At 72.5% G+C, this 115343-nt stretch carries 97 protein-coding genes and 2 pseudogenes (2 of these 99 only partly in view); 62 read left to right on the forward strand and 37 right to left on the reverse strand.

Annotated elements, in window-relative coordinates; all coding sequences use genetic code 11:
- The 3 genes from GA0070617_RS10470 to GA0070617_RS10480 form a co-directional block, all read left to right on the forward strand.
- Window positions 1–636, forward strand: the 3' end of a protein-coding gene (locus tag GA0070617_RS10470; protein WP_091446209.1) for a PP2C family protein-serine/threonine phosphatase. It extends 696 nt beyond the left edge of the window; the window shows 636 of its 1332 coding nt (coding positions 697–1332); the start codon falls outside the window, past its left edge; the stop codon is at window positions 634–636.
- 763 nt (window positions 637–1399) lie between these two features.
- Complete coding sequence (locus tag GA0070617_RS10475; RefSeq protein WP_091435914.1) at window positions 1400–2281, forward strand: helix-turn-helix domain-containing protein; 882 nt, start codon at window positions 1400–1402, stop codon at window positions 2279–2281.
- Window positions 2274–2468 (forward strand): DUF397 domain-containing protein, encoded by a 195-nt coding sequence (locus GA0070617_RS10480; RefSeq protein WP_091435916.1) that lies wholly within the window; start codon window positions 2274–2276, stop codon window positions 2466–2468. Before GA0070617_RS10475 ends, GA0070617_RS10480 begins: the two co-directional genes overlap by 8 nt.
- A gap of 155 nt (window positions 2469–2623) precedes the next feature.
- On the opposite strand, the gene GA0070617_RS10485 is transcribed toward GA0070617_RS10480, so the two are convergent.
- The gene (locus tag GA0070617_RS10485) at window positions 2624–2977 is read right to left on the reverse strand and encodes a nuclear transport factor 2 family protein (RefSeq protein WP_091435919.1); all 354 of its coding nucleotides are present in this window, start codon (window positions 2975–2977) and stop codon (window positions 2624–2626) included.
- Between the two features lie 158 nt (window positions 2978–3135).
- Complete coding sequence (locus GA0070617_RS10490) at window positions 3136–3363, reverse strand: GntR family transcriptional regulator (RefSeq protein WP_091435921.1); 228 nt, start codon at window positions 3361–3363, stop codon at window positions 3136–3138.
- A 281-nt stretch (window positions 3364–3644) separates the two neighbouring features.
- Here GA0070617_RS10490 and GA0070617_RS30495 point away from each other — a divergent pair, with 281 nt between their 5' ends.
- Both GA0070617_RS30495 and GA0070617_RS10500 read left to right on the forward strand, forming a co-directional pair.
- Window positions 3645–3902, forward strand: a complete 258-nt coding sequence (locus GA0070617_RS30495; RefSeq protein ID WP_175440488.1) for a DivIVA domain-containing protein — start codon at window positions 3645–3647, stop codon at window positions 3900–3902.
- Between the two features lie 116 nt (window positions 3903–4018).
- Window positions 4019–4315: a hypothetical protein gene (locus GA0070617_RS10500; RefSeq protein ID WP_175440489.1), complete on the forward strand. Its 297-nt coding sequence runs from the start codon at window positions 4019–4021 to the stop codon at window positions 4313–4315.
- A gap of 13 nt (window positions 4316–4328) precedes the next feature.
- Here the strand turns inward: GA0070617_RS10500 and GA0070617_RS10505 are convergent, their stop codons facing one another.
- A complete protein-coding gene (locus tag GA0070617_RS10505; RefSeq protein WP_091435926.1) occupies window positions 4329–4661 on the reverse strand; it encodes a YciI family protein in 333 nt (110 codons plus the stop codon).
- Window positions 4662–4779: 118 nt separating this feature from the next.
- Between GA0070617_RS10505 and GA0070617_RS10510 the strand changes: the two genes are divergently transcribed.
- Window positions 4780–5343 (forward strand): hypothetical protein, encoded by a 564-nt coding sequence (locus tag GA0070617_RS10510; protein WP_091435929.1) that lies wholly within the window; start codon window positions 4780–4782, stop codon window positions 5341–5343.
- A gap of 145 nt (window positions 5344–5488) precedes the next feature.
- Here the strand turns inward: GA0070617_RS10510 and GA0070617_RS10515 are convergent, their stop codons facing one another.
- Complete coding sequence (locus GA0070617_RS10515; RefSeq protein WP_139135633.1) at window positions 5489–6466, reverse strand: twin-arginine translocation signal domain-containing protein; 978 nt, start codon at window positions 6464–6466, stop codon at window positions 5489–5491.
- Window positions 6467–6872: 406 nt separating this feature from the next.
- Between GA0070617_RS10515 and GA0070617_RS10525 the strand changes: the two genes are divergently transcribed.
- Window positions 6873–7745, forward strand: coding sequence for an LLM class F420-dependent oxidoreductase (locus GA0070617_RS10525; protein ID WP_229688336.1), 873 nt, complete (start codon window positions 6873–6875; stop codon window positions 7743–7745).
- 55 nt (window positions 7746–7800) lie between these two features.
- Here GA0070617_RS10525 and GA0070617_RS10530 read toward each other — a convergent pair whose 3' ends face one another.
- Window positions 7801–10701 carry a helix-turn-helix transcriptional regulator gene (locus GA0070617_RS10530; protein WP_091435937.1) on the reverse strand — a complete coding sequence of 967 codons (2901 nt, stop codon included), beginning with the start codon at window positions 10699–10701 and terminating at the stop codon, window positions 7801–7803.
- Between the two features lie 313 nt (window positions 10702–11014).
- Entirely contained in the window at window positions 11015–12853 is a 1839-nt protein-coding gene (locus GA0070617_RS10535) for a condensation domain-containing protein (RefSeq protein WP_091435939.1), read from the reverse strand.
- Between the two features lie 352 nt (window positions 12854–13205).
- Between GA0070617_RS10535 and GA0070617_RS10540 the strand changes: the two genes are divergently transcribed.
- The 15 genes from GA0070617_RS10540 to GA0070617_RS10610 all read left to right on the forward strand — a co-directional run bounded on the left by GA0070617_RS10540 (window position 13206) and on the right by GA0070617_RS10610 (window position 26529).
- A complete protein-coding gene (locus tag GA0070617_RS10540; RefSeq protein ID WP_091435942.1) occupies window positions 13206–14156 on the forward strand; it encodes a 3-oxoacyl-ACP synthase III family protein in 951 nt (316 codons plus the stop codon).
- Between the two features lie 20 nt (window positions 14157–14176).
- Window positions 14177–15673 carry a preATP grasp domain-containing protein gene (locus GA0070617_RS10545; RefSeq protein ID WP_091435944.1) on the forward strand — a complete coding sequence of 499 codons (1497 nt, stop codon included), beginning with the start codon at window positions 14177–14179 and terminating at the stop codon, window positions 15671–15673.
- On the forward strand, window positions 15670–16989 hold the full coding sequence (locus tag GA0070617_RS10550) for a type III PLP-dependent enzyme domain-containing protein (protein ID WP_091435946.1): 1320 nt from the start codon (window positions 15670–15672) through the stop codon (window positions 16987–16989). The genes GA0070617_RS10545 and GA0070617_RS10550 overlap by 4 nt, the downstream gene beginning before the upstream one ends.
- Window positions 16986–17243, forward strand: coding sequence for an acyl carrier protein (locus GA0070617_RS10555; RefSeq protein WP_091435948.1), 258 nt, complete (start codon window positions 16986–16988; stop codon window positions 17241–17243). The genes GA0070617_RS10550 and GA0070617_RS10555 overlap by 4 nt, the downstream gene beginning before the upstream one ends.
- 31 nt (window positions 17244–17274) lie before the next feature.
- Complete coding sequence (locus tag GA0070617_RS10560) at window positions 17275–17532, forward strand: acyl carrier protein (RefSeq protein WP_091435950.1); 258 nt, start codon at window positions 17275–17277, stop codon at window positions 17530–17532.
- 11 nt (window positions 17533–17543) lie between these two features.
- Complete coding sequence (locus tag GA0070617_RS10565) at window positions 17544–18389, forward strand: hypothetical protein (RefSeq protein ID WP_091435953.1); 846 nt, start codon at window positions 17544–17546, stop codon at window positions 18387–18389.
- Window positions 18386–18829, forward strand: a complete 444-nt coding sequence (locus GA0070617_RS10570) for a hypothetical protein (protein ID WP_091435955.1) — start codon at window positions 18386–18388, stop codon at window positions 18827–18829. The genes GA0070617_RS10565 and GA0070617_RS10570 overlap by 4 nt, the downstream gene beginning before the upstream one ends.
- Entirely contained in the window at window positions 18822–20120 is a 1299-nt protein-coding gene (locus GA0070617_RS10575; RefSeq protein WP_091435958.1) for an acyl-CoA dehydrogenase family protein, read from the forward strand. The genes GA0070617_RS10570 and GA0070617_RS10575 overlap by 8 nt, the downstream gene beginning before the upstream one ends.
- Window positions 20120–20509 carry a holo-ACP synthase gene (locus tag GA0070617_RS10580; RefSeq protein ID WP_091435960.1) on the forward strand — a complete coding sequence of 130 codons (390 nt, stop codon included), beginning with the start codon at window positions 20120–20122 and terminating at the stop codon, window positions 20507–20509. The genes GA0070617_RS10575 and GA0070617_RS10580 overlap by 1 nt, the downstream gene beginning before the upstream one ends.
- Entirely contained in the window at window positions 20506–21474 is a 969-nt protein-coding gene (locus tag GA0070617_RS10585) for a beta-ketoacyl-ACP synthase III (protein ID WP_091435963.1), read from the forward strand. Before GA0070617_RS10580 ends, GA0070617_RS10585 begins: the two co-directional genes overlap by 4 nt.
- Window positions 21475–21569: 95 nt before the next feature.
- The gene (locus GA0070617_RS10590) at window positions 21570–22535 is read left to right on the forward strand and encodes an ATP-binding cassette domain-containing protein (RefSeq protein WP_091435966.1); all 966 of its coding nucleotides are present in this window, start codon (window positions 21570–21572) and stop codon (window positions 22533–22535) included.
- 35 nt (window positions 22536–22570) lie between these two features.
- The gene (locus GA0070617_RS10595) at window positions 22571–23338 is read left to right on the forward strand and encodes an ABC transporter permease (RefSeq protein ID WP_091435969.1); all 768 of its coding nucleotides are present in this window, start codon (window positions 22571–22573) and stop codon (window positions 23336–23338) included.
- 82 nt (window positions 23339–23420) lie between these two features.
- Window positions 23421–24707, forward strand: a complete 1287-nt coding sequence (locus GA0070617_RS10600; protein ID WP_091435971.1) for a VWA domain-containing protein — start codon at window positions 23421–23423, stop codon at window positions 24705–24707.
- The gene (locus tag GA0070617_RS10605) at window positions 24704–25651 is read left to right on the forward strand and encodes a peptidase (protein ID WP_229688320.1); all 948 of its coding nucleotides are present in this window, start codon (window positions 24704–24706) and stop codon (window positions 25649–25651) included. Before GA0070617_RS10600 ends, GA0070617_RS10605 begins: the two co-directional genes overlap by 4 nt.
- Before the next feature lie 218 nt (window positions 25652–25869).
- Window positions 25870–26529 carry a M23 family metallopeptidase gene (locus GA0070617_RS10610; protein ID WP_091435973.1) on the forward strand — a complete coding sequence of 220 codons (660 nt, stop codon included), beginning with the start codon at window positions 25870–25872 and terminating at the stop codon, window positions 26527–26529.
- A gap of 108 nt (window positions 26530–26637) precedes the next feature.
- Here the strand turns inward: GA0070617_RS10610 and GA0070617_RS30500 are convergent, their stop codons facing one another.
- The 3 genes from GA0070617_RS30500 to GA0070617_RS10625 all read right to left on the reverse strand — a co-directional run bounded on the left by GA0070617_RS30500 (window position 26638) and on the right by GA0070617_RS10625 (window position 31868).
- Window positions 26638–27765, reverse strand: a complete 1128-nt coding sequence (locus GA0070617_RS30500; protein ID WP_091435975.1) for a DUF8189 domain-containing protein — start codon at window positions 27763–27765, stop codon at window positions 26638–26640.
- A gap of 193 nt (window positions 27766–27958) precedes the next feature.
- Window positions 27959–29551, reverse strand: coding sequence for a xylulokinase (locus tag GA0070617_RS10620; protein WP_091435977.1), 1593 nt, complete (start codon window positions 29549–29551; stop codon window positions 27959–27961).
- A gap of 4 nt (window positions 29552–29555) precedes the next feature.
- Window positions 29556–31868 carry an aminotransferase class III-fold pyridoxal phosphate-dependent enzyme gene (locus GA0070617_RS10625; protein WP_091435980.1) on the reverse strand — a complete coding sequence of 771 codons (2313 nt, stop codon included), beginning with the start codon at window positions 31866–31868 and terminating at the stop codon, window positions 29556–29558.
- Window positions 31869–32014: 146 nt separating this feature from the next.
- Here GA0070617_RS10625 and GA0070617_RS10630 point away from each other — a divergent pair, with 146 nt between their 5' ends.
- From GA0070617_RS10630 to GA0070617_RS32005, 3 genes and pseudogenes are all read left to right on the forward strand, one after another.
- The gene (locus tag GA0070617_RS10630) at window positions 32015–33214 is read left to right on the forward strand and encodes a PucR family transcriptional regulator (protein WP_091435982.1); all 1200 of its coding nucleotides are present in this window, start codon (window positions 32015–32017) and stop codon (window positions 33212–33214) included.
- Between the two features lie 109 nt (window positions 33215–33323).
- Window positions 33324–34403, forward strand: a pseudogene (locus tag GA0070617_RS10635) (PQQ-dependent sugar dehydrogenase); the annotation flags it as partial.
- Entirely contained in the window at window positions 34398–34820 is a 423-nt protein-coding gene (locus tag GA0070617_RS32005) for a cellulose-binding domain-containing protein (RefSeq protein WP_280519282.1), read from the forward strand. The pseudogene GA0070617_RS10635 and the gene GA0070617_RS32005, both read left to right, overlap by 6 nt.
- Window positions 34821–34992: 172 nt before the next feature.
- Here GA0070617_RS32005 and sigJ read toward each other — a convergent pair whose 3' ends face one another.
- Window positions 34993–35874, reverse strand: a complete 882-nt coding sequence (gene sigJ, locus GA0070617_RS10640; protein WP_091435984.1) for an RNA polymerase sigma factor SigJ — start codon at window positions 35872–35874, stop codon at window positions 34993–34995.
- Between the two features lie 2720 nt (window positions 35875–38594).
- Here sigJ and GA0070617_RS10645 point away from each other — a divergent pair.
- Window positions 38595–39284: a response regulator transcription factor gene (locus GA0070617_RS10645; RefSeq protein WP_091435987.1), complete on the forward strand. Its 690-nt coding sequence runs from the start codon at window positions 38595–38597 to the stop codon at window positions 39282–39284.
- A 46-nt stretch (window positions 39285–39330) separates the two neighbouring features.
- Here the strand turns inward: GA0070617_RS10645 and GA0070617_RS10650 are convergent, their stop codons facing one another.
- The 4 genes from GA0070617_RS10650 to GA0070617_RS10665 all read right to left on the reverse strand — a co-directional run bounded on the left by GA0070617_RS10650 (window position 39331) and on the right by GA0070617_RS10665 (window position 44429).
- Window positions 39331–41220 (reverse strand): hypothetical protein, encoded by a 1890-nt coding sequence (locus tag GA0070617_RS10650; RefSeq protein WP_091435989.1) that lies wholly within the window; start codon window positions 41218–41220, stop codon window positions 39331–39333.
- A complete protein-coding gene (locus tag GA0070617_RS10655; protein ID WP_091435992.1) occupies window positions 41217–41549 on the reverse strand; it encodes a 4Fe-4S dicluster-binding protein in 333 nt (110 codons plus the stop codon). Before GA0070617_RS10655 ends, GA0070617_RS10650 begins: the two co-directional genes overlap by 4 nt.
- A 74-nt stretch (window positions 41550–41623) precedes the next feature.
- On the reverse strand, window positions 41624–43123 hold the full coding sequence (locus GA0070617_RS10660; RefSeq protein WP_091435995.1) for a glutamine synthetase family protein: 1500 nt from the start codon (window positions 43121–43123) through the stop codon (window positions 41624–41626).
- A gap of 7 nt (window positions 43124–43130) precedes the next feature.
- Window positions 43131–44429: an amidase gene (locus GA0070617_RS10665; protein ID WP_229688335.1), complete on the reverse strand. Its 1299-nt coding sequence runs from the start codon at window positions 44427–44429 to the stop codon at window positions 43131–43133.
- 314 nt (window positions 44430–44743) lie between these two features.
- Here GA0070617_RS10665 and purB point away from each other — a divergent pair, with 314 nt between their 5' ends.
- A complete protein-coding gene (gene purB, locus GA0070617_RS10670) occupies window positions 44744–46015 on the forward strand; it encodes an adenylosuccinate lyase (protein ID WP_091436001.1) in 1272 nt (423 codons plus the stop codon).
- Window positions 46012–46416: a GNAT family N-acetyltransferase gene (locus GA0070617_RS10675; protein ID WP_217628784.1), complete on the forward strand. Its 405-nt coding sequence runs from the start codon at window positions 46012–46014 to the stop codon at window positions 46414–46416. Before purB ends, GA0070617_RS10675 begins: the two co-directional genes overlap by 4 nt.
- A gap of 24 nt (window positions 46417–46440) precedes the next feature.
- Here GA0070617_RS10675 and GA0070617_RS10680 read toward each other — a convergent pair whose 3' ends face one another.
- A complete protein-coding gene (locus tag GA0070617_RS10680) occupies window positions 46441–47256 on the reverse strand; it encodes a carbon-nitrogen hydrolase family protein (protein ID WP_091436004.1) in 816 nt (271 codons plus the stop codon).
- A 32-nt stretch (window positions 47257–47288) separates the two neighbouring features.
- The gene (locus GA0070617_RS10685; protein ID WP_175440490.1) at window positions 47289–48497 is read right to left on the reverse strand and encodes a nitric oxide synthase oxygenase; all 1209 of its coding nucleotides are present in this window, start codon (window positions 48495–48497) and stop codon (window positions 47289–47291) included.
- 404 nt (window positions 48498–48901) lie between these two features.
- On the opposite strand from GA0070617_RS10685, the gene GA0070617_RS29865 reads away from it, so the two are divergent.
- The 3 genes from GA0070617_RS29865 to GA0070617_RS10710 are packed head-to-tail and all read left to right on the forward strand — an operon-like array spanning window position 48902 to window position 52207.
- Complete coding sequence (locus tag GA0070617_RS29865; RefSeq protein WP_139135634.1) at window positions 48902–49861, forward strand: ParB N-terminal domain-containing protein; 960 nt, start codon at window positions 48902–48904, stop codon at window positions 49859–49861.
- A gap of 49 nt (window positions 49862–49910) precedes the next feature.
- Complete coding sequence (locus GA0070617_RS10705; RefSeq protein ID WP_091436012.1) at window positions 49911–51476, forward strand: FAD-dependent monooxygenase; 1566 nt, start codon at window positions 49911–49913, stop codon at window positions 51474–51476.
- Between the two features lie 2 nt (window positions 51477–51478).
- Window positions 51479–52207 carry an SDR family oxidoreductase gene (locus GA0070617_RS10710; protein ID WP_091436014.1) on the forward strand — a complete coding sequence of 243 codons (729 nt, stop codon included), beginning with the start codon at window positions 51479–51481 and terminating at the stop codon, window positions 52205–52207.
- 68 nt (window positions 52208–52275) lie between these two features.
- Here the strand turns inward: GA0070617_RS10710 and GA0070617_RS10715 are convergent, their stop codons facing one another.
- On the reverse strand, window positions 52276–53067 hold the full coding sequence (locus tag GA0070617_RS10715) for an alpha/beta fold hydrolase (protein WP_091436016.1): 792 nt from the start codon (window positions 53065–53067) through the stop codon (window positions 52276–52278).
- Window positions 53068–53153: 86 nt separating this feature from the next.
- On the opposite strand from GA0070617_RS10715, the gene GA0070617_RS32010 reads away from it, so the two are divergent.
- The 6 genes from GA0070617_RS32010 (at window position 53154) to GA0070617_RS10750 (ending at window position 59295) form a co-directional block, all read left to right on the forward strand.
- Window positions 53154–53342, forward strand: a complete 189-nt coding sequence (locus GA0070617_RS32010; RefSeq protein ID WP_268239684.1) for a hypothetical protein — start codon at window positions 53154–53156, stop codon at window positions 53340–53342.
- A 268-nt stretch (window positions 53343–53610) separates the two neighbouring features.
- A complete protein-coding gene (locus GA0070617_RS10725; protein WP_091436022.1) occupies window positions 53611–54615 on the forward strand; it encodes a methyltransferase in 1005 nt (334 codons plus the stop codon).
- Between the two features lie 52 nt (window positions 54616–54667).
- On the forward strand, window positions 54668–55894 hold the full coding sequence (locus tag GA0070617_RS10730; RefSeq protein ID WP_091436024.1) for an FAD-dependent monooxygenase: 1227 nt from the start codon (window positions 54668–54670) through the stop codon (window positions 55892–55894).
- Between the two features lie 332 nt (window positions 55895–56226).
- Entirely contained in the window at window positions 56227–57756 is a 1530-nt protein-coding gene (locus tag GA0070617_RS10735) for an FAD-dependent monooxygenase (protein WP_091436026.1), read from the forward strand.
- Window positions 57757–57880: 124 nt separating this feature from the next.
- Window positions 57881–58657 carry an SDR family oxidoreductase gene (locus GA0070617_RS10740; RefSeq protein ID WP_091436029.1) on the forward strand — a complete coding sequence of 259 codons (777 nt, stop codon included), beginning with the start codon at window positions 57881–57883 and terminating at the stop codon, window positions 58655–58657.
- A 191-nt stretch (window positions 58658–58848) separates the two neighbouring features.
- A complete protein-coding gene (locus tag GA0070617_RS10750; RefSeq protein ID WP_229688318.1) occupies window positions 58849–59295 on the forward strand; it encodes an aminotransferase class I/II-fold pyridoxal phosphate-dependent enzyme in 447 nt (148 codons plus the stop codon).
- 128 nt (window positions 59296–59423) lie between these two features.
- On the opposite strand, the gene GA0070617_RS10755 is transcribed toward GA0070617_RS10750, so the two are convergent.
- The 5 genes from GA0070617_RS10755 to GA0070617_RS10775 all read right to left on the reverse strand — a co-directional run bounded on the left by GA0070617_RS10755 (window position 59424) and on the right by GA0070617_RS10775 (window position 64087).
- Window positions 59424–60536 (reverse strand): ScyD/ScyE family protein, encoded by a 1113-nt coding sequence (locus GA0070617_RS10755; protein ID WP_175440491.1) that lies wholly within the window; start codon window positions 60534–60536, stop codon window positions 59424–59426.
- A 183-nt stretch (window positions 60537–60719) separates the two neighbouring features.
- Entirely contained in the window at window positions 60720–61274 is a 555-nt protein-coding gene (locus GA0070617_RS10760) for a cupin domain-containing protein (RefSeq protein ID WP_091436036.1), read from the reverse strand.
- 48 nt (window positions 61275–61322) lie between these two features.
- Window positions 61323–62036, reverse strand: coding sequence for an antibiotic biosynthesis monooxygenase family protein (locus GA0070617_RS10765; RefSeq protein WP_091436039.1), 714 nt, complete (start codon window positions 62034–62036; stop codon window positions 61323–61325).
- Between the two features lie 41 nt (window positions 62037–62077).
- Window positions 62078–63562 carry an FAD-dependent monooxygenase gene (locus tag GA0070617_RS10770; RefSeq protein WP_091436041.1) on the reverse strand — a complete coding sequence of 495 codons (1485 nt, stop codon included), beginning with the start codon at window positions 63560–63562 and terminating at the stop codon, window positions 62078–62080.
- A gap of 123 nt (window positions 63563–63685) precedes the next feature.
- Window positions 63686–64087 (reverse strand): pyridoxamine 5'-phosphate oxidase family protein, encoded by a 402-nt coding sequence (locus GA0070617_RS10775; protein ID WP_091436043.1) that lies wholly within the window; start codon window positions 64085–64087, stop codon window positions 63686–63688.
- 302 nt (window positions 64088–64389) lie between these two features.
- On the opposite strand from GA0070617_RS10775, the gene GA0070617_RS10780 reads away from it, so the two are divergent.
- The 12 genes from GA0070617_RS10780 (at window position 64390) to GA0070617_RS10835 (ending at window position 77089) form a co-directional block, all read left to right on the forward strand.
- Window positions 64390–65076 (forward strand): response regulator transcription factor, encoded by a 687-nt coding sequence (locus tag GA0070617_RS10780; protein ID WP_217628921.1) that lies wholly within the window; start codon window positions 64390–64392, stop codon window positions 65074–65076.
- 189 nt (window positions 65077–65265) lie between these two features.
- Window positions 65266–67008, forward strand: coding sequence for an acetyl/propionyl/methylcrotonyl-CoA carboxylase subunit alpha (locus GA0070617_RS10785; protein WP_091436047.1), 1743 nt, complete (start codon window positions 65266–65268; stop codon window positions 67006–67008).
- 64 nt (window positions 67009–67072) lie between these two features.
- A complete protein-coding gene (locus tag GA0070617_RS10790) occupies window positions 67073–67402 on the forward strand; it encodes a TcmI family type II polyketide cyclase (protein WP_091436050.1) in 330 nt (109 codons plus the stop codon).
- A complete protein-coding gene (locus tag GA0070617_RS10795) occupies window positions 67399–68670 on the forward strand; it encodes a beta-ketoacyl-[acyl-carrier-protein] synthase family protein (protein ID WP_091436053.1) in 1272 nt (423 codons plus the stop codon). The genes GA0070617_RS10790 and GA0070617_RS10795 overlap by 4 nt, the downstream gene beginning before the upstream one ends.
- On the forward strand, window positions 68667–69899 hold the full coding sequence (locus GA0070617_RS10800) for a ketosynthase chain-length factor (RefSeq protein ID WP_091436055.1): 1233 nt from the start codon (window positions 68667–68669) through the stop codon (window positions 69897–69899). The genes GA0070617_RS10795 and GA0070617_RS10800 overlap by 4 nt, the downstream gene beginning before the upstream one ends.
- Before the next feature lie 40 nt (window positions 69900–69939).
- A complete protein-coding gene (locus GA0070617_RS10805; protein WP_091436057.1) occupies window positions 69940–70218 on the forward strand; it encodes an acyl carrier protein in 279 nt (92 codons plus the stop codon).
- A 28-nt stretch (window positions 70219–70246) separates the two neighbouring features.
- Window positions 70247–71032, forward strand: a complete 786-nt coding sequence (locus GA0070617_RS10810; RefSeq protein ID WP_091436059.1) for an SDR family NAD(P)-dependent oxidoreductase — start codon at window positions 70247–70249, stop codon at window positions 71030–71032.
- Window positions 71033–71063: 31 nt separating this feature from the next.
- Window positions 71064–72011, forward strand: a complete 948-nt coding sequence (locus tag GA0070617_RS10815) for an aromatase/cyclase (protein WP_091436061.1) — start codon at window positions 71064–71066, stop codon at window positions 72009–72011.
- Window positions 72008–73654: an FAD-dependent monooxygenase gene (locus GA0070617_RS32180; RefSeq protein ID WP_091436063.1), complete on the forward strand. Its 1647-nt coding sequence runs from the start codon at window positions 72008–72010 to the stop codon at window positions 73652–73654. Before GA0070617_RS10815 ends, GA0070617_RS32180 begins: the two co-directional genes overlap by 4 nt.
- Window positions 73655–73709: 55 nt before the next feature.
- Complete coding sequence (locus GA0070617_RS10825; RefSeq protein WP_091436065.1) at window positions 73710–75254, forward strand: FAD-dependent monooxygenase; 1545 nt, start codon at window positions 73710–73712, stop codon at window positions 75252–75254.
- A 12-nt stretch (window positions 75255–75266) separates the two neighbouring features.
- Complete coding sequence (locus GA0070617_RS10830) at window positions 75267–76811, forward strand: acyl-CoA carboxylase subunit beta (RefSeq protein WP_091446220.1); 1545 nt, start codon at window positions 75267–75269, stop codon at window positions 76809–76811.
- The gene (locus tag GA0070617_RS10835; protein WP_091436068.1) at window positions 76808–77089 is read left to right on the forward strand and encodes an acyl-CoA carboxylase subunit epsilon; all 282 of its coding nucleotides are present in this window, start codon (window positions 76808–76810) and stop codon (window positions 77087–77089) included. The genes GA0070617_RS10830 and GA0070617_RS10835 overlap by 4 nt, the downstream gene beginning before the upstream one ends.
- 49 nt (window positions 77090–77138) lie before the next feature.
- On the opposite strand, the gene GA0070617_RS10840 is transcribed toward GA0070617_RS10835, so the two are convergent.
- Complete coding sequence (locus GA0070617_RS10840; RefSeq protein WP_091436071.1) at window positions 77139–77924, reverse strand: alpha/beta fold hydrolase; 786 nt, start codon at window positions 77922–77924, stop codon at window positions 77139–77141.
- A 123-nt stretch (window positions 77925–78047) separates the two neighbouring features.
- On the opposite strand from GA0070617_RS10840, the gene GA0070617_RS10845 reads away from it, so the two are divergent.
- A complete protein-coding gene (locus GA0070617_RS10845) occupies window positions 78048–80513 on the forward strand; it encodes a glycogen debranching N-terminal domain-containing protein (protein ID WP_091436073.1) in 2466 nt (821 codons plus the stop codon).
- 94 nt (window positions 80514–80607) lie between these two features.
- Here GA0070617_RS10845 and GA0070617_RS10850 read toward each other — a convergent pair whose 3' ends face one another.
- Window positions 80608–81450, reverse strand: coding sequence for a copper resistance protein CopC (locus GA0070617_RS10850; protein ID WP_091436075.1), 843 nt, complete (start codon window positions 81448–81450; stop codon window positions 80608–80610).
- A gap of 84 nt (window positions 81451–81534) precedes the next feature.
- On the opposite strand from GA0070617_RS10850, the gene GA0070617_RS10855 reads away from it, so the two are divergent.
- Window positions 81535–82893, forward strand: coding sequence for a hypothetical protein (locus GA0070617_RS10855; protein WP_091436078.1), 1359 nt, complete (start codon window positions 81535–81537; stop codon window positions 82891–82893).
- On the opposite strand, the gene GA0070617_RS10860 is transcribed toward GA0070617_RS10855, so the two are convergent.
- The 4 genes from GA0070617_RS10860 to GA0070617_RS10875 are packed head-to-tail and all read right to left on the reverse strand — an operon-like array spanning window position 82881 to window position 86764.
- Window positions 82881–83489 (reverse strand): GTP-binding protein, encoded by a 609-nt coding sequence (locus GA0070617_RS10860; protein ID WP_091436080.1) that lies wholly within the window; start codon window positions 83487–83489, stop codon window positions 82881–82883. The genes GA0070617_RS10855 and GA0070617_RS10860 overlap by 13 nt on opposite strands.
- The gene (locus tag GA0070617_RS10865; protein WP_091436082.1) at window positions 83470–83841 is read right to left on the reverse strand and encodes a DUF742 domain-containing protein; all 372 of its coding nucleotides are present in this window, start codon (window positions 83839–83841) and stop codon (window positions 83470–83472) included. The genes GA0070617_RS10860 and GA0070617_RS10865 overlap by 20 nt, the downstream gene beginning before the upstream one ends.
- A gap of 1 nt (window position 83842) precedes the next feature.
- Window positions 83843–84253, reverse strand: a complete 411-nt coding sequence (locus GA0070617_RS10870) for a roadblock/LC7 domain-containing protein (RefSeq protein ID WP_175440492.1) — start codon at window positions 84251–84253, stop codon at window positions 83843–83845.
- Between the two features lie 15 nt (window positions 84254–84268).
- Window positions 84269–86764, reverse strand: coding sequence for a sensor histidine kinase (locus tag GA0070617_RS10875; RefSeq protein ID WP_091436087.1), 2496 nt, complete (start codon window positions 86762–86764; stop codon window positions 84269–84271).
- Window positions 86765–87218: 454 nt separating this feature from the next.
- Between GA0070617_RS10875 and GA0070617_RS10880 the strand changes: the two genes are divergently transcribed.
- Genes GA0070617_RS10880 through GA0070617_RS10890 form a run of 3 tightly spaced genes read left to right on the forward strand, consistent with a single transcriptional unit; the run spans window position 87219 to window position 91049 of the window.
- Window positions 87219–88541 carry a cytochrome P450 gene (locus GA0070617_RS10880; RefSeq protein ID WP_091446222.1) on the forward strand — a complete coding sequence of 441 codons (1323 nt, stop codon included), beginning with the start codon at window positions 87219–87221 and terminating at the stop codon, window positions 88539–88541.
- Window positions 88541–89437 carry a terpene synthase family protein gene (locus tag GA0070617_RS10885; RefSeq protein WP_091436089.1) on the forward strand — a complete coding sequence of 299 codons (897 nt, stop codon included), beginning with the start codon at window positions 88541–88543 and terminating at the stop codon, window positions 89435–89437. Before GA0070617_RS10880 ends, GA0070617_RS10885 begins: the two co-directional genes overlap by 1 nt.
- Window positions 89424–91049, forward strand: a complete 1626-nt coding sequence (locus tag GA0070617_RS10890; protein ID WP_229688317.1) for a prenyltransferase/squalene oxidase repeat-containing protein — start codon at window positions 89424–89426, stop codon at window positions 91047–91049. Before GA0070617_RS10885 ends, GA0070617_RS10890 begins: the two co-directional genes overlap by 14 nt.
- Before the next feature lie 85 nt (window positions 91050–91134).
- Here GA0070617_RS10890 and GA0070617_RS10895 read toward each other — a convergent pair whose 3' ends face one another.
- The 5 genes from GA0070617_RS10895 to GA0070617_RS10915 form a co-directional block, all read right to left on the reverse strand.
- Entirely contained in the window at window positions 91135–95469 is a 4335-nt protein-coding gene (locus GA0070617_RS10895) for an ExeM/NucH family extracellular endonuclease (protein ID WP_229688316.1), read from the reverse strand.
- A 127-nt stretch (window positions 95470–95596) separates the two neighbouring features.
- Window positions 95597–96073, reverse strand: a complete 477-nt coding sequence (locus GA0070617_RS10900) for a Rieske (2Fe-2S) protein (RefSeq protein ID WP_091436092.1) — start codon at window positions 96071–96073, stop codon at window positions 95597–95599.
- 29 nt (window positions 96074–96102) lie between these two features.
- The gene (locus tag GA0070617_RS10905; protein ID WP_308472679.1) at window positions 96103–96747 is read right to left on the reverse strand and encodes a DUF6529 family protein; all 645 of its coding nucleotides are present in this window, start codon (window positions 96745–96747) and stop codon (window positions 96103–96105) included.
- Window positions 96747–97517, reverse strand: a complete 771-nt coding sequence (locus GA0070617_RS10910) for a hypothetical protein (RefSeq protein ID WP_091436094.1) — start codon at window positions 97515–97517, stop codon at window positions 96747–96749. The genes GA0070617_RS10905 and GA0070617_RS10910 overlap by 1 nt, the downstream gene beginning before the upstream one ends.
- A 116-nt stretch (window positions 97518–97633) precedes the next feature.
- Entirely contained in the window at window positions 97634–98989 is a 1356-nt protein-coding gene (locus GA0070617_RS10915) for a DivIVA domain-containing protein (RefSeq protein WP_091436097.1), read from the reverse strand.
- Between the two features lie 173 nt (window positions 98990–99162).
- Here GA0070617_RS10915 and GA0070617_RS10920 point away from each other — a divergent pair, with 173 nt between their 5' ends.
- Together GA0070617_RS10920 and GA0070617_RS10925 are read left to right on the forward strand one after the other, a co-directional pair.
- A complete protein-coding gene (locus tag GA0070617_RS10920; protein WP_091436100.1) occupies window positions 99163–99759 on the forward strand; it encodes a hypothetical protein in 597 nt (198 codons plus the stop codon).
- 252 nt (window positions 99760–100011) lie between these two features.
- A complete protein-coding gene (locus GA0070617_RS10925) occupies window positions 100012–101802 on the forward strand; it encodes a SpoIIE family protein phosphatase (RefSeq protein ID WP_175440493.1) in 1791 nt (596 codons plus the stop codon).
- Window positions 101803–101819: 17 nt separating this feature from the next.
- On the opposite strand, the gene GA0070617_RS10930 is transcribed toward GA0070617_RS10925, so the two are convergent.
- Window positions 101820–102866, reverse strand: coding sequence for an NAD(P)-dependent alcohol dehydrogenase (locus GA0070617_RS10930; RefSeq protein WP_091436105.1), 1047 nt, complete (start codon window positions 102864–102866; stop codon window positions 101820–101822).
- 834 nt (window positions 102867–103700) lie between these two features.
- Between GA0070617_RS10930 and GA0070617_RS10935 the strand changes: the two genes are divergently transcribed.
- Both GA0070617_RS10935 and GA0070617_RS31450 read left to right on the forward strand, forming a co-directional pair.
- Window positions 103701–105839, forward strand: a complete 2139-nt coding sequence (locus GA0070617_RS10935; protein ID WP_091436107.1) for a DUF6541 family protein — start codon at window positions 103701–103703, stop codon at window positions 105837–105839.
- A gap of 5 nt (window positions 105840–105844) precedes the next feature.
- Window positions 105845–106009, forward strand: a pseudogene (locus GA0070617_RS31450) (DUF72 domain-containing protein); the annotation flags it as partial.
- A gap of 72 nt (window positions 106010–106081) precedes the next feature.
- Here the strand turns inward: GA0070617_RS31450 and GA0070617_RS10940 are convergent.
- A complete protein-coding gene (locus GA0070617_RS10940) occupies window positions 106082–106735 on the reverse strand; it encodes a hypothetical protein (protein ID WP_229688315.1) in 654 nt (217 codons plus the stop codon).
- Between the two features lie 429 nt (window positions 106736–107164).
- Here GA0070617_RS10940 and GA0070617_RS10945 point away from each other — a divergent pair, with 429 nt between their 5' ends.
- Complete coding sequence (locus GA0070617_RS10945) at window positions 107165–107692, forward strand: RrF2 family transcriptional regulator (RefSeq protein ID WP_091436110.1); 528 nt, start codon at window positions 107165–107167, stop codon at window positions 107690–107692.
- Here GA0070617_RS10945 and GA0070617_RS10950 read toward each other — a convergent pair whose 3' ends face one another.
- Window positions 107693–108967, reverse strand: a complete 1275-nt coding sequence (locus tag GA0070617_RS10950) for an SGNH/GDSL hydrolase family protein (protein WP_091446228.1) — start codon at window positions 108965–108967, stop codon at window positions 107693–107695.
- Between the two features lie 220 nt (window positions 108968–109187).
- Here GA0070617_RS10950 and GA0070617_RS10955 point away from each other — a divergent pair, with 220 nt between their 5' ends.
- Window positions 109188–111245: a DNA gyrase/topoisomerase IV subunit B gene (locus GA0070617_RS10955; RefSeq protein ID WP_091436111.1), complete on the forward strand. Its 2058-nt coding sequence runs from the start codon at window positions 109188–109190 to the stop codon at window positions 111243–111245.
- 44 nt (window positions 111246–111289) lie between these two features.
- Window positions 111290–113779 (forward strand): DNA gyrase/topoisomerase IV subunit A, encoded by a 2490-nt coding sequence (locus GA0070617_RS10960; RefSeq protein ID WP_091436113.1) that lies wholly within the window; start codon window positions 111290–111292, stop codon window positions 113777–113779.
- Between the two features lie 17 nt (window positions 113780–113796).
- Here the strand turns inward: GA0070617_RS10960 and GA0070617_RS10965 are convergent, their stop codons facing one another.
- On the reverse strand, window positions 113797–115125 hold the full coding sequence (locus GA0070617_RS10965; RefSeq protein ID WP_091436115.1) for a uracil-xanthine permease family protein: 1329 nt from the start codon (window positions 115123–115125) through the stop codon (window positions 113797–113799).
- Between the two features lie 128 nt (window positions 115126–115253).
- On the opposite strand from GA0070617_RS10965, the gene GA0070617_RS10970 reads away from it, so the two are divergent.
- Window positions 115254–115343: the 5' portion of a type II toxin-antitoxin system Phd/YefM family antitoxin gene (locus tag GA0070617_RS10970; protein WP_091436117.1), read on the forward strand. Its footprint extends 195 nt past the window's final position; 90 of the gene's 285 nt are visible here — the first part of the coding sequence; its start codon is at window positions 115254–115256; its stop codon lies beyond the right edge, outside the window.

A 115343-nucleotide genomic window follows, 5' to 3' on the forward strand; every position in this document is an offset into this window, starting at 1 on the left:
GGCGGCGGCGAGGTGCTCGGCGACTTCTACGACGTGTTCCCCTCGACCGGGCGCAGCTGGGCGGCCGTGGTCGGCGACGTCTCCGGCAAGGGCGCGGTAGCCGCGAAGACCACCGCGCTGGCCCGCTACACGCTGCGCGCCGCCGCGGCCCGCAGCGCCGTACCGAGCAGCAACCTGGCCACGCTCAACACCGCGCTGCGCGAGTGGTACGTCACCGACGAGCAGTACCTCACCGCGATCTACGCGACCCTGCGACCCCATCCGGCCGGCTTCGGCGTGCGGGTCAGCTGCGGCGGACACGATCCGGCCCTGGTACGGCGGGCCGACGGCACCGTCACCCCGCTCGGCCGGCACGGCCTGATCCTCGGCTGGCTCGACACCCCGCACCTGTACGACCAGCGCACCCTGCTGCGTCCCGGCGACACTCTGCTGCTCTACACCGACGGGGTCACCGAGGCCCGCCGCCCGGCCGACCGGGAGATGTTCGGCCCGGACCGCCTGCGTGAGGTGCTCGCCGCCACCCGGGCCAGCACCGCCGAGGCGGTGGCGACGGCGGTCGAGGAGGCCGTCCTGACCCACGCCGAGGGACGGTCCACCGACGACACCGCGATCGTCGCCCTGCACGTCCCCGCCTGAGCCCCGCAAGCCCGCCGGGCTGTCGACTTCCGGATACCGCTCGGGGCGGCAAAGCTGAGCCTCCACCCATATCCTGTCGTGTTCCGAGTCGACAATGGACGTGGAGAGTCGTGGATCGGTCGACGGCACCGCCCGGCGTCGACCCGGTGACCCGGCACCGACCAACGCCGACCAACGCCGACCGGGGGAGGGCGCGGGCGCGGGGCGGGGGCGGGGGCGCGGGGCGGGGGCGGGGGCGCGGGGCGCGGGGCATGATCGACACTCGTTCCGGGATAGAGGGCGTTCCCGGGTGGTTGAGGCCCCGATATCCCTGAACGAGGGGCGATCATGCACTCCATCCAGGATGCGAATGGTGCAAGCGGTGTTATATCCGCCACCGCATTCGGCCCGGACGCCGCTGCCGGAGTGCCGCCACGACTTTGATCACGCCGATCCAATCGGTGCAATTATCGAAGCGCTGGCCCTTGGTCAGGTAAAAGCGTGCCGGCGTGCGGATTCGGGCCACTGGCTCAGGTCTGATCATCGGCCCCATGTCCTGCGGCACCTGCGGTCCATCGTGGCTGCCAGGGCACCTCCGACCCTGGTGGAACGCCGCGTGGGAATTGCGCGTTGATGGCCCTTGTCGGGGGTGTCTTGTATGGTCGGAGCTGCAACTCGATTCGCGCGTCCGGGCAGCGGAATTCGGTTCTTCTGGACAACTTTCCTGCGTTTCACCGCGGGCTTTCAGATGTAACAAAACACAACGTGAGAGGGGTGGAGAGGGATGGCCGAGGACTTGGGGTCGACGGTGCCGCGCCGGCAGCTCGGGCGGGCGCTGCGTGAGTTGCGGGTCGAGGCGCGGATGACCCTGGACGGGGTCGCCGAGGCATTGCAGTACAGCCGGCAGAAGGTCTGGCGGATCGAATCCGGTCTCGGCCCGACCCGTCCGCTCGACGTCCGGCTCCTGTGCGAGCTGTTCTCCGCCAACCCCGAGCTGGCCGCCGCCCTGGTCGGCCTGGCTGGCGAGACCAAGGCCCGAGGCTGGTGGCAGTCGTACGGCAGCGCCGTCCCCGAGTGGTTCGAGCTGTACGTCGGCCTGGAGTCCGCCGCGTCTCGGCTACGCGGGTACGACGAGTCGTTGATTCCCGGTCTGCTTCAGACCCGTGCCTACGCGCGAGGGGTTTACCAGAACCGCACCAGTGTCAGCGACGACGAGTTGGATCAGTTCATCCGGGTGAGGCAGCAACGACAGGCGATGCTCAAGCGCCGGCTACCTAGGCCACCTGCACTCCAGTCCGTACTCTCGGAATCGGTCTTGATCCGCTGTGTCGGCAACTCGGCTGTCATGACCGAGCAGCTTGAGCACCTGTTGGAGTTGACGGCGCTGCCTCACGTGTCAATCCGAGTTCTTCCCCTGGCGGCCGGCCCGCAGTACGGTGCGCTGGCCGGAACCTTCATGATGCTGGACTTCCCACCGGGCAAGCGGACCACGCCCGAGCCCTCGGTCGTCTACAGCGAGTCCTTGACAGGTGCCCTCTACCTCGACCGTCCGGAAGAACTGGCCGCATACGAAAAGGTCTGGTCAAGCCTCGATGGACTGGCCCTTGATGAGGAACAATCAGGGCAGCTGATCGACAAGATCATATCGGAGGTCCATTATGGTTGATCTGGCCAACGCCAAGTGGCGTAAGAGCACGCGGAGCGGCGACAACGGCGGAGCCTGTGTCGAAGTCGCCGACAACCTGTCCGGTGTGGTGGCGGTGCGAGACAGCAAGGACCCGGCCGGTCCGGCGCTGACCTTCGCGCCGGATGCCTGGAGTGCCTTCATCCGAGGGGCCAAGCCGGGGGCGTGACCCCTTCGGCGGCCAACCAGGGCGAACCCGTCGAAGCCTGCGGGTGCGCTCTGGTTGCCTCGGCCCGTCGGAAGGTGAACGGGAAGTATTCGTAGACCCGGTAGGCCGGCTGGTCTGGGCGTCCCCAGGCCGGCCCGGCCCAGGCCATGAACTGGCTAGACCGGGACGAAGGTGGCGGCCAGCACCCGCCAGTTGCCGTCCTCACGTACCCAGAGTCGGGTGTAGCGCAGCCGCGCGGACACCGCGGCACCGCCCTGAATGGCATCCACCGCGGCGACCGTGCGGGTCACCCCGGTCTGACCGTCTTCCTGGACGTCGAGCGACTCCTCCACCAGGCTGGTGATGCGCAGTGCACCGGAGCGGTAGCTCGCCAGGTCGTCGTCCTTCGTGAAGACGGTGCCGTCCGGCCCGGCAGCCACGACCTGCGGGTGCAGTAGGGCGTCGAGGGACTCGACATCGGCGGCACGCTGGGCGGCTTGGAGGTGCCGTTCCGCGGTGAACAGATCCATCCGCTGATCCTGCGCACCGCGCCGGAACAAGACAAGCGGGTTCGCTCGCGGCAGAGCGGCGACGTCATTCCGGTAGGGCGTTCACGGCGCAACCAAACCTCGGCAACTTCTGCAGGTTCGCTCTGGTTGCTTCGGTCCGCCCGGAAGGTGAGCCCCGCCTACGCCGGTGGCTCGTCCGCGACGTACACGCCGCTGCCGGCGCGGCCGACGGTCAGGCCACGTTCCCGAGTCAGTTCCAAGGCGCGCTGGATGGTCGACACGCTTACCGAGTAGAGATCGGCCAGCTCCCGCAGCGACGGCAGCTTGGTGCCGGGCTCGTACTCCCGAGCGGTGATCCGGGCGGTGAGGTCGTCCGCGATCTGCCGCGACGACATCGGTATGGGCATGCTGTCTCTCCCTGGCTGGCCTGGCGATTAGATCACGACTCGCCGGACACCTCCTCTCGGTGATTGACCTAGGTCATACAGTGACCTAGATTGACCAATGTCCTTCCACCCTGGCTGGCGTCTGGTGCGGGGACATGCACAGCAACTCCACGCGAAGCTGCGGTTCCCACCCGGGCGCTGCCGCCTACGGCGCAGAACGGAGGCACATGGACGCGAGTGGACCGGGTGACGATGAGACGGGCGGTGACCAACTAGGCGATGACGCAGCCGGTGGAAGTGGCGTGGTCTACCGGTCGAAGCGGAACCTCCTGACCCCCGTGGAGGTGCGGTGGCAACGGTTTCCGTTGACCGGGCTCGGCCGGCGGGGGCTGTCGCCCGAGGCGGTGGCGCGGTTCCTGCGGCGGGTCGAGACCGACCTGGGGGTGCTCTACGGTGAGGTCGTCGATGCCCGGGACCAGGTTCGACGGTACGAGCGCGCGCTCAAGGAGTGGCAGTCGGAGCAGTGGCGGTCCAACCAGCGCCGTTACCGGGACGGGTGACCGATGCCAACCTGTCCGTCCCGGCGCGGGCCGGCGCGACCGGAGTGGGCAGGCGTGGTGCGTCGGCAGCCGCCCGGCCCGCCCGCCGACGGACCCGACCCCGACCGTACGCCGTCGTGAGCGACCTTCCCTCGCCCGGTGACGTGGTCCGGGTGACCCGCAGGGCGTCCGTGCAGTTCCACGAGCCCATCACCTTCCGGGTGATCAAGGTGCTGACCGAGTATCAGACCTACTTCGGCTGGGTGTGGCTGCGGGGCTACCAGCTCGACGACGAGGGTGCCGCCGTGGCCACCCGGGAGATCTTCGTCCGGCCGGCCGAACTGGTACCCGTGCAACGCCGGTCACCACCGCCCACGACCAGGGCCCAACGACACCGGAACATGCCGAGGCCGAGGCCGCGCCCCAAGCCCTGACCCGTTCCGTCCCTCAGCTGGGTGGAAGCGGACATTCGAGGACCGCGATCGAGTTGCCGGTGAACAGCCCCAGGTGCGGATGCCCGGAGAAGATCTGCACCGCCTCGTCGTGCGAGTCCGCCTCCACGATGGTGTAGCCGGTCAGGGCATCGGTGAAGTCCTCGACTCCCTGCGTCGTGACCAGCTTCTTCGCGTTCAGCGGAGCGCCGGGGTCGACAAGAGCCTTCTCGTTGGCCTGCGCCCACGCCGCCCAGGCGTGGATGAACTCGGTCTGCTGCTGTTCGGAGAGTTCGGCCTTGTCGGCCTCGTCGGCCGCACCGTTGAAGAGCGCAAGGAATCTACCCATCCCCGCATGGTAATGGCATCGACACGGGCCGCCACCCGGTGAACACGGTCCCCGACCTGGCCGGCCGCCGTCACCCGCCATCGGGGTACGCGTTGAGGATTGTGGAGGAGGCCTGACGATGCGTTCACGTACCCTGTTCGCGCTCCTGCTCGTGCCGATCGCCGCCGCCGGATCGGCGGTGGCCGGCCCGCGCCACGAGGCGACCGCCGCGCCGCCGGCCGAGGTGGTGTTCTCGGACGAGTTCTGGCTCCACCAGGAACAGCTGGGCCGGGCCGCCGAGACCGTCGAGCCCGTCGCCAGGCGTCAATGGCCCGAGTCGTACGCCGGATTGGAAGTCGACGTGCCCGCCAACGTGCTGGTCGTGCGGCGGGTGCCGGGGAACCCCGGTATCGACCGGGCGTTACGCGCCCTGGTGCCGGTCTCCGTACGTCTCATCGACGCGGTGTACCCCGAACGCCAGGTCGACGCCTGGACCGAGCGGCTGCGCGCGGATCGTGGGTACTGGCAGGAGCAGCGGGGCATAGAGATCATCGAGTCCCGCCCTGATCCGGGGCGCTGCGTCAGTATCGGCCTGGACGACCCGGAGCGCGACGGGCCGGCGTTGATCGCCCACTATCGGCAGACGATGGCGGTGTGCGTGGAGAAGGGCTATCGGGCCGAACTCCTCGCGCTGGACCGCTAGACCGTTGCCCGGCACCTCCGCTGGCACTCCTTGATCGACTCGGTTGGGCAGATGTGGCTGGGTCGGAGGGCGGTGGATACCGCCAGTTCAGCCCAACCGAGTCGATCAACGATGGTTCGCCGCCCGGCGGACGGCGACGGGAGGATCAGAGGTAGATCACCCGACTGCGGCGGTCTGTGGTGACCGCGTCCAAGCCGGGCGCGTCGAGGTCCACGTAGAGCTGGAGCAGTTGCACCACCGGGTCGAGGTTCACCCCCGCCGGGAGCGGGATTTTGATGGTGTCGTTGCTCGGCCCGTTCGGTGAGCCGGAGGAGTCCCACACCGCGCGGACCATGTTGCCGTCCGGTCCGGTCGCCTCGACCTCGGCCCGCAGCGTCTTCGGGGTGCCGGTGGCCTCGATGACCGCGGTGAACGACCCGGCCGCGGGGTCCTTGGTGACCGAGAGCTTGACGCCACCCACCACCTGCACCACCGCCCCGATGGTCAGGCCGCGCACCGCGAAACTCAGCGTACGGGCCAGCGTCCCGGTCGACGCGGTGGAGGTCGGGTTGGGGGCCAGGAAGACCTGGCCGTCGGTGAACAGCTTGAGGTCGGGCTCGCACTTGTACGCGCCGCCCTTCGGCAGCGGCTGGTACACGCTGGTGTTCGACGCCGGCGCCGACTGGGTCAAGGTGTAGGAGAGTCCGACGTCGTCACCGGAGATGTTGTGTGCGTAGAGGGACGGTTCACCGTCGATGTTGATCACCTCGAACTGCACACCACCCAGCTGGTACGGGTCGGAGGTCTCTCCCCGCTGCACCAGCACGAGCATCGGCAGGACGTTCGCCGCCACCGTGGCCACCTGCACCAGGGAGCCCAGCCAGTCGTCGAGCCCGGCGAATCGGGACCGGGCCGGCTGCCCCGGTGCGGGGTCGGGAGCTGCCGCCGCGCTGCCCGGAGCTGCCGCCGCGCTGCCCGGAGCTGCCGCCGCGCTGGCCGGAGCTGCCGCCGTGCTGGCCGGAGCCGCCGACGCGCTGCCCGGTGCGACCAGCCCGACCGTCGCGGCGGCACCGCCGAGCACGGCCGCGCCCCGCATCACGTCCCGGCGGCTCACCGACCGACGACTGTGCTGTTCATCAGGCATCTCCGACCTCCACGTCCGGCTGTGGTGTGCCGTGAGGTCGGGTGTCGCACCCGCCGCCACACCCTGGGTGTGGGTGATGTTACTCTTCGTAAATATCGAAATCTATCCCTGCGGGCTGGACGGTGGAACGATGAGCGCACCGGTGCCGCGTGCCCGCTGAGCCCCGCACCTCCTCCGGCACTCGTTGATCAACTCGGTTGAGCCGATATGGCTGGGTCGAAGGGCGACGGATACCGCCATATCAGCCCAACCGAGTCGATCAACGCGGGTTCGCGCTACGTGGGTTCGCGCTACGCGGGTTCGCGCAATGCGGGTTCGCGCAATGCGGGTTCGCGCAATGCGGGTTCCCCGCCGGGCGGGCGGCGACGACTGCCGATCGGCGCTAGGTTGGGATCCGGAGGTGTCGATGATGAAGCTCGGGCTGCACTACTGGAACTTCGCCACGCCTGCCGAGACGGCGGCGATCGCGCCCACCCTGCTGACCACGGCCACCACTGCCGAACAGGCAGGTGTCGCGTCGTTCACGGTGATGGACCACTACTTCCAGATGGACACCATGGCGCCGGCCGAGGATCCGATGCTGGAGGCGTACACGACTCTGGGTTTCGTCGCGGCCAGGACCGAGCGGATGAACCTGGGCGTGCTGGTCACCGGCGTGATGTACCGCTACCCGGGGCTGCTCGCCAAGATCGTGACCACTCTCGACGTGCTCTCCGGCGGGCGGGCCCGGCTGGGCCTCGGCGCGTCCTGGTACGAGCGGGAACAGCGCGGTCTCGGGGTGCCCGTGGTGCCGATGGCCGAACGGTTCGAGCGGCTGGAGGAGACGCTGCAGATCTGCCGGCAGATGTGGAGCGACGACAACGGGCCGTTCGAGGGCCGGCACTACCGGCTGACCGAGACAATCAACTCGCCGCAGCCGCTGCGCCGGCCGCACCCGCCGATCATGATCGGCGGCGGCGGGGAGAAGAAGACCCTGCTCCTGGTGGCCCGGTACGCCGACGCCTGCAACATCTTCGGCAGCAACCCCGCCGACGTGGCGCACAAGCTGGACGTGCTGCGGGCGCACTGCGCGGCCGAGGGGCGGGACTACGCCGCCATCGAGAAGACCGCGCTGGTGATGCGCCCGGCCCTGGCCGACGTCGACGCCTTCCTCGCCGACGTGGCCGAGTACGCCAAGCTGGGGGTGACCGAGGTGCAGGTCGTTCCGGACCGGCACCCGGTGGAGTTCACCGAGCGGCTCGCCGACCAGGTGCTGCCCAGGCTCGCCGACATCGGCTGAGGCTGACCGCCGGTTGAGGTCGACCGCCGGCCGCCGCCCGCACGCAGGCCGGCGGTCAGTCCTGGCTGGCGCGGTACAGCACCATCCGGACCACGCCCACCCGGTTGGTCACGCCCAGTTTGGCGAAGACCCTGGTCAGGTGCATCTCCACGGTCTTCTCCTTGACGTCCAGCCGGCGGGCGATCTCTCGGTTGGTCAGGCCGTCGCCGACCAGGCCGGCGACCTGCTCCTCGCGGGCGGTCAACGACTGCGGGCCGGAGACCTCCTGCCGGCGTCCACCGTGGCGGGTCCGTGTCGCCAGCCGGACCCGGAGCCGGCCGGTCTCCCGGGCCAGCCGGAGCGCGCCGCACTGCTCGAAGTACTGCTGGGCGCTGCTCAGCTCCCGGAGCGCCGACTCGGTCTGGCCGGTGGCGGCCAGCGCCTGGGCCGCCACCACGGTGGCCCGTCGGGCGTCGACAGCGAGGCCGGCGGCGGCCAGTTCGGTGGCGGCGGTGCTGGCGGCGGTCACCGCGGCGAGCGGGTCCTGGACGGTCAGCGCGTGCGCCCGGGCCAGCCGGGCCAGCGCCGACCGGCCGGGCAGGCCCAGCCGGTCGGCGGCGGTCTGCGCGGCCAGGCCCCAGGAGTCGGCGAGGTCGACCCGGCCGGCCTCCAACGCGGCCCGCGCCTGGTGTTCCAGCAGGGTGATCCGGGACCACGGGTCGGCCGTCGGCAGGTCGGCCGGCCCGGTGAGGTTGCCGCGGTCGTCGGGGTCGTCGCCGCTGGCCCGCACCTCGGCGTGCATCACCCGGCAGACGATGCCGAACCAGCCGATCGCGGACAGGTCGGCCGTCGACCGGGGTGCCGGCCGCTGCTCGACGACCTCGCCGGTCCAGACCGCCACCCAGGACCGCAGGGTCTCGGCGAAGACCCGCAGGGCGGTGTCGCCCGAGGCGGTCGCCAGCTCGACGGCCTCCGTGGCGGTCGCGCCCGCCTCCGCCAGTCGGCCGAGCCCGCGCAGGGCCACCACCTGTGCGCCGAGCAGCCAGGTGAGCTGGGCGTGTCGCCCGGAGCCGTGGCCGGCCCGCAGCGCCCGGGTCACGTGCCGCAGGGCGTCCCACGGCCGTTCCATCACCAGCTCGCTCCAGCCCACCCAGACGCTGGCCTCCAACCGCGCCGCCACCTCCTGGTCGAGTAGCCCGTCCAGCAGCCCGGCGGCGACCGTCAGGTGCGTGGTGGCCGCCGTGACGTCGGCACCGAGGCAGTACGCCAGGGCCTGCAACCCACTGGCGGCGGCCGCCATCGGGCGGGCGTCGGACTGCGGTGCCGCCAGCGCGCGGGCGGCACCGGCTCCGGCGCGGGCCTCGGCCAGGGCGCCGTCGAGCAGGTCGTGGCCGGCCAGCTCGATCAAGAGTGCGGCCCGGTAGCCCTGCTGCGGCGCGGCCGGGCCGTCGAGCTCCCGGCGGAGCATGGCCCGGCCCTGTGCCCGGTGACCGAGCTGGCGTTCCAGCCGGGCGCAGACCGCGACGGCGGCCAACCGTCCGGGGGTCATCCGGGAACCGGCGAGCAACGCCTCCTGCAGGGTGTCGCGGGCGGCGTCCGGGTGCCCCGCCGCGTCCAGCGCCAGACCGAGCGCGAAGCGCAGTTCGGCCCGGGGGTCGTGGGTGTCCGGCCGGTCCGGTACCAGCCGACAGGCGGCCTGCAGCCAGCCGACCGCCGCCTCCGGGCAACGGTCCCGGACGGCCGCCGCCGCGTCCGCGAGGATCTCGGCGGCGTGCAGATCACCGGGGACGGCCACCCGTACCAGGTGCGGGGCGAGCAACTCGGCCGGGGCGTGGCGGCGACGCAGCACCTGGGCGGCGCGGGCGTGCGCGCCGAGCCGCCAGCCCGGCTCGGTGCTCTGGTAGACCGCGTGGCGCAGCACCTGGTGCCGGAACACGAACTCACCGGTGCCCGCGGTCGGGCGGACGATGTCGTACCGGGACAGCTCGTCGAAGACCGGGTAGCGACTGCGGTAGGCGAGGTCGGCGACGAACGCCACCGGATTGGGTTCGAAGCAGCCGCCGAGGACCGCGGCGGCCTGGGCGGCGAGCCGGGCCGGCGGGGAGAGCGCGTCCAGCTCGGCCAGCAGCGGCGCGAGCACGGCGGCGGGCAGCGGGTCCAACTCGACCCCGTCCATCCCGGCCGGTCCCGGGCGGGCGCTGGCGGTCAACGCCCGCAGGTAGAGCGGATTGCCGGTGCCGGCGGCCAGCAGCGCACGCCGCCACCGGGGCGGGCCGGAAGTCGGTACGAACTCGGCGCTGGCGACGGGGGCGAGCGGCCCCAGCGGCAGCCGGATCAGCCCCGACGCCTCACGTAGCGCGCTGCTCAGCGCCAGCGGCGCCTGGCGGCCCCGGTAGGCGAAGGCCAGCAGCAGGGCGGCCCGGGGCGGCCGGCCGACCAGGTGCCGGAGCATGGTGACCAGCGTCGGGTCGGCCCGGTGCAGGTCGTCCAGGACCACCACCAGCCCCTGCGGGGTGGCCAGCGCGGTGAGCAGCGCCCGGACGGCGGTGACCTGTCGCCGTACGGTCAGCTCGTCCGGCCCACCGAACTCGGCCGGGCCGGTGCCCTGGTGTGCCGGCACCCGGAGCAGGGTGGCCAGGTGGGCCCGGTGCTCGCGGCGCATCCCGGTGCCCGCCGGGGCAGCGGCGGTCTCGATGTGGTCGGCGAAGGCCCGGGCCAGCGCGGCCAGCCCGCCGGTCGCCACGACCGTGACCGTGGCCATGCCCCGCCGCCGGGCCACCGCGGTCAGTTCGGTGAGCAGACGGCTCTTGCCGATGCCCGGGTCGCCGGTGACCTCCACGAGTTGCCCGGTGCCGGCGACCGCCAGGTCCATCGCCCCGACCAGCGTCGCGTACTCCGCGTCCCGCCCGACCAGGCCCCGCTCCGGTCGGCGTCCGGTGACCGTCCGGGGGGTTGTCGCCTGCAACGTGTCGAGCATTCAGTCCTCCTCGGCGGTGGCCGTCGGGCCGACCGATCGGGTGGCGCGTCGCGTCGGTGGTCCGACCGCGGTGGTCCGATCGTCGGCGAGGTCGGCCAGAAAGGGTTCGGCAACCGGCACGCATTGCCCATTGCCAATTCTTTCCAAAAAGGGGTCCATGGGGGTTCTCTTGTGGCGAGAAGATTCGCGCATTCGGCAAGATGTTAGCGTCCGCCATGAATTGCCGGCAAGGGTCGTCCCGGCCGGGATTTACCTCCCCGAAATGCTGGCCGGTTCGGTTGGCCATTGCGCAGCAAATGGTCCGAATGGCGGACTACCGGGTGCCGTCGGGCACCTGCGCCGACGGGGTTCCCCGCCCGTCGCCGGCCGCCACCACCGGGCGGCCCTGCCAGGCGGCCAGGTCGTCGGAGTCGTCCGGGGAGTCCGCGCAGAGCACGTAGTACCCCGGGGTCACCGTCATGAAGTGCCGTTCCACGGCGGCCAGGCAGGCCGCGTGCGCCTGCTCGGGAGTGTCCAGTCCGGTGCCGGCGATCGCGTACGCGACCAGACTGGCCCCGCCGTCGGCGGCGGGCAGGGCGAACACCCGTCCGTGGTGCGCGCCGAGCGCCTCGGCGACGAGCTGCTGCGCCTGCGGCCACTCCACCCAGGACGGCCCGACCCGCAGCCACTCCGGCCCGCGCCGCAACGGGGTGACCGCGGCCATCGTGTCGGTGCTGGCCAGGTCGACGTCACCGGCGGCGGCGGCCACCACCAGCGCCTCCATCGCCCGCAGGAGCGTGGCCAACTCGCCGGCGGGTACCCGGAGGGTGTCGTCGGTGGTCAGCCCGAGCACCGGCAGACCGCCGATCTCGATCACCCGCAGCATGAGCATCACCCGGAAGCTCGGCGGCACCCACCAGCGCAGCCGGCTGTGCGGCACCGCCGCCACGGCGTCCCGGGCGTCGCCGCCGACGGTGCCGCCACCGCCGAGCCCCATGATGTTGACCGCGCAGTCGCGCTGGAAGAAGCTGCCCCGGGCCCGGCCGGCCGCCCGCTGCGTCTCGACCAGCTCGTCCTGGCGGAACATGCCGTGCCGGTTGGCGATCAGGCTCGCCGCCCCGGCCCGGCGGATCAGCTCGTCGAAGCTGGTCGTGCCGGCGTCCACCGCGACCAGGCTGTCCTGGGCCAGGGTGCCCACGTAGTCGTGCAGGTGGGCGCCGATCCGGTTGTTGACCACGGAGGCGAAGACCAGCTCCCGGTTGCCGGTCCGTCGGGCCACCAGCGCGCAGTACGCGGCCAGCAGCACCATCGGCCGGCTGGTGCCGGTCCGCGCGGCGACCAGGGGCAGGGCCAGGGCGATCGCCGGGGACTCCAGGAACCCGCTCAGCGGGCCGCCGCCGTCGTCGGCGACCACCGGGGCCGCGTACAGGCACTGGGGCAGGTCGACCAGGTGCCGCCGCCAGTAGCCCAGGGTGGCGGTGAGTCGGGCCCGGCCCTGCGGCGTCCGCTCCCGTAGTGCCTGGTCCAGCGGTTGGTGGCCGCGTGGGCCGACGGTACGGCTGGCCGGGTCACGGACCAGCCGGGCGAACTGTTCGCCGAGGCGGACCAGGCTGCCGCAGTCGGCGGCCAGGTGGGTGCAGGCGATGACGGCGATGATCGGCCGGCCGTCCCGCACGGCCACGCCCACCCGTACCGGCAGCTGTTCGTCGACGCGGAACGGCGCCTCCTGCAACCGGTCGGTGAGCACCTGGGTGATGGCGGTGAGCCGGTCGCTCTCCGCCCGGCCGTCCCCGTCGGCCGGGTCTGCGGTACCGGCCGGGGCGGTGGCCGCCGGCGCGGTGCCGGTGCCGGCCGGGTCGACGGCGTAGACGTCCACGCGTAGCTCGCCGGAGTCGACCACCTGCTGGGTCGGCTCGCCACTGTCGTCCGTACCGTCGGGATGGAACAGGGTCCGCAGCGACTCGTGCCGGGCCAGCAGCACCGCCATCGACTCGGTGACGTCGTCCAGGGTGGTGCCGGCGGGCAGGTCGAGGACCCATTCCACGGAGGTGAACAGGCTTCCGTTGCCCAGCCACTGCAGGGTGTTGAGCTGGCCGACGGTCAGCGGACCCCGGCCCGCCCGTTCCCCCTTGAAGGCAACCACCAGCTGATCGACCAGGGTCAGCTCGAACATCGGACCTCCCGGACCCACGCGGTACGCCCCGAGGACGTCCGTGGCTGGCAATACGTGTCAGCGCGGAGCCTAGGGGCCGAGCCGGTACGGCGAACCGGGGGAAACCCTGCCCCGGCAGCCGCCGTGGAGCTTTGCCATGAATTTGCCCATTTGAATGGTGGAGTTGTCCGTCCGGATCGACTCCGACGGTCGGCGTGCACCGATTTCGTCGTATTGGAACCGGCCCTGTCGTCGGCAGGCAGGGGTTTCCCTACTGCCGCCGGAGCAGCCGTTTTCCGTAGCGTCGGCCGGGCCAGGAACGAGCAGCGCCAATGCCTGCCCGTCCGCCGAGGGGAAAAGGGGACAGGCTGCCATGGAGTCCGCTGCGGCGACCACGGTGCAGGCCGTGCAGACGTACGCCCCCGAGCGGTCGGTCACCGTCGAGGAGGTCGCCGGCGGGCTCGGCCTCAACCGGCACCAGACCCGGCTGTTCCGGCGGGTGCACGGCCAGCGGCTGCTGCGCGAGGATCCGGAGCTGCCGCTGCTGGACCTGATCACCCCCGCCGCGCGGGCCGTGCTGCGCGACGTCGACGACCCGGACCGCATCCGGTACCTGATCTTCGCGCACACCATCCAGAGCGTGGCGCCGTCCTACCTGGACGTGGCGATGCTGGCCGCCCGGGAGCTCGGGTTGCGTCGGGCCGCCGCCTTCGCCCTCACCCAGCAGAACTGCGCCACCGGGCTGGCCGCCGTCGACGTGGCCGGGGAACTGCTGCGCGCCGACGACGAGCCGGGGGCGCTGGCGCTGGTGCTCACCGGGGAGAAGACCTTCTCCCGCATCGCCCAACTGGTGGAGAACACCAGCATCATGGGGGAGGCCGCCGCCGCCTGCCTGGTCGGCCTGGCCGGTGCCGGCCTGCGGGTCCGCTCGTACGTGGTGCGTACCTACGGCCAGCACGCCGACATCTTCCGGCCCAGTCCCGCCTCGCGCACCGAGTTCAGCGACACCTACGTCCCGCGGCTGGTCGAGGTGATCCACGAGTGCCTGGCCGAGGCCGGCGTCGCGATGGCAGACATCGAACTGATCGTGCCGCACAACGTGAACGTCTCGTCGTGGCTGCGTGCCCTGCCCGACCTCGGCATCGACCGCAAACAGGTCTACCTGGACAACGTCGAACGGTACGGGCACTGCTTCTGCTCCGACCCGTTCGTCAACCTGGCCACCCTGCGCGCCGAACAACGCCTGATCCCCGGCGGGCGGTACCTGCTGACCTCGGTCGGCCTCGGTGCCACCTACGCGGCCATGGTCGTCGAAAACAGCTGACACCCGCAACGGAGTCCCCGATGAGTCGCTACCTGCACGCCCTCAAACTGGCCCTCACCGGCGACGGCCGGACCCCCCTGGTCTTCCTCTGCAACTTCGAGGTGGAGGAGCAGTGGGCCGCCCACCACGTCGGGCTGCCGGCGCTCACCGGTCGCGCCCCGGCCCCGGTGGTGACCCGGATGGACGAACTGGGGGTGCTGCTCGCCGGGCCGGCCGACACCGTCCTGCTGCACCGGCCGATGGACCCGGAGTACCGGGCGTACCTGGAGGAGACCGGCTTCGAGCTGCCGACGGTGCGCACCCCCGCCCAGGTCGCCGCCGACCGGTCGACCACCGAGGCGCTGTTGGACTCGCCGGCCGACCTGCGGCACCTGGCCCGGCTGGGCCAGGACGGCGCCCGGCTGCTGCCGATGGGGGTGTCGGTGGCCGAACAGAAGCTCGCCGAGGTGGCCGGGCTGCCGCTCGCGGTGGGAGACGCGGCGGTCTTCGAGGCGGTCAACAGCAAGATCTACAGTCGGCGGATCGCCGCCGAGCTGGGCCTGCGTCCGGTGCCCGGCACCTGCGTGGAGTCCGTCGGCGAGCTGGCCGGGGCGCTGTCGGCGTACCGGGGGGACCTGCCGACCGACGGTGGGACCGGTGGCGCGCTGGTGGTCAAGGACGCCTACGGTGTCTCCGGCAAGGGGCTGGTGGTGCTGGACAGCGCGGCCAAGGCCGACCGGCTGCTGACCATGGTGACCCGGCGGGCCCGCCGCACCGGCGACGACCGGCTGGCCGTCGTGGTGGAGCGGTGGCTGCCCCGCGCGGCCGACCTCAACTACCAGCTCACCATCGGCCGTACCGGCGGGGTCAGCCTCGACTTCGTCAAGCGGGCGCACACCCGCGGCGGCGTCCACCAGGGGCACACCTTCCCGGCCGACCTGGGCCCCGCCCACCTGGCCGAGGTGGAGCAGGCCGCGCAGGCGGTCGGCCGACGGCTCTTCGCCGACGGGTTCACCGGGGTGGCCGGCGTCGACGCGATCATCGACACCGACGGGGTGCTGTACCCGGTGTTGGAGATCAACGCCCGGCTCAACATGTCGACGTACCAGGGCGGGGTGGCCGAGCGGTACGCCACGGCGGGTCAGGTCGTGCTGGCCCGGCACTACCCGTTGCGGCTGGCCGCTCCGCTGCCGTTCGCGGCCGTCCGCGCCGCCCTCGGCCCACTGCTCGGCCCCGCACCCGCCGCGGCCACCGGACCGGACGCGGCCACCGCACCGGGCGGTGCCGCCGCACCGGGCGGTGCCACCGCAGCGTCGGCACCGGGCGGTGCCACCGCGTCGGGCGGTGCCGACGTGCCGTCCGGGCGGGTGGTGGTGACCTGCTTCGCCACGGTCAACGCCGAGGCCGACCACGTCCGGCCCCCGTTCGACGGGCGGCTGCACCTGATGCTCTTCGCCGCCGACGCGCCGCGGCTGGCCGACCTCGACGCCGCCGTCACGGCCGCCCTGGCCCCGCTCAACCACCAGGAGAATCGATGACCCCCGAACCCCACCTCGGCGGCGTACCGGTCGAGGAGATCGCCCACCGCTTCGGCACCCCGACGTACGTCTACGACGGCGGATCGCTGCGGGAGGCGTACACCGAACTGCGGGCCGGCCTGCACCCGGCGGTGGACCTGTTCTACTCGCTGAAGGCCAACCCGAACGTCAGCGTCACCGCGCTGCTGCGCGCGATGGGTGCCGGCATGGAGGTCTCCTCGCTGGCGGAGCTGGCCACCGCCCGGTGGGCCGGCGCCCGGCCTGAGGAGATCATCATGCTCGGGCCGGGCAAGTCCGCCGAGGAGCTGCGCCTCGCCGTCGAGCTGGGCATCCGGGCCGTGGTCTGCGAGTCGCTGGACGAGGTCGCGGCGGTCGACGCGCTCAGCCGCCCCGGCCGCACCCGGGTGCTGCTGCGGGTCAACCCGGACTTCACCACCAAGGGCTCCCGACTGGCCATGGGCGGCAAACCCCGCCAATTCGGCACCGACCAGGAGACCCTGCGCACCGCCGGTACGGTGCTGCGCGGGCTGCGGCACGTGGAGCTGGCCGGCATCCACGTCTACATGGGCACCCGGATCCTCGACGCCGCCGACATCGTCCACAACACCCGGGGCGCGCTGGCCGCCGCGACCGAGTTGGCCACCGCCATCGGCTTCCCGCTGCGGGAGGTCGACGTCGGCGGCGGCCTCGGGGTGGCCTACTTCGACCAGGAGACCGACCTCGACCTGGCCGAGCTGCTGACCGGGGTCAACGCGGCGGTGACCGACTTCCGTGCCGCGCACCCCGACTGCCGGATCATCATGGAACTGGGCCGGTACCTGACCGCCCGCAGCGGCACCTACCTGGTGCGGGCCCGGTCGGTGAAACAGTCCCGTGGGCAGCAGTTCGTGATCACCGACGGTGGGATGAACCACCACATGGCCGCCATCGGCGTCGGCAGCTTCGTCAAACGGAACTTCCCGATCCGGTCCCTGAGCCACCCCGACGCCCCGGCCACCGAGCGGTACACCCTCACCGGACCGCTCTGCACCCCGGAGGACGTGCTCGGGCGCAACGTCGCGCTGCCGCCGGTCGCCCCGGGTGACCTGATCGGCGTGGAACGCTCCGGCGCGTACGGCCCGACCGCCTCGCCGGTGCTCTTCCTCAGCCACGGCTACCCGGCCGAGGTGCTCGTCCTCGACGGCGAGGCGCACCTGGTCCGCCACCGCGACACCGTCGCCGACCTGCTCGGCAGGCAACAGCTCGTGCCCCCGCTCGACCCCGACCGTCTCGACCCCGACCAGCTCTGGGCCACCCCGGAAAGGACCGCACCGTGAACCGTGCCGAACTCGTCACCGCCATCTCCGGCTGCCTGCAGGACGTGCTGCAGCGCCCCCTGCCCGACCTCGACGAGCAGACCCGGCTCTTCGAGGACCTGCACCTGGACTCCACCACCATCCTCGAACTGCTGATGGCCGTGGAGGAGGCCGTCGACGTCGAGTTCGACATGGAGGCGCTGAAGATGGACGACTTCCGCACCCTCGGCACCCTCACCGACTCGGTGGAGCAGGTCAGTGAGGTACCGGTCTGAGCCGGACCACGGTCGTCGAAAGGACAGCCAGATGAAGCACAGTGAACTGGTCGAGGTCATCGCCCGCTGCCTGGCCGAGGTGATGCCGACCGGCCTGCCCGTCATCACCGTCGACTCGCGGCTGGTCGAGGAGATCGACCTCGACTCGATGTCCCACCTGGAGCTGCTCATGGCGATCGAGGAGCAGCTCGGGGTCCGGTTCGATCCCGACTCGCTGAGCCTCGCCGCCTACCCGACCGTCGGTGCGCTCGCCGACTTCGTCGGGCGGCAGCAGAGCACCCCGGTCTGAGGGGCGCGACGATGACCCTGGCCCTGCGGACCGGCGCGGCGGTGCTGGGCGAGACCGGGCCGTACGCGCTCGACGACGACATCATCCGGTTCTACCGGGACCTGTTGCGGCCCTACGGCGACGAGGTCGACGAGGAGCTGGCCCGGCAGGGGCGCAACGTGCCCTTCGTCGACCTCGCCGAGCGGGCCCTGGCCGCCACCCCGGACCCGGTCGCCAGCCCCGACCTGCTGATTCTCGCCTACGCGCTGCCCGACCTGCATCCCCTCAAGACGGTCGCCTCGCATCTCAACCACGGCTTCGGCGACACCTCGCGCAGCTTCGCCGTCTCCGAGCAGGGGCTGGCCGCGCCCTTCACCGCGCTGCGCGTGGCCAACGCGTACGCCCGGTCGGGCCGCTGCGACAGCCTGGCGCTGTTCGTGCTGGAACAGACCACGTTCGCCTACCGGGAACCCTTCGCGCACGCCCACGACCTGCTCGACTCCGGCGTGCTGATGGTCTTCGACCGCACCGGCCGGTGGACCGTGGACGGGCTGCACACGGCCCCCTCCGGCGCGGCGACCGGTGCGCTGCTGCGCCGGCTGCTGCCCGCCCCGGTCGCCGCGCGGGCGCTGCTGGTGACCGGCCCGTGGACCGACCCCGCCGACACCGACGTCACCGGGGTCGCCCGGCACCGGGTCGCACCCGGGTCGTACTGCACCAGCCTCTGGCGGGAACTGCTGCGCTGCCAGCGGGACTGGGCGCAGCGCCACCACACCCTCGTGCTCTGCGACACCGACCCCCGCCACGACCAGACCCAGGTCGCCATCCTCACCCAGCAGACGGCGGCACCCCCACCACCGGCAAGGGAGCACCCGTGACCGCCCACCATCCGGACCTGCTCGACCGGCTGCGCGCCGCCGGGCACCAGCTGCCCGGTACCGACGCCGAGCCGCTCGGCGAGCGCTTGCTCGACCTGCAACACGCCATCCTGCGGACCACCCTGGACCACGCCGTGCGACACCTGGACGGCCGGCACAGCGAGGGTGCCAGCCTGCTGGCGAAGCCACAGCTGCAGGCCCAACTCGCCGACATCGCCGTGGAGCTGCGCGAGAGCGGGCTGCGCTGCGAGATCCCCGCCGCCGACCCGGCCCGGCTGCGTTGGGCCCGCCACCAGCGGCTGACCGCCACCGGTCGCCGGCTGCTGCGACTGCTCGGGGCCACCAGCATGCTCGCCGACGGCCCCGGTGGCGACCTGCACCTGGTCGAGCTGCTCGGCAACGCGTACCTGCACCCCGGGTCGGTGGACGACCATGGGTGACTGGGGGCCGGTGGCCGCGCTCACCGAGCGGGACCCCACCGACGCGGAGACCGCGCTGCTCAACGCGTACTGCCGGGACATCGCCGCCGCGCTGCGGGCCCCCGGCATGGTGCTGGACCGGGACCCGGACGCCATCGCCGAGCACCTGGACCTGCCGGCGGTCGCGTTGCAGAACCACGTGCTGATGCCGGCGGAGTACCGCCGCGGTGGCGACGCCCGGTTGGCCCGCGCCGTCTCCGGGGTCTCCTGCGTCTCCTGGGCGCTGGTCGCCGAGCGGCTGGCCTACGGCGACACCGGCATGGTCCTGGCCAGCCCCGGCCCGTCGCTGTCCAGCGCCGCCGTCCGGGCGCTGGCCGACGACGCCCAGCAGGCCTGGTTCTACGGCCGGCTCGCCGAGCGCCCCACCTGGACCTTCTTCGGGCTGACCGAACCGGGCAAGGGCTCCGCCGCCGCCGAACTGGAGACCACCCTGACCCCCGCCCCGGACGGGGTGGGCTGGCTGCTCACCGGGGAGAAGACCTACATCGGCAACGGGGCACGGGCCCAGCTCGGGGTGGTGCTGTGCCGACGGGCCCCGGGACCGTGGGGCATCGAGGCGGTGCTCGTCGACACCGCCGACGCCGGCTGGCACGCCGAGCTGCTGCCCCTGGTGGGGCTGCGCGGCTCCCGGATCAGCCGGATCCGCCTCGACGGCATGTACATCCCACCCGACCGGCTGCTCGGTGCCGGCCGCCCGCGCAGCCGCCGGGGGTTGCACGGGGCGCTGCGTACCCTGCTCTGGTTCCGGCCCAGCGTCGCCGCGCTCGCCGTCGGGGTCACCCACGCCGTCTGCGACTACGTGCTGGAGCACCGGCCCCGGCTCGGCGGCGGCGACCGGGCCCGGCTGGACGACCTGATCGACCGTTCGATGCGGGTCCGCCGGCTGGTCTACGCCGCCGCCGCCGAGGTGGACGCGGGTGCCGCCAACGCCCACCGGATCGGCGCCACCAAGATGAGCGCCGCCCGGCTGGCCGAGGAGGCCACGCTGCTCGCCGCCGACCTGCTCGGCCCGGCCTCGCTGCGGGAGCACCCCTGGCTGGAGAAGACCTACCGGGACGTGCGGGCCTTCGAGTTCATGGAGGGCACCGGCAACATCCACCGGCGGGGCGTGTTCCAGGGGCTGCTGCGCGGCAACTTCTTCCCCGCCGACGGCCCCGCCGACGACCCGGCCGACGGCTCCGCCGAGGACTCTGCTGCGGGCTCCGCCAGCGGCTCCGCCGAGGGTTCCGCCACGCCGGGGCGGGCCGACTGATGCGGCTCGGGGTGGACCTGATCGCCGTCGACGCGCTCGACCGGCTGCTCGGCCGGCGACGCCTGGAACGGTTCGTCTTCGCCGCCGCCGAACTGCGGCTGGCCGACGCGCTGGGACCCGCCCGGCGCACCGAGTTCCTGGCCGGTCGGTTCGTGGCCAAGGAGGCCGTACTCAAGGTCCTCGGCCGCGGCCTGTTCCAGGGGGTACGCCCCAGCGACATCGCGGTCACCCGGGCACCGACCGGCGCACCCGAGGTCGAACTGCGCGGCTCGGCCCGCGCGGTGGCCCGCGACTGCGGCATCGACCAGGTGAGCGTCTCCATCACCCACAAGCACAACCTGGCGATCGCGGTCGCGCTCGCCGCTGCGGCCGGAGGTCCACTGCCATGAACGTGTCCCCGACGGTCCCGGCGACCCGGCTGCTCGGGCTGGGCCACCACCAGCCCGCCCGGGTGGTGACCAACCACGAGCTGGCGCAGCGGCTGGACAGCAGCGACGAGTGGATCCGTACCCGGGTCGGGATCGTCAGCCGGTCGATCGCCGAACCGGACGAGAGCGTGGTCGACCTGGCGGTGGCCGCCGCCGGCAAGGCGCTGGCGCACAGCGGCCGGCAACCCGCCGAGATCGACCTGGTGGTGGTGGCCACCACCACCGCGGAGAGCAGCATGCCCAACACCGCCGGCCGGGTCGCCCACCGGCTGGGCGTCCGCGCGCCCGGCGCGTTCGACGTCAACGCCGGCTGCGCCGGTTTCGGGTACGCCCTCGCCCTGGCCAGCGACGCGGTACGCGCCGGCTCGTCGCGGTACGCCCTGGTCGTCGGCGCGGAGAAGATGTCCGCCTGGGTGGACTGGACCGACCGCAGCACCTGCATCCTCTTCGGCGACGGGGCCGGTGCGGCCGTGGTCGGACCGGTCACCGGCACCGCCCGGCCGGCCGGGATCGGTCCGGTGGTGTGGGGCAGCGTCGGCGAACTGGCCGACCGGATCCGCATCCCGGACCGGCACTCTTACCTGACCCAGGACGGCAACCGGGTGTTCTGGTGGGCCACCAACGAACTCTTCGGCGTCATCGAGCAGGCCTGCCAACGGGCCGGGGTACGCACCGACGAGCTGCTCGGCTTCGTCCCGCACCAGGCGAACCTGCGGATCATCGAGGCGATCGCGCGTCGGCTGGACCTGCCCCGGGCCACCGTCGCCACCGACGTGGTGCACGCCGGCAACACCGGTGGCGCCTCCGTGCCGTTGGCGCTGTCCCGGATGGTGCACGCCGGGACGGTGCCCTCCGGGGCGCCGATCCTGCTGCTGGGCTTCGGCGCGGGCCTCTGCTACGCCGCCCAGGTGGTGGCCGCCCCGTGACCACCGCACCGGCCCGTGGTCCCGCGGGGACCACCGCACCGGCCCGTCGTCCCGCCGGGACCGCCCCCACGTCGACAAGGAGAGCAGCCGTGCCCATGATCGAGGCCGACGGACTGGCCCGTACCTTCCAGGCCGCGCACGCCACCGTGGACGCCGTCCGCGGGCTCAGCTTCCAGGTCGCCACCGGCGAGATCGTCGGCTTCCTCGGGCCCAACGGCGCCGGCAAGACCACCACCCTGCGGATGCTCACCACCCTGCTGCGGCCCACCTCGGGTCGGGCCGTCGTCGCCGGCCACGACCTGGTACGCGGCGCGGCGCAGGTCCGCCGCAACACCGGCTACGTAGCCCAGTCCGGCGGCACCGACGGGACCAGCCTGGTCCTGGAGGAGCTGGTGCTGCAGGCCCGGCTCTACCGCTTCTCCCGGGCCGAGGCCACCCGGCGGGCCGGCCTGCTGGTCCGGCAACTCGACCTGACCGGCCTGGAACGGCGGCAGATCCGTACCCTCTCCGGTGGTCAACGCCGCCGGCTCGACCTGGCCCTCGGGCTGGTCCACGAGCCCCGGCTGCTCTTCCTCGACGAGCCGACCGTCGGCCTGGACCCGCAGAGCCGCGCCAACCTCTGGGACCACGTCCGGCGACTGCGCGACGACCTGGCCACCACCGTCTTCCTGACCACCCACTACCTCGACGAGGCCGACGCGCTCTGCGACCGGCTCCTGGTCATCGACGACGGCCGGATCGTCGCCGACGGCAGCCCCGAGGAGCTGAAGCGACGCGTCGGCGGCGACGTGGTGACGGTGAGCGTGGACGGCGACGCCGAGCGGGCCGCCAAGCTGCTCGCCGCCGAACCGGGCATCGGCGACCTCACGGTGACCGGGCGGACCCTGCGGCTCGCCCTGGACACCGCCGGGGAGCAGGCGCTGCTGCCGCTGCTGCGGGTGCTCGACGCCGCCGGCATCGCCGCACTGTCGGTGCAGATCTCCCGGCCCACCCTCGACGACGTCTTCCTCGGCCTGACCGGTCGGTCGCTGCGGGAGCCGACCCCCGACGCACCCCGGTGACCCGCCCCGCCCCGACCCTCTGAGGAGTGCCGCCCGTGAACTTCCTGCGTGACACGATGCTCATCTTCGTCCGGCAGACCCGACTGGCCATGCGCGATCCGGCCTGGTTGATCATCGGACTGACCCAGCCCGCGCTCTACCTCGCCTTCCTCGGCCCGCTGCTGGAGCGGATCACGATCAACGGGGGCGGCGGCTCACCTACCGGCAACTCCTGGCAGCTCTTCGTACCGGGACTGCTGATCCAGCTCGGCCTCTTCGGTGCCGGCTTCGTCGGGCTCGGCATCATCGCCGACGTCCGGGCCGGGGTGATCGAACGGATGCGGGTCACCCCGGTCAGCCGGTACGCGCTGCTCGTCGGCCGGGTCCTGCGGGACGTGGTGGTGCTGCTGGCCCAGGCCGTGGTGCTGCTCACTGCCAGCTTCGCCTTCGGGCTGCGCGCCTCGGCCACCGGACTGGCGATCGTACTGGGCATGGTGGCCCTGCTCGGGGTCAGCCTCTCCGCCGGCTCGTACACCCTGGGGCTGCTGCTGCGCCGGGAGGAGGCGCTGGCCCCGATGCTGAACGCGGTGATGGTGCCGTTGATGCTGCTCTCCGGCGTGGTGCTGCCGATGCGGCTGGCCCCCGGCTGGCTGGACGCGATCTCCCTGGTCACCCCCTTCCGGTACGTCGTCGACGCGATGCGTTCGGCCCTCTACGGCCAGTACGGCACGGTGCAGCTCTGGTCCGGGGTGGCGGTGGCCGGGCTCCTGGCGGTGGTCTGCCTGAGCGTGGGCGCGCGGGTCTTCGCCCGGGAGAGCGCCTGAGCAGCGCGGCCGTTCCCGCGGTTCCTGTCTGTCGGCCCACCCGGTCGACCTTCCGAAGTGGAGGACGCCTACACTCCGCCCGGTGATCAACAAGAGACGATCGGCGGTCGTCCTCATCGGACTGCTGGCGGCGACCGTGTTGACCGGTCCGGTGCCGGTGCTCGCCGCGCAGGAACCGGTGGCCGAACCGCCCAAGGTCGAGCTGGTGCTCGACGTCAGCGGGTCGATGCGGGCCAAGGACATCGACGGGCGCAGCCGGATCTCGGTGGCGCAGCAGGCGTTCAACGAGGTGGTCGACGCGCTGCCCGAGGAGACCCAGCTCGGCATCCGGGTCCTCGGCGCGACCTACCAGGGCAACGACAAGAAGCAGGGCTGCCGCGACACCCAGCAGATCGTGCCGGTCGGCCCGGTCGACCGGGCGCGGGCCAAGGCCGCCGTGGCGGACCTGAAACCGACCGGCTTCACCCCGGTCGGGCTGGCCCTGCGCTCGGCCGCCGAGGACCTCGGCACCGGCACCACCGCCCGGCGGATCGTGCTGATCACCGACGGGGAGGACACCTGCGCCCCGCCGGACCCGTGCGACGTCGCCCGGGAACTGGCCGCCCAGGGTACGAAACTGGTGGTCGACACCCTCGGCCTGGCCCCCGACGAGAAGGTACGCCGACAGCTGCTCTGCATCGCCACGGCCACCGGTGGCACGTACACCGCCGCGCAGAGCGCCGAGGAGCTGACCGGCCGGATCAAGCAACTGGTCGACCGGGCCAAGGACACGTACACGGCGGCACCCACCGTGGTCGGCGGCCGGTCCGTCTGCGACGGCGCACCGCTGCTGGGCCCCGGCGTCTACAGCGACCGGGAGAAGTTCTCCGAGCACCGCTGGTACCGGGTGCCGGTCCGGCCCGGCCAGGAGCTGCGCGCCTCGGTGAGCGTGGGGCTGGACCGCCCGGTCAACCCCGACTACGGGGTGCTGTTGCGGGCCACCGCCACCGACGGGCGGGAACTGGTCCGCGGGGTGGACGCCGGCAGTGGCCGTACCGACGTGGTCTCCGCCGGCCTGCGCTGGTCGGCGGGGGAGGAGCCGGCGGACGGGCCGTCCCCGACGCCGCAGGCCTCCACCGCCGTCGAGGCGACCACGGTCTGCCTGGTGGTGAGCAACGCCTTCGCTCCCCGACCGGGCACCGAGGCCGACCCCGGCCTGCCTGTCGAGTTGACCGTGGACGTGGTCGCCGCGTCGCCGGCCCCGACCGCCCCGGACCTCGGTCGCGGCTGGGTGCTGCTGGTGCTGCTGACCGTGGCCGGCCTGATCACCGGCCTGCTCGCCGGTCTGCTGACCCGCTGGTGGGTGGGCACGTGGAGGGAGACCCGATGAGTACCCCGACGATCCGCGCCGGCGCGGTGCTGGCCGCCGCCGGCCTGACCCTGCTCACCGCCACCCCGGCCCTGGCCGCCGGTCCGGTCCTGGCGTCCGGTCCGGTCCTGGCGTCCGGTCCGGTCCTGGCGTCCGGTCCGGTCCTGGCGTCCGGTCCGGTCCTGGCCGCCGCGCCGGTCCAGGCCGGAGTGCCGGTGCTGGCCGCCGCGCCGGTCCAGGCCGGAGTGCCGGTGCTGGCCGCCGCGCCCACGCCGTCGCCGGGGGCCACCCCGGTGACCCGGGCGGGCACCTCCTTCCTGACCGCCGTCGGGGTCGCCGCCGGGCAGCCGGCCCGGTTGGGGGCCGCCACCGGCGACTACCTGTACTGGTCGTTCCCGGCCGCCGCCGGTGACCGGCACCAGATCAGCGCGAGCGTGTCGTTCCCGAAGTCCCGCAGCGGCGCGTCGACCTGGACGGTGGAGGTCTTCGACGGGCTGCGCCGCCGGCAGTCCTGCACGGCCGGCGCGCAGACCCCCACCGTCGACGCCACCGCCGGTACGGTGTCACTCGGCTGCACCCTGCGTCAGGTGCGCTCCTGGGCGGAGCCCTGGTCGGCCGACCCGCTGCCGGGCACGTACTACGTCCGGTTGTCCGCCGCCGACCTGCCCGAGGTCGACCTGGGCCTGCCCGTCGAGGTGGAGTTGCTGGTAAGCGCGGACGGCTCGGAGTCCCGCGACGACGGTGAGTTGAAGGCGCCCCTGGTGCCGAACACCAACGCCGGCACGGTGCTCGACGCCGAGCCGACCGCGCAGGCGGTCGAGGAGGACGACGACGGGTACTTCGGCTGGCTGCCGACGCTGCCGAAGCTCGGCTCCCGGTGGATCTGGACCGCGGTCGGCGGTGTGCTGGCCGCCGTGGCCGGCGTCGTCGGTTTCGCGCTCACCCGCCGGCCCCGCCGACCCTGACCGGTGCCGGTGGTCGCCGCCCCACCCGGGCCGCGGCCACCGGCTTTGCGGCGGGTTCCGCGCCACCGACTGTCCGGCGGGTTCCGCGCCGACGGCTGTGCGGCGGGTTCCGCGCTGGCGGTTGTGCGGTGGGCTTCGCGCCACCGGCTGTGCGGCGTTGCTGCGGCTTCCGGCGGGACCGTGACCGCGCGGGTGGCGGTCGTCGGCCGGCGTCTGCCATGCTTCCGACGGTGACGAGCCGCCCCAGCAGACCGCGCCCCCGCCGCCCCGGTGGCAACCGCATCGTCCGCGTCCTGCTCGCGCTCGCCGTGGTCGCGGCGCTGGCCGGGATCGCCGTGGTGGTGGTGCCGAGGCTGCTGGCGCCGGGCCCGCGTCCGCTCTTCCAACTCCCCGTCGCCTGCGGCGAAACCTGGCAGCTCGGCACCTACCCGGGACACGACGACTACGACGTCGACCTGTTCCCCACCGAGGGCGAGGCGTGGGGACGGCCGGTGCTCGCCTCCGCCGAAGGACGGGTCACCGAGGCGGGCATCAACGGGTCGCTGGGTGGTCGTACCCCGGAGAACCCGGACGGCCCGCGCGGCCGGGGCGGTGGGTACTGGGTCAAGATCGACCACGGTGGCCGGTGGGAGACGCAGTACCTGCACCTGCTCGAACCGCCGCTGGTCGAGGTCGGCCAGCGGGTCGCCCAGGGCGAGCAGCTCGGCAAGGTCGGCAGCACCGGCAACTCCGGGGCTCCGCACCTGCACTACGAGCAGCGCCGGGGCTGGGAGAAGGTGGAAACCCACTTCGACGGTACGCCGTCGGGCATCACCCACGACGACCGTGAGTACACCGTCCGGCGGACCAGCAACAACTGCCCCACCGGAGCGCCCTGACCGCTCGCGCAAGAGTCGCCACCCGATCTGGCGGCGTAATCAGTCGAGGACTTTGGGGAGATCTGTGGTCGCCAGGGCGACCACAGATCTCCCCAAAGCGGGGCCCGTTCAGAGCGGGAGCTGGCCTTGGTAGATCCGGAGTCCCGGGCCACGAACGACGATCACGCCGCCTCCGCCGGAGCCGGGGGCGGAGGTGACCCGGGGGGTCCCCGCGAGGGTGGTCCAGCCCGACCACTGGCCGGTCGACAGCGAGTACCGGGTGGTGCGCAGCGTGCCGGCGGAGCGGACCAGCAGGTGCAGGGAGCCGCCGTAGACCGTGGCGGTGGGCGCGGAGCCGGCCTTCGCCGTGCCGGGCACGGTGCTCCAGGTCGACCAGGTGTCGCTGCTGAGCTGGTAGCGGGCGGTCCGTACGGCGCGGTCGGCGGTGCGGACGAAGACGTGCAGGTCGCCGCCGTAGACCGCGGTCGCCGGTGCGGAACGGGCGTTCGCGGTGCCCGGTACGGTGCTCCAGGTCGACCAGGTGTCGCTGCTGAGCTGGTAGCGGGCGGTCCGCACGGCGTCGTCGGCGGTGCGGACGAAGACGTGCAATGCCCCGCCGTAGACCGCAGTCGCGGGTGCCGAGCGCGCCCCGGCCGCCCCGGGCACCGCCGTCCAGCCCGACCAGCTTCCGGTCGACAGGTCGTAGCCGGTGGTGAGCAGCTGGCCGGCACCGGCGCGGACGAAGAGCCGCAACTGGCCACCGTAGACCTCGGCCGTCGGCGTCGACCTGGCACCCGGCCGGCCCGGCACGGTCGTCCAGCCCGCCCAGGTCTGCTCCGTCACGGACTGCCGGTTCATCCGTACCCTGCCGAGGCCGGTGGTGGTGAAGACGAACCGGTCGCCGCCGTAGGTCACCGTCTCCGGCGCGGACCCGGGCCGCATCGGACCCGGCACCGGCGTCCAGTCGGTCTGGACGGCGGCCAGCCGCCGCGTGACAGCGGACATCGCGCCGGTCGTGTCGGTCGCGCCGGCGGTGGTGGTCGGGCTGGCGGTGGTGGTCGCGCCGCCAGCGGTGCTCGTGCCGGCGGTGGTGGTCGGGCTGGCGGTGGTGGTCGTGCTGGCGGTGGTGGTCGCGCCGCCAGCGGTGCTCGCGCTGGCGGTGCTGGTCGCGCCGGCGGTCGGGGCGACCACCACGGTGGCACCGAGGGTGAGGGTGAGCACGAACAGGCGGTTCAGGGTCCGCACCGGACGGGACATCGTCGGCTCCCTTGTGGAGGGTCAGCGCGCAGACGGAAGGAGGAGCGCGTCGCCGTTAGGTTCTCACGTCCCGGCACCGCCCGGGGGGCGTCGACGTCTCGGCCCCACCTGGGGCGTCGGCGGCTCGGCCCCGCTCGGGGGCGGCGGTGGCTCGGCTCCACCTGGGGCGTCGCCGTCCCAGCCACACCGGCGGCTAGCGGCGGTTGAGTCGCCGGTAGACGGGGGCCAGCTGGCGGTGCAGCTGCCGGTAGACGGCGAAGAGCTCGGTGTAGGTGGCCCGGTGGGTGGGGTCGGGCTCGAAGACCCGGTCGTTGCGCATCAGCTCGGGCAGGTCGGCGAAGTCGACCCGGCCGGTGCCGACCGCGCCGATCCAGCCCGCGCCCCGGACGTTCACCGCGAGCGGCTGGGCGTCCCGGCGGATCTCGACGCCGAGCACGTCGGCGAAGATCTGGCACCACGAGTCGGACAGGGCCCCGCCACCGGTGACCGCCATCGAGGTGACCGGCGTGCCGAGGAACCGGTCCACCGCGCCGGCCACCCAGCGGGTGTTCAGCGCCACCCCCTCGAAGACCGCCCGCAGCAGGTCCGAGCGGTTGGTGTCCAGCGAGATGTTGAAGAAGCCGGCGCGCAGGTCCGGGTCGTCGACAGGGGCCCGCTCGCCGTAGAGCCAGGGGGTGTAGAAGACGCCGTTGGCCCCCGGTGGCACCCCCGGGATGATCGCGTCGAACGCGTCGAAGATCGAACCCTCGTCGCGGTCGACGTGTCCCGCGCCGAGCAGCGGGTCGTCGTACTCCACCACCTTGTCCCGCAGCCAGGTCAGGTTCGCCCCGGCGGTGGCCTGCAGGGCGGTCATCAGGTACCGGTCGGGCACGGCGCACGGCACCGCCGCGATCCCGGCCCGTACGTCGGTCTTCTTCGTCGGCACGTGGGCGGCGATCCACGACGAGGTGCCGAGGTACAGGTGCGGTTGGCGGTCGCCGGTGGTGCCCGCGCCGACCGCCGCCGCCGAGGTGTCGACGGCACCGGCCACCACCCGTACCGACCGGGGCAGCCCCAGGTGCGCGGCGGCGGCCGGGCAGAGGGTGCCGATCACCTCGGTGCAGGCCACGATCGGGGGCAGCTTGGCCGCGTCGATGCCGCAGTCGGCGACCAGCGCCGGGGCGTAACGGATGTCGCCGGGCCGCCGGTTGTCGGTCACCCAGGAGGTCAGGATCGAGTCGACGGTGGCCACCGTACGCCCGGTCAGCTTCAGGTTGATCCAGTCCAACACGTTGAGGAAGGACGCCGTCCGCTCGTAGACCGCCGGCAGCTCGTCGCGGACGAAGAGCATGTGCGCGGCCGGGTCCTTGCCGCTCGGCGAGGGCATCCCGCCGGTGAGCCGCAGCCAGCGGGCGATCCGCCGCACCGAGAATCCCTGGTACGCCGGGAAGCCGCCGAACTGCCGACGCAGGTGCGCCGCGCCGCGCATGTCCAACCAGCTGATGCAGGGCGTCAACGGCTCGCCGGCGGCGTCCACGGCGATGGTCCCCTCGCCCTGGGTCGACGCGCAGACCGTGTCGACCGCCCGCAGCGCGTCGGGGTGCGCCCGACCCAGGTCGGCGACGACCTGCCCGAGCGCGGTCCACCAGTCCGCCGGGTCCTGCTCCGCCCCGCCACCGGGGAGCACCCGCAGGCGCAGCGCCCGTTCCGCCCAGCCGGTGACGGTGCCGTCGGCGGCGACCAGGGCGGCCTTCATCCCCGAGGTGCCCAGGTCGATCGCGAGGACCTGCGGTGCCGTACCGCCCACCGGATCAGACCCCTTCGACCAGCGCGAACACCCGGTCGAACCGGGCGAGGGCGTCGTCGATGACCTCGTCGGTGTCGGCCATCGAGGTGTACATCCGGGAACCGGCCAGGGTGATGATGCCGTGTGCGGCGTACGCCGCGCTCATCTGCTCCATCAACCGCTTGCGGGCCTTGTTCTCCCGAAGCAGCTTCACCGGGTTGCGCATGTCCAGCAGCATGACCCCGCTGCACTCCAGGTGCACGATGGACCCCTGGTTGTACGCCACGTACGGCAGGCCGTAGGAGTCGATCAGCCGTTGCAGGCCCCGGGTCAGCCGGTCACCGGCCCGCCCGGCGATCACCGGGGCGTTGGTCCGGGCCATCTCCTCGATGGCGAAGTAGCCGGCCGCGCAGGAGAGCGGATTGGCCGACAACGTCCCGCCGACCTGGATGTGCGCCCCGCTCTTGCCGTCCAGCCCGGAGCCGAAGACCGCCATCACGTCGGCCCGACCGCCCACCCCGCCGGCCATCGGGTAGCCGCCGGAGACCGCCTTGCCCAGCACGGTCAGGTCGGGGGTGACGCCGAAGTACCCGGCCGCCCCGCCGAGCCCGAGCCGGAAGCCGGTGACCACCTCGTCGAAGATCAGCAGCGCGCCGAACTCGTCGCAGAGCTGCCGGACCCGGGCGTTGAAGTCGCGCGGCACCGGCCGGGTGCCGGACTCCGGGCCGACCGGCTCGACGATGACCGCCGCCGTGCCGCCCCGGGCCCGGTTCTCGATCAGTTTGCGCCGCAGCTGACCCAGGTCGTGCGGGAAAGCCTCCCGGGTCCGGCTGGTCGCCCCGAACGGGATGCCCTTGGCGTTCATCCGGTACGTGCCGGGCACCCGCAGCCCGTACACCATCGTGTCCGACCAGCCGTGGTACGCCCCACCGACCTTGATCACCATCTTCTTGCCGGTGAAGGCGCGGGCCCCGCGTACGGCGGCCATCACCGCCTCGGTGCCCGAGCCCAGCGAGCGGTACATCTCCACGTGCGGCAGGTACCGGTGGATGATCTCGGCGAGCTTGAGTTCGTACTCGTGGAACATGCCGGTCACCGGCCCGGACTCGCGGACCACCTCGGCGACCCGCTCGTTCACCGGGGCGTAGTTGCTGCCCAGGATCGTCGGCCCACCGGCCTGCAGGAAGTCGATGTAGGTGTTGCCGTCCCGGTCGACCAGGTACGCCCCGTCGGCCCGCTCGATGGCCAGCGGAAACGGATAGTTGAAGGCCAGGTTGTGCTGGACGCCGCCGGGGATGCGGCGCTTGGCGCGATCGGTGATCGCCCGGCTGGCCCGGCAGCGGGTGGTGAAGTAGTCGAGCACGTCGAGCTGCGCGTCGTGGCGCAGCCCGCGTACCGGCTGGGCGACCAGCGCCTTGAGCCGCCGCATGACGTCCGGCACGTCGGGATACTCGCTGATGGCGTAGCCGAGCCGGGCGGCCTCCGCACCCCCGGCCGCCGCGGTCCCGACGGCCTCGCCCGCAGCGGTCCCGGCTGCCTGCTGATCGCCTCCGGCGATCTCGGTGGCCTGGTGATCGCCGGTGGCGATCTCGGCGGCTTTGGCGTCGGCGCTGGGCAGGGGCTCGTCGGCGGGTACCCGTACCGGCTCGACCGCCTCGGTCAGCTGTGCGGCGATCCGCTTCTCGTCCGCCCGCAGCTTGCCGAAGGCGATCTCGCGGATCGCGGCCGGGATGGTGTGCACCCGGCCGGACTCGGTGGTCAGCGCGAGCAGGTAGGCGATGGAGACCTTCTCCAGCAGTGCCATGTTGAACACCGCCCGGTCGCCGTCGGTGCCCAGGGCGACGATCCCGTGGTTGGCGATGATGAAGGCGTTGTCCCCGCCGGCGACCTTCTTCTGCACGTTGCGGGCCAGCAGCCCGGTGCCCGACGGCGCGTAGTCGATGATCGCGACCTGCCGGCCCAGGAACCGTACCTGCTCGTCGCTGAGCGCCGGGATCGGCTTGCGGAGCACCGCCAGCGCCGAGGCGTACGGCTGGTGGGTGTGCACGATCGCGTTGACGTCCGGCCGCTGCCGGTAGATGTTGGCGTGCATGCCGCACTCGATCGACGGCTTCAGCGCGACGTCGGAGCCGTCGGGCACGTGCCGGCCGGCGAAGTCGACGATGCAGACGTCCTCCACCCGCATCCGGTCGTAGTCGTAGTTGCTCGGGGTCACCGCGTACAGCCGGTGGCCGGGCACCCGGACCGAGACGTTGCCCTCGGTCGCCTTGAGGTAGCCCCGGTCGAGCATCGTCCGGCACATGTCGACGACGTGCTGGCGGGATGTGCGGTGCTGCACGGGGGACGCTCCTCGCTCGGTCGGCCACGGGCCCGGGTGGGTCGCTGCCCGGTGGGTCCATGGTCGCGCGGACCCGGGTGCGGAGCACCGTCCCCGGGGCAGCGACATTCGCCGCCGAAATTGTCACCGCGTGACAAAATCGGCGGATGAGTCCGTCGGCGACCCCCTGGCGGGACCTACCCGTGGACCTGGCCGTCGCGATGCGTCCCCGGCTGGCCGCGACGGTGGGGGCGGTCGCGGTGGCCGCCGCCGGGGCGACGCCGGCCTTCGCCGCCATCTCCGATGCCAAGTTCGAGCGGGACGTGCGGACCGCCGTCCAGGTCGCCCTGGACCGCTTCCTCGATCTGGTCGGCACCGACGAGCCGGCGCTGCCGCCGGGCATCCGCGAGGTCTTCGTCGGGCTGGGCGCCGCCGAGGCCCGCGAGGACCGGGGGCCGGAGGCGCTGCTGGCCGCGCTGCGGATGGCGGCGCGCTCGATGCTCCGGATGACCTCCGAGGCGCTGGCCCGGTTGCGGCCCGTCGACAGCGGTGAGCTGATCGACCTCGCCGACGCGATCACCGCGTACGTCGACGAGCTGGCCGCCGCGAGCACCGACGGGTACGCCCTACAGGTGCGGGAACAGGCAGGTGAGGGCGACCGGCGTCGGCGGCACCTGGCCGAGCTGCTGCTGAGCGGCAACGCCCTGCCCGGCGCCGTGGAGACCGCGGCGGCCCGGATCGGCTGGCCCGACCTCGACGAGGTGGTACCGGTGCTGCTGCCGGCGGAGCAGGCCCGCGACGCCCGGTTCCGGCACGGCACCCACGGTCTGGTGGTCGAACGGGTCCACGACGCGGTGCTGCTGCTGCGGGCCGGCCCCTGGGCCACCCGGGCCGCGCTGTCCGAGGCCCTGGCCGGGCGCGCGGCGGTGGTGGGACCCACCCTCGCCTGGTCCCGGGTGCCGGCGGCGGTACGCCTCGCGGAACTCACCACCGGCCTGAGTGGGTCTGGCCGCGAGCTGACCGCCGGCCTGGCTGATCCCGGCGCCGGGCCGGTCTTCGTCGACGATCATCTGGTCGACCTGGCGTTGCGGGGCGAGCCGGGAGCGTTGGCGCTGCTCACCGACCGCCGGCTGGCGCCGCTGGCCGCTCTCCGCCCGGTGCAGCGGGAGAGCCTGCTGGTCACCCTGGACGGTTGGCTGCGGCACTGGGGGTCGCGGACCGAGGTGGCCACCGAGCTCTTCGTCCACCCGCAGACGGTCAGCTACCGGCTCCGGCGCCTGCGTGACCTGTACGGCGACGAGCTCGACGACCCGGCCATCCGCTTCGAACTGCTGCTGGTCCTGCGGGCCCGTACGGTCGGCCGCTGAGGGCCGCCGCCCCGCCCGACGAGCAGGGCCCCGCGAGCGCCCCGGCAACGGTGCGTATTCCGCCACCGACCGATAGATTGGCGTTGGTCGATAACTGGAGGTGCGTGTGATGCGGATACGGTCGATGCTGGTGGCGGCGCTGGCGGCAGGCGTCGTGGTGAGCGGGTTCGGCGCCGGTGCGCTGGCCGGGGTGGCCGATCCCGATCCGCCCCCGGTGGCCGTGGCGGCGGTCGGTGACTTCGACCTGACCCGCCCGCAGGTGGTCGCCACCGGGCTGACGGTGCCCTGGGGCATGGACTTCCTGCCCGACGGCAGCGCCCTGGTGGCGTTGCGCAACTCCGGGCAGGTCCAGCGGGTCCGCCCCGGACAGGCCCCGGAGCAGGTGGCCCAGATCTCCGGGGTGGCCGCCGCCGGCGAGGGCGGCCTGCTCGGCCTCGCGGTCTCCCCGACGTACGCCCAGGACAGCTACGTCTACGTCTACCTGACCACCGCCACGGACAACCGGATCGTCCGGTTCCGGCTCGCCTCGCCGCAGACCCAGCAGCCGGTCCTCACCGGGCTGGCCCGGTCCACCATCCACAACGGCGGCCGGATCGCCTTCGGGCCCGACGGCATGCTCTACGCCGGGGTCGGCGACGCCGGACAGACCGCCACCGCCCAGGATCCGGCCAGCCGCAACGGCAAGATCCTGCGGCTGCGCCCGGACGGCTCGGTCCCGTCGGACAACCCCACCCCCGGCTCGCTCGTCTACAGCCTCGGCCACCGCAACGTGCAGGGGCTGACCTGGGACGCCCAGGGCCGGCTGTACGCCAGCGAGTTCGGGCAGAACACCTGGGACGAGGTGAACCTGATCGTCGCCGGCGGCAACTACGGCTGGCCGACGGTGGAGGGGCGGGGCAACGACCCCCGGTTCCGGGACCCGCTCGTCGTCTGGTCGACCGCGCAGTCCTCGCCCAGTGGCGCGGCGGTCGCCGGCAACCGGCTCTACGTGGCCGCCCTGCGTGGCACCCGCCTGTGGAACGTGCCGCTGACCGGCGACGGTGGCGTCGGCACCCCGGTCGCCGAACTGGTCGGCACGTACGGGCGGTTGCGCACCGTCGAGTACGGCCCGGACGGCTGGCTCTGGGTGGCCACCAGCAACCGGGACGGGCGCGGCTCACCGGCGGCGACCGACGACCGTATCCTGCGTTTCCCGCCCCGCGACACCACGCCGCCGCCCACCACCACGCCGCCCACCACCACGCCGCCGACGCCACCACCCACCACGCCACCGCCGACCACCCAGCCGGGTGCCTGTGAGGTCTCCTGGGCGGCCAACCAGTGGACCGGCGGGTTCACCGCCGAGGTGCGGATCACCAACCGGGGCGCGGCCCGGAACGGCTGGACGTTGACCTGGTCCTTCGCCGCCGACCAGCGGGTCACCAACGCCTGGAACGCGCAGGTGACCCAGGCCGGCGCCACCGTCACCGCCCGCAACGTGTCCTGGAACGGCACCCTGCCGCAGGGTGGTACGGCCAGCTTCGGCCTGCAGGGCACCTTCGGCACGGGCAACCCGCCCCCGGACGGGTTCCGACTCGACGGGACACTCTGCCAGCGACTCGGCTAGCACCGGGGGGTACCCCACGGCGGTGCGATCATCGCGACGGTCAACGCCGCCGCGACTGCGGTGCGATCGATTCTCCCGCATGCAGGATCGCGCCGCAGCCGTTCGGCCCGCTCGGCGCCGACGATCGTGGTACCGGCTGTGAAGAGCCGACCGCTGTGGGTGATCTCACGGCTCAGGCGTCGAGCGCGTCCAGGTCGAGCTGGTGCAGCCGGTCCGGGTCGGAGAGGACGTCGATGGCGACGATCCGCCCGCCGGTGACGGTGAATGCCATGACCGACAGCGGTCCGCGCGGGGTGGTGGCGATGATCCCGGCGGCCCCGTTGATCAAGGCCGGCCGGGCGAACTGGGACAGCCGTCCGAAGAGGATCGCCTGGCCGGCCACGGTCGGGGCGCCGGCGATGACCACGGAACCGGAGCCCCGGGCCCCACCGTCGGCCCGTAGCACCACGTCGGGGTCGAGCACGGCCACGAGCGCGTCGAAGTCACCGTGGCGGGCCGCGGCGAAGAAGGCGTCGACGACCCGCCGCTGCCGGCCGAGATCGGGGTCGGGCACCGGCGCCTGCCCCTGCACCCGCCGTCGGGCCCGGCTGGCGAGCTGCCGGGTGGCCGCCGGTGACCGTTCGATCAGATCGGCGATCTCCTCGAAGGGTACGGCGAACATGTCGTGCAGCACGAAGGCCAGCCGCTCGGCCGGGGTCAGCGTCTCCAGCACCACCAGGATGGCCAGCCCGACCGAGTTGGCTAGCACCGCCTCGTGCTCGGGGTCCCCACCGGACTCCTGGCTGATGATCGGCTCGGGCATCCGGAGGTCCAGGGGTTCCTCGCGCCGCTGCTCGCGGGAGCGCAGCATGTTCAGGCACACCCGGGCCACCACCGTGGTGAGCCAACCACCGATGTTCTCCACGGTGCCGCCGTCGGTCCGCCGTAGTCGCAACCAGGCGTCCTGAACGGCGTCGTCGGCCTCGCTGACCGAGCCGAGCATCCGGTACGCCACCGCCCGCAGTCTGCCCCGGTGCTCCTCGAACTGCTCGGTCAACCACTCCTGTTCGTCCACCGGTCACATTCCTTCCGCGTGGCGTGTCATAGCAGTAGACCCCACAGACCCTGTACGTGTGACCGGACGCCCGTCCGGCCCGAGCGGATCCGGAGACGCAATGAGATCACCCGTCCGGCGGATCGGCGGTACGGATGTGTCGGGCCGTTCCACCGCGACGGTGCCGATCGGGCGGGGCGACCGGCTCGTGGGTGGACTGGACCGAACCGGGTGGCCGAGCTGGCCGGTCCGACCGGAGCGGTCGGCTCCGTCCCTGCGGTGGGAGGCGGTGTCCGATATGGCGTGACCCACCGTACGACGGTGTCCCGCAGTCTCCCGCCGGTCGTCCGATCGGCGGGCGGGGTCGACCGGTTGCCGGTGCCGAATGGGCGGGTCGCCCCGGTGTCGTGACATTCGTCGACCGGTCCGGCGGGGCCCAACTCCTTATCACACCGCGTCGGCCATATCCGTCCGGGTGTCGGTTCCGGCCGTACCTCGATGTCGCCCGTGGCCGGATCCGGTGTGCCCGACTCCGGGTGGCCGCACAAAAACCGTCGGGTGTGGAATGTCGTTGCCCCGGGGTCCGATGCGTGGGCCCGAGCGCGCCATGCCCGGAGTGGGATCCGAGTCGACCGGGTGCGTACCGGGCCCGGTGAGCCGATCATGTGACGGGCGAGCGAAATACCCTCTCGACGTGCCTTTACCGAACGTCGCGGGTGCCGTCACGTAGTGAATCGAGGCGTTGCCCGATGTGATCGGCAGGTCGCTTCGGCTTGTCGGTCGAGCGGCGGCCCACCCGGGATGGAACGGTCTTTGGCGGGTTGCCTGGTTGGCTTCTTCCCGCCGGGGTGACATCCCACTCCGGACGACTCGCGTCGCGTCGCACTCGGCCTGTCGAGGTGCGTCCGGATTGATCCGACCGGTGCCCGATTGTTGCCCGGTTGATCCGACGGAAACCCGAACCCGGGCGTTGACCAGGCAGGACGCGGCTCTGTGCCGGAGCGTGTGCCCGGCGGGGAACCGTCGGTTCGTCCCACGCCGGAGGGCGCTTTCCGGCTTCTCCGCCCCCGGTCCACCCGATCGGCCGTCCAGCGGTGCGACCGTTCTTCCGGTTGGCCCGGAGCTCGGCCGACGGGTGTGGACCATCATGCGTGGATGGGCGGTCGGCGGCACTGTGGAGAGCGCCGCCGACGAAACCGGTCCGATCTTCCGGGATCGAATCGAGGTCGATTCGACCGGGTTCCGATCGCTGATCCCACCGTGCGGCGGACTACCTTTTCGAATGAGGCACAGTTGTTTCGTGGCGGCGTGGAAAAACCCCATGATGCCGATTGCTCGATCCGGTCACGGGTCGCCTGGGAAATGATTCGTCCGGAAACCGACGGCACATTCCAACTTCCTGTTCCGGTTTTGTCCCGGGTTTCCGGAGAGGGGTTTTCTGCGGTGGGAAGGCATCCGTTTCCGATGGTGAACAGATACGTTTAAGATGGCAGTTTGAAGGTGTGGGGGATGTCTCTGTGCCGCGCCGACGGTAATTGCTCGGGTGTCGTCATGGTCAGGCCGGCCGGCGCGGCCGCCGGACGGGCCGTGGTGGGGTTCCGCCGGCGGCGCACGTGCTGGTGAGGCGGCTCGGTCACGCGACCGGAGGCCGCGGCCGAGTGGTGCGGTCGGGCGAGCTGGCGGGCCGAATCGGCTACTCGCCGGAAACTTGTCGCCATTCTGCCGGGGGTTGCGGCCGTACGGTAAAGGGCTCCGGCTGTCGGGCAGTTGACGACCGTGGCCGAACAGGGCCAAATCGTGCAAAGTGGAGACTGTCGATCAAGATCAATTAAGTGCTGGACCGGGTTTAGGCAGGCCATCCGTTTTGTGGGGTGGTCGGGTCCGATCGTCATTTCGGATGAAGGGCTCAATGTGCCCGTGTCGGTCCGATCCCCGGTTACCCCTTGCTGCAGAAAGGTCGTTACGTCAAGATGAAGCGGTGCAGGAGATAGATCGCCTTATCTGGCCACCCGGGGGGTCGGCGGCCAGCGGGGCCTCTGCACGGTGTGTGCGGCTTCGGGTCGAGGACAGGGAATTGGGGGGATGCAAAGATGCCACCGTATCGATGATTGACCGAGATTTGACACGCCGTTGTCCGAATGGGGCGGCTGCGGCGATTGACGGTCCATCACGGGGCCGCCCGGCGGCGACGCAGCCGGTCCGGGCGGACAGATCAGGGCACCGCGGTCGTGGTGTCGACCGGCCGTGGGGCGGCCGGTCACGGTGACAGCGGCGTCGCCGGGGGACCGGTCGACGCCTGTGCACACCGACGTCGCCGGATGAGAGCGGTCGACGCTCGACGACCGTCCGGGCCGGGCCCGGGGCGGCGGGAGCGCGACGGGCACACCGAAACGGGGGTTTCGGCTCAGCCGGCGCGACGTCGATGCGATTGGGGGAGTGGTGTCGTCAGCATTCTTGGACAGCCGGGCAGGTCCCCGGTCGAACCTCCACCGGCCGGTGTGGACGGCAGATCGTCCGCACCGGCCCTGACCGGCGACGTCACACCGACGTCGCCGGATGATCGACGCGTGCCGACGGGACAGCGGCATGACGACCTCGGCTGCCGACCGGACGCGGTGACTCCACCGCGCCCGATCCGGTGACCGTTCGATCCGACCGGCCGGCGTGCCCTGATCCCTGGGCGACGCCGCGCCGACACGTGAGGTATCGACTTTTCACCAGCACGGTGCAGGGGGCTATCCGTGACCAAGGTTCTCATCGTGGAAGACGAAAGCTCAATTGCCGAAGCCCTGGTGTTCATCCTGCGTAACGAGGGCTTCACCCCGGCGGTGGCCTCGGGGGGGCCACAGGCCATCGAGGAGTTCGACCGCAACGGCGCCGACATCGTCCTGCTCGACCTCGGACTGCCGGGGATGAGCGGGACGGAGGTCTGCCGACAGTTGCGCCACCGGTCGTCGGTGCCGGTGGTGATCCTCAGCGCCCGCGACTCGGAGATCGACCGGGTGGTCGGCTTCGAGGTGGGCGCGGACGACTACGTGACCAAGCCCTACTCGGCGCGCGAGCTGATGCTGAGGATCAGGGCGATCCTGCGTCGGGGCGGGACACCGGCGGCCGAGCCGGAGCCGGTCTGTGAGGTGCTGACCGGCGGGCCGGTACGGATGGACGTGATCCGGCACGTGGTCACCGTCGACGGCACCGAGGTACACGTGCCGTTGAAGGAGTTCGAGCTGCTGGAGTACCTGTTGCGCAACCCCGGCCGGGTGCTCACCCGCAGCCAGCTGATCAACCGGATCTGGGGTCGGGACTACTTCGGCGACACCAAGACCCTCGACGTGCACGTACGACGGCTGCGTTCGAAGATCGAGAAGGATCCCAGCGCGCCCCGACACGTCGTCAATGTCAGAGGTCTCGGGTTCAAGTTCAACGCCTGAGGGGGTACGGGCCGCGCGGGTCACCGCGCGGCCCGTACCACCGTGGTCAGCGCGCGGCCGTGCCGGCGGCGATGCTCGACCAGTGCCACTGGGAGTCGAAGGCGTTCACGGTGAGGTCGGTACCGTCGGCGACCAACCTCGCGGCCGCACTGGTCGCCGCGGCTACGAAGCCCGACAACCGGTGCGCGACCAGCAGGTCCTGCTCGGTGAAGGGCGGCCCCTCACAGCGCAGCAGCCGCACGTCGACGAAGCCGGCGAAGCGCCGACCCAGGATCTCGACCGGTTGCGGGCTGCGGATGCTGAACCGCACCCGGGCCGCCAGGTGCCCGTGGTGGTGCTGATCGGAGAAGTGGGCGATGTCCGGTATCGCGGGCGGCACGAAGTGGTCCCGGGCGGCCACCTCCGGCACCTTGGGCAGGTTGCCCGCGATGAAGTGCCACGAGTTGTACTGCATCCGGGCCGACATCGCCCAGGCGGCGTCGGCGAGCTGGGCCGGGGAGCCGTCGAAGTGCCGACGTGCCTCGGCGGCGGGCACCACACAGCAGAAGAACTCCGGCAGCTCCCAGTCGGTGATGCGCGCCCAGTCGTTCTCCCGCAACGCCCGGATCAGCTCGGGCAACGAGCGCATCCCCCGACTCATCGCGAAGTCGACCTCGAACACAGTGGTGGCCGCGGACGCGGTCTCGTACACCAGGGACTCCAGGCCGGTCGCGAACTCACCGTGCGGCTTGGCCAACCACGACGGGTCGGCCGCCACCGCCCGTCCCAGCGCGGCCAGGTCCGCACCGGCCACCGGCAGCCGCTCCCGCAGCCGGGCGGCGAGCGCCTCCTCGCGCTCGCGGACCGTCGGCGGCCGGGGGCCGGCGACGCGCTCGATCTTGTGCATCAACGCGCCGTGGATCTCCCGGTAGAGCTGGACGTCCGGCCCGAACCCGGTGCGCCGCCGCCGCAGCGCGTCGGCGAGCGTCAACAGCTCGTCGACCCGGGCCGCGCCGGCCGGTCCCACTGGTTCGCCACCCGGGACGGCGGCGTACCGGACGCGGGTGCGCTCCAGCAGCTCCGCGACGTGGTCGAGGGTGAGCTGGGTGCTGTTGGCCTCCTCGATACGGGCGAAACCCGCCGAGCGCACCAGCACCGTCAGACAGACCACCAGCACCGCGTCGTTGTCCGACCAGAGTGCCAGCGGTACGCCGGTGAGCGCGCTCAACGCGCAGTCCGGGTGGCCGGGCCAGAGGGTCTTGCCGGTGAGCGTGTTCTGCTCCCGGAAGTTCGTGTAGCGCCGGTTCTCCTGGTAGAGCACGAACGGCGCGGTCCGCTGCGCCGCCTCCTTGAGCAGTTCGAGCAGCTCGTCGCGGCCGGTGGGGCCGGCCGCCGCCAACCACGCCCGGCAGTCCCGCACGCTGTCGGCGTAGCGCGCCCGGGCCGGCGGCAGCCGGTCGTGGTAGTCGTCCAGCGCCCGTCGTGACCACGGCACCCGCAGCACGCGGCCGACCAGGTCCGCCTCGTCGGCCAGCGGTGGCCCGGACGGCACCCGGAGCAGGACCCGACCACCGGTGGTCAGACCGAGCTCACCGAGAAACGCCGGCGGCCCCTCGGCCGGCTCGTCGGCGGCGACCGTTCCGGCCCGCCAGGAACGGCCGAACAGCACCGCCAGGGCCACCTCGTCGGCTACCCGGAGCGCCCGCAGCTGCACGTCGGCCGGGATCCGGCCGCCGAGGGTCAAGAGGGTCTGCACCGCCTCCGGCAGCGGTTGCGCGGTGGCCGCCTGCCAGACCCCGGCGAGCAGACCGGGAAAGCCCGCGGTCGGGTCGAAGGCCCGGTCCGGGGTGTCGGCCTTGCCACCGGGCGTGCCCAGCCGGCTGGGCCGGCGGCTGAGCCGGGCCCGGGCGTTCGCCGCCCGCCGGGAGGTGTCCCTCGGCTCCTGCGGCGGGCTCACGGGGTGCCCTCGGCGGTGAGGTCGGCCAACGCCCACAGGTCGCCGCCGGTCGGTGACCAGTCCTCGTCGACGTAGATGCAGTCCACCGGGCAGACCAGGACGCAGGCCGGGCAGCCGGAGCAGAGCTCCGGGACGATAATCACGTCCAGCCCCCGGTCGAAGATCGCACCGAACTCGGGTGGGCAACTGCGCAGGCAGGAGTCGCAGGTGATGCACTCCGAGCGTTCTATCCGGCGCGGCGGTTTCTTCCAGTCGGCGTTCCTGGACCGGCTCGTGATCCGCTCCGACCGCGCCTTCACGGCCGCTGGCGGAGCATTCTTCTGCGGCATTCTCACTCCCAGCCTTCGGCTCCGTCGAGCCATGTCGTCGACAGTTGTGGTGGTGGACCGGTGCGGGCGCCGGATCAGTACACCGGGAAGTACTCGCGGTGCTCCCATTCGGTGACCTGGTCGCCGGTCGGCGCGGCGGTGGCGCACCAGGTCTCGTACCGGGTCGCCTCGCTCTCCTTGAGCTTGGCCAGGCAGAGCGCGAGCGGCTCGCCGAGCAACCGGGGCACGTGCGGGCTGGCCCGGAAGGCGGTCAGCGCCTCCCGCAGCGAGTGCGGCAGCTCCTCGGTGCCGCCGGCCGCCGGTTCGCCGAGTCGACCCTCGATCCCGTCCAGGCCGGCGGCGAGCTGTGCCGAGATGGCCAGGTACGGGTTGGCGCAGGGCTCACCCACCCGGTTCTCCACGTGGGTGGTGCCGCCGGCGCCGAGCACCCGCAGCATGGCGCTGCGGTGCTCGTACCGCCAGCCGATCCGGGTGGGCGAGAGGGTGTGGTCGGCGGCGAGCCGCCGGTACCCGTTGACCGTCGGCACCGACAGCAGGCAGTAGTCGCGGGCCCGGGCCAGCAGTCCCTCCACGTACGCCTTGCCCTCGGCCGACAGGCCCTCGGCGTGCTCGTCGGAGCCGAAGACGTTGCGACCGGTGGTCGTGTTGAGCACCGACTGGTGCAGGTGCCAGCCGCTGGGGTCGAAGCTGTCCAGGCCGGGCAGCGCCATGAACGAGGCGTGGTACCCCGACCGCGCGCACTCCCGTTTGGTCACCGTGCGGAACAGCAGCATGGCGTCGGCGGCGTCCAGCGCGGTGAGCGGGTCGAAGGTGGTCTCCACCTGGCCAGGACCGGACTCGTGCTCGATGGTCCGCAACGGCAGGCCCAGATCCCGCAGCACCCGGGACAACGGGTGGGTGACCGGGGCCACGGTGTCGGCGTAGGCGTCCAGGTTGAACTGGTAGCCGGCGTTGACCGCGGCCACCGTCGGTGCCGCCCCCTGGGTGCCGAACCCGTTGCCGGCGTTGCCCGCCGGCCCCGGCAGCAGCCGGGTCAGGTACCACTCGACCTCCAGGCCGATCACCGGGGCCAGGTCGCGGGCGGCGTACTGCGCGCAGACGCGGCGCAGCAGGTGCCGGCCCGACAGCGGATGCCGGGACCCGTCGCGCAGGTACTCGTCGCCGAGCACCCAGGCCACCCGCGGCCCCTCGCCGGGCAGCACCTGGAAGGTGACCGGATCCGGGACGACGACGAAGTCGCCGGCGCCGGTCAGCTCGCCGATGCCCACCCCCGGGTCGTCGGCGAGGAAGTCCACCGCGACGGCGTGCCCGGTGTCGAACAGGAACGGCCCCGGGCTGAAGTCCATCCCGTTGCGCAGCGCGCCACGGAAGACCGCCGGGGTGAGGGTCTTCGACCGGGCCAACCCGTGCGGGTCGCAGAAGACCAGCCGGACCAGGTCGACGTCGGCCAGGACCGCCTCGACCTGTTCCGCGGCGGCGTGCTGCCGGTCGTCCCACAACTGGAACTCCCGGACGAACGCCGGACGCCCCACCCCGTTGTCCGGGTAGGGCAGGGACCACTGCCGGGTGAACATCGACTCATCAACCCTTCGTCGCTGGTTCGGGGAGCGCGGGCAACGGCGACAGCAACGCCTCGATCTGCGCGGCGGCGGCCAACAGGAGCCGGTCCCCGCCCACCGGCCCGACGAGTTGCACCCCCACCGGCAGCCCGGCGGAGGTCAGACCGACCGGCAGCGAGATCGCCGGCTGGCCGGTCATGTTGAACGGGTACGTGGCCGGTGACCAGGCCAGCCAGCGCAGCTCGGCCGGGTCGGCGGCCCAGGCCGGGGCGATGGCGTCGACGTCGAACGGTTCGATCGGCACGGTCGCCATGGCCAGCAGGTCGTAGCGGCCCCACACCGCGCCGAGGCCGGCCCGCAGCCGTAGCCGGGTCTCCTCGGCCCGGGAGACCGCCGCGCCGGTCACCGTGCGGCCGTACCGCACGATCGCCAGCCGGCCCGGGTCGCAGAGCTCCTCGTCGGCGGCGCTGGTGCCGGCGGCGTCCGCGGCGGCCAGGGTGTCGACCAACGCCGGGTACGGGTCGTCGAAGGGCAGGTCCAGCCGTTCCAGCCGGTGTCCCAGCTCGCCGAGCACCGGGTGCAGGCGTTCGCTCACCGACCGCACCTCGTCGGCGGTGCCGGGGAACTCCAGCCAGCCCACCCGCAACCGGGACGGCTGCCGCTCCACCTCCGGCCAGGCCACGCCGGAGTCCGGATCACCGACGTCGAAGCCGGCGATGACGTCGGCGACGGCCGCCACGTCGGCCACGGTGCGCCCGATCGGGCCCAGGTGGGACAGCCGGTCGGCGCAGGGCGGCACGTAGGGGACCCGGCCGAAGGAGGGCTTGTAGCCGACCACGCCGCAGAAGGCAGCCGGAATCCGGATCGAGCCCGCCCCGTCGGTGCCGAGCGCCACGGTGCAGAGTCCGGCCGCGACCGCCGCGGCCGAGCCGCCACTGGAGCCGCCGGCGGTACGGCTGCGGTCCCAGGGGTTGCGGGTGGGCGGGGCGACCCGGCTCACCGTGCTGGCGCTCCAGCCGTACTCGCTGGTGGTGGTCTTGCCGACCACGACGGCACCGGCGGCGCGCAGCCGGGCCACGACGGGCGCGTCGACGTCGGGCCGGTCGTTGGCCAGCCGCGAGCCCCGGGTGGTCGGCAGGTCCGCGGTCTGGATGAGGTCCTTCACCGCCACCGTGACGCCCAGCAGCGGCCGGTCCCGCCAGGCGTCCGCCCCGGCCACCCGGATCAGCAGGTCGTTGGCCTCGGCGGCGCGCAGCGCCTCGTCCGAGGCCACCCGGAGGTACGCCCCCAGGCCGGGATCGGTGTCCCCGATCGCGCGCAGGGTCGCGGCGACCTCGTCGCGGACGGTGGACTGGTGGTCGAGGAGGAGTCTTCTCGTCTCAGCAATGCTCAGGAACGTCAACCCGCATTCCTTTCATCACTGGTCGCCATCGGCGCGAAAATCGTACGAAGTGGCCCGTGCGCAGGTCAGTCAACGTCGATGAAACTCCGATTAAACGTCCGTCCGGCGGCTCGTTAACGGGCTCGGACAAGTTCCGGTCGGACAGAAATGCGACGATTGGCGCTGCTACCATCGCTCCAGTTCGCGACGGCGTGATTATCCGCCCGGCGGAAATCGAAAGAGGTGGCCCCGAAATGATTTCCCGGTACACGTTGCCCGAGATGGCCGACCTGTTGTCCGACGACGCCCGGTACCGGACCTGGGCCCGGGTCGAGGTGCTCGCGACCGAGGCCCAGGTGCAACTCGGCCGGGTCCCCGCCGCCGCGCTCGACGACATCCGGCGGGCCCCCGCCCCCTCGGCCCGCCGGGTCGCCGACCTGGAACGCGAGCGGGACCACGAGATCCTGGCCTTCCTGGCCGCCTACTGCGAGGGCATCCCCGAGGACTCCGCCCGCTGGGTGCACCTCGGAATGACCAGCTACGACCTGGTCGACACCGCGTGGGGGTACACCCTGTCCCGCGCCACCGACCTGCTGCTGGAGGCCGCCGACCGGCTGCGCGTGGTGCTGACCCGCCGGGCCGTCGAGCACTGGGGCACCGTCTGCATCGGGCGCACCCACGGGGTGCACGCCGAACCGACCACCTTCGGGCACAAGCTCGCCTCCTTCGCCTTCGCCGTCGACCGGGGCGCGCGGCGGCTGCGGGCGGCCCGCGCCGAGGTCGCGGTGGGCACGATCTCCGGCTCGGTCGGCACGTACGCGCTGATCGACCCGTTCGTCGAGCGGTACGTCTGCGGTGAACTCGGCCTCGGCGTCGAACCCGCGCCCAGTCAGGTGGTGGCCCGGGACCGGCACGCGCAGCTGGTGCAGGCGGTGGCGACGCTCGGCGCCTGCGTCGAGCAGATCGCGGTGGAGCTGCGGCTGTTGCAGCGCACCGAGGTCCGGGAGGTCGAGGAGCCCCGCTCGATCGCCTACCAGGGGTCGAGCGCGATGCCACACAAGCGCAACCCGACCACCTGTGAACGCCTCTCCGGGCTGGCCCGGATCCTGCGCGGGTACGTCGGGGCCACATTGGAGGACGTCGCCCTCTGGCACGAGCGGGACCTGGCCCACTCGCCGGTCGAGCGGGTGGCGTTGCCCGACGCGCTCGCCGTCGGGCACTATCAGCTCACCGCCGCGGCCGATCTGGTGGAACGGCTGACCGTCTTCCCCGAGCGGATGCGGGCGGCGGTGGGCCAGACCAACGGCCTGGTCTACAGCTCGGTGGTCCTGGCCGAGCTGCTGGAGCAGGGCGTCGAGCGGGAGAAGGCGTACCGCATGGTGCAGGCCGCGGCCAACCGCACCACCGAGACCGGTGAGGACTTCCGCTCGGCGCTCAGTGGCGAGGGGTTCGACCCCGGCCCGCTGGACCCGCAGCGGTTCTTCACCCACCACGACGTGATCCTGGACCGATTGGAGTCGCTGTGACGAAGTGGAAGACCGAGCGGGTGGCCGGCACCGACCTGGACGTACGGGAGGTGCTGGCCGTCTACGCCTCGTCCGGTCTGGGTGAGCGCCGGCCGGTGGAGCAGGCCGAACGCTTCGCCGACATGGTGCGCAACGCCAACCTGGTGGTGGTGTGCCGGGCGGAGGGGGAACTGGTCGGCATCGCCCGCAGCATCTCGGACTTCTCCTACGTCACCTACCTGTCGGACATCGCGGTACGTAAGGAGCACCAGCGCGCCGGGGTCGGTCGGGCGTTGATCGAGGCCACCCGCCAGGAGGCCCCGCTGGCCAAGATCGTGCTGCTCTCGGCCCCCGCCGCCACCGAGTACTACCCGCACCTCGGGTTCACCCCGCACCACTCCGCCTGGGTGCTCAACCCCTGACCGGGGCGGCCCGGCCGGCGGGGCTCAGGCGGTGCCGGGGCCGACCAGGTTCCGGGGGTAGGTCGTCCGGGCCGAGGTGGCCTGTGCCAGGTCGATCGCCCGGGTCAGCAGCGGTTCGTGCCGGCTGGTCCGGGCCAGGACGGTGCCCTCGGGGTCGATGATCCAACTGGACCCGCCGAACTGCGGCTGGCCCGGCGGAACCGGTGCCCCGTCGGCCACCACCCGGTTGGACGACAGGCAGAACGCCCCGCTGGACACCGCCGTCGCCCGCCCCGCCACGAGCCAGTTGTCGGTCCAACCGCCCGAGGTGGCGCGGGGGGTCAGGATCAGGTTCACCCCCGCCTGCGCGGCGGTCCGGGCCCGTTCGAAGTGCCACAGCTCCGAGCAGATCGAGGCGGCGAGGACGGCGGGGCCGTAGCCGACGCCGGTCGGTGCCGGCTCGGGACCGGCGGCGAACCAGGTCGCCTCCCAGTAGCCCTCCTCGGCCGGCAGCCGGCTCTTGACGTGCAGGGCGCGGTAGCCGTCTCGGGCGGTCCAGAGGAACGCCTCGTTGTACCGCCGGCCGCCGCGCTCGACGGGCCGGCTCGACACCACCGCCGGCACCCCGAGGTCGGACAGCCGCCAGACCCCGGCGTCGTGTGCGGCCACCGCCGCCCGCCAGCGGTCCAGGGCGAAGGCCGGCTCGCCGGCCAGCCACGGCGAGAACGGCATCTCCGGCAGCAGGAGCAGGTCGGTCTCCTCGTCCCGCAGCCGCTCACCCAACTCCGACCACTGCGGGGCGTCGGCGGGGGCGTCAGCCAACTCGCAGACCGTGACCCGCATCGTCGCCTGCCCGGTCATCGGCGGACCTCCAAGGGTCGTGGATCGTGCGGTCACCGGCGGAAGAAGTTCGGTCGAATCACCGTCGAGTCGTACGTCTCGCGGTACACCGGGGTCGCGGAGCCGGCGATCGGCGGCACGATCCAGCCCCACTCGGCGTACACGGTCTCGCCGGCGCGCCGGCGGGCCTGAGTGTAGCGGTGGAACTGGTCGGTCATGGTGTGGTGATCCACCATCCGCACCCCGGCCGCCTCGAAGGAGGTGAGCACCGCGACCGTCAGCTCGATCAAGGCCCGGTCCTTCCACAGGGTACGGTCGCCACTGGTGTCCAGCCCCATGCCCTTGGCGATGGTGGGGAGCAGGTTGTACCGCTCGACGTCACCGAAGTTGCGGGCGCCGATCTCGGCGGCGACGTACCAGCCGGTGAAGGGCGCGCCCGGGTAGACCACGCCGCCGATCTCCAGCTGCATGTCCGACACGGTGGGATAGGCGTACCAGCGCAGGCCGAGGTCGGCGAACCAGTCGTAGGAGGGGTGGGTGATCGGGATGTCCGGGCAGGTACGCGGGTCGAGCTCGCGCCAACCGCAGCCGTCGCGGCCGTGCACCAGGACGGGGAGCCGGTCGAACATGCCGGACCGGGGCTGCCAACCGGCGCCGACGAGCAGGTCGGTCAGCTCCGCGTTGGCCGGGTCACCCCGCACACTGCCGTCCGGCTGCCGGTAGCCGGCGTACCGGACGAGCTGCGCGTTGGCCACCGAGGGGCCCCGTGCCCCGGGGGCGTCGGGCGCGAAGACGGTGATCACCGGGCGGATGCCGCCGTCGTGGTACGCCCAGTCCAGGTGCTGCTCCAACTCCTGGACGACCCCGTCCACAGTCGCCACGTCCCGGCGGTCCCGCACGATCAGGGTGCGCCAGTAGAGCTGGCCGATGCAGCGGGTGTGGTTGCGCCAGGCCAGCTTCGCGCCGTACTCCAGCTCCTCGAAGGTGTGCGCGTAGGTCCCGGTCGAGGCGATCTCGGCGAGCACCGCGAGCCGGCGCTGCCGGTGGCGCCGGGCGTCCCAGCCCAGGTCCTGGGCGCAGGTACGCAGAAAGGCGACCGCCTCCTCGGCGAGGCTGGTCGGCCGGCGGTCGGCGCTCAACGGGCGCTCGCCGGGATCGGTGGGTGCGGTGGTGGCCGCGGTGACCGGGCAGCCCGATCCGGGCCGGCCCACCCGTGCTGTCTCCAGGTCTGCCGGTTGTTCGCGCACGCACGGTTCGCTCACCCGACTGTCCGCCTTCCGGTACCGATCGCGATCCGCCGCCCCGACGGGGCACAGCGGTGTCTGCCGGCGGTTCCCCTGACACGCCGATTCGCAAGGTAGAGAGAGTGGTTAACGAATGCGGCCAACGAACATGAAATAGCGATTGAACGCTCCGCTGTGGTGGCCGGACCGCTGGCTGCCGGCGGCCGCAAAGCATTCCGGGTAGCGACGATCGGGAATGTCAGATCCCGGTCAACTGTCGGTGGGGCGCAGGTCAGGATCGTGGCGCGGTCCGGTCAATCAGCCGCCGGCCGCATTGCCGGCCCCGATCACACCGGCCTAGAGTTCCACCGAAAGCGGTCGCCGGACTCCTGTGTGTACAGAAGGAGTGATAGCAGGTGGACAGTCATGGAGTAACCGGACCGGTGCCACCTCGTACGGCACGGGTGCCGATCGCGTCGGTGGTCGCCGGCGAGACCCCCCGCCTCGACGGGATCAGCGCCGAACACGTCCACCTCCTGGCCACCGCGGCCGGCCCGCTGCCGCCGGTGCTGGTGCAGCGGACGACCATGCGCGTCGTCGACGGCCTGCACCGGCTGCACGCCGCGATCGCCGCCGGTCACGACACCATCGAGGTCGAGTTCTTCGACGGGCCGGAACGGACCGCGTTCGTCGAGGCGGTGCGGGCCAACATCAGCCACGGTCTGCCGCTGACCCTGGCCGACCGGCGGGCCGCCGCCGAGCGGATCGTCCGGCTCTGTCCGCAGTGGTCGGATCGGATGGTGGCGGCCGTGGTGGGGCTGTCGGACAAGACCGTGGCCAAGGTCCGCCGGGGCGCGGCCACGGACGTGCCGCCGCCGGACACCCGGATCGGCCGGGACGGGCGGGCCCGGCCGGTGAACAGCACCGCCGGTCGCTGGATCGCCAGTGAGCTGATCGAGCAGCGTCCGCAGGCCTCCCTGCGGGAGATCGCCCGGGAGGCCGGCATCTCCGTGTCCACCGTGCGGGACGTCCGGCAGCGGATGAGCCGGGGCGACGCCCCGGTCCCGGCCCTGTCGGCCGCGGTGGCCGACCCCCCGGTGGCCGTGGGGCCCCCGGTGGCCCCCGACGGCAGTTCCCTGCTGGAGGGGCTCAAACGCGACCCCTCGCTGCGCTACAACGAGGTGGGTCGGGAGCTGCTGCGCTGGCTGGAACTGCGCACCATCCGCACCACCGAACTGGGCGGGATCGCCGAGCGGGTCCCGCCGCACGCGGCGGTGATCGTGGCGGGCGTGGCCCGCCGGTGCGCGGCGGTCTGGGAGAACCTGGCCCAGGAGCTCGAACTGCGCACCGACGCCCCGGCCGAGGCCACCCGGCCGCCGGTGCGCCCCGGCTGCCGGAGCTGACCCCGGTACGACCTTGACCAGTTTCTCCGTCTCCAGACCAGAGGACGACATGGGTGACACCGATCCGGACGTGATCATCGTAGGGGCCGGGCCGGTGGGCCTGATGCTGGCCGGGGAGCTCCGCCTCGGCGGAGTCGACTGCGTGGTGCTGGAACGGTCCAAGGAGCCCACCGACCAGTCCCGCGCCCTCGGCTTCACCGCGCGCACCATCGAGACCTTCGACCAGCGGGGCCTGCTGCCGCGCTTCGGCACCGTCGACACCATCCCGGTGGGCCACTTCGGCGGCGTGCCGCTGGACTACCGCGAGATCGAGGGCGGCTCCTACGGCGCCAAGGGGGTGCCGCAGTCGCTTACCGTCGCGGTGCTCTCCGACTGGACCCGGGAACTCGGCGTCGACGTACGGCGAGGGTGGGAGGTGGTGGGGTTCACCGCCGGCGCCGACGGCGTCGAGGTCGAGGTGGACACCCCCGACGGGCCGCGCGTGCTGCGCGCCGCCTACCTGGTCGGCTGCGACGGCGGTCGGAGCACGGTCCGCAAGCGCGCCGGTATCGGCTTCCCCGGCTACGACGCCCGGATCGAGATGTCCTTCGCCGAGGTCAGCGGGGTGCGGGTGCGTCCCCGGCCGAACGGTGAACGGGTCCCCGGCGGCCTGGTCCTGGCCTTCCAGCAGGGCCCCGAGCTGTTCCGGGTCACCTACCACGAGCGCGGGGTGGTGCCGCGTCGCGGCGACGAGCCACCCACCTTCGCCGAGGTCGCCGCCGCCTGGGAGCGGCTGACCGGGGAGGACATCCGCGGCGGTACCCCGCTGTGGGTCGGCCGGTTCACCGACGCGAGCCGGCAGGCGGGTGAGTACCGGCGGGGTCGGGTGTTGTTGGCCGGGGACGCGGCGCACATCCATCTGCCGATCGGTGGTCAGGGGATGAGCGCGGGGGTGCAGGACGCGGTCAACCTGGGGTGGAAGTTGGCCGCCGAGATCAAGGGGTACGCCCCGGCCGGGCTGCTGGACACGTACCACACCGAGCGGCACCCGGTAGGTGCCCGGGTCATCCTCAACACCGTCGCCCAGCGGCTGCTCTACCTCGGCGACGACCAGATGCTGCCGCTGCGGGAACTCTTCGCCGAGCTGATGACCCAGGAGTCCGTCCGGGCGCACCTGATCGGCATGGTGACCGGCCTGGACATCCGGTACGACGTCGGCTCCGGCGACCACCCGCTGCTCGGCCGGCGACTGCCCGACCGGGAACTCGTCGGCGTCGAGGCGGGGTCCACCTTCGGACTGCTGCACCCCGCCCGGGGCGTGCTGCTCGACCTGGCCGGCTCCGCCACGCTGTGCGACGCGGCCGGACCGTGGGCCGACCGGGTCGACACGGTCACCGCCCGGCTGGCACCGGACGGCGTGGCCGAACAGTTCGACGGCGTCGACGCGCTGCTGGTCCGCCCGGACGGGTACGTCGCCTGGGTCGGCGGCCCGGGGGCCGCCGGTGGTGTCCCGGTCGGCGGCCCGGGGGCCGCCGGCAATGCCCCGGTCGGCGGCCCGGGGGCGGTGGCGTCCGGGCTGGTCGACGCGCTCACCCGCTGGTTCGGCCGGCCCGCCGGCCCCCGAGGCAAGGAGTAGCCGTGTCAGCCGAACCGATCGCCCTGGTCACCGGGGCCAACAAGGGAATCGGTCTGGAGATCGCCCGGCAGTTGGGCCGGCGTGGGACCACCGTCCTGCTCGGGGCGCGCGACCCCGACCGGGGTCGGCGGGCGGCCGAGGCGCTGACCGGCGCGGGACTGTCCGCCGTGGCGCTGCGGCTCGACGTGACCGACGGCCGGTCGGTCGCCGACGCGGCCGACCGGATCGGGCAGCGGTACGGGCGGCTGGACATCCTGGTCAACAACGCCGGCATCGCCGGTGCCTTCACCGGTCCGCCCAGCGAGGTGACCCTGGCGCAGCTGCGCGAGGTCTACGAGACCAACGTCTTCGGCGTGGTGGCGGTGACCAACGCGATGCTGCCGTTGCTGCGACGTTCGGCGGCCGGGCGCATCGTCAACATGTCCAGCGAGGTGGGATCGCTGACGGTCAACTCCGCACCGGACTCCCGGTTCCGCGACTACCACCAGCTCGCGTACCAGTCCTCGAAGACCGCGTTGAACGCGGTGACCGTCGCCTACGCCAAGGAGCTGCGGGACACCACGATCAAGGTCAACTCCGCCAACCCGGGCTTCACCGCCACCGATCTCAACCACCACCGCGGCCACCAGAGCGTCGAGCAGGGCGCGGTGGTGGCGGTCCGGCTGGCCGCCCTCGGCCCCGACGGACCCACCGGCACCTCGCAGGACGACACCGGCATCATCCCCTGGTGACCGGGCACCGCCGGGAACGTGTCAGGGGCGGGCCCGTGGATCGGGCCCGCCCCTGACACGTGTGTCGTTCAGGCCTCGGCCCGCTTGCCGGTGACGAACTCGACAACCGCCGGGCAGAGCACCTCCGCCGGTACCTTGTGCCACACCCCGGGCAGCGTGACCTGCCGGCCGTTGGGCAGCGCGGCGGCGGTGGCCTCGGCCGCCACCCGGAGCCACTCGCTGGTGCTGTCGCTGTTGATGACCAACGTCGGCACGTCGAGCCGGGCCAGCCGCTCGACCGGCAGCCGGCCGTCGCCGCAGACCGCGGTGTCGTACGGCAGGGTGTGCGCGACCGCCTCGTTCGCCGGCCACATCGGACCGGCCCGCCAGGTGGCGATCTCCTCCGGGGTGAAGCCGACCATCCCCTCCAGGAAGTACTCGGCGGCGGCGCCGCGCTTCTCCTGGTCCAGCAGCGACTGCAGGTGCTCGGCGAAACCGTCCGGCGGGCGTTGCTGGCCGGGCATCCGGTAGGGCGGTTCGAGCAGGACCAGCCGGGTGATCCCGATGTCGGCCATCGCCGCCTCCAACGCCAGGATGGCGCCGCTGGAGCCGCCGAAGACCGCCGCCTCGCCGCCGGCCTCGGCGATCACCGCCGCCAGGTCCTCGATCTCCCGCTCCACGGCGTACGCGGGGGAGTCGCCGCTCTCGCCACGTCCCCGCCGGTCGTAGACATAGGTACTCAGGTACGGCGCCAGCCCGGGAACGATCGGGTTGAAGATGGTGTGGTCCCGGAACCCGCCACCGAGGAGTACGAGGGGAGGGCCGTCACCGGCCTGTTGGTAAGCGATCGTGGTGCCGTCCCGCGAAACGACCTTGCGCATCACGCTCTCCTGTTCCGGTGTCGTCGTGCGTCCGGGACCCCACGCACCGTTGCCGGACCGACGCCCGCACGGAATCCACCGTGCACATGACGCCGATCACTGCGGTGTACGTGGTGATCCGGATGGATAACGCGATAACAGCCGAGGCGCAGAATCCGCCCCGCCGCCAGTCCCCCGACCGCCGCGCCCAGGCCGGAAATTACCCACCCACCCCCACCACCGTCAACACCCACCCCGCCCCCCGCCCCACGGTGATCATGAAGTTATTGCCGTGACCCGCCGGTGTGGGTGACGACAACTTCATGATCACCGCGAAGGGGGTGGGGTGGGAGTGCGGGTTTCCGCGGTTGTACGGGGGTGTGGTCGTACGGTTGTTGGGCTTGTTGGGGCGGTCTATTCTCGGCGGGAAGTGAGCCACGCTGTCTGGTCGGTGCGTGAGAAACCGGCCCTTCGAGGTGGCAGGAAAAGGGGCCGGTCGCCATTTCTGGTGACCGTGCGACCAGGAATCCCAGAATGGCCGTGAATACCGTGGGAGGTATCCGCATGTCCTCCGTGCCCGCTCCATTCGCTCTCCTCGACCTGATTCAGGGTTCGATGGTCACCCAGGCGATCCACGCCGCCGCCACGCTCGGCATCGCCGACACCCTCGCCGAGGGGCCGTTGAGCGCCGAGGAGATCGCCACCCGGGTCGGGTCACACCCCGACGCCACGTACCGGTTGCTCCGGCTGCTCGCCAGCCGGTCGATCTTCGTCGAGCGCGACGGCACGTTCGCGCTGACCCCGATGGCCGACGCCCTGCGGGCCGACGCGCCGATGTCGATGCGCCGGATCGCCCTGCTGATGGGGCACCCCATCCACTGGGAGGACTGGAACCACTTCACCGAGACGATCCGGACCGGTGAGCCGAGTCTGCCCAAGGTCCGGGGCATGAGCGCCTGGGAGTTCTTCGGCACCAACCCCGGGTACGCGCAGGTCTTCTTCGAGGGCATGGGCAACCTGTCCGAGATGGAGACCGAGCCGCTGGTCGAGGCGTACGACTACACCCGGTTCAACAAGATCGTCGACGTCGGTGGTGGTCAGGGCACGCTGCTCGCGGCCATCCTGAACAAGGCGACCGACGCCAAGGGCGTGGTCTTCGCCCCCTCGGTTGCCGAGGTGGCGCAGCAGGTGGTGGAGCAGGCCGGGGTAGCCGACCGGTGCACCGTCGAGCCCGGCAACTTCCTGGAGAGCGTCCCGACCGGCGGCGACGCGTACCTGCTCAAGCACATCGTGCACGACTGGCCGGAGGCCCAGGCGGTCGAGATCCTGAAGAAGGTCCGGGAGGCGGCCGGACCGGGCAGCAAGCTGCTGTTGATGGAGTTCGTGCTCCCCGAGGACAACGAGCCGCACAGCGGCAAGCTGGTCGACCTGTGGCTGATGCTGCTGGTCGGGGGCAAGGAGCGGACCGCCGCGCAGTACTCGGACCTGCTCGCCAAGGCGGGTTTCCGGCTCACCGGGGTCACCACGACGACCTCGCCGATCGCTATCGTCGAGGCGGAGCCGGTGTGACCGGTACCCGCTCGGACCGCTCGCCGGTCCCGGACGGACGAGGGTGGAAACCATGACCTCCCAGACCCGAAGCGCGCTTGTCGTCGGCGGTGGCATCGCCGGCCCGGTGGTGGCGATGGCGCTGCAGAAGGCCGGCGTCGAGGCCACCGTGTACGAGGCGTACCCGAGTCCGGCCGACAGTGTGGGCGGCGGGCTGAGCATCGCCGCCAACGGACTGAACGCCCTCGACGTGATCGGCGTCGGGGACGTCGTACGTCGGGTCGGCACGCCGATGCGGGGCACCGTCATGCAGAACTGGGCGGGCAAGGTGCTCGCCGAGTTCAGCCCGCCGGCGCACCTGCCGCCGGCACAGTTCGCCTGGCGTGGCGACCTGTACCGGGCGTTGTCCGACGAGGCGACCCGGCGCGGCATCCGGACCGTCTACGGCAAGCGGCTGGTCGCCGCCACCGACACCGGTGACCAGGTGGACGTCTCCTTCGCCGACGACACCCGGGCCAGCGCCGACGTCCTGGTCGGCGCGGACGGCATCCGCTCCACGGTACGGTCGCTGATCGATCCGGGCGCGCCGCGCCCCGAGTACGCCGGCCTGCTCGGTTTCGCCGCCCCGGTGGCCGACACCGGGCTACCGCCGACCCGGGGCCGGCTGCACCTGAGCTACGGCAAGCACGCGTCCTGCGGCTACCTGGTCTACGCCGACGGTGCGGGCGGCTGGTTCGTGAACCTGCCCCACCGCGAGCCGATGACGGTGGCGCAGGCCCGGGCGGTGCCCGCGCAGGAGTGGCTGCGGGTGCTGCGGGAGGCGTTCCGGGACGATCGGTCCCCGGCGCCGGAGCTGTTGCGTAGCAGTGATCCGGCGGACCTGCTGATCACCGGCCCGCTGGAGACCATGCCGACGGTTCCGACCTGGAGCCGGGGCCGGATGGTGCTGGTGGGTGACGCGGTGCACGCCGCCTCACCCAGTTCCGGGCAGGGCGCCTCGATCGCCGTGGAGAGCGCGGTGCAACTGGGTAGGTGCCTGCGGGACCTGCCCTACGGCGAGGCGTTCGCGGCGTACGAGCGGCTACGCCGGGAGCGGGTGGAGCGGATCATCAACGCGGCGATCCGGACCAACCGCAACAAGGCCAGCCCGGTGGCCCGGATGGCGCGCGACCTGTTGATGCCCATCGCGATGAAGGTGGCGATGCGGATGGTCAAGCCGGAGAAGATGGCCTGGCAGTTCGAGTACCGCATCGACTGGGACGAGCCGGTCGTCACGCCCGCGGGTAGCGCCCACGCGTGAGCCGGTCGGTCGGCCCGACGCGATTCGGTCGAGTGCATATCGCCGGACGAGCCGGGCCGCCGACCGGCGACGGGGATCGTCGGCAAAATGACAATCGCCGCCCCGACGGCTGCTTTTGATCATGTCGGTAAGGGCCATACCGCACAAAGGAGGGAAACCGACCATCCACAGCGGCCTGCCGGCATCCGGCGACGGCACTGTGGCAGTAGGAGAGTTGATATTCAGCACGTTGTATCCTAGCCTTGGCGCTGGCGTTCGACGTCCTGGCAGGCATTCTCGTGTCTGATCCCTACCCTGTATCACACGGCTGAAGCACATGGGGAGAGCCGAAAGTGAATGCTGGCGTAATCGTTGTCGGCGCCGGACCCGTCGGATTGATGCTCGCGGGTGAGCTCCGACTTGGTGGCGTGGACGTCGTCGTATATGACAAGTTGCCCGCTCCGTCGGGCGAATCACGGGCCCTCGGTTTCACCCGGCGGGTGGCCGAGGTGTTCGAGCAGCGCGGACTGCTGTCCCGCCTCGGTGAACTGACCCAGGGCCGGCAGGGCCACTTCGGTGGCGTCCGCATCGATCTCGGCCGGCTCGACGAGAGTCACCACGGGGTGTTGGGCCTGCCTCAGTCTCGGACCGAGGAGATGCTGGCCGGCTGGCTGGCCGAGCTCGGTGTGCCGGTCCGGCGCGGGTACGAGGCGGTCGAGGTCCGGCAGACCGGGCAGGACGTGACGGTCGTCTTCGACGGACCGCAGGGTCGGCACGAGGCGACCGCCGGTTACCTGGTGGGTTGCGACGGTCCGCAGAGCACCGTGCGTACGGCGACCGGCTTCGAGACCACCGGATGGCCGGCCACCCGGGGCATGTACATGGCCGACATCACCGGTGTCGAGCTTCGCCAACGTCCCATCGGCGAGCGGGTGCCCGGCGGCAACATGGTCCTGGCGACCGACCTCGGTGACGGCTACTACCGGGTCCTCATCCACGACCGGAGCCTGCGGCCCCGGCCGGACTCCGAGCCGCTGACCTTCCCCGAGGTCGCCGACGCCTGGCAGCGGATGACCGGTGAGTCCATCCACGCGGCCCGGGCGCGCTGGACGTGCGCGTTCAGCAACGCCGCCCGGCTCGTCACCGAGTACCGGCGCGGCCGGGTGCTGCTCGCCGGGGACGCCGCGCACGACACCCCGCCGTTGGCCGGCTGGGGGCTGAGCGTGGGCATCCAGGACGCGGTCAACCTGGGTTGGAAGCTGGCCGCGGTGGTCGGGGGTCGGGCACCGGAGAGCCTGCTCGACACGTACCACACCGAACGGCATCCGCTGGGCCAGCAGTTGCTGCGCAACACCCACGCCGCCTCGACGCTCTACCTGACCGGCGACGAGCTGGAGCCGCTGCGTGGCGTCCTGCGCGAGCTGGTGGAGCACCGCGACGCCGCGGGCCACCTGGCCGGAATGGTCAGTGGGCTGGGCATCCGGTACGACCTGGGCGACGGCCGGCACCCGCTGCTGGGCCGGCGGATGCCGCCCGACCGGGAGCTGGTACGGGCCGACGGCAGCCGGACCCGGGTCGCCGAGCTGCTGCACGCCGGCCGTGGGGTGTTCGTCGACACCGGCCACGCCGTCGAGCCGGACGGTTCCGGCACGACGGCCGGGGCGGTCGCCGGTTGGTCCGACCGGGTCGACGTGGTCACCGGTGACTGGGTCCAGGACGGGCCGGGTGACCCCGCGTACGCCGCGTTGGGCTCGGTGCTGATCCGGCCGGACGGCTACCTCGCCTGGGTGGCGCCCGACGGCGGCGACCTCACCGAGGCGCTGGACCGCTGGTTCGGCGCCGCCCGTTCCGCCCTACCCGCCGAGCCGGCCGCCGTGTCGTGACTGTCCCGTCGGTGACGCAGGAACGCCCGGTCGGGCTGACCGGGCGGTTCGTGGGTGGTGGGCGCGTTGATCTCGACCCATGGCCAGTGGGATCGACAACCATGGACGATTGAATAGGAGAACCATGGAGAATTCAGCGAGGACCGCACCCATTCTCGTCACCGGTGGCACGGGCACGTTGGGCAGCCACGTCCTGCCGCGGTTACGTGAGGCCGGCCGTCAGGTCCGGGTGCTCAGCCGGAGCAGCCGTCCCGCCGCCGACGGCGTCGAGTACGTGACCGGGGACCTGCTCAAGGGTGAGGGGGTCGAGTCGGCGGTGGCCGGCGTCGGGACGATCCTGCACCTGGCCGGTGGTCCCAAGGGCGACGACGTGGCGACGCGCAACCTGGTCCAGGCCGCTGCCAAGGCCGGCGTGCGGCACCTGGTGTACATCTCGGTCATCGGGGCCGACCGGGTTCCGCTCGGCTACTTCAAGGCCAAGCACGGTGCGGAGCAGGCCGTCAGCGGCTCCGGTATTCCCTGGACGACGCTGCGCGCCGCCCAGTTCCACGACCTGGTCCTGACGGTGTCGGAGAAGATAGCGAAGATGCCGATCGTCCCGATCCCGTCGGTGATCCGGTTCCAGCCGGTCGACTCGCGCGACGTGGCGGACCGCCTCGTCGAGCTGACCCTCGGTGAGCCGGCCGGTCTCGTGCCCGACATCGCCGGCCCGAAGGTCGCCCCGCTGGCCGACCTGATCCGCGGTTACCTGCAGGCCCGGGGCAAGAGCAAGCCGTTCCTGTCCATGCCGTTGCCGGGCAAGCCCGGCAAGGCGTACCGCAACGGGGACAACCTCACCCTGGAGGGCGCCCAGATCGGCAAGCGCAGCTGGGAGGAGTTCCTGGCCGAGCGGGTGCGCTGACCGCACCACACGGATTCCGCCGGCCCCCCGGGCGCGCCGGACCTACGGTCGAGCAGACCGGGGCCCCGCCGCGCCGTCGGGGGCGGCGGCGTTCACCCTGCAGCACGACGACACAGACCAGAACGACCAGCGCCGCCCCGAGCGAGGCCGGGGTGACGGTCTCGCCGAGCAGGACCGCCGACCAGAGCAGGGTGAGTACCGGCTGGGCCCGACTGCGCTCGACCCGGCTGCTCGACGACTTCTTCGTCGCCGGCCCGTTGCAGCAGGCCACCCTGGAGTTCGTCACCGCACCGGCCTGGCCGCGACACCGCCGCAGCCTGCGGACCGCGCTGCGGGTCCGGCGCGAGGCGTTGTTGGCGGCGCTGAACCGGCACCTGCCCGGGCTGGTACCGGCGTCGGTCCCGCGCGGCGGCCTGCACCTGTGGGTCCGGCTGCCCGACGGCACCGACGACGTCGCCCTGGCCGCCGCGGCGGCCACCGAGGGCGTCGTCGTCTTCCCCGGCCGACCCTGGTACGCGGCCGAACCGCCGGCTCCGCACCTGCGACTGACCTACGCCGCAGCCAGGCCCGAGGAGATGGACGAGGCCGTCCGCCGGCTGGCCCGTGCGCTCGACACCGGGCGGGTCCAGCGGACCTGACGGGCAGCCGCCCGCCGGATCTTCGTGCGGCCGGCCGGGCTCCGCCCCCAGCGTGACCCCCGGCGGCATGACACGGGGGCGCGTCCCCCGGCGAGGCCGGGGAACGCGCCCGTGGTCGTACCGGTGGGTCAGGGCAGGGTCAGCCGGACGATCTCGCCGCCGCCCGGCGAGGCGACACCCTTGTTGGAGATGTAGGCCTTGTTACCGGAGACCGCGATCCCGGAGGGGGCGATCAGACCGGTCGGCGCCCAGCGGGTCTTGGTGCCGTTCTTCTCCACCCGGACGACCTCGCCCTGGCTGGGCGGGAAGAACGCCCCGTTCTGCGCCATCGACAGGGTCAGCAGCCGGCCCTGGGCGTCGAAGGCCAGGTCGATCAGGAGGGTGAAACCGTCGGCGTAGACGGTGGGGGCCTGGCCCGGCACCACCCGGTAGACCCGGGCCGTGCCGGTGCCCGAGGGGCTCAGCTCGGCGACGTACAGTGCGCCGTCCGGCCCGACCTCGACGGCGGTCGGCGCGCTCTGCACCACCTGGCCACCGATGGTCTTGGTGGGCAGGGCGGCCAGGGTCTGGACGGTCCCGTTGGCCCGGACCCAGAGCAGCGAGTTGGCACCCGTGTCGACCACCGCGAAGCCGTCGCCGTAGGCGGTCATGCCGTACGGGTTGGACTCCTTCTCCGCCCCGGTCGGCGCGCCCGCGCCACCGTCGGGGTTGTTCGTCACCTCGTACACGCCGAAGTCGGCACCGAGCTGCGGCGTCGTCGACGGGTACGTGAAGGTCAGCAACCGGCCCATCTCCGGGCCGTTGGCGCCGAACGGGTTCGCCCCGGTCACCGGGTTGACCCCGGAGGCCAGGTTGGACATGAGTACGGCCGGCGTCCCGTTGCTGGACAGCGCGATGTCGGCCGGGCCGACCCCGTACGCGCCGTCGGCCGCGTTGCCCAGCGACGGCAGGTTCTGCACGATCCGCTGCACCTGGCCGCTGGTCACGTACGCGACCGAGCCGGTCCGGCCGAGGCACTTGGTGCCCACGCACTGCAGGTTGCCGCCGGTGCCCGCCTCGGCCACCACCACCTGGTTGCCGACGGCGATCAGGTGCCGGGGCTGGTTGAGGCCGGTGGCGAAGACGGTGAGCTGCGGTGTCGACGTGGTGCCCCTGGGGCCTGCCTGGGCGGTGGCCGATCCGGAGACCAGCAGGGTGGCCACGGCGGCGGACACCAGCAGCGCCCGCGCCTTGAGGTTCATCATTCTCGTTCTCTCTCTGTCGTCAGTTCCGGCCACGCCTGGGGCGTGGCCGGGGCGGGGCAGCAGCGGTGCCCTGGCGCGGGCACCGCAGGCGTCATCGCCGGCCGGCCGGGGTGGCCGTCCGTACCGACGGTGGTGCCGTATGTGGGGGAGCCCGGGGTGGTGTACCCCGGGCTCCGCGACTCAGGAGGGTGCCGCTGTCCGGACCAGGCCGGCGGCCTCCGCCGCGGCCCGCTCGGCCTCGGCGTCGGCGCGCGCCGCCTCGACCAGCTCACCGGTCGGGGTCAGCCGGAACGGGGCGTCACCGGCGAGCTTCCAGTCGAAGCCCTTCGCGATCTCGAAGAGGTCGGCCTGGGTCAGCGGGCCGCCGCGCTCCTTCTCCACGTTGAGCGCGGTCGGGTGGTAGTTCTCGTACCCGCCGGGCATGTGCAGGGTGAGGAAGTGCGCCTCCGTGGTGGCCGGGGTCGCCCAGGTGTGCTCCGAACCGCGGCTGATGTGGGCGAGACCGCCGGCGCCCAGCTCCACCACCTCGCCGTCGACGTACATCACCAGGGCACCCGAGACGACGAAGTAGGTCTCCTCGGAGTTGGGGTGGGTGTGCAGCGGCGGGCCGGCGGTGGCGGCGGCCACCCGGGCCTCGACGAGGGCGGCGGCCCCTCCGGTGGCGGCGCTGGAGAGCACGATCTCGAAACCGCGGCGGCCGTCAGGGCGCTGACCCGGCAGGACGATGGTCGTCATGGCTACCTTTCGCAGGACGATGAGCAGAGGTGGGAGGGGATACGGGTGCTACCGCACCGGGTCCGGGGTGCGCTCTGCCGAGCGGGTGTGCACCACCCGGTAGGTGTTCGAGATGTAGCGCGTGGTCAGCGCGTCCACCCGGGCCTGCATCTTGCGGCGGGGCGCCGGCCACTGCTCCGCCGGGAAGTCCCGGTACTCCTCGTAACGCTCCTGGGACTCCCACTGGGCGTAGCGGACCACGAAGGCGCCCTCGTAGCCGCGGGCACCGATGCCGCGCAGCACCGTGTGCGACCGGTAGCCGGGCACATTGCCCAGCCACTTCACGGTCGGGCCGAGCGCGTCGACCAGGTCGTCCTGCCCGTCGGCGTCGACCCCGAAGAACTCGATGACGGTGTAGTCGCCCCGGTCCGGGGAGACCTCGACCGCCTCGCCGCCGGCCCGGCCGACCTGGGTGTAGGCGACCTGGTTCTGCAGCAGCATCATCGACGTGGTGATCTCACTGAACGTCGGGATCGTACGGTGCTTGAACTTGTCGTCGGCGTAGCGCGCCTGCAGGTCCTCGACGCCGCGCCACTGGATGAAGTTGGCCGTGCCGGCCTTCTCCACCCCGCTGTGCACGGTGCTGGAGATCCAGCCCGGGAAAGCGGCGGTGTCCACGATGGCGCGCATCTCGTCCAGCAGCCGGTCCTGCTTCTCCGGGGCGTCGGTGGTGAAGACGTTGAGGACGGTCAGGTAACCGTCTTCGGCAGATACCTTCGGCATGTCGTTCCTCTTTCGGTGACGGCGGGACAGAGGGATCCGGTTCAGCGGGACGGGCCGAACCAGCGGGACAACGCGTCGTCGAGACCGCCCGCGCCGGCACCGGTCGGTGCCAGCCAGGCGACGTAGCCGTCCGGGCGGACCAGCAGCGCGTCCAGCCCGGCGAGGGGCCCCTGCCCGCCGTCGGCGTGCGGGGTGGCCTGGACCGTGTCGACCCGGTCGGCCCAGCCGGTGGCGGCGGTCGCGGCGGCCTGGTCGTCGCCGAGGACGAACAGCACACCGCGCCCGCGGTGCAGCTGCTCGAAGGTCGAGGACTTGCCGTCGGCGCCGACCAGCTCCTGGTTGGGCAGTCGCCGGCCGAGCAGCGGGTGCTCGTCGGAGCCCACGTCGTAGCGGGTGTCCAGGCCGGTCACCATGCCGACCAAGTGCCGCTGGACCTCCGGGTACGCCACCAGCTCACCGAAGAGCTCCCGCAGCGGCTGCATCTGGTCGCCGCCCAGGTAGAGCCAGCGTTGGGCGAGGGTGTTGGCCACCACCCGGGCGTCGACCGGGTGCCGTTCGCTGTGGTACGTGTCGAGCAGCCCGGCCGGGGCGTACCCCTTGATCTCGGCGGCCAACTTCCACCCCAGGTTGACCGCGTCCTGCACCCCCGCGCTCATCCCCTGACCACCGATCGGCAGATGGATGTGCGCCGCGTCCCCGGCCAACAACACTCGACCCCGCCGGTACTCACTCGCCTGCCGGCTGGAGTCGGTGAACCAGCTGACCCAGAGCGGCCGGCCGCCGGAGATGTCCTCCCCGGTCAGCCGCTGGAAGGTCTCGGCGACCTGGGCGAAGGTCGGCGGCTCCGAGCTGCCCCGCAGGCCGGCGGAGTGCTCGTAGACGACTACCCGCTGGGCCACCGGACCGAGCGGCAGCACCATCACCATGCCGCCGGGCACCCGCTCGCCCGAGAAGCGCAGCCGCAGGTCGCAGCCGGCCACGTCGGCCAGCCACATCTCCATCGTCGGCTCGGTGCCCGGGAAGTCGATCCCGGCCAGTTTCCGCGTCGTGCTGCGCCCGCCGTCCGCCCCGACCAGGTACTTCGCCCGCAGCCGGGTCGAGCCGTCCGGGGTGTTCACCTCGACCTCGACGCCGTCGGCGCCGGGGGAGATCCCGGTCACCTCGTGGCCCCGGCGGACCTCGGCGCCGAGCTCCGCGGCGCGCTGGGCGAGCACCCCCTCGGTACGCGACTGGGGAATGCCCCGGGCCCCGTAGGAGCCCCCCTCGATCACCCGGTAGTCCAGCGGCACCCCACCGAAGTGGCCGAACGGGATCGTGCCCACCTCACCGAATCGCGCCAGCAGTCCACGCTGGTCGAACTCCTCGATGGTGCGGGCCGAGAATCCGAGCGCGCGGGATTGTTGCATTGGTTCGGTGAGCCGGTCCAGCACGATCGTCGAAACGCCGTTGAGGCGTAATTCCCCGGCGAGCATGAGGCCGGTAGGACCGGCGCCAACGATAATCACGTCCGCATCGAAACTGTCCATTTCGCCCTTCCGGCTGGTGTTTTCCCAAAGTATTGCGACGGGTTGTCAGCGCGGTAAAGGGGTGGGGCTACAGGACTGTGACAAGTACGTCAGATCTTCTACAGGAGAGCCGGTCGCAGTGGTTCACACGTTCAGGCTGCGTACCCTTTCGACCGCAATCTCCAGCACCACCCGGCCGGGCGGATCCGGCGGCAGGACCCGGTACCGTCGGGCGTAGCGACGGACCGCCTCGCGGACCCGGGCGTCGTCGGCCGAGACGGTGGCCGGACCCTCGAGGGTGGCCCAGCGGAATCCGACGGTCTGGCAGAGCACCGCCCAGCCGCCGGGTCCGGCCGCGACGTTGCGGGCCTTGCGGGTGCTGGCCACGGTGAGCACCCGGGCCAGGCCGGCCCGGGGATCCCAGGTGAACCGCACCGGCACCACGTGCGGGCGGCCGTCCGGCCGCAGGGTGGTCACCGTGGCCAGGTGGTCCTCGGCCAGGAACGCCGTCACGGCGGGCGTCGACGACCGGTTGATCGGCTGCATCCTCGTGCTCCCTTCCGCGCCGGTCGCGACCGCCCAGGGCCCGCCGGCGACGTACCACTCGATCGCACCATTGTGGTGCCTCGGGTGCGGTACCGGACACTACGAACGTTCGTACAACAGACGAACGCCGAACCTGAAACAACCATTGAATCAGGTCTTCGGGCAGCGTCACGTCGGTACACTCGGGACGGTCGAATCCCATATTCCGCTCAATAGGACATCCTGGGGAACGCGTGAATGACAGATCGCACACTGCACTGGATTCCGGCGTCACGCTGAGCCCGCCGAGGTCGGTCACCGCGTTGCGGATCCTGGTGGTCGAGAACAACCTCCGTGACCTGGAGGCGCTCACCCGGGGCCTGCAACGGCACGGGCACGAGGTGCTCCAGGCGGGGACCGGCGGGGCGGCGTTGACCGCGTACCAGGACGCCGACCTCGTGCTGATCGACCTGGAGTTGACCGACCTGGACGGGCTGGAGGTCTGCCGGGCGATCCGGGGCGCCTGTGACATCCCGATCATCGCGGTGACCGCGCGGGGCACCGAGCTCGACCGGGTGCTCGGCCTGCAGGCCGGGGCCGACGACTACATGGTCAAGCCGTACGGGTTCCGCGAGCTGATGGCGCGCATCGAGGCGGTCATGCGCCGGGTCCGGCCGCAACGGACCAACGGCAACGTGCTGCTGCACGGGCCGCTGCGCATCGACGCCAGCTCCCGGGAGGTGAGCGTGCACGGCCGGCGGGTCGAGGTCACCCGCAAGGAGTTCGACCTGCTGTGCCTGCTCGCCTCGCACCCGGACACCGTCATCCCGCGCAAGCAGATCATGCACCAGGTGTGGGGCGACACCTGGTCGCGGCGGACCGTCGACACCCACGTCAGCAGCCTGCGCAACAAGCTGGGGTGCAGCAACTGGATCATCACCGTGCGCGGCGTCGGGTTCCGGCTCGGCACCGGTGAGGGTGCGGTCCGGCCGGCCACCTCCGACATCTGACCCGGATCTGACCGTCGGCTGACCCTCTCCCGCATGTCGCGTAACGGCTCTGCACAAACCTGACCGAAGCCTGAAACCCCATGTATTGAACGCTGATGGTGGTTACCCGAACCTTGGTTACAGGATTCGTGGTCGCACTTCGGAAATTGATTCGAGGTGTCACCGCCGGGCCAGTCAGGAGATCGGGTAGTGCGTAAAGTGCTCATCGCCAACCGCGGAGAGATCGCCGTCCGCATCGCCCGGGCGTGCCGGGACGCCGGCCTCGACAGCGTCGCCGTCTACGCCGAGCCGGACCGTACCGCCCCGCACGTCCGGGCCGCCGACGAGGCGTTCGCCCTCGGCGGCGACACCCCGGCCACGAGCTACCTCGACATCGCCCGGGTGCTGCGGGCCGCCGCCGAGTCCGGGGCGGACACCGTCCACCCCGGCTACGGCTTCCTCTCCGAGCAGGCCGACTTCGCCCAGGCCGTCCTGGACGCCGGTCTGATTTGGGTCGGCCCGTCCCCGGAGGCGATCCGCTGCCTGGGCAACAAGGCCACCGCCAGGTGCCTGGCCGCCCGCGCCGGACTGCCGCCGCCACCGGGCACCCTGGAGCCGGTGCGCGGCCCGGCGGACGTGCTGGACTTCGCCCGGCAACACGGCCTGCCGGTGGCCATCAAGGCCGTCCTCGGCGGCGGCGGTCGGGGCATCAAGGTCGCCCGGACCCTCGACGAGATCCCACACCGGTACGACTCGGCGGTGCGCGAGGCGGTGGCCGCCTTCGGCAGCGGCGAGTGCGTGGTCGAACTCTTCCTCGACCAGGCCCGGCACGTCGAGACCCAGTGTCTGGCCGACAGCCACGGCAACGTGGTGGTGGTCTCCACCCGCGACTGTTCGTTGCAACGTCGGCACCAGAAGCTGGTCGAGGAGGCACCGGCGCCGTTCCTCACCGACGACCAGGACCGCCGGCTGCGGGAGGCGTCCCGGGCGATCCTGCGCGACGCCGGCTACGTCGGCGCCGGCACCTGCGAGTTCCTGGTCACCGCCGACGGCGGGCTGCACTTCCTGGAGGTGAACACCCGGCTGCAGGTCGAGCACCCGGTCAGCGAGGAGGTGACCGGGATCGACCTGGTCCGCGAGCAGCTGCGGATCGCCGAGGGGCAGCCGCTGGGCTACCCGGACCCGCCGGTACGGGGGCACAGCATCGAGTTCCGGATCAACGCCGAGGACCCCGGCCGCGACTTCCTGCCCGCACCCGGCGTCGTGCGCGAGTTCCGGCCCCCGGCCGGCCCCGGGGTACGGCTGGACACCGGGATCGAGCCGGGTTCGGTGATCGGTCCGGCCTGGGACTCGCTGCTGGCCAAGCTGGTCGTCACCGGAACCACCCGGACCGAGGCGCTGCGCCGGGCCCGCCGGGCGCTTGCCGAGTTCACGGTGACCGGGGTGCCCACCACGATCGCCTTCCACCGGGCCGTGGTCGACGATCCGGACTTCGCCGGCGTGCCGATGCGGGTGCACACCCGGTGGATCGAGTCCGCCTTCGACAACCAGATCCCGGCGTACCCGGTCGATGCCGCCAACGACGAGGACGCCACCGACCGCGGCTGGGAGACCGTCGTGGTGGAGGTCGGTCGGCGGCGCGTCGAGATCGCCCTGCCGGCGGACCTCACGCCGCGCCGACCGGCGGGCGTCGCCACGGTACGCCGCCGGTCCGCGCCGGCGACGCGGGCCGTCTCCGGTGACGTGCTGGCCGCGCCCATGCAGGGCACCATCGTCACCGTCGCGGTCGCCGAGGGCCAGTGGGTCCAGGCGGGCGAGCTGGTCTTCGTCCTGGAGGCCATGAAGATGGAGCAACCCGTCACCGCACACAAGGCCGGCACCGTGACCGGCCTGGACGTGGCCCCGGGCCGGCAGGTCACCGCCGGCGCCGCGCTGTGCGAGATCAGAAGTTGACCCCCCACCACGCCAGCACGCCACCGCGCGCCCGTCGGGCCAGTCGACAGTGGAGGAAACACCGATGCACAGCACCCTGATCGTGGCGCGGATGGACCTCGCGGCCCGCCGTGACGTCGCCGCGCTCTTCGCCGAGTTCGACGCCGGGGACATGCCGCACCTGATGGGCACCCGTCGCCGGCAGCTCTTCGCCTACCGAGGGCTCTACTTCCACCTGCAGGACTTCGACGCCGACAACGGCGGTGAGCTGATCGAACAGGCCAAGACCGACAGGCGCTTCGTGCGGATCAGCGAGGACCTGAAACCGCACATCACCGCGTACGACCCGCAGACCTGGCGGTCCCCGGCGGACGCGATGGCCACCCGCTTCTACTCCTGGGAGGCGACGGCGTGACCGGCCGGCGGGCCGTCATCACCGGCGTCGAGGTCCTGGCCCCCGGTGGTACGGGAACCAAGAACTTCTGGAGCCTGCTGAGCGAGGGGCGCACGGCGACCCGGACGATCACCTTCTTCGACCCGACGCCGTTCCGCTCCCGGGTCGGCGCGGAGATCGACTTCGTCGCCGAGGAGCACGGCCTGGGCCCGCAGGAGGCCCGGCGGATGGACCGGGCCGCCCAGTTCGCGGTGGTCGCCGCCCGGGGCGCGGTGGCCGACAGCGGCATCGAGCTGGACGGGCTGGACCCGTACCGGATCGGGGTGACCGTGGGCAGCGCGGTGGGCGCGACCATGGGCCTGGACCAGGAGTACCGGATCGTCAGCGACGGCGGCCGGCTGCACCTGGTCGACCACGGGTACGCGGTGCCGCACCTCTACAACTACCTGGTGCCCAGCTCGTTCGCCGCCGAGGTGGCCTGGGCGGTCGGCGCGCAGGGCGCGTCCACTGTGGTCTCCACCGGCTGCACCTCGGGCATCGACGCGGTCGGCCACGCGGTGGAGCTGATCCGTGAGGGCAGCGCGGACGTGATGGTCGCCGGCGCGTCGGACGCGCCGATCTCGCCGATCACCGTGGCCTGCTTCGACGCCATCAAGGCCACCACCCCCCGGATCGACCACCCCGAGCAGGCCTCCCGCCCCTTCGACGCCACCCGCAACGGGTTCGTCCTCGGTGAGGGCGCCGCGATGTTCGTGATCGAGGAGCTGGGTCACGCGCAACGGCGCGGCGCGCACGTCTACGCCGAGATCGCCGGGTACGCCACCCGCAGCAACGCGTACCACATGACCGGTCTGCGGCCGGACGGGGCGGAGATGGCCGAGGCGATCCGGGTGGCGCTCGACGAGGCCCGGATGAACGGCGAGCAGATCGACTACATAAACGCCCACGGCAGCGGCACCAAGCAGAACGACAGGCACGAGACCGCGGCGTTCAAGCGCAGCCTGGGCGAGCACGCGTACCGGACCCCGGTCAGCTCGATCAAGTCGATGGTGGGGCACTCGCTCGGGGCGATCGGCTCCATCGAGATCGCCGCCTCGGTGCTGGCCATGGAGCACCACGTCGTACCGCCGACGGCCAACCTGCGTCAGCGCGACCCCGAGTGCGACCTGGACTACGTGCCGCTGACCGCCCGCGACCACCGCACCGACGCGGTGCTCACCGTGGGCAGCGGCTTCGGCGGTTTCCAGAGCGCCATGGTGCTCGCCCGACCCGGACGGGAGCAGCGATGACGACCTCGGTGGTGGTGACCGGACTCGGCGTGGTCTCGCCGAACGGTCTGGGTACCCGGGACTTCTGGTCGGCCACCCGGCACGGCCGGGGCGGCATCGGGCCGGTCACCCGCTTCGACCCGAGCGGCTACCCGGCCCGGCTGGCGGGGGAGATCACCGACTTCGTCGCCGCCGACCACCTGCCCAGCCGGCTGCTGCCGCAGACCGACCGGATGACACAGCTGGCGCTGGTCGCCGCGGACTGGGCGCTTGCCGACGCCGGTGTGGACCCCGCCGCGCTGCCCGCGTACAGCATGGGGGTGACCACCGCCAGCGCGCAGGGCGGCTTCGAGTTCGGCCAGCGCGAGCTGCGCAACCTGTGGAGCAAGGGCGGCCAGTACGTCAGCGCGTACCAGTCGTTCGCCTGGTTCTACGCGGTCAACAGCGGGCAGATCGCGATCCGCAACGGGATGAAGGGGCCCAGCGGGGTGGTCGTCAGCGACCAGGCAGGTGGCCTCGACGCGGTGGCCCAGGCCCGCCGGCAGATCCGCCGGGGCACCGACCTGATCGTCACCGGCGCGGTCGACGCCTCGATCTGCCCGTGGGGCTGGGTGGCCCAGCTGACCAGTGGTCGGCTCAGCACCAGCGACGACCCGACCAGCGCGTACCTGCCCTTCGACGCCCGCGCCCGGGGACACGTGCCGGGCGAGGGCGGTGCCCTGCTGATCCTGGAGTCGGCCGAGGCCGCCCAGCGTCGCGGTGCCAAGGTCTACGGCCAGATCGCCGGCTACGGCGCCACCTTCGACCCCCGGCCTGGCAGCGGTCGGGAACCGGGGCTGCGCAAGGCCATCGAGCTGGCGCTGGCCGACGCGGAGCTGTCCCCGGCCAACGTGGACGTGGTCTTCGCCGACGCCGCCGCCGTGGCCGACCTCGACCGGATCGAGGCCGAGGCGATCCGGGACGTCTTCGGCCCGTACGGGGTCCCGGTCACCGCACCGAAGACCATGACCGGACGGCTCTACTCCGGCGCCGGCCCGCTGGACCTGGCCAGTGCCCTGCTGGCCATGGCCGAGGGGCTGATCCCGGCCACCCTGCACTCGGACCCGGCCAGCGACTACGAGGTGGACCTGGTCGTCGAGCAGCCGCGGGCCGCCCAGGTCTGCACCGCCCTGGTGCTCGCCCGCGGCCACGGCGGCTTCAACTCGGCGCTGCTGCTGCGCTCCGGCTACCCGCACCACGCCACCCGGTGACGGCCCGCGCGCCGTACCCCCCGACGGAAGGTAGATCACCATGACCCCACGCCAGTTCACCTTCGCCGACCTGCGCCGCATCCTGATCGAGGGCGCCGGCGAGGCCGAGGGCGTCCAGCTCGGCCAGGACAAGGTCGACGTGACCTTCGCCGACCTCGGTTACGAGTCCCTGGCCATGTTGGAGACCGGCAGCCGGATCGAACGGGAGTTCGGCGTCACCCTGGACGACTCCGAGGTGATCGACGCGGCTACCCCGGGTGACCTCATCGCGGTCGTCAACGCCCACCTGGCCGTACCGACGGCCGGCACCTCCGCCTGACCACCCGCCCACCGACAGGAGTCGCACCATGTCACAGCACGCCCAGCGGGTCGCGGTCGTCACCGGGGCCACCAGCGGCATCGGGCTCGCCGCCGCCCGCCAGCTCGGCCGGCAGCACCACGCGGTCTTCATCGGCGCGCGGTCGGCCGAGAACGTCGCCTCCACCGTCAAGCAGCTCACCGAGGAGGGCCTGACGGTCGGCGGTGCGGCCGTCGACGTCCGCTCCACCGAGAGCGTCACCGACTTCGTCGCCGCCGCGGTCGAGCGGTTCGGCAGCGTGGACGTCCTGGTCAACAACGCCGGCCGCAGCGGCGGCGGGGTCACCGCCGAGATCGCCGAGGAGCTCTGGCTCGACGTGGTCGAGACCAACCTGAACAGCGTCTTCCGGGTCACCAAGGCGGTGCTCGGCACCGGCGGGATGCGGGAGCGCGGTTGGGGCCGGATCATCAACATCGCCTCCACCGCCGGCAAGCAGGGCGTGGTGCTCGGCGCGCCGTACTCGGCCTCCAAGCACGGCGTGGTCGGCTTCACCAAGGCGCTCGGAAACGAGCTGGCCCCCACCGGCATCACCGTCAACGCGGTCTGCCCCGGCTACGTCGAGACGCCGATGGCCCAGCGGGTCCGGCAGGGCTACGCCGCGGCGTACCAGACCACCGAGGACGCCATCCTGGAGAAGTTCCAGGCCAAGATCCCGCTCGGCCGGTACAGCACCCCCGAGGAGGTCGCCGGCCTGGTCGGCTACCTGGCCTCCGAGCCGGCCGCCTCCATCACCTCGCAGGCGCTCAACGTCTGCGGTGGCCTCGGCAACTTCTGACCCCACCCGCCGCACCGAGGGAGCCACCAGCATGTCGCAGCCCGGTCCGCGTACCGTCGAACACGAGATCGCCGTCTCCGCACCCGCCGAGGCGGTCTACCGCCTGATCGCCGAGGTGGTCAACTGGCCGCGGATCTTCCCGCCGACCATCCACGTCGACCGGTTGGAGCACACCGACCGCGAGGAGCGGATCCGGATCTGGGCCACCGCCAACGGCGCGCCCAAGAGCTGGACGTCCCGCCGCGTCCTCGACCCCGACAACCTGCGAATCTCCTTCCGCCAGGAGGTCTCCACCCCGCCGGTGGCGGCGATGGGCGGCACCTGGCTCATCGAACCGGTCGACGCGACCGCCTGCCGGGTCCGGCTGTTGCACGACTACCGGGCCGTCGACGACGATCCGGCCGGGCTGGCCTGGATCGACGAGGCGGTGGACCGCAACTCCCGCAGCGAACTGGCCGCGCTGAAGACCAACGTGGAGTTCGCCACCGCCGCCGAGGAGGCGACCTTCTCCTTCGAGGACACCGTGTCGGTGGCCGGCTCGGCCAAGGACGTCTACGACTTCATCAACGAGGCGCACCTCTGGTCGGAGCGGCTGCCGCACGTGGCCGAGGTCCGCCTCGACGAGGAGACCCCGGGCCTGCAGACCCTGGAGATGCAGACCCGGGCCAAGGACGGCTCGACCCACCTGACCAAGTCGTACCGGGTGACCTTCCCGCACCACCGGATCGCGTACAAGCAGTTCACCCTGCCCCCGTTGATGAGCCTGCACACCGGGATCTGGACGTTCGCCGAGACCGACGAGGGCGTCGCGGCCACCTCGCAGCACACCGTCGTGATCAACGCGGCGAACATCGCCCGGATCCTCGGGCCGCAGGCCACCCTCGCCGACGCCCGTCGCTACGTCCAGGACGCGTTGAGCACCAACAGCCGGGCGACCCTCGGGTACGCCCGGGACCACGCCGAGCGCAACCGGCCGTGACCGGGCACCCGCTCGACGCCCGGGTCGTCGTCGTCGGCGCCGGTCCGGTCGGGCTGACCGTCGCCACCGAGCTGGGCCTCGGTGGGGTCGAGGTGACCGTGCTGGAGCAGCGCGAGCAGCCCAGCACGGAATCCCGCGCCTCCACCGTGCACAGCCGGACCATGGAGCTGCTGGACAGCCGGGGACTCCTGGCGGAGCTGGGCGACGTCCCGAACGATCGACGCGGGCACTTCGGCGGGATCGGTCTGGAGCTGACCCTGCCCGGCCGCTACCCGGGGCTGTGGAAGATCCCGCAGCAGCGGATCGAGGCGCTGCTGGCACGGCGGGCCGACGCGCTCGGCGTCCAGCTGCGGCGCGGCTGGCAGCTGGTGGACCTGGTCGAGGAGGCCGACCACCTGACGGTGCTGGCCCGCACCCCGCACGGCACCCGACGGCTGCGGTGCGGGTACCTGGTGGCCTGCGACGGCGAGCAGAGCACGGTGCGGACCCTGACCGCTGTCGACTTCCCGGGCCGGCCGGCCCGCCGGGAGTTGCTGCGCGCCGACGTGGCCGGGGTCCAGATCCGCAACCGGCGGTTCGAACGGCTGCCGCAGGGCCTGGCCATCGCGGCGCGCAACGCCGACGGCACCACCCGGGTGATGGTGCACGAGTTCGGCGCCCGGGTCACCCCGTCGGGCACCGGGCCGGCCTCGGACAGCGGGCCGGCCTTGGGCGGCGAACCGACCTTCGCCCGGGTGGTCGACGCCTGGAAGCGGGTCACCGGCGAGGATCTCAGCGGCGTTACCCCGCTCTGGGTGAACGCCTTCGGCGACGCCAACCGGCAGCTCACCCGGTACCGGCACGGTCGGGTGTTCTTCGCCGGCGACGCCGCCCACCAGCAGATGCCGGCCGGCGGGCAGGCGATGAACCTGGGCATCCAGGACGCGATGAACCTGGGCTGGAAGCTGGCCCGCCACCTCGGCCCGCTACCACCGGTGGGGCTGCTGGACACCTACCACACCGAACGGCACGCGGTGGGGGCCCGGGTGCTGGCCAACATCGGCGCGCAGGCGTCGCTGCTGCTCGGCGACGCCGACGTGGAGCCGATGCGGGAACTGCTGACCGGGCTGCTGGGCGTGGAGGAGAACCGGCTCCGGCTCGCCGGCACGATCAGCGGCCTGGACATCCGGTACGACGTCGACGGCGGCGACCATCCGCTGGCCGGGGCCCGGCTACCGGAGCTCGCGCTCACCGCCGCGTCCCCGGATCCGGCCGGTCCCGACGGTCCGGCCGGTCCGGGTGGTCCGGTCGGCACCGCCGTGACCAGTACCGTCCTGCTCCGCTCCGGCCGGGGGCTCTTCGTCGACCTGACCGGCGGGCCCGGCGAGCGGGCCGGCCGGCTCTGCGCGCCGTGGGCCGACCGGGTCACCGTCGCGGTCGCGGACCCGGCACCGGGCGGGCCGCTGGATGCGGTGGCCGCGGCCCTGGTCCGCCCGGACGGCTACGTCGCCTGGGTCGGCTCCGACGACCCCGGCGCCCGGTTCGGCTCCGACGACCCCGGCACCCGGTTCGGCTCCGACGACCCCGGCACCCGGTTCGGCTCCGACGACCCCGGCGCCCGGGGCGCCCTCGAACGGTGGTTCGGCCCGCCGGGCCGGATCTGATTCCCCGCACCCGAAGAGCTTGACCAGCCAGTACCCCGAAGACAGGAGGAACGTCGTGGACACGGACGTGATCGTGGTGGGGGCCGGGCCGACCGGCCTGATGCTCGCCGGTGAACTGCGCCTGGGCGGCGCCCGGGTGACCGTGGTGGAGAGTCTGACCGAGCCCACCGGGCAGTCCCGCGGCCTCGGCTTCACCGCCCGCACCATGGAGACCCTGGACCAGCGGGGCCTGCTACCGCGCTTCGGCACGGTGGAGACCAGCCCGATGGGCCACTTCGGTGGCGTGCAGTTCGACTACTCGGTGCTGCCCGACGCCCACTTCGGGGCCCGGGGACTGCTCCAGTCGCAGATCGAGGACGTGCTGGAGAAGTGGGCCGTCGAGCAGGGCGCCGAGCTGCGCCGGGGCTGGGAGCTGCGCGGGCTCACCGACGGTCCGGAGGGCGTGGAGATCACCGCGCAGACCCCGGAGGGCCCCCGGAGTCTGCGGGCGCGGTACCTGGTCGGTTGCGACGGCGGGCACAGCACCGTACGCAAGCTGGGTGGCTTCGACTTCCCCGGCATCCCGGCGAGCCGGGGCATGTACCTGGCCGACGTGTACGGCTGCGAGCTGCGCCCCCGGTTCCTGGGGGAGAAGCTGCCCAACGGCATGGTGATGGCCGCGCCGCTCGGCGAGGGGGTGTTCCGGATCATCGTGTGTGAGCACGGCACCCCCGCCAGCGACGGGTCCCGGTCGGTCAGTTTCGCCGAGGTGGCCGACGCCTGGCAGCGGATCACCGGCGAGTCGATCCACGGCGGCGGCGCCCACTGGGTCAGCTCCTTCACCGACGCCGCCCGGCAGGTCGGCCAGTACCAGCGGGGTCGGGTGCTGCTCGCCGGCGACGCCGCCCACATCCACCTGCCGGCGGCCGGCCAGGGGCTCAGCGCCGGCATCCAGGACGCGGCCAACCTCGGTTGGAAGCTCGCCGCCGTGGTCCGGGGCTGGGCGCCGGAGGGCCTGCTGGAGACGTACCACGCCGAGCGGCACCCGGCCGGGGCCCGGCTGCTGATGAACTCCCGGGCCCAGGGCACGGTCTTCCTCGGCGGCGCCGAGGCCGACCCGCTGCGGCTGCTCTTCACCGAGCTGATCGGCGGGTACGACGTGGTCAAGCAGCACCTGGCCGGCATGGTCAGCGGGCTGGACATCCGCTACGACCTGCCTGACGCCGACCACCCGCTGGTGGGCCGCCGGCTGCCGCCCCGGGAGCTGACCGGGCCGGCCGGGTCGGTCCGTACCCCGGAACTGCTGCACTCGGGTGGCGGTGTCCTGCTCGATCTCACCGACGACGCCGGGCTGCGTTCGGCCGCCGCCGGCTGGACCGATCGGGTCGTGGTCACCGTCGCCGCCGGCCCGCGCCCGGACGACCTCTCGTCGGTGCCGGCCGTGCTGGTCCGCCCGGACGGGTACGTGGCCTGGGTGGGCGACGACGCCGACGGCCTGCGGACGGCGTTGCGCCGCTGGTTCGGCGCACCCGTGACCGCGCAGGAGTCCGAGCCGACCGAGACGGCTGGGGCGGCCGGTTCGCCGGTGGCTGCCGGGTCGTCCGCCGCTGGACGGCGGTGAACCGCGTTGCCGATCAGGAACCGGCTGGCCGAGCTGGCGGAGCTGCGCGAACACGTCCGCCAGGGGCCCGATCCGGAAGCGACCCGGCGCCAGCACGCCAAGGGGAAACTGACCGCCCGGGAGCGGATCGGGCTGCTGCTCGACCCGGACTCGTTCGTCGAGGTGGAGCCGCTGCGCCGGCACCGGGCGACCGGGTTCGGGCTGGAGCACCGCCGGCCGCACACCGACGGGGTGGTCACCGGCTGGGGCACCGTGCACGGCCGGATGGTCTTCGTCTACGCCCACGACTTCCGGATCTTCGGTGGGGCGCTCGGTGAGGCGCACGCCGAGAAGATCCACAAGATCATGGACATGGCGATCACCGCGGGGGCCCCGCTGGTCTCGCTCAACGACGGGGCGGGCGCCCGGATCCAGGAGGGGGTCAGCGCGCTCGCCGGCTACGGCGGGATCTTCCAACGCAACACCCGGGCCTCCGGGGTGATCCCCCAGATCAGCGTGATGCTCGGCCCGTGTGCCGGGGGCGCGGCGTACTCGCCCGCGTTGACCGACTTCGTGTTCATGGTCCGGCAGACCTCGCAGATGTTCATCACCGGCCCGGACGTCGTGCAGGCGGTGACCGGCGCCCAGGTCACCCAGGACAGTCTGGGCGGGGCCGACGTGCACGGCGAGCGTTCCGGTGTCGCCCACTTCGTCCACGACGACGAGGAGAGTTGCCTGGCCGACGTGCGGTACCTGCTCTCCCTGCTGCCGGCGAACAACCGGGAGCTGCCCCCGGTGGAGGCCACCCAGGACCCGGCCGACCGGTCCTGCGCGGCGCTGGACGAGATCGTGCCCACCGACGGCAGCCGCCCGTACGACATGCGGGCGGTGCTGGCGGAGATCGCCGACGACGGGCAGTTCATGGAGGTCCACGAGCGGTGGGCGACGAACGTCATCGTCGCCCTGACCCGGCTGGACGGGCAGGTGGTCGGGGTGGTGGCCAGCCAACCGATGTCGCTGGCCGGGGTGCTGGACATCGCCGCCAGCGAGAAGGCCGCCCGGTTCGTGCAGCTCTGCGACGCCTTCAACATCCCCCTGGTGACCCTGCTGGACGTGCCCGGCTTCCTGCCCGGGGTCGACCAGGAGCACGGCGGCATCATCCGGCACGGCGCGAAGCTGCTCTACGCCTACTGCACCGCCTCGGTGCCCCGGATCTCGGTGGTGCTGCGCAAGGCGTACGGCGGGGCGTACATCGTGATGGACTCCCGCAGCGTCGGGGCGGACCTGGCGTTCGCCTGGCCGACCAACGAGATCGCCGTGATGGGGGCGCAGGGCGCGGCCAACGTGATCTTCCGGCGGGAGATCGCCGCGGCGGAGGACCCGGCGGCCGTCCGGGCGCAGCTGGTCAAGCAGTACGAGGAGGAGCTGATGCATCCGTACTACGCCGCGGAGCGGGGTCTGGTCGACGACGTGATCGCGCCGGCCGAGACCCGGCAGGTGCTGGTCCGGTCGCTGCGGATGCTGCGGGCCAAGCACGTAGACCTGCCGGTGCGCAAGCACGGCAACCCGCCGCAGTGACCGCGCCGACCACCGTGGCCGCCGTGGCGGCGCGGACCACCGTGGCCGCGCCGACCGGCCCGCGGGCGGCGTGCACCCGGCTGAGGGTCCTGCGCGGCGAGCCGACCGACGACGAGGTCACGGCGCTCACCGCCGTCCTGCTCGTGCGGGCCGCCGCCCGGGACCGGGCCGAGGTCGAGGGGCGGGTGGCCGGCGAGGACCGGGCCGGTGCCGGCGGTCGGCGGGCGGGGTGGGGTCGGCCGGCCGCCGGCTACCGGTCGCCGGCGAGCTGGCGGTGACCGCGACGGCGAGGTGGTCCACGTCGGCCCGCGACAGCCGCACGACGGGTCAGTCGGTCAGCTCCAGATGCCGCTCGATCATCGCCTCGACCTGCGCGGGCACCTCGAGCTGGACGAAGTGCCCGGAGCCGACGGTCTGCCCGATGTCGGCAGGCGGTGCCAGCTCGGCCAGCCGCGCGTAGTCGGCGAACGGGGCGTTGCTGCCGATATAGAGCAGTGGACGGTCCCACCGGCGCAGGTCCGCCGCGTCGGTGTCGTCGGCGAGGTACGCGGCGAGTCCGGCGATCGGCGCGTACCCGACCTCGGTGGAAGGTCGGGCCATCGCGGCCACCACCTGCTCCACCAGCCGCGGGTCGGAGCGGGGCCGGAAGTACGACCGGACGATCGACTCCCGTACCGTGCCGGCGGTGTCGTCCCGCAGTGACCGGGCCAACTCGGCGGCCGCGGCGGCGGCACCGGGTGCCCCGGCCACCGCCGAGTCCAGCAGGCCCAGGCCGGTGAAGCGGTCCCGGTCACCGGCCGCGGCGGCCAGCGACCAGACCCCGCCCAGGCTGTGCCCGATCACCACGACCTGCCGCAGGTCGAGCGCGCCGACGAAGGCGCGCAGCCGGGCGGCCAACTGCTCGACGCCGTAGCCGTCGGTAGGTGGTGGACTCGCGCCGTGGCCCGGCATGTCGACGGCGACCACCCGGGTGTGCCGGTCGGCGAGCCGGCGGGCGATCGGCTCCATGAACTCGTGGTCGCAGCACCAGCCGTGGACCAGCAGGATGGTGTCGCGGCGGCCGTGCCCGTAGGTCCAGTAGCGCAGTCCGGCGGCGGTGTGCCCGGTCGACATGGGGGCCTCCTCGGCGGTGGGGTGTCGTTCCACTGGAAGCGCGGTCTCCACCGGTGGTCATAGCGTACGCTAATTTCATGGTCATTCGTCCCTTATGTCGCCTGTGGCGGGCGGGGCGGGTCAATGCCTGACCACGCCGGACCCGAGGTGAGCCGACCCCTCGACCGGTTCTTCGAGCAGCTGGCGGAGTCCGCCCCGGACCGGCTGCCCAGCACGCCCACCGGCCTGCTCCAGTTCGTCTTCGACGACGGCGCCCACCCCGCCTGGTTCGTCCGCCTCGACGGCCGGCGGGTCCAGGTCGAGCGCACCGGACACCGCCCCGACTGCGTGGTGGAGCTGTCGACGACGGCGTTCGAGGACCTCGTCGCCGGCCACGACCACGTGGTGGCGATGCTGTTCCGGGGGATCGTCTCGGTCGAGGGGGACCTGTCCCTGCTGCTGGTGTTCCGGCGGCTGCTGCCGACCGCAGCCGACAGCGGCAACCCGCACCCGGTCGGCGGCGTGGTGCGGCGTACCCCCCGCAACGGCATCGGACTGCACGAGCGGACCAGCATCTTCTTCGGCAACAGCTTCATGATCAGCGCTCGTAACGGGGACGTCGAGGCCGAGCCCACCGTCCCGCTCGGCCTCTTCTTCTTCGACACCCGGTTCCTGTCGACCTGGCGGCTGACCGTCGACGGCGAACAGCTCGCCGTACTCTCCATCGACGACATTCGCTCCTTCGAGTCGAAGTTCGCCCTGGTGCCCGGCCAACCCACGCACTACGTCAACACCACCACCTCGATCCTGCGGCACCGCTCGATCGGTGACGACTTCGAGGAGGTGCTGACCCTGTTCAACTTCGCGCCGGAACCGGTGCGCTACACCATCCGACTCGACGTCGGCGCGGACTTCGCCGAGGTGCAGGAGATCCGCGACGGGTTCCAGCGTCCCCGGACGGTCTCGGCCTCCGTCGACCAGGATTCACTGCGGCTGCACTACCGCCGGCAGACCCTGCACCGGGAGACGGTGATCTCGACAAGCGAACCGGCGCACATCGACGAGCACGGCCTGACCTTCACCGTCACCATCGAGTCGCACGCCACCTGGTCCACCCGGCTGCGGGTGCTGACCCTGATCCGGGACCTGCGCCGGCACGACCTGCGGGACCGGTTGCGCAGCGCCACCGGCCGCTCGCGGGTGGAGGCCGGGCGGGAGATCGACGAGATCGTCTCCAACGTGCCCGAACTGCGTGCCGACCACCTGCCGCTGAACGAGGCGTACCGGGTGAGCGTGCACGACCTGGCCGCCCTCTACTACCAGGGGGTCAACTTCCGGGAGCGGCTGCCCGCCACCGGTCTGCCCTGGTCGATGACGCTGCTCGGCCGGGAGAGCCTGGTCAGCAGCTTCCAGGCGCTGCCCTTCCTGCCCGAGCGGGCGGTCAGCACGCTGCGGATCCTGGCGCTCTGTCAGGGCACCCGCGTCGACGAGTTCCGGGGTGAGCAGCCGGGCCGGATCGTGCAGGAGAGCCGGTACGGCGAGTCGGCGGCCTTCAACGACGCCCCGGACGCGGCCGACTTCTCCGCCGCCGACACCACCGCGCTCTTTCTCGTCCTGCTCGACGAGTACGAACGCTGGACCGGCGACCGGGACCTGGTCTGCCGGTACGAGATCGAGGCCCGCGCCGCGCTCACCTGGATGGACGAGTACGCCGACCCGGTCGGGGCCGGCTACGTCTGGTCCTCGCGCCGGCAGACCAGGACCGGCCCGATCAACGAGAGTTGGCGCGGCTCGCCGCAGGCGATCTGTTTCCACGACGGTCGACTGCCGACCTTCCCGCAGGCCATCTGCGAGATCCAGGGCTACACCTACGACGCCAAGCTGCGGGCCGCCCGACTGGCCCGGCGATGCTGGGGCGACCCGGCGTTGGCCGAACGGTTGGAACGGGAGGCCGCCGACCTGCGGGTCCGGTTCAACCGGGACTTCTGGCTGCCCGACCGGGGTTACTACGCGCTGGCGTTGCAGGCCGACGGGACGCCCGTCGACGCCCTCGCCTCGAACATCGGGCACCTGCTCTTCAGCGGCATCGTCGAGCCGGAGCGCGCCGGCAGCCTGGTCGACCACCTGCTCGGGCCGGCCCTCTTCTCCGGCTGGGGGGTGCGCACCCTGGCCAGCACGGAGGGGCGGTTCAGCCCGCTGGGCCACCACAACGGCGCGATCTGGCCGGCGGACAACTCCCTCATCGCCTGGGGACTGCGCCGCTACGGCTTCAAACGGGAGGCCGCCCGGATCGCCTGGGGTCTGCTGGAGGCGAGCCGGTACTTCGGCGGACGGCTGCCCGGCTTCTTCGCCGGCTACGACCGGGACCGGACCCGGGTACCGGTGCCGTACCGCTTCACCGACAGCCCGTACGCCCCCTCGGCCGGGGCGACGCTGCTGCTGCTGCGGGCCCTGCTCGGGCTGGAGCCGTACGGCAACCACCTGGCGGTCGACGCCGGGCTCCCCGAGGGAACCGGTGAGATCGAGTTGCTCGACCTCCGGGGCCCCTGGGGGTACGCCGACGCACTCGGCCGGGGCCGCCCCTTCCGCGACCGGCCGGTCGCCCGGTAGGCGCCCGGCCTGCTCAGCGCCGGAGGTATACAACCTGCTCAGCGCCAAAGGCGCCACCAGGCCTGCTCAGCGCCAAAGGCGCCACCAGGCCTGCTCAGCGCCGAGGGCGCTGCCGGGTCTTCGGGTGCGGTCGGGCGCGGCCGGCCGCGCCCGACCGCTTCGGGCCGCCACCGGGGGCCGCCGTCCGGCGGGCCGCCGGGGCGGGACGGGCCGGGGTCGCGCCGGTACGACGCCGGGCGGCGACGACGACGATCGCCGCGACCACCGCGACCACGATCCCGGGCACGAGCCAGGGGCTGAGGCCACCCTCCGGTGTCTCGTTGCCGGCCGGCGCCGGCGGGTAGGCGGCCTGGGTCTGCGCGGGGTCGGGGTTGCTCCGGGACGGGTCGGAGTGCCCCTTCTCCAGCAGGGCGAGCAGGTCCGGTGCGGCCTGCGAGGTGGGGGCGACCCAACCGGCGGGCGCCGCGCCGGTGGGCCCCTGGTAGTCGAAGGTGAGCGAGCCGCGGACCTCGTCACCGTCGGAGGCGATGGAGAGGTAGCTGGCGGTGTAGCGGCCGGTGACGGGCCAGTGCGAGACGGCGAGCAGCGTGGGGAAGCCGGTGTGGTACAGCTTCGGCTCCAGTTTGCCCTCGACGAGGTAGTACTCCTGGACCGGCTTGTCGAGCCGGATCGGCTCGCCGCTGGAGCGGGCGCCCTCCACCCGCAGCCCGGAGGGCGCGGTGAGGGTGAAGTGGGCCTGCGGGTGGGGTTGCTCGGTGAAGACGAGGGTCAACTGGTCCAACGCCTTGGTGACCACGGTGTCGGCCAGCGGGGTGGAGGTGGCGAGCTGGCCGTGGGCGGCGGCCGGGGTGGCGGGCAACAGCGCCGTCGACACCGCGACGAGCGCCGCCGTCGCCAGTGTCGCCGCACGTCGCAGAGGGGTGAGGGCTGCTCGCATTTGTTCATGATGGCCATTCCCCTGGTACGAGACAAGACGTAAAGTTCACAGCCCTGACCTCGGCCCGACACAGCAAAGGCGAGCATGGGCACCTACCCGGAGCTGTTGGCGCACGGCGTCGGCGGGCGGCAGGATCTGCCGCTTCCGCTGCCCTACCTCGTCGTCGCCGTCGCGTTGACCCTGCTGGCCACCTTCGTCGCGCTCGGCGCGCTCTGGCGGGTACCCCGGCTGGACCGCACCGGGACGGCCGGGCAACCCGTACCGGGATGGCTGGGTGGCCTCGTCGACGCCCCCGCCTCCCGGTGGACGCTGCGGGGCGCGGGCCTGCTCGCCGGCGGGTACTTCTGCGTCGGTCTGCTCGCCGGGCCGGACAGCCCGGAGAACCCCACCGCCGGTGTGCTCTACGTGCTGCTCTGGGTCGGGCTGGTCCCGGTGTCACTGCTGTTCGGGCCGGTCTGGCGGGCGGTGAACCCGCTTCGTGGGCTCTACCTGCTGGTCGCGACGGCCGCCGGGCGGGACCCGGACCGGGGGCTGCGCCCGTTGCCGGGCGGCCTGGGGCTCTGGCCGGCCGCCGTGGGGCTGTTCGCGTTCGTCTGGTTGGAGCTGGTCGCACCGGGGCGGGCCACCCTCCCGGTGATCAACGCCTGGTTGGCCGGCTACGCCCTGGTGATGCTGGTCGGCGCGGTCCGTTACGGGGTCGGCTGGTTCGACCGGGCCGATCCGTTCGAGGTCTACAGCGCGCTGGTCGGCCGGCTCGCGGTCATCGGCCGGCGCGCCGACGGCGTCCTGGTCTGGCGCAACCCGATGGACGGCATCGCCGGGCTCCGGCCGGAGCCGGGACTGGTCGCGGTGGTCACCGTCCTGCTCGGCTCGACCATGTACGACAGCCTCTCCACCGCTCCCGCCTGGCTCCGGTTCGGCCAGGAGAGCGGCCTGCCCCCGGTGGTCACCGGCACCGTCGGGATCACCGGGGTGATCGCCCTGGTGGCGCTGGCCCTGCTCGCCGCCACCCGGGTCGCCGCCGTCGTCGGACGCCGTGCCGACGCCGCCGGTGGCGAGCCGGTCCCGGCCGGTCGGGTCGCCGGTGAACTGGCCCACTCGATCGTGCCCGTCGCGGTGGGCTACCTGCTGGCCCACTACTACGCGCTGCTGGTCCTGGAAGGGCAGCGCACCATCGCCCTGCTCGCCGACCCGCGTGGCACCGGGGCCGACTGGCTGGGCACCGCGGACTGGTCGATCAACACCGCCCTGATCACACCCGACCAGGTGGCGGCCCTGCAGATCACCGTCATCGTCCTCGGTCACCTGCTCGGCACCCTGCTCGCCCACGACCGCGCGCTGTACCTGTTCCCCCGGGCCCGGGCGGTGACCGGTCAGCTGCCGATGCTGGTGCTGATGGTCGCCTACACCGTCGTCGGTCTGCTGCTGCTCTACGCCGGCTGATCCGCCCGGCTGCGGGTGCCCTTGCCCTTCATCACGTGGTGCAGCAACGCGATCAGCACCTCCTTGCTGGAGTCGCGCCGCCGGGCGTCACAGAGCACGACCGGCACCTCGGGATCGAGGTCCAGGGCCAGCCGTACGTCGTCGAGGTCGTAGCGGCGGGCCCCGTCGAAGCAGTTCACCGCGACGATGAACGGCACCTGGTGGCGCTCGAAGTAGTCGATGGAGGGGAAGGAGTCGGCCAGCCGGCGGGTGTCGGCCAGCACGACCGCGCCGAGCGCGCCCAGGGCCAACTCGTCCCAGACGAACCAGAACCGGTCCTGCCCCGGGGTGCCGAACAGGTACAGCACCAGGTCGTCACCGAAGCTGATCCGGCCGAAGTCCATCGCGACGGTGGTGGTGGTCTTGGCCTCCACGCCGGAGAGGTCGTCGACCCCGACCCCACGTTCGGACAGGACCTCCTCGGTTCGCAACGGCTGGGTCTCGCTGACGGCGCTGACCAGCGTCGTCTTGCCCACGCCGAAACCACCAGCGACGAGGATCTTGATGGCGGTCGGGATGGTCACCCCGGGTACGCCGTCAGAGTTTCCGTAGTCCATTGATCAGCGCCTCGAATACCTGGTTGTCCGGCAGAGTGGCGGGCGGCCGGGGCTCGGAGACCCGGACGAGCCCGCGGGCGAGCAGATCGTCGAGGAGGACGCGCACGGTTCCCAGCGGGAGCCGGAGATGCGCGGCGACCTCGGCGAGGGCGAGTGGCCGTTGGCAGAGGTTGACGATGTGTTGGTGTTCCGGGCTCAGCCCGAGCTCCAACGGTGGTGCCTGCCCGGTGGCGAGGACCAGCGAGATGACGTTGAAGCCGTTCTTGGGACGGGCCCGCCCGCCGGTCATCGCGTACGGCCGGACCAGGGGCCCCGCCTCGTCGTCTATCCACATCGGCTCCGCACCGGGCATGTCAATAGACCTGCTTACCCGGCCGGGCCGGCGCCACCAGGAACCGGCCGGCACGTCCGACCACCATGGCCATCTCGTAGGCGATCAGACCGACGTCGGCGTCCTCGGCGGCGAGCACGGCCAGGCAGGCACCGTGCCCCGCCGCGGTGACGAACAGGAAGCGGGTCTCCATCTCGATGACCGTCTGTCGTACCGGGCCACCGTCGAAGCGCTTGCCGGCGCCCTTGGCGAGGCTCTGGATACCCGAGGCGACCGCCGCCAGGTGCTCGGCGTCCTCCCGGCTCATCCCCGTGGAGGCCGCCATCAGCAGGCCGTCGACGGAGAGCACGATGGCGTGTTCGGCCTGCTTGACGCGACCGACCAGATCGTCGAGCAACCAGGCCAGATCACCTGCAGACTTCTGCTGCTGCACCACTCGTTCCTCTTTCTACCGATCGGTGTCGACGGCGGGCGGTTCCTCCGCGTCGGGGCGGGGGACGTCGCTGTCGGTGTCCTTGATCCGTTCGGCGTCGGCACGTCCACGCCGGGTGCCGTGCTGGTACGAACTCATCGTCCGGCGAACCTGGTCGGGTGACATCACGACAGCGGCGTCGTCGGTGATCTCGCCGGTGTCGGCGCTCTCCCGCAGCTGCGGGGCGATGCTGGCCTGGCGGACCCGGACGGGCAGACCGGCCGGGGTGCGGGAACTCTCCGCCGACGGGTCAGCGGCCGGCCCGGCCGGCCGGGCCGGCGGCTCGGCTCGGCGGGGCGGTGTGGACGGCTGGGCGGAACGCGCCGGCGTGATCATCGGCAGCTCCTGGGTGGCCGGGGCGGAGTCGGAGAGCGGGGACCGGCGCCCGGGACGTCCGGTCGCGGTCCGGGCGGTGTCGGCCGGCGGGGTCTCCCGGCCTCCGGTGGTGGGTCGTGCCGGTCGCTCGGCGAGCGCGACGCCACCGGTGGTCTCGGTGGTGGGCTCGGCGGTGGACAGCCGCGACCGGCCGCCCGGTGCGGGGCCGTCCGAGGTCGGTGCCGAGGCACCCGCGTCGCGGCCGGTGGTCAGGGTCTCCGCCCCGGTCACCAGTTCCATCGGGATCAGCACGACGGCGGTGGTGCCGCCGTACGCGGAGGCCTTCAGCTGTACGCCGATGCCGTGCCGGGCGGCGAGCTGGCTCACCACGAACAGCCCCAGCTGGTTGGCGTTGGAGAGGGTGAAGTCGCGGGGGTTGCTGATCTGCTCGTTGGCGGCGGCGAGGTCCTCGACGCTCATGCCGAGCCCGCGGTCCTCGATCTCCACCGCGAAGCCCCTGGCCACCAGGTGCCCCTTGACCTCGACCTGGGTCTGCGGCGGCGAGAAGGTGAGGGCGTTCTCGATCAGCTCGGCGAGCAGGTGGATCACGTCGCTGACGGCCCGTCCGGCCAGCCCGACCGAACCGAGGGGGAGTACCTGTACCCGGGTGTAGTCCTCGACCTCCTGGGTCGCGGCGCGGGCCACGTCGAGCATCGGCACGTTGCGCCGCCAGGCCCGACCGGGGGCCGCGCCGGAGAGGACGATCAGGTTCTCCGCGTTGCGCCGCATCCGGGTGGCCAGGTGGTCGATCCGGAACAGGTCCTCCAGCTTGTCCGGGGACTCCTCCTGCCGTTCCATCGCGTCCAGCAGGGTGACCTGCCGGTGGACGAGACCCTGGGTACGCCGGGCGAGGCTGAGGAAGACGTCCCGGACGGCCCGGCGCAGCTCCGCCTGCTCGACCGCGGTACGCACGGCGGTCTCCTGCACCCGGTTGAAGGCCTGGCCGACCTGGCCGATCTCGTCGTCGCCGAAGTCCAGCGGTGGCGCCTCGGCGTCGACGTCGACCTTGTCGCCCCGGCCGAGGCGTTCCACCACCGTCGGCAGCTGCTCGTCGGCCAGGTGCCGGGCCGCCTCCCGCAGCCGCTTCAACTGCGCCATCAACGACCGGGCGGTGGTCACCGAGACGATCACCGAGGCGATGACGGCGATCAGACCCAGACCGGCGGCGAGCACCAGCCGGACGATGACCATGACGGCCACCGGCGCGGCCCGCTCGACCACCGCGTCACCGCTTTCGAGCACGGCCTCCTGCAGGCTGGACAGCGCGGCACCGGCGGCCGGATCCCAGTCCTCGGCGGTGATCGCCGGCCGGACCGTGTCCCGGTCGCTGAGCACGACCCGGTCCTCGAGACCGCGCAGCCGGTCGAAGTCGGCACCGGAGAGGATGCCGGTGATGTTCTCCCGGTCCTCCGGACGCAGCTGCGTGACGATCCGGTCGGTGAGGAACCGCTGCGCGGCGACGAGCTGGCTGAACCGGGTGTGCTCGTCGGGCGTGATCCGCCCGGCGGCGAGCACGCCGGCCAGCAGGCCGTCCTGCCGGGACAGCAGCTCCCGGATGCGGTACAGGTCGATCAGGTTGCGGGTGTCGGCCTGGATCTCGATGTCGTCGATGCCGCCGACGACGTCGTAGACCTGGAACAGGCTCTCGATGGCCCGGGTGTAGGCGGCCTCGGTGCTGCTGCGGTCGGCGCTGCGGTCGTCGGTGGCGGCCCGGACCGTGGCGAGCGCGTCGATCTCGGCGATCGCCGTCTCGGTCCGTTGCTGGGCCCGGTTGTTGCTGGCCAGCTTCGCCTGCCAGCTGCGGGCCGAGGTCTTGAATGTCGCGGCCAGGCCGTCGACCTTGCGGCGACTATCCTCCAGGGCCTCTCGGCCGCTCTGGTCACCGGCGCCGAGGTGGGCGACGGCGAGACGACGCTCGTCCTGCAGGGCGAGCAGCAGCGGCTCACTGGGGGCGACGACCTGACTGTCGATCGTCTGGACGCCGAGCAGCGAGACACCGTCACGCAGTGTCACCCAGGCCGCGAAGGACCAGAGGGCAACCAGCGACAGCAGGAGAGCAATGACCTTCGTACGCAGATTGGTGCTGCGATACCGCATCAAACCGTCCCAGGCGGACATCGGTAACCCGGCCGGCAGTCCCGGCCGGGCGAGCTATCGGAGTAGGCAGACCGGGAGACGCTAGCAGCTTGCGGACTCTCCACTCAAGAGCACCCAGATCGCACGACATCGACGGTCCGGTCCATACGCAGGGTAGTGCCGCCCGGTGCTGGTCGGGCGGGTGGGCAGGAGGCCCGCCGAACATTTCCACTTCGGACGGTGATCGAGGCATCACGGCAGGTCACCGACGGGAATGTCAATGCCTGTAAGGTGAAGCCGATCACGCCCCGCATCGGTGGTCGTACTCACAGGACATCGTTAACGTCTCCTCAGTGACCGAAACGTGACGGCTTCGGCATCCGACGCCAGTGAGGGAGTATCCGCTGTGGACAGTGCCGAGGCCACCCCGGCGGTCGCCGCGCGGGTCGTACCGGCCCGCCGGGTGGTGCCCGCGATGATCCGTGACGCCCACGCCGCGCTTGTCGACGCCGGCCGGTGGTCCGACGGTGAGGTGGTCCGGCTCGGGCTCGGCGTGGCCCGGCCCTACCTGGTCACCAACCCCACCCACGTGCAGCAGGTGCTGCAGGAACGGGCGGCCAACTACCCCCGGGGCGACGACACCGCGCTCTGGCGATCGGTGCGCCGGCTGGTCGGCGACGGCATCCTCGCCGAGGGCGACTCCTGGGCGGCCAGCCGCCGGGTGCTGGCACCGCTGTTCCGGCCGGCCCGGATCACCGCGATGGTCGCGCCGATGGCCGACGCCGTGGCCGAGGCGGTCGCCGAGCTCGACGGTCCCGCGGCCGCCGCCACCCCGGTCGACATCGGCGCCGAGCTGTCCCGCATCGTCTGCGCCGCCATCATGCGGGCCTTCTTCGCCGACCGGATCTCGGTGGCCGAGGCGATGCGGATCACCGACGCCCAGGAGACGATCGTCACCTCGATGGCCCCCCGCATCCTCGCGCCGTTCGTGCCGTGGTGGGTCCGGATGCCCGGGGACCGCCGCTTCCACGCCGCCGTGCGGTCCATCGACGACATCCTGCTGCCGGTGCTGCGCCGGGCCCGGCAGCACCCCTGCGACGGCGACGACGTGCTCTCCGTGCTGGTCCGGGCCCGCACCCCGGACGGCGCCCCGCTCAGCGACCAGCGGATGCGTGACGATCTGGTGTCCATGATGGCGGTCACCACCGAGACCAGTCAGACGGTGCTGACCTGGCTGTTTCCCGTGTTGGCCAACAATCCCGAGGTGGCCGCGCGGCTGCTCGACGAGATCGACCAGGTGGTCGGCACCGGTCCGGTCCGGGCCGAGCAGCTACCGGAGCTGCGCTACACCCGCATGGTGATGGACGAGCTGATCCGGCTCTACCCGGCGGGTTGGATCGTGCCCCGTCGGGCGGCGGCCGACGACGTGCTGGGTGGGGTACGCATCGAGCGGGGGGCGACCATGCTCGTCTCGCCGTACGCCACCGGGCGGATGCCGCTGTTCTGGGGGCCCCGGGCGGAGGTCTTCGACCCGGACCGGTTCGCTCCCGGCCGGGCCGCCGCCGAGGGGCGGCACCGCAACGCGCACTACCCGTTCGGGCTCGGCATGCACCGCTGCCTCGGTGAGCACCTGTTCCACCTGGAGGCCGCGCTGATCGTGGCGACCCTGTTGAGCCGGTTCAGCTTCACCCCGACCGACCCGACCATCCCCGGCACCCGGGTCGCCGCCTCACTGCGTCCCAGCCGACCCGTGCTGCTGCGGCTGAGCCGTCGGCAGCGTACCCAGGAGGTTGTCTGATGCCCGCGACCGTGGACGCCGAGCTCGACTCGGCCGCGGAGCACGGCCGGATCTGTGCCCTGGCCTCCCGTGGGCAGCGCGACCTGCAGCAGGTCGTCGCCGCCCACCCCGGCCTCTTCCCGGACCCGCCGGTCGACCCGGCGATGCTCGGCGCGTTGGCCATGTCGACGGCGTTCATCGCGCCCTGGTGCACCGCCGAGCAGCTCCGTACGGCCAACCACACCTCCCTGTGGGTGACCGCCGAGGACTGGCGGATCGACCGGCTGGCCAGCTCCGCCACCGAGGTCGCCGGGATCGTCGCCGACTGTGTGGCGGTCGCCGAGGGCGGTACGCCCCGCGCCGACGACCTGCTCGGCGGCTTCCTGGCCCGCATCCGCGACGACCTGGCCCGCACCGGCACCTTCGCCGAGCTGCGCCCACGCTGGCGCGACGAGGTGCACCGGATGCTCACCGCCGACGCCCGGGAGTGGCGGTGGCGGCTCGACCCGGACACCCCGCCGCCCACCGCCGAGGAGTACCTCGCCAACGCCGACAACTACGGCGCGACCTTCGTCAACGTGTCGCACTGGCTGGCCACCGGCGACGCCGACACGCTCGCCCACCTGGACGAGCTGACCGCCGCCAGCCGGCAGGTCCAGGAGATCATCCGGCTGGTCAACGACCTGGCCAGCTACGACCGGGACGTCAAGGCCGGCGACCTCAACATCCTCACGCTCGGTCTCGACCGCGACGAGGTACGCCGGTGGACCGGCGACCGGTTGGCGCGCTGCCGGAACACCCTGGCGGAGGTGGCGCGGAGCTGCCCGCAGCAGGCCGCCTACCTCTCCCGGGAGATCGGCTTCACCACGGGGTTCTACCGGATGACGGACTTCTGGGGTGACGTTGACCAGCACTGAGTACCCGAGCGCACTGGCCACCGCGACCGACCCCGGCACCGAGGCACTGGCCCACCCCGCGCGCGGTGGCTCCGTCGACGGGGCGTCCGAGCTGGTCGCGCAGCTGTTGGCGCGGCCGGCCGGCCAGGTCTCGGCGTCGACCTACGAGACCGCCCGGCTGGTCAGCCTGGCACCGTGGTTGACCGGGCACGCCCAGCGGGTGCGCTGGCTGCTCGACTGCCAACACGCCGACGGCGGCTGGGGCCCCGGGGACGGGTACCAGCTGGTGCCCACCCTGAGTGCCACCGAGGCGCTGCTCGCGGTGCTGCGTACCCGGACGGTGTCCGGCCTGGACGAGGTGGCCCGCGCGGCCGGACGGGGCCTGACCGCCCTGTCCGGGTGGCTCGGCGCGGCCACCCCGCTGCCGGACACCCCGGCGTTGGACCTGATCGTGCCGGCGTTGGTCGAGGCGGTCAACGAGCACCTCGACCGGCACGGTCACCCACCGACCGGCCGGTCCGCCGGCCGGCTCGGGCTGCCGGTCGGCATGACCGGGGCGCGGCTGGCCGCCGTCCGGCACCAGGCGGTGGCGGGTCGGTCGCTGGACGTCAAGCTGCACCACGCCCTGGAGGTGCTGGGGCCGCTGGCCCGCGCCGCGCGGGGAGTCACACCGCAGCCCAACGGCGCGGTCGGCGCCTCCCCCGCGGCGACCGCCGCCTGGCTCGGCGGGCCCGACCGGCCCGACGGGCAGCCGGCTCCGGTGTCCTATCTGGAACGGGTGGTCGCCGGCGGTGACCGGCTGGCCCCCTGCACCACCCCGATCACGGTCTTCGAGCGGTCCTGGGTGGTCAGCACGCTGGCCCGCGCGGGGATGCCGGTGGCGGCGTCGCCCGACCTGGTGGGCAGCCTCACCGCCGACCTGACCGAGGCCGGCACGGCGACCAGTCCGGGGCTGCCGCCCGACGCGGACACCACGTCGGTCACCCTCTACGCGCTGCTGCGGCTCGGCGTGCCGGTGGACCCGGACTGCCTGTGGCGGTACGACATCGGCACGGGCTTCTGCACCTGGCCGGGGGAGGACGGGATCTCCGTCACCACCAACGCGCACGTGCTCGACGTGTTGGGCGAGTACCTGGCCGGCGGCGCGGCCGTGCCCGGGCCGGCCGCCGACCGGTACCGGTCGGCGGTCCACCGGCTGGAGGGGCTCCTGCTCGACCAGCAGCACGACGACGGCACCTGGCACGACCGGTGGCACGCCTCGCCGTACTACGCGACGCTCTGCTGCGCGCTGGCGCTGGCCGGGTACGGCCGCACCCCGGCGGTGGCCCCGGCGCTCGCCCGGGCCGCCCGGTGGGTGCTGGCCACCCAGCGCCCGGACGGCTCCTGGGGCCGGTGGCACGGCACCCCGGAGGAGACCGCGTACGCGCTGCACCTGCTCGCCGTGGCCGGCGGAGAGCCGGCCCGGGCGGCGCTCGGCCGTGGCCGCGCCCACCTGCTGCGGGTGGCCGACCAGCCGGGCGACGCGCAGCTCTGGCACGACAAGGACCTCTACCAGCCGACCATGATCGTCCGTTCGGCCGTGCTGGCCGCCGACCACCTCACCGCTGGCGACACCGCCCTGACCCGCCGCTGACGGCCTACCGCCCGGACCCGCCGCTGACGGACTCCGGCCCGTGACCGCGGGTGCGGTCACGGGCCGGAGGGTCAGGCGGATACCGCTAGAGGTTGGCGCACTGCTGTCGGGCCGGGCCCTGGACCGTGTTGGGCCGGCCCTCGTCGACCGGTGCCGGGTCGTTGCCCTGGCACCGCAGCGGGCCCTGGACGGTGCTGGCGGCGATGACCACCGGCTTGCCGCCGACGTTGTCGTACAGGTTGACCGGGGCGTCGACCGTGGCCCCGTCGACGCGTACCCCGGCGGTGTTGCGGGAGATGGAGACCGGGCCGGTCACCGTGGACCGCAGCACGCTCACCGCCCCGGTCGCGCCGAAGACCGTCAACGGGCCCTCCACCCTGGCCCCGGTCACGCTGAACGAGGCCGGGGAGTTGGCCACCAGCGCACCCTGCAGGGTGCCGCCCACGACGATCAGGGAGGCGCCCTTGCGGACCGTGGTGTCGCCGACGATGGTGGCGTCGTTCAGACAGGTCACCCGGCCGACCCGGACCACCAGCGGCTTGTCGTACCGACCGGTGATCGTCTCGTCGCAGGTCGGTCCGGCGGTGCCCACCGTCGAGCGGGGCGTGGTGTCCGGGGCGACCGGCGAGTTGGCCGCCAGGTACGCGGTCAGCATGGTCAGGTCGTTGTCACCGGTGGTCACCCGGTCGGTTCCCTGCCCGAGGGTGGTGAAGTTGTCCCCACCGGCGGCGAGGAACGAGTTCACCGTGACCCGGTACGTGCCGGACGGATCCAGCGCCGTGCCGTTCAGGCTGATCGACACGATCCGGGAGCCCTTCGGCGCCTGCGGGTCGTAGACGTAGCTGAACCCCTTGGAGACGCCCAGCCAGAGCACCGGCCGGGAGGCCCCCTCCGGCTGCCACTGCTCCTCCAGCACCTGCTTGATCTGGGCGCCGGTGTAGCTCTTGGTGACCACGTCGTTGGCGAACGGCTGCACGGCGAAGGCCCCCGCGTAGGTGACCGTGCCGTCGGTGCCGTAGCGCAGGTCGGCCCGGAGCCCGCCCGGGTTCATGAAGGCGATCTGCGCCCCGCCCCGACCGGGCTCCCGGGTGCCGGCGAGCTGGACGTCGGCGATCAGGTTGCCCAACGCCGACTCCTTGCCCCGGTCCTCGTTGCCACCGGTGTAGGCCCGGGTGATGTCCGCGGTGATCTTGCCCAGCGGCTCCTTGCCCAGCTCCTCGGCGCGGGCCTTCGCGGCGGCCACGATCTCGGCCACCGCCGGGTCCTGCGGCGCGCCGACCACGTCGACCAGGCTGGCGTCGGCGGCGGTCACCGACTTCGTCGCCGGGTCGAAGGTGAGCGTGACCTTGCCCAGCCGCTTGCCGTAGTCCTCGGCCTGCACCACCGGACGCAACTTGTCCGAGCCGGGGACCGGCACCTCGAAGGCGTACGGCTGGTGGGTGTGGCCGCTGAAGATGGCGTCGATGTTCGCGTCGACCCGGGTGAACTTCCCGAAGACCGGGTCGGCGGCGAGTTCCGCGGCGGAGTCGATGTTCTCCGTCGAGGCCCCCTCGTGTGCCAGCAGCACCACCACGTCGGCCTCGCCGTTGGCCGGGTCGCCGTCGGAGAGCTGGCCGGCGACCAGGTTGGCCTCGGCCACCGGGTCGCGGAAGGTCAACCCGGCGATGCCGTCCGGGCTGACCAGCGAGGCGGTCTGCTCGGTGACCACACCGACGAAGCCGACCCGGACCCCACCGACGACACTCACCGAGTACGCCGGCAGCACCCGCTCGGTGCCCCGGTACACGTTCGCCCCGAGGTACGGGAAGTCGGCCCGGTCGGTGACCCGGCCGGTCAGGTCGGCCAGGCCCTTGTCGAACTCGTGGTTGCCGACCGCCGAGGCGACCAGCCCGCTGCTGTTCAACGCGTCGATTGTCGGGTTGTCGTCGTCGATCGCCGAGATGAAGGTCGACGCGCCGATGTTGTCCCCGGCGGAGACGAACGCGGTGTTCGGGTTCTGCTGACGCAGCTGCTTCACCAGACCGGCCACCTGGGCGGCCCCGCCGACCGGCTGACCGTTGACGGTGGCCGGTGACTCCAGCCGGCCGTGGAAGTCGTTGACGCTGAGCAGTTGCAGCTCCACCGGTGCGGTGCCGGTGCTGATCCCGACCACCAGCGGGTTGTGGTCGCTGGCCCGGTACGCGTCCGGCGCGTAGAAGGCGGGCAGGCCGTCGTACTGGAAGGCGTACGACTCGACCGCGTTGATCTGCCAGACGTCGACGCCGGTGACCCGGGTGGCCAGCGACGGCGAGGCCAGGGCGTGGTCCAGCGAGCCGGACTCGCCGCCGAAGACGTAGCTGGTCTTCGACGTGTCGTTGAGGTTGCGGTACCGCTGGTCGTAGAGGACCCGCATCGGGTCCTCCTGGGTGTAGGCGTTGAAGTCGCCGAGCAGCAGCACGTCGTCGGTGCCGAGGGAGTCGACGAAGGCGGCCAGCGCCCGCGCCTGGCGGACCCGGTCGCCGTTGAAGGCACCCTGACCGTCACCGGCGTCGGCGTTGTCCCCGGTGCCGGTGCCGCTCTTGGACTTGAAGTGGTTGACCACCACGGTGAAGGTGACCGACCCGGCGGTGAAGGTCTGCGCGATCGGCTCCCGGGCGTTGAACCAGACCGTCTCGTCGTTCACCGACCGGGACGCGCCCTTCGGGGTGACCGCCGCCGGCTTGAAGATGATCGCCGTGGTGATGACGTCCTGCTGCGCCGGGGCCGGCAGGTCCGCCGGGGTACGCACGTAGTCCCAGGTGCCCGCCCCGTCGGCGGTGTTCAGCGCGCCGACCAGCCGCTTGAGCGCCTGCTGGGAGTCGGTGGAGAAGCGTACCGAGTTCTCGATCTCCTCCAGCGCCACCACGTCGGCGTCCAGCGCGCTGATCGCCGAGACGATCTTCGCCTCCTGCTTGGCCAGGGCCGCCTCGTCGGCCGCCCCGCGGGCCTCGCCACCGAAGTGGACGAAGTAGTTCAACACGTTGAAGCTGGCCACCCGGATGTCACCGCCGACGTCCACCGGGGCGGCGGTACGCGGGTTGGTGTCCTTGAAGGTGGTCCGGGCGGCGGCCGGGGTGTCGGCGTCGACCGGGGTGGTCGGCTGCAACCGCCACTCGGCGAACCCGTACGACAGCACCGTCGGGCCGAACGCGTCCACCTGGTCGCCCACGCGCAGCGGGTCGGCCTTCGACAGGTACGGCGGGGCCAGCCCGGCGGTGGCCAGGTTGGTGGTGCGACCGTCGTCGAGCAGCACCCGGGCCAGCCGGTTGGCGGTGGCGATCTGCGTCGCCTCGGCCGAGCCGGGCCGGGCCAGGTCGGTGGGGGTACGGGCCGGCTGCTCGCCGGCGGTGAGCACGACCTCGCCGTACCGGTTGGTGTTGTAGACCTCGGCGACCGCGTACCGGCCGACCGGGGCGACCAGCATGGACTCGACCGACTCGCGGGCGGCCTCGTCCAGCGGGAAGGTGACCGGCACCGGGGCCGGCAGCGGCACGCCCCGCTCGCAGACCTGCACGTCGCTGCGGGCGGTGATGCCGAGCTGGGTGAGCCCGTTGAACTCGGTGGCGGTGCCGCTGACCCGCACCCGGTCACCGACGGCCACCGCCGGGTGGTTGGCGGTGTTGGTGGTCAGGTAGACGAAGATGCCGTCGGAGGCGGTGCCGCCGGCGACCGGCCGCTCGCCGCCACTGCCGGCGGTCTGCAGGTACACCCCGTTGTAGCCGCCGGTGCGGTGGTCGGCGGTGACCACGCCCTCGACGGTGACCCGGGTGCCGGACAGCGGCGTCGCGTCCCCGGTGCCCTGCACCTCGGCGATGCTGCGGTCCACGGTGACGTCACAGCCGGTGCCCGGCTCGGGCTCCGGGTCCGGGTCACCGCCGCCGCCGTTGCGTACCCCGAAGGTGTGCGGCGCGGGCGCCCGCCAGCTGCCGTCGATCTTCTGCAGCGAGTGCCCGACCGGGGTGGAGCTGGTCTCCTGGACGCCGATGTCGGTGCTGGCCCGGCCGCCCGCCGGACCACCGACGGCGGTGAAGGTCCCCTCGTAGCTGAGGAACTCGGCCACCTCGCCGGTGGGGGAGACCAGCGCGACGCCGTCGGGGGAGCCGTTCTGGATGCCGTCGGTCGGCCAGGTCTGCACGACCACCCCGGCCGCCGGCACCGCACCGGTAAGCGTCCTGGTGTGGTACGGCGCGCCGCCGGTGCCGTTGTAGAGGACGATCTGCCATCCGGTGAGGTCGAACCCGGACGGGGCCTCGATCTCGATGGCCTCGCCGGTGTCGGTGCCGGCGTTGTCATAGTGGATCTCACTGACCGTGGGCGTCGTCGCCGTCGCCGCCGGTTGGGCGTGGGCGGAAATGCCGGTCGTTGCGATGAGCGCACCACTGGTGAGGAGTACGCCCAACACGTTGCGTGTCCGTCTACCGCTGTTCCGGTCCATAAACTCCGAGCCTCCGAGAGGGAACTGGCTGCTGGAGGATAGACGCAACGGGTTACCGAGAAGTAGACCCGCGGGGACCGATCTGGGTCACCGGCTAGGCGAGACGGATGGTGTCCCCGTCGACCGCGACGTTCGCCGCCGGCAGCGGGGCCCGCGCCGGACCGCCGCGCACCGAACCGTCGGCGATGTCGAAGACGCTGTTGTGGCAGGCGCAGACGATGGTGCCGTCGGTGACCTCGGTGACCGTGCAGCCCTGGTGGGTGCAGGTGGCCGAGAACGCCTTGACGGTCTCCGCCGTCGGCCGGGTCACCACCACCTTCTCGTCGGCGAAGATCTTCCCGCCGCCGACCGGGATGTCGGCGAGCGCGGCCAGGGCCGGCGCCGGCGCGCCGTCGGGCGCGGCGGTGCCGCCCGATCCGTCCGGAGCCGGGGCGGGCCCGCCGGGCGCGGCGACCGGTGCGGTGCCGTAGGTCTGGCAGCCGGCCAGCGCCGCGGTGACCCCCACCGCGCAGGCGCCGGCCAGCAGGGCCCGCCGGGGCGGGCAGGACCGCCCGGGTACGTCGTTCGACACGGTGCCTCTTCTCGTCTCTCCGCCGGGGCTCACAGGTGCACCCCGAACGTGGTGAAGTACCAGACCGACGAGGTCAACCAGACCCCGACGAGGGCGGTGAAGACCACCCCGCCGACCACCGGCAGCACCCAGCCGGCCAGGCCCTTCTTCGGCAGGGTGAGCATCTTGGTGGTGAAGACGCCGAAGAAGAAGCAACCCAGCACCGAGTGGACCAGCGACCGCAGGTCGTAGTCGGCGAAGCCGATCGCGTACAGGCAGTGCACGGCCACCGGGATGGCGGCCAGGAAGGCCAACCGGCCGCACCAGCGGTGCGCGGCGGCGGCCCAGGACGGCGAGAAGCCGCCGAGCCGGCCCCACATCGCCAGCGCGGAGAGCAGTTGCAGCACCGCGAAGCCGGCCGCCACGCTGCCCAGCCACACCTTCACCGTCTGCGGCCCGGAGAAACCGGCCACGTTGACCGCGATGCCGGTGGGCGTGTGCAACCGCCCGTAGACGCCCAGCGCCACCGCGACCGCCGCGCCGGCCAGCAGCGGGACGAACAACGAGGCCCGCCGGCCGGCCCCGGGGCCGGCCGGCGGATCCGGCGGCCCCGCGTCCGGGTCGGGCAGCACCCGCAGGTCGAGGTCACCGACGTCCGGGAAGTCCTCCGTGGAGAACCGGCGGCGGGCCTCCATCACGAACCGGCGCCGGCGCTCGGAATCACCGGTACGGCGGTGATGCTCACCCCGTTGACGATCGTGGTGCCGAAGGCGGGGTCCAGCGGCGGCGCCGGAACCGGGGAGCCGTTCCAGGTGACCACCCCGATCTGGCCGCCGGTGGGCAGCATGATCCAGCCACCGTCGATGCCGGCGTTGCGGACCTGCTCGCTGGCGCGGTACAGCACCGGGGTCTTCGACCCGTTCGCCTGGGCGGTGAACGTCGACGTCCGCCCCTCGGCCACCAGCTCCCCGGTGGCCTTACCGTCGGTGACGGTACCGGTGAGCCGGGCACCGTCCTTGCCGTCCAGCGCCAGCTGACCGTCCTTGTCGGCGGTGCCCTGGAGCCAGATCTCCAGGCTCTTGCCGTCGCAGACGTACGCGGTGGCGTTTCCGCCGGTGACCGTGATGGCGATGGTGGCCCCGGCGTTGCCGACCTGACCGGTGTAGGTGACGTCGACCTTGGCCGGTGAGTTCGCGGCCGGCGCTTCCGTGGCCGACGGGGTCGGCGCGGGCGTCGGCGAGGCCGGCGCGGGCTCCGGAGGTGGCGTGCCGGGACGCTGCACGGACGGCTCCGGGACGGCCGGTGGGGCCGAGGCGGCCACCGGTGGTGCCGAGGCGCCGGCAGGAGGTGGGGCCTCCGGTGCCGACCGCGCGGTCGGCGGTGCCGCCTGCGCACTCATCGTGAACAGCACAGCCGCCAGTCCGGTTCCGGTCAGCAGCGTGAGCAACGGCGTCAAGCGCTTCATGAGCAGCTCCCTTCTCCTGTTCGTACGGCAGGGACGCGCCGGACGTTCAACCGCAGGAGAAGAACCTGGCCGGGTCGGGCCGTGGACCCGAAGATCCGCGGCCCGACCCCGGCAGCTCAGGCGTTGGTGGTGGCCGGCTTCTCGGCCTGCTCGGCGGGCCGCTCGGCGTGCCGGGGGGCGGGACGTTCGGCACCCGGCCGGCCGACCATCGGGTACTCGGCGGTCTCGCCACCGCCGGCGGCGGCCGCCATGACGGCCGCGGCGGCCAGGTCGGCGACCCGCTTCGCCTCGCGCTGCACCCGGCTGCGGACCTCCTTGGCGTGCCGCTCGACGGACTCCGAGGCCTGCCGGGCCTTCTCCAGCCGCTCGACCTCGACGCCGATCTCCTGCCGGAGCTCACCGAGCCGCTGCTGCGACTGGGTGATCTCGCGTTCGGCGGTGGCCTGCTCGGCGCGGACCCGGGCGAGCTGCTGCTGGGCGGCGTCCAACTCGGTCTGCAACTGGGTGAGCGCCTGCCGACGCTCCCGGATGCCCTGCTGGACGAGGGTCAGTTGCTGCTGGCCGGTGGCGGCCTGCTCGTCGGCGTGCTGACGGACCTTGGCCGCGTACTGCTGGGCCTCGGTGATCAGGGTGCCGATCTCCTGCTCGGCGGCGGCGCGCTGGGCCGCCACCTCCCGCTCGGCCGCCGCGTGCTGCTCGGTGATGTCCTGCTCGGCGGTGGCCCGCCGCTCGTTGGTCTCCCGTTCGACGCCGGCCTGCCACTGGGCCAGCTCCTGCTGGGCCTGGGTGCGGGCGGTCTGCATCTCCTGCTGGATCTGGTTGCGGGCCGCGGTGGTGAACGCCTCGGCCTCGGCCCGGACCTGCTCGACGTGCTGGGCGGTCTGCTCCTCGATCCGCTTCGCCTCCTGCTGGGCACGCTCGTGCGCGGCCTGGCTCTCCGAGAGCAACCGGTCGCCGGTCTTGCGGATCTCGGTCAGCTCGGCCTGCGCGGCCTTGCGGCGTTCCTCGTGGGCCCGGTCGTGCTCCTCGCGTCGCGCGGTGGCCTGCTCGGTCAGCTCCCGCAGGGTGGACTCGGCCCGCTCGCGGGCCTCGACCAGGGTCTTCTCCGCCTCGGTGCGCAGCTCGTCGGCGCGCCGGCTGGCGGTGTCGGTGATCGCCGCGGCCTGCTTCTCGGCCAGGGCCAGGATCTGGTCGACCATCGGACCCAGGTCACGGAAGGTAGCCCGGTCCACCTGGACCGGTCGTTGGTGCAGCTCGGTCAGCTGCGAGTGCACCTGGTTCAGCTCGACGGTCAGCTCGCGCAGCTTGCCGTGGGCCCGATCCCGGTCGGCGGTCAGGGTGGACAGTTGACTGGTGAGCTGTTCGACGTGGCGATCGACCTGTCGTTTGTCGTAGCCGCGCAGACCGGTGTCGAAGGTCGGCCGCGAGGTCGTGTCCGGGCGTGCTGCGAAGGTGTCTTCGCCGTGGGACATGCGTCATCCTCCGGGTACGTCACGAGCGCCACGAGGTGACGGACGACCGCCCCACGGCCGTGGCGTTGCGCCACGCTACCGCCCGTACCCGGGTCGGTCACAGCGGCACCCGTCGTTTCCCGCCGGCGGTGGCGCCCAGCAGCGGCTTGTCCGGGACTGTCAGACTCGCTGCCATGCAGCCTGGTGTTTCGTCGCTCGACCTGTCGGTCGGCTTCCAACGCAGCCGCACCGGACGGGTGATCTCCCTGACGGTGGCCGGCTTCCTGCTGGTGGTGCTCTGCGGCTGCCTCGGGGCCATTCTGGGGCAGTTCGTGACGATGGGCCGCAACGCACAGCTCTCGGCCGTCCTCGCCCTGGCCTCGGGCGCGCTGGCGGCGCTGGGCACGACCCTGCTGGTGGTGCGTACCGCCCGGCTGGGCGCCACGCTTACCGGCACCCGGCTCACCGTCACCGGGCTGACCAGCCGCACCGTGGACCTGCGGACCGCCACGTCGGTGAGCCTGCACGCCACCGCCGACAGCCACACCGGGGTGGCCAGCGACGGCTCGGTCGTCGCCACCGGGGGATCGACCCGTACCCCGGTGCTCACCGTCACCGGCCCGGAGGGGACCGTGCGGCTGCGGCTGCGCGGCGCCGAGGGGGTGCTCGTCCCGGCCGGACAGATGGTGGCGCTGGCCGACGCGCTCGGGTGGGCGCACTGTCCGGGTGCCCGGGAGGCGGCCGGCTGGTTGCGCGCGATGGCCGCCGACCCCCGCACCATGCTGCTCTGACAACGGGGCGGCTCCGACCATCGGGCTGCTCCGACCATCGGGGTGCTGTGACGGGAGACCTGCGGCACTCTGATTCCCTGCGCCGAGCCTTCTCACACCTGCCTGGCGATGGTGACCCTGCTCGCCGAACCGACCTTGGCGACCGGGGTTTTCCGGAGCCGCCTGGCGGGCATCGCTGCCTACCTCCGACGGTTCTCGGCCGCTGCCGAGGCACCGCACGGAGCTTCAGGTGCGGCGGAGGAGGCGGTGTGGGTGCGCGAGAATCCCGTGGACCGACAGCACCTCGACGGTGCCCCCGACGGCGTGGCGGAGCTGGACGCGGCGGTGCCGGCCGGCTGGTTCCGGGCGCTGTACGAGACCCCGCTGCTGCTCTGCGTCATCCTGGACCGGCAGGGGCGGGTGCTCGACGGCAACCACCCGGCCATCGAGGGGGCTGGCCTGGCCCGGGCCGACGTGCTCGGCCGGGAATTCGCCGACGGCGGCTGGTGGGCGCGTGACCCGCACGTCTGCGGCAACGTCCGGACCTGGTGCCGCACCGCGCTGCGCACCGGCACGCCGGTGCGCACCACCACCCGGTACTACCTGGGCGACGGCGAGCCCCGGATGGCCGACCTGGCCCTGCACCCGGTCCGCGACGACCACGGGTCGGTCAGCCACCTGGTGGTGACCGGACTGGACATCACCGCCGTGCTGACCGCCGAGCGGGAACGTGACGAGCGGGTGGGCGCGCAGGCCGCGGCGGTGCGCCAGGTCGCCGAGGCGCGGGAACGGGAGTTCGAGTCCGCGCGGCGGGCCGAACGCCGGGCCGACGAACGGCTCAACCGGCTGGCCGTGGTGGCGTTGGAGCTGCTCAGCGCCGAAACCCTGGACGACCTGACCCGGATCGTGGTGGACAGCGCCATGCCGGTGCTCGGCGGTGACGGCGGCGCGCTGATCGTCGCCGACGGCGAGCGACTGCGGCTGGCGGTCAGCGAGCGGCTCGGCGAGCAGGTCGCGGTGACCTACGACGACCTGCCGTTCGACAGCCCGCTGCCCGGGGCGTACACCGCGCGCACCGGGTTGCCGCTGCTGCTGCCCGACCGCACCGCCGGGCTGGAGTTCACCCCGGCGATGGCCGAGGTGTACGACCTGACCGGGCGGGACGCCTGGGCGTTCCTGCCGTTGCGGGTCGGTACCCGGCTGCTCGGCGCGTTGGCGGTCTCCTGGCCGGACGAGCGGGTCTTCGCCCCGGACGAGATCACCATGCTGGAGGCGGTCGCCGCGCAGTGCGCCCAGGCACTGGACCGGATCCAGCACCTGCGTGCCCAGCGGGAGAGCGCGCTGGCCCGGCAACGGCTCTCCGAGGCGTTGCAACGCAGCCTGCTCACCCAACCGCCGACCAGCGGTCTGTTGGACATCGCGGTGCGCTACCAGCCCGCCGCCCACGAGGCCCACGTCGGCGGCGACTGGTACGACGCCTTCGAGACGGCCAACGGGGCCACCGTCCTGGTCGTCGGGGACGTCACCGGGCACGACCGGGTGGCCGTGGCCGCGATGGGGCAGTTGCGCAACCTGCTGCGCGGGCTCGCCCACGACAGCGACGACCACCCGGCGACCCTGCTCACCCGCCTCGACCGGGCGATGAAGGGGCTCCAGGTCGGAGCCCTGGCGACCGCGGTGCTGGTCCGGCTGGAAGCCGGCCGACCCGGTACCCCGACCCAGCTGCTGTACTGGTCCAACGCCGGGCACCCACCGCCGCTGCTGCGCCACCCCGACGGCACGGTGCAGGTGCTCCACTCGCATGACCTGCTGCTCGGGGTCAACCCGGCGGCTCCCCGGCACGACAGCAGCCTGGAGTTGCACGCCGGAAGCACGCTGGTGCTCTACAGCGACGGGTTGATCGAGCGGCGCACCGGGGTCCTCGACGAGGGCATCACCGAGTTGTCCGAGGTGCTCCGCCAGGTCGGGGACACCTCCGCCGAGAAGGTCTGCGACCTGCTGCTCGGCGTGGCCCCGGCCGACCACTCCGATGACATCGCCCTGCTGGTGATGCGTTGTGGCTGACCGGTCCGGCCGCCGGCTCAGGGCACGATGACCGCGCGGCCCTCCAGGGTGCCCTCGCTCAACTGCTGGTAGGCCCGCGGCGCGTCGGCCAGGTCGAACGTGGTGATCTTCGGCTTGACCAGGCCACGGGCCCCGAGGTCGAGCACCTCGATCAGCTCGGGCCGACTGCCCCAGTAGGTGGTCTGGATGCTCAGCTCGTAGGGGACGCCGAAGAACGACACCGGCAGGGTGCCACCGCCCAACCCGACGATGGTCAGGTCACCGACGGTGCGGGCCACCGCCGCGCCCAGCCGTACGGTCGGGTCCGCGCCGACGAAGTCCAGCACCACGTCGGCCCCGCGCCCACCGGTGATCCTGCGGATCTCGTCGGCGGTGCCGTCCGAGCTGACCATGACCTCGTCCGCGCCGTACTCCTGGGCCAGCCGCAGCGTGTCCGGGCGGGTGTCCACCGCGATCACCCGCGCCGCGGTGGTCGCCTTGAGGAGCTGCACCCCCAAGTGCCCCAGGCCGCCCACTCCGATCACCACGGCGAAGCTGCCAGGTGGCAGCTTCGGCCAGGACCGACGGATCGCGTGGTACGGGGTGAGGCCGGCGTCGGTCAACGGCGCGGCGTGCACCGGGTCGAGCCCGTCCGGCAACGGCACCAGGTGCCGGGCGTCCGGCACCAGCTCGTACTCGGCCATGCCGCCGTCGAGGCCCAGCCCACCACCGCCGCCGGGCACCGGCGCGCCGGCCGGGTTCTCGCAGTACGGGTCGATGCCGAGCCGGCACCGGGGGCAGGTGCCGCAACCCCACGGGCCGTAGACCGCGACCGGCTGCCCCACCTCCAGCCCGGTCACCCCGGCACCGAGGGTGTGCACCCAACCGGCGTTCTCGTGCCCGAGGGTGAACGGCGGGTTCCAGGGCACCGCGCCGGCGGTGAAGTCGTGCATCAGGTGCAGATCGGAGTGGCAAGCCCCGGCCGCACCCACCTTGACGACCACCTCGCCGGGGCCGGGACTCGGCTCGTCGACCTCGGTCAGCTCGGGCTCGGACTTCCAGTTCAGCAGCCGTAGTGCGCGCATCGCACCAATCTCCCGTCCTCGTCGGTCGCTGCTGGCTGCCCGGTTTGCCGCCCGACAAACCGGGCGCGGGTCTCGTCCGGGCGCGGGTCTTGTCGGCCACAGCTCGCGTGACGCCCACCCACGCCACCGGGAAGCGCCGTCACAGATGTGGCGCAACAACCAGGATGTCGTCTTCGCCTGCCCCGCCCGGCTCCACTACAACCAGGATGTTGTGTCCCGCCTGTTCCGGTCGGGGCACTACGACCGGGATGTTGCCCGCCTGCCGGCTTTTCGTTGGCGGTGTCAAGGCCCGCGACTTCCACGCCACCTGACCCCCCGCCCGAGGGTGTGCTGGCGTTGATCGACTCGGTTGCGCTGAAATGGCGGGGTCCGGGGCCCTTCGACACAGCCATTTCGGCCCAACCGAGTCGATCATGCCCCGCCCCGCCCCGCCCTGCCTTGCCTCGCCTTGCCTCGCCTTGCCCCGTCTTGCCTCGCCTTGCCTCGCCTTGCCTCGCCTTGCCTTGCCTCGCCTTGCCCCGTCTTGCCTCGCCTCGCCTTGCCTCGCCTTGCCCCGTCTTGCCTCGCCTCGCCTTGCCTCGCCCCGCCTCGCCCCGCCTCGCCGGTCAGGTCGACCGGAGCCAGCCCGGCTAGCCGTACCAGGGTGGGCGTCGGCGGGGGACGACGTTCAGGTGCGGGTCGTCGGTCAGGGCGGTGATGTCCGTCTGCCCACCAGGCGGGCGGGCAGGCATCGGGCTTGGTTTGCCGGGGCACTGGGAAGATCCACCGGGATTCCTATACTTGCCGCGCCGGGCCGCCCCGTGTCCCGGTGTGCCACGGGGAAGGCCGTCACCGTTGACCGTCGTCATCGCGCTGCTCGTCGCCGTCGTGCCGGGGGCGCTGCTCGGCTTCGTCCTGCCGCCCGGGCGGTACCGCTGGGTCGCCTGGGCGGCGGCGCCGACGCTCACCCTCGGTCTGATCGCGCTCGCCATGGCCTGGCTGCCGCTGCTGGGGCTGCCCGACAGCGCGGGCGCGGTCCTGATCGCCGAGCTGGTGCTGGCCGGCGCGGTGGTCGCAGCGGCCCGCTGGTTCGGCCGGGGCCGGCCGCTCGCCCCGGCCTGCTGGTTCGGCCGTGGTCGGCCGTTCGCCCCGGCCTGCTGGTTCGGCCGGGGCCGGCCGTCCGCCCTGGCGCGCTGGTTCGGCCGGGGTCGGCCGTCTGCTTCGGCGGAGGTCCCGGGCGGGCGGTCGCGCCGGTGGCTGCCGACGGTCCGGCCGTCGTGGGCGGACCTGCTCGGGGTGGCTGTGCCCGCGACGGTCGCGGTCGGCTACGGCTGGCTGATCCTCGGCCGGCTGGTCGCGCCGCCCGGGTGGGACCTGATGAACCACGGCTACCTGACCCGCCGGATCCTGGACAGCGGCAGCACCGTGATCGGCGAGGTCTGCAGCTCCGGCTCCACCGAGACGATCGCCTCCTGCGGGTTCTACCCGCTGGCCGGCAACGTCGCCTGGGCGCAGGCGACCCAGCTCTCCGGTGGCCGGCTGAGCACGGTCATGGCGACCTGGGCGATCGTCGTCGCGCCGGTGGCCCTGGTGGCGGGGATCTACGCCTGCGTCCGGGTGCTCGGCGGTCGGCCCGCGGTGGCGGCGGCCGCCGCCACCGCGCCGGTCTTCCTCGGCCCGCTGTGGACGTCGATGCTCACCGGACGGCTCAACGAGCAGGCCGCGCCCTGCCTGGCCGGCGGTGCCGCGCTGCTGATCGGTCTGGCCCTGCGGGGCCACCATCCGGTCCGGACCGGGCTGCTGGGGGGTCTCGCCGGGGCCGGCATCCTGCTGACCCACAGCTACGACGTGCTCTTCGTCGGGGTGCTCGCGCTCGGTGTCGCGTGGGCCCTGGGGCGGGACCGGTCCTGGCGGCGTACCGGCGTCGGTGTGGGGGCGCTGGTGGTGGGCGGGCTGGTGCCGATCGTGCCGCTGCTGGGCGCGATCTTCGGTGCCGGCGGTGAACGCCGCAGCGAACCCCCCAGCCTGCTCGGGCGGTGGGGTGAGGCGGTCGGGTTCTGGGTCACCGACCCGCAGCGTTACGTGCTGCTGGGCTACCCGGCGCCCGGCGGGGCGGACTTCCAGCTGGGGGTGCCGAGCATCCAGGTCGCGCTCGGAATCACCGTCGCCTGCCTGCTCGCCGCGCCGTTGGCGCTGGTGCTGCGGCCGCTGCGGTGGGCCCGGCCGTGGTTGCTGGCCGGGGTGGTGTTCACCCTGGTCGGCATCGCGACGGTGAGTTCCGACGCCGGCGTGGTGCAGGCCGTGGCCGGTCTCTGGTACGGCATCCGGGAACGCCCCCGGACCATGATCTTCCCGGTGTACGGCGTGGCCACCGTGGCCGGCGCGGTGGTACTCGGCACCGGTCTGCGCTGGCTGCTCGACCGCCTCGCCCGCCGGGCCACCCCGACCCGCGAGGGTGCCCGCGACGGTGGGCGGCCGGCGGCGTTCACGGCGGTGGCGGTGGTGGCCGGTCTGGCGGTGCTCGCCGCGCTGCCGGCCACCTGGCGACCGTTGCGCGCCGAGGTGGAACGGCAGGCGCCGGTCGGCCCCTCCTACCGGGCGGCGTTCGCCTGGGTGGCCGAGCGCGTACCGCCCGGCGGGGTGGTCGCCTACGAGCGGCACCTGCACTTCATGTCCTGGCTGCACGCCGACTACGGGGTGCCCACCCTGTTCGGCATCCCGCCGCTGTCGCCCAGCGATCCGACCGACTATCCGGCCCGCTTCGCGGCCTGGGACTGGCTGGCCGAGGTCCCCGACGCGGCCGCGGACGGGTGCACGGTCCGCCGGTTCGGCATCGAGTACGTCATGGTGGGCGACCGGCAGGTGCCCGGCTGGGCGGCCCGCTACCGACCGGAGCGACTGCCCGCCAGCGAGCGGGTACGGCTGGTCCACCAGGTCGGCGGGATCCAGGTCTACCAGGTGACCGAGGCGGGACGGGCCTGCCCGACCGGCTGACCGGCGGCCTCACCTTCGACGTCAAGGCGTTCAGCCTGTTCACCGGCCACCCGACGCCGGTCACGGCGCTGCCGAGGGACCTGCGACCGGCCGGGGACCGGCGCCGGGTGCACCGTCGGGACCTGCCAGTCGGGGCGTACGACGAGTTGTGGAGCCGGTTCCGCGCCGCCGCCGGATCGGGCCGGAGCCGTCGGTCCGACCGGAACCGGCCGGACCGGTGGACTCCTGGCTGACGGTGCCGGTCAGCGCAGCGACATCGCCGACCGGCGCCTGGCGGCGGCACCCCGCGCGGCGAGCATGCTGACGCCGGTGGCGCCCCGCGCCAGTCCGCCGGCACCGGTCATCATGCCGCCGGCGCGCCCCAGCATCCCCCGCAGCACCTGGCCGGGCTTCTGCTGCTCACCCATGTACGCGGTGACCACGATCAGCGCCCCGGTGAGCGCCGGGATCGCCCACTGCAGCATCTTCATCTGTCGTTGGCAGGCGGCCACCTGCTGGGGTGTGTCGGGGTTGGGTTCGGTGGTGCCCCCCACCGAGGGTGCGCCGGCCCGTTCCAGCCGCATCCCGAGCAGCCGGCTGTAGCCGGTCACGGCGAGCGCGCTGACGGTGAGGGCGGTCTTCACCGCACTCATCCGCCCGACCCCGGACTGGGCGACCATCCGGGGGCTCTCGGTGACCAGTTCGCCTGCCGCGCCGGCCAGGTGCGCGCCGATCGCCGCCGCGTTGACCGGGGTCCACCGGGCCCAGCCGGCCGCGGCCACCGGTAGCCGTTGGGTCGAGTCGTTGATCTGGGTCGCCGCCCCGTTGACCCCGAGCGCTCCCATCAGGGAGCCGCCGAACCAGGCCGCCAGGCCCAGGTCGTGCATCGAGCGCAGGGTGGTGTGAGTGTCGGACATCTGATCCCCTTCCGCCGTATCGGGCGGTGCGGCATACCCCGCACCCGCCGGACCATTCACCCGTACGGGGATCTCGCTCGCTATGGGCCAGGGGATGGACAGGTCGGAGAAACCCGAAGATCATCTGTGGCATGTGTCACCGGAGCGGCCGGCCGGCTCGCCCCGGCTAACATCTATGCAACAAGCGGCACTCGCTGTGTCTGGATGCTGGCGTAAGGTAGTTTTTCGTGAACGATTGCCGAAAGACAAATTCCTGTTTTCTGGATTTGAAAGGGAATTCTGCGTTCATGTTTGGCTGATTAGGCTCCGACGTCCTGTTCTTACCGGAACGTAATAGTCTGGTTTTGCGGCCCGTTGTCCAGGTCAAGGGGCTGCTGATTCAACGGTGCGTCAGTGTGCAAACACTACTTACTTGGTTACAGTTGCGCTGTGAAGGTAAACCGGGCGACAGATATGGCGTTGCGAATTGCCATGATGACGGCGACATTGCAGTCCCGGGCCACGGTGGACGAGTTGGCGATGGCGCTGGTGCTGCCCCGCAGCCACGTTGCCAAGGTGGTGCAGCGGCTCAGTAGACTCGGCGTCCTGGTCACCATCCGGGGGCGCTCCGGTGGAGTGGTGATCGCCGAGGGGGCCGGCGAGATGACCGTCGGTGAGATCGTCCGGGCCTTCGAGGGTGACGACGAGGTGGTGGAGTGTCATCGGCCACCGTGCCCGCTGCTCTCCAGTTGTCAGCTCCGGGTCGAGTTGCGCCGGGCCCACGAGGCCTTCATCGACGTGCTCGACGGCGTGCGGATCAGCGACCTGATCACCGGGGCACCCGGTGCCCTGCTGCGTACCCTGGCCGCGACGCCGGCGATGGGTCCGGTGCTGGTCGGTCAACCGACGGTCGGCCCGCCCGGCCCGGTGGGCCGGCCGGGCCTGCCGCAGGCGGCGGACCTGCCCGTGGTCGGCTGATCAGCCGAGGGTGACCGTACCGTCGGGGGAGCGGACGCAGGTCACCGCACGGGCGGTGGCGGTGGCCGCACCGGTCAGACACTGCCCGAGCACCCGGTGTCCGGCCGCGTTCGGGTGCCAGGACTCCTGGCAGGTCTGGAAGTAGGAGACACAGGTGTTGGCGATCCGCTGGATGGCGATCTTGTCCTTGCCGGCGAGGCTGGTCACCACGGTGCCGTTCGGGCCGTCCTGCAACCGGATCGGGGTGGCCAGCGTCCCGTCCGGGCTGCCCGCCGACTCGCAGAGCCGGGCCGCGTCGAAGGCCCGTTGCACGTTGAGGTACACCAGATCGGCGGCGGGGAACTCGGCGGCCAGGGTGCTGCGCACCGCCCCCACCATCGTGCCCAGCCCCTGGGAGAAGCGGTGACCGGGCAGCAGGCTGGCCCGGTGGATCGGGCAGCCGGCGGCGTACCGCTCGGCGCCGAGGTCGCGGAACTTGTCCCGGGTGTCGTCCCGGCTGTCCTCGGAGTGGTAGGTCGGTGCGAGGTCGAACGGCAGCGGGTTGGTGTAGTCCTGCAGCACCACCCGGTGCTGCCCGTCGGTGTCGATCTCGGCCAGGGTGGTGAGGATCTGCCGTACCGCGTCGGTCGTCTCGGTCGTCGCGGCGTTGAGCTGGGCCGCGGTGGCCAGGTCGGCGTCGGCGCAGGGCTTCTGCTCCACCGGCCCGCCCAGGTACGCCCAGAACTCCCACCAGCCGGTCCAGGCGTCGGCGATGAACCGGTTGGCGCACTTCTCCGCGACGTTGCCGAAGGTGAAGGAGCTGTTGTTGGAGCCCAGCCCGACCAGGACCAGGTCGATGTCGTGACTCGCCCCGACCGCCCGCAGCTGGTCGAGCTGCGCGGCCACCTGGCGGCCCTTGGCCCGATTGGCGCTGGGGTTGGCGATGTCCTGCGGCTGGCCACCGGAGCAGGCCAGGTTGAACCGCGCGCTGATGCCCGGCAGGCTGGCCTGGTGCAGCGAGGCGTTGGCCGAGCGGTGACAGAAGAAGGCGTTGCTGTTCGGCGCGGTCCAGCCGGGGAAGGGTTGGGCCACCCCGGTCACGTCGACCACCGGGGTGTACGCCCCGGCGCCCTCGCCGCTGACGAAGCTGTCGCCCAGGGCCACCGCGGCGGTGGGTGGGGCCGCCGCCGCCGGGCGTGGCCGGGCGAGGTCCGTCGACAGGGCGACGGTGGTCGACAGTGCCACCGTGGCGACGCTGAGGGCCGCCACGAGGGCGGTACGCCGGATCCGGGCCATGGCCACCCCATCCATCCATGGAAATGTGAAAGTTTCTACGGATGGCCGATCACATCACGGCAGTGTGACGTACGTCAACGTCCGGACGCCTGGGGCCGTGCGCATTCGCGCGGGGCATCGTCAGCATGTCGGGGTGTCGGGCTAGGCTCGCTGCGGCGCGCCGCAAAGGATCTTGCCGGAAGTCGGCCGCCCGCGCCGCCGAGACCGGGAGTACGACCAGTTGACCGCAGAGCCTGAGACCCTGTACGGGGCAGACGACCTGACCCACCTGGAGGGCCTGGACGCCGTCCGCAAGCGCCCCGGGATGTACATCGGCTCGACCGACAGTCGTGGCGTGGGTCACCTCGTCAACGAGATCCTGGACAACTCCACCGACGAGGGGGTGGCCGGGCACGCCAGGACGGTCGAGGTGATCCTGCACGCCGACGGTTCGGTGCAGGTCGACGACGACGGCCGGGGCATCCCGACCGACGTGCACGCCCGCTCCGGCATCTCCGGCGTGGAGCTGGTGCTGACCCGGCTGCACGCCGGTGGCAAGTTCGGCGGCACCGGCTACAAGACCTCCGGCGGGCTGCACGGGGTGGGCGCCTCGGCGGTCAACGCGCTGGCCCGACGGTTCGACGTGACCGTCCGCCGAGGCGGCAAGATCCACACGATGTCGTTCCGGCACGGCGTACCCGGGGTCTTCGACGGCGACGGCCCGGACGCGCCCTTCACCCCCGGGCCCGGCCTGCAGGTGGCCGGCGCGATGAAGCGGGGCCAGTCCACCGGCACCTCGATCCGGTACTGGCACGACGCCCGCTACTTCGAGACCGGCGCCACCCTGGACGTGGCGGCGGTCCGGATGAAACTTCGCAACACCGCCTTCCTGGTGCCCGGGGTCGACTACCGGCTGCGCGACCACACCGGCGAGGAGCCCACCGAGGAGCGCTTCCACTACCCCAACGGGCTCACCGACATGGTCGAGTTCCTCGCCCCGGCCGGCGACCGGCCGGTCTCCGGCATCCTGCTGGTCACCGGCGAGGGCGGCTACCGGGAGAACGCCGCCGACGCCAACGGCGTGATGCAGTCAAACGTGCAGCGACGCGCCGAGGTCGAGGTGGCCCTGCGCTGGGGCACCGGCTACGACCGCACCGTGGAGTGCTTCACCAACACCATCCGCAACGCTCACGGCGGCACCCACCGCAAGGGCTTCGAGCGGGCCCTGGTGCGCACCCTCGGCGACGCCGTGCGCAACACCCGTGGTCTGCTGCGGGCCAAGGAGGAGCCACCCACCCTGGACGACGTCCTGGAGGGGATGACCGCGGTGGTGCACGTGCGGCTGCCCGAGCCGCAGTTCACCTCGCAGACCAAGGACGAGCTCTCCACCGCCGGCATCACCAAGGTCATCCAGACGCTTGTGGACCAGCACCTGCGGGCCTGGCTGGAGGACAAGCGCAGCAAGGCCGAGGCGCGCACCGTCCTGCAGAAGATCGTCGACGCGGCCCGGGTCCGGCTGACCCAGAAGCAGCAGAAGGACGCCGCCCGGCGCAAGACCGCCCTGGAGGGCGCGTCCATGCCGCCGAAGCTGGTCGACTGCCGCTCCACCGGCGTCGAGCGCAGCGAGCTGTTCATCGTCGAGGGTGACAGCGCCCTGGGTTCCAGCCGGATGGCCCGGGTCGCCGAATACCAGGCCCTGCTGCCGATCCGAGGCAAGATCCTCAATGTCCAGAAGGCCAACCTCCAGCAGGTGCTGGACAACGCCGAGTGCGCCGCGATCGTGCAGGTGCTGGGGGCGGGCTCGGGGCGTACCTTCGACCTCTCGGCGATGCGCTACGGCCGAGTGCTGATCATGGCGGACGCCGACGTGGACGGCGCGCACATCCGGACCCTGCTGATCACCCTCTTCGCCAGGTACATGCGACCGCTGGTCGAGGCGGGCCGGCTCTACGCCGCGATGCCGCCGCTGCACAAGATCACCACGAAGGGGCGCAGCCCGCAGACCGTCTACACCTACACCCAGGCCGAGATGGAGGCGACGATCCGCAAGCTGGAGAAGGCCGGCAAACAGATCGTCACCCCGGTGCCCCGGTTCAAGGGCCTCGGCGAGATGGACGCCGACGAGCTGTGGGAGACCACGATGAACCCGGCGACCAGGGCGGTCCGCCGGATCACCCTGGACGACGTCGAGGCCGCCGAGCGGATCCTCGAACTGCTGATGGGGGAGAAGGTCGAGCCGCGCCGCAACTGGCTGATCGACTCCGCCGACCGCGTCGACCGCGAGGCGATCGACGCGTGAGCGCCCTGGACGCCACCCCCGCCCGCCGAGAAGAGAGCTGACCGATGGCACGCCGCAAGGACACCAGCGCGAAGGCGGACCTCGCCGCGTTCGACCAGGCCGGCGCGCGGGTCTTCGACAACCCGCTGGTCACCGAGGTCTCCGACTCCTACCTGGAGTACGCCTTCTCGGTGATCCACTCCCGGGCGCTGCCCGACGCCCGCGACGGGCTCAAGCCGGTGCACCGGCGCATCCTCTACTCGATGCACGAGTCCGGGTTCCGCCCGGACCGCCCGTACGTCAAGTCCGCCCGGGTGGTCGGCGACGTGATGGGCCGCTACCACCCGCACGGCGACACGGCCATCTACGACGCCATGGTCCGGCTGGCCCAGGACTTCTCCCTGAACACCCCACTCATCGACGGGCATGGAAATTTTGGGAGCCCAGACGATGGACCGGCAGCTGCCCGTTACACAGAGTCACGGATGTCGCGGGAGGCGATGCTGCTCGTCGGCGAGCTGGGGGAGGAGACCGTCGACGTCGAGCCGAACTACGACGGCTCACTGACCCAGCCGACCGTGCTGCCGGCCGCCTTCCCCAACCTGCTGGTCAACGGGGCGTCCGGGATCGCGGTCGGGATGGCCACCAACATGATCCCGCACAATCTCGGCGAGGTGGTGGCCGCCGCGCGGTGGCTGATCCGGCACCCGGATGCCACCCTGGACAAGCTGATGGAGTTCGTGCCCGGCCCGGACCTGCCCACCGGGGGCACCCTGCTCGGCCTTGACGAGGTGCGCCGGGCCTATGAGACCGGCCGGGGTGTGGTCCGGATGCGGGGCAAGGTGCGCATCGGGCCGGTCGAGGGCAGCCGGGGCCGGCAGGCGATCACCGTGGTGGAGTTGCCCTACGGCGTCGGCGCGGAGAAGGTCATCACGGCGATCACCAACGAGGTCAACAAGACCAAGCGGCTGACCGGCATCGCCGACGTCAAGGACCTCACCGACCGGGAGAACGGCACCCGGCTGGTCGTCGAGTGCAAGGTCGGGGTCAACCCGCAGGCGCTGCTGGCCGACCTCTACCGGCTCACCCCGCTGGAGCAGTCCTTCGGCGTCAACAACCTGGTCCTGGTCGACGGGCAGCCGCGTACCCTCGGGTTGAAGTCGCTGCTGGAGGTCTTCCTGGCCCACCGCTACGAGGTGGTCACCCGGCGCACCGCGCACCGCCGCCGCAGGCGCGAGGAGCGGCTGCACCTGGTCGACGGGCTGCTGATCGCCCTGCTCGACATCGACAAGGTGGTCAAGCTGATCCGGGCCGCCGACGACGCGCAGGCGGCCAAGGACGGATTGATGCAGAAGTTCCGGCTCTCCGATATCCAGGCCAGCTACATCCTGGACACCCCGCTGCGCCGGCTCACCAAGTTCGACCGGCTGGAGCTGGAGGCCGAGCAGGAGAAGCTGCGCCGCGAGATCGCCGAGCTCTCCGCGATCCTCGACGACGAGAAGGTGCTGCGCAAGCTGGTCTCCGACGAGCTGGCGGCGGTGGCCAAGCAGTTCGCCGCGCCCCGGCGGACCACCCTTGTCGACGGTGACCTCAAGGAGGTGCTCGCCGCCTCTGCCCCCGCCGGCCCGCTGGAGGTGGCCGACGACCCGTGCCAGGTGATCCTCTCCGCCACCGGCCTGGTCGCCCGGACCGCCGCCGAGTCGGAGGAGGCCGTCGAGGGTCGCCGCAGCAGCGGCCGGGACAAGCACGACACGGTACGCGCCGTGGTGCACTCCACCGCCCGGGGTCGGGTCCTGCTGGTCACCAGCGCCGGCCGGGCCTTCAAGGTCGACGTGCTGCCGCTGCCGGTGCTGCCGCAGCAGGCCGGCACGGTGTCGCTGCGCGGTGGGATGGCCGCCGCCGAGCTGGTGCCGCTGGCGGCCGGGGAGACCGTGGTCGGGCTGGCACCGGTCGGGCCGTCGGCCGATGGCTCACCGGGCCTGGCCCTGGGCACCCGGCAGGGCGTGGTGAAGGTCTGCGCCCCCGACTGGCCGGTCCGCTCCGACGAGTTCGAGGTGATCGGGCTGCGCGACGGCGACGAGGTGGTCGGGGCGACCTGGCTCACCGACGGCTCGGAGAGCCTCACCTTCGTCACCAGCGAGGCGTCCCTGCTGCGGTTCGCCGCCACCCTGGTCCGGCCGCAGGGGCTCAAGGGTGGCGGCATGGCCGGGGTGAACCTGCCCGGTGACGCCCGGGTGGTCTTCTTCGGCGCGGTCCGCACCGACGACCCCAGCCACGGCGAGCCGATGGTGGTCACCTCCACCGGCGCCACGGTCAAGGTCACCCCGTTCGCGGCGTACCCGGCCAAGGGGCGGGCGACCGGCGGGGTGCGCGCCCAGCGGCTGCTCAAGGGCGAGGTGGACCTGACCGCCGCCTGGGTCGGCCCCCGCCCGGCTGGCGCCACCGCGATCGGCGACCCGGTGGAGCTGCCGCCGGCCGACCCGCGCCGCGACGGCTCCGGCTTCGCCGTCATGCTCGGCCCCACCCTGATCGGCCACCACCTGGAACGCCCGTAACCGGCCGGGTGGTCGGGTCAGGCGGTGGGGGGTGGGGTGGTGCCGCGCAGCCGGGCCACCAGGCGCATGCCGTGGTAGATCAGCAGGGCGGCGGCGGTGCCGAGGGCGATGCCGTTGAAGGAGAGGTCACCGGCGGTCAGCGTGTAGTTGGCCGCGCCGACGATCACCGCCACGGCGGCGGTCATCAGGTTCACCGGATCGTGGAAGTCGACCCGGCTCTCGATCCAGATCCGGGCACCGAGGATGGCGATCAACCCGTACAGGGCGGTGGTCGCCCCGCCCAGCACCCCGGCCGGCACGGTGAGGATCAGCGCGCCGAACTTCGGGCTCAACCCGAGCAGCACGGCGGTCAACCCGGCCACCCAGTACGCGGCGGTGGAGTAGACCCGGGTCGCCGCCATCACCCCGATGTTCTCCGCGTACGTGGTGGTGCCGGAGCCGCCCCCGGAGCCGGCGAGCACGGTGGCCAGCCCGTCGCCGAGGAAGGCCCGCCCCAGCTGTTTGTCCAGGCTGCGCCCGGTCATCGCGGCGACCGCCTTGACGTGGCCGGCGTTCTCGGCGATCAACACCAGGATCACCGGGATCACCAGTACCGTCGCGCGCAGGCTGAAACTGGGGGCGTGGAACTCCGGCAGCCCCACCCAGGCGGCGTCGCGCAGCCCGGTCAGCGCGGCGTCGTCGAGCCCGCCGACGGCGGCGGCGAAGAGCCAGCCGACCACCACCCCCAGCAGAATGCTGAGCCGGGCGGCGAAGCCCCGGAAGGCGACCGTGGCGAGCAGGATCGCGGCCAGCGTGACCACGGCGATCAGCGGCTGGGCCTTGACCCCGGTGCCGCTGCCGTCACCGTCCCAGGCCACCGGGGCCAGGTTCAGCCCGATCAGCGCGACGATCGCCCCGGTGACCACCGGCGGCATCAACACCTCGATCCACCGGGTGCCGACCACCTGCACCAGCACCCCGACCAGGGCCAGCGCCGCCCCGGCCACCACGATCCCACCGAGCGCCGGCCCGATGTCGCCGCCGGCCTTCGCCGCCAGCACCGGCGCGATGAAGGCGAAGGACGAGCCCAGGTACGACGGCAGCCGGTTCCCGGTGATCAGCAGGAACAGCAGGGTGCCCAGCCCGGAGAAGAAGAGCGTGGTGGCCGGCGGGAATCCGGTGATCAGCGGCACCGTGAAGGTCGCCCCGAACATCGCCACCACGTGCTGCACGCCGATGCCGACCGTACGCGGCCAGGAGAGCCGCTCGCCGGGGTGCACCACGTCGCCGGGGCGTACGGTCCGGCCGTCGCCGTGCACGGTCCACGCGGCCCAGCGGGAGCGCGGCTCGGTGGGGGTGTCGGTCATGGGCCGTCCTTCGCCTCGCAGGTGACGGGGCGTGATCGACCCCGGACGTTTCTAGCAGAACCCCGATTCGTCGATGTTTCGGCCCGGCTTGTTGGCCATAATTCAGACCGGTCGCTAAAGTGGCTGCTATGGAGACCATTCCGATCACGGATGCCAAGGCCCGGATCGCCGAACTCGCCGACCGGGTCGCCCGGGAGCACGACCACTTCACGATCACG

The organism is Micromonospora yangpuensis (assembly GCF_900091615.1).
Classification (GTDB): Bacteria; Actinomycetota; Actinomycetes; order Mycobacteriales; family Micromonosporaceae; genus Micromonospora; species Micromonospora yangpuensis.

Excerpts from the sequence above, each read along its gene's own strand:
- GA0070617_RS10475 (WP_091435914.1), top strand. The coding sequence starts at position 1,400 with ATGGCCGAGGACTTGGGGTCGACGGTGCCGCGCCGGCAGCTCGGGCGG.
- GA0070617_RS10480 (WP_091435916.1), top strand. The coding sequence starts at position 2,274 with ATGGTTGATCTGGCCAACGCCAAGTGGCGTAAGAGCACGCGGAGCGGC.
- GA0070617_RS10485 (WP_091435919.1), bottom strand. The coding sequence starts at position 2,977 with ATGGATCTGTTCACCGCGGAACGGCACCTCCAAGCCGCCCAGCGTGCC.
- GA0070617_RS10490 (WP_091435921.1), bottom strand. The coding sequence starts at position 3,363 with ATGCCCATACCGATGTCGTCGCGGCAGATCGCGGACGACCTCACCGCC.
- GA0070617_RS10505 (WP_091435926.1), bottom strand. The coding sequence starts at position 4,661 with ATGGGTAGATTCCTTGCGCTCTTCAACGGTGCGGCCGACGAGGCCGAC.
- GA0070617_RS10510 (WP_091435929.1), top strand. The coding sequence starts at position 4,780 with ATGCGTTCACGTACCCTGTTCGCGCTCCTGCTCGTGCCGATCGCCGCC.
- GA0070617_RS10515 (WP_139135633.1), bottom strand. The coding sequence starts at position 6,466 with ATGCCTGATGAACAGCACAGTCGTCGGTCGGTGAGCCGCCGGGACGTG.
- GA0070617_RS10525 (WP_229688336.1), top strand. The coding sequence starts at position 6,873 with ATGATGAAGCTCGGGCTGCACTACTGGAACTTCGCCACGCCTGCCGAG.
- GA0070617_RS10530 (WP_091435937.1), bottom strand. The coding sequence starts at position 10,701 with ATGCTCGACACGTTGCAGGCGACAACCCCCCGGACGGTCACCGGACGC.
- GA0070617_RS10535 (WP_091435939.1), bottom strand. The coding sequence starts at position 12,853 with ATGTTCGAGCTGACCCTGGTCGATCAGCTGGTGGTTGCCTTCAAGGGG.
- GA0070617_RS10540 (WP_091435942.1), top strand. The coding sequence starts at position 13,206 with ATGGAGTCCGCTGCGGCGACCACGGTGCAGGCCGTGCAGACGTACGCC.
- GA0070617_RS10545 (WP_091435944.1), top strand. The coding sequence starts at position 14,177 with ATGAGTCGCTACCTGCACGCCCTCAAACTGGCCCTCACCGGCGACGGC.
- GA0070617_RS10550 (WP_091435946.1), top strand. The coding sequence starts at position 15,670 with ATGACCCCCGAACCCCACCTCGGCGGCGTACCGGTCGAGGAGATCGCC.
- GA0070617_RS10560 (WP_091435950.1), top strand. The coding sequence starts at position 17,275 with ATGAAGCACAGTGAACTGGTCGAGGTCATCGCCCGCTGCCTGGCCGAG.
- GA0070617_RS10565 (WP_091435953.1), top strand. The coding sequence starts at position 17,544 with ATGACCCTGGCCCTGCGGACCGGCGCGGCGGTGCTGGGCGAGACCGGG.
- GA0070617_RS10575 (WP_091435958.1), top strand. The coding sequence starts at position 18,822 with ATGGGTGACTGGGGGCCGGTGGCCGCGCTCACCGAGCGGGACCCCACC.
- GA0070617_RS10580 (WP_091435960.1), top strand. The coding sequence starts at position 20,120 with ATGCGGCTCGGGGTGGACCTGATCGCCGTCGACGCGCTCGACCGGCTG.
- GA0070617_RS10585 (WP_091435963.1), top strand. The coding sequence starts at position 20,506 with ATGAACGTGTCCCCGACGGTCCCGGCGACCCGGCTGCTCGGGCTGGGC.
- GA0070617_RS10590 (WP_091435966.1), top strand. The coding sequence starts at position 21,570 with ATGATCGAGGCCGACGGACTGGCCCGTACCTTCCAGGCCGCGCACGCC.
- GA0070617_RS10605 (WP_229688320.1), top strand. The coding sequence starts at position 24,704 with ATGAGTACCCCGACGATCCGCGCCGGCGCGGTGCTGGCCGCCGCCGGC.
- GA0070617_RS10610 (WP_091435973.1), top strand. The coding sequence starts at position 25,870 with ATGCTTCCGACGGTGACGAGCCGCCCCAGCAGACCGCGCCCCCGCCGC.
- GA0070617_RS30500 (WP_091435975.1), bottom strand. The coding sequence starts at position 27,765 with ATGTCCCGTCCGGTGCGGACCCTGAACCGCCTGTTCGTGCTCACCCTC.
- GA0070617_RS10630 (WP_091435982.1), top strand. The coding sequence starts at position 32,015 with ATGAGTCCGTCGGCGACCCCCTGGCGGGACCTACCCGTGGACCTGGCC.
- GA0070617_RS10655 (WP_091435992.1), bottom strand. The coding sequence starts at position 41,549 with ATGCCGCAGAAGAATGCTCCGCCAGCGGCCGTGAAGGCGCGGTCGGAG.
- GA0070617_RS10660 (WP_091435995.1), bottom strand. The coding sequence starts at position 43,123 with ATGTTCACCCGGCAGTGGTCCCTGCCCTACCCGGACAACGGGGTGGGG.
- purB (WP_091436001.1), top strand. The coding sequence starts at position 44,744 with ATGATTTCCCGGTACACGTTGCCCGAGATGGCCGACCTGTTGTCCGAC.
- GA0070617_RS10680 (WP_091436004.1), bottom strand. The coding sequence starts at position 47,256 with ATGACCGGGCAGGCGACGATGCGGGTCACGGTCTGCGAGTTGGCTGAC.
- GA0070617_RS10705 (WP_091436012.1), top strand. The coding sequence starts at position 49,911 with ATGGGTGACACCGATCCGGACGTGATCATCGTAGGGGCCGGGCCGGTG.
- GA0070617_RS10715 (WP_091436016.1), bottom strand. The coding sequence starts at position 53,067 with ATGCGCAAGGTCGTTTCGCGGGACGGCACCACGATCGCTTACCAACAG.
- GA0070617_RS32010 (WP_268239684.1), top strand. The coding sequence starts at position 53,154 with ATGACGCCGATCACTGCGGTGTACGTGGTGATCCGGATGGATAACGCG.
- GA0070617_RS10725 (WP_091436022.1), top strand. The coding sequence starts at position 53,611 with ATGTCCTCCGTGCCCGCTCCATTCGCTCTCCTCGACCTGATTCAGGGT.
- GA0070617_RS10730 (WP_091436024.1), top strand. The coding sequence starts at position 54,668 with ATGACCTCCCAGACCCGAAGCGCGCTTGTCGTCGGCGGTGGCATCGCC.
- GA0070617_RS10740 (WP_091436029.1), top strand. The coding sequence starts at position 57,881 with ATGGAGAATTCAGCGAGGACCGCACCCATTCTCGTCACCGGTGGCACG.
- GA0070617_RS10755 (WP_175440491.1), bottom strand. The coding sequence starts at position 60,536 with ATGAACCTCAAGGCGCGGGCGCTGCTGGTGTCCGCCGCCGTGGCCACC.
- GA0070617_RS10760 (WP_091436036.1), bottom strand. The coding sequence starts at position 61,274 with ATGACGACCATCGTCCTGCCGGGTCAGCGCCCTGACGGCCGCCGCGGT.
- GA0070617_RS10765 (WP_091436039.1), bottom strand. The coding sequence starts at position 62,036 with ATGCCGAAGGTATCTGCCGAAGACGGTTACCTGACCGTCCTCAACGTC.
- GA0070617_RS10770 (WP_091436041.1), bottom strand. The coding sequence starts at position 63,562 with ATGGACAGTTTCGATGCGGACGTGATTATCGTTGGCGCCGGTCCTACC.
- GA0070617_RS10775 (WP_091436043.1), bottom strand. The coding sequence starts at position 64,087 with ATGCAGCCGATCAACCGGTCGTCGACGCCCGCCGTGACGGCGTTCCTG.
- GA0070617_RS10790 (WP_091436050.1), top strand. The coding sequence starts at position 67,073 with ATGCACAGCACCCTGATCGTGGCGCGGATGGACCTCGCGGCCCGCCGT.
- GA0070617_RS10800 (WP_091436055.1), top strand. The coding sequence starts at position 68,667 with ATGACGACCTCGGTGGTGGTGACCGGACTCGGCGTGGTCTCGCCGAAC.
- GA0070617_RS10805 (WP_091436057.1), top strand. The coding sequence starts at position 69,940 with ATGACCCCACGCCAGTTCACCTTCGCCGACCTGCGCCGCATCCTGATC.
- GA0070617_RS10810 (WP_091436059.1), top strand. The coding sequence starts at position 70,247 with ATGTCACAGCACGCCCAGCGGGTCGCGGTCGTCACCGGGGCCACCAGC.
- GA0070617_RS10815 (WP_091436061.1), top strand. The coding sequence starts at position 71,064 with ATGTCGCAGCCCGGTCCGCGTACCGTCGAACACGAGATCGCCGTCTCC.
- GA0070617_RS10840 (WP_091436071.1), bottom strand. The coding sequence starts at position 77,924 with ATGTCGACCGGGCACACCGCCGCCGGACTGCGCTACTGGACCTACGGG.
- GA0070617_RS10845 (WP_091436073.1), top strand. The coding sequence starts at position 78,048 with ATGCCTGACCACGCCGGACCCGAGGTGAGCCGACCCCTCGACCGGTTC.
- GA0070617_RS10850 (WP_091436075.1), bottom strand. The coding sequence starts at position 81,450 with ATGCGAGCAGCCCTCACCCCTCTGCGACGTGCGGCGACACTGGCGACG.
- GA0070617_RS10855 (WP_091436078.1), top strand. The coding sequence starts at position 81,535 with ATGGGCACCTACCCGGAGCTGTTGGCGCACGGCGTCGGCGGGCGGCAG.
- GA0070617_RS10860 (WP_091436080.1), bottom strand. The coding sequence starts at position 83,489 with ATGGACTACGGAAACTCTGACGGCGTACCCGGGGTGACCATCCCGACC.
- GA0070617_RS10865 (WP_091436082.1), bottom strand. The coding sequence starts at position 83,841 with ATGCCCGGTGCGGAGCCGATGTGGATAGACGACGAGGCGGGGCCCCTG.
- GA0070617_RS10875 (WP_091436087.1), bottom strand. The coding sequence starts at position 86,764 with ATGCGGTATCGCAGCACCAATCTGCGTACGAAGGTCATTGCTCTCCTG.
- GA0070617_RS10880 (WP_091446222.1), top strand. The coding sequence starts at position 87,219 with ATGATCCGTGACGCCCACGCCGCGCTTGTCGACGCCGGCCGGTGGTCC.
- GA0070617_RS10885 (WP_091436089.1), top strand. The coding sequence starts at position 88,541 with ATGCCCGCGACCGTGGACGCCGAGCTCGACTCGGCCGCGGAGCACGGC.
- GA0070617_RS10905 (WP_308472679.1), bottom strand. The coding sequence starts at position 96,747 with ATGGAGGCCCGCCGCCGGTTCTCCACGGAGGACTTCCCGGACGTCGGT.
- GA0070617_RS10910 (WP_091436094.1), bottom strand. The coding sequence starts at position 97,517 with ATGAAGCGCTTGACGCCGTTGCTCACGCTGCTGACCGGAACCGGACTG.
- GA0070617_RS10915 (WP_091436097.1), bottom strand. The coding sequence starts at position 98,989 with ATGTCCCACGGCGAAGACACCTTCGCAGCACGCCCGGACACGACCTCG.
- GA0070617_RS10920 (WP_091436100.1), top strand. The coding sequence starts at position 99,163 with ATGCAGCCTGGTGTTTCGTCGCTCGACCTGTCGGTCGGCTTCCAACGC.
- GA0070617_RS10930 (WP_091436105.1), bottom strand. The coding sequence starts at position 102,866 with ATGCGCGCACTACGGCTGCTGAACTGGAAGTCCGAGCCCGAGCTGACC.
- GA0070617_RS10940 (WP_229688315.1), bottom strand. The coding sequence starts at position 106,735 with ATGTCCGACACTCACACCACCCTGCGCTCGATGCACGACCTGGGCCTG.
- GA0070617_RS10950 (WP_091446228.1), bottom strand. The coding sequence starts at position 108,967 with ATGGCCCGGATCCGGCGTACCGCCCTCGTGGCGGCCCTCAGCGTCGCC.
- GA0070617_RS10960 (WP_091436113.1), top strand. The coding sequence starts at position 111,290 with ATGGCACGCCGCAAGGACACCAGCGCGAAGGCGGACCTCGCCGCGTTC.
- GA0070617_RS10965 (WP_091436115.1), bottom strand. The coding sequence starts at position 115,125 with ATGACCGACACCCCCACCGAGCCGCGCTCCCGCTGGGCCGCGTGGACC.